This is a genomic window from Hymenobacter arcticus (assembly GCF_054779975.1).
This window is the reverse complement of sequence record NZ_BAAGXF010000014.1, coordinates 1-115343: the sequence shown is the minus strand read 5'-3', so window position 1 is coordinate 115343 and position 115343 is coordinate 1. Positions and strand designations below refer to the sequence as shown.

General features: G+C 62.7%; 94 protein-coding genes and 2 tRNA genes (1 of these 96 running past the window's edge). 42 read left to right on the top strand and 54 right to left on the bottom strand.

Features of this window, described 5'->3' with window-relative positions; genetic code table 11:
* The 10 genes from ACYVGC_RS19735 to ACYVGC_RS19690 all read left to right on the top strand — a co-directional run.
* Nucleotides 1-292, top strand: the 3' portion of a protein-coding gene (locus ACYVGC_RS19735; RefSeq protein WP_460585578.1) for a hypothetical protein. The gene continues 62 nt to the left of window position 1, outside the view; the window shows 292 of its 354 coding nt (coding positions 63-354); its start codon lies beyond the left edge, outside the window; it ends in the stop codon at nucleotides 290-292.
* 149 nt (nucleotides 293-441) lie between these two features.
* Nucleotides 442-2277 (top strand): type VI secretion system Vgr family protein, encoded by a 1836-nt coding sequence (locus ACYVGC_RS19730; RefSeq protein WP_460585577.1) that lies wholly within the window; start codon nucleotides 442-444, stop codon nucleotides 2275-2277.
* Between the two features lie 42 nt (nucleotides 2278-2319).
* A complete protein-coding gene (locus tag ACYVGC_RS19725; protein ID WP_460585576.1) occupies nucleotides 2320-3201 on the top strand; it encodes a hypothetical protein in 882 nt (293 codons plus the stop codon).
* The gene (locus ACYVGC_RS19720) at nucleotides 3198-3623 is read left to right on the top strand and encodes a DUF4280 domain-containing protein (protein WP_460585575.1); all 426 of its coding nucleotides are present in this window, start codon (nucleotides 3198-3200) and stop codon (nucleotides 3621-3623) included. Before ACYVGC_RS19725 ends, ACYVGC_RS19720 begins: the two co-directional genes overlap by 4 nt.
* A gap of 42 nt (nucleotides 3624-3665) precedes the next feature.
* Nucleotides 3666-5630 carry a phospholipase effector Tle1 domain-containing protein gene (locus ACYVGC_RS19715; RefSeq protein WP_460585574.1) on the top strand — a complete coding sequence of 655 codons (1965 nt, stop codon included), beginning with the start codon at nucleotides 3666-3668 and terminating at the stop codon, nucleotides 5628-5630.
* Nucleotides 5631-5781: 151 nt separating this feature from the next.
* Nucleotides 5782-6798, top strand: coding sequence for a DUF2931 family protein (locus tag ACYVGC_RS19710; RefSeq protein WP_460585573.1), 1017 nt, complete (start codon nucleotides 5782-5784; stop codon nucleotides 6796-6798).
* 34 nt (nucleotides 6799-6832) lie between these two features.
* Entirely contained in the window at nucleotides 6833-7258 is a 426-nt protein-coding gene (locus tag ACYVGC_RS19705) for a GPW/gp25 family protein (RefSeq protein ID WP_460585572.1), read from the top strand.
* 48 nt (nucleotides 7259-7306) lie between these two features.
* Nucleotides 7307-9184: a hypothetical protein gene (locus ACYVGC_RS19700; RefSeq protein ID WP_460585571.1), complete on the top strand. Its 1878-nt coding sequence runs from the start codon at nucleotides 7307-7309 to the stop codon at nucleotides 9182-9184.
* A 195-nt stretch (nucleotides 9185-9379) separates the two neighbouring features.
* Nucleotides 9380-9736, top strand: a complete 357-nt coding sequence (locus ACYVGC_RS19695) for a hypothetical protein (RefSeq protein WP_460585570.1) — start codon at nucleotides 9380-9382, stop codon at nucleotides 9734-9736.
* A 394-nt stretch (nucleotides 9737-10130) separates the two neighbouring features.
* Nucleotides 10131-11315 (top strand): DUF4105 domain-containing protein, encoded by a 1185-nt coding sequence (locus ACYVGC_RS19690; RefSeq protein WP_460585569.1) that lies wholly within the window; start codon nucleotides 10131-10133, stop codon nucleotides 11313-11315.
* Nucleotides 11316-11461: 146 nt separating this feature from the next.
* Here ACYVGC_RS19690 and ACYVGC_RS19685 read toward each other — a convergent pair whose 3' ends face one another.
* Nucleotides 11462-14038: an ATP-dependent Clp protease ATP-binding subunit gene (locus ACYVGC_RS19685; protein WP_460585568.1), complete on the bottom strand. Its 2577-nt coding sequence runs from the start codon at nucleotides 14036-14038 to the stop codon at nucleotides 11462-11464.
* 218 nt (nucleotides 14039-14256) lie between these two features.
* On the opposite strand from ACYVGC_RS19685, the gene ACYVGC_RS19680 reads away from it, so the two are divergent.
* The 3 genes from ACYVGC_RS19680 to tssD all read left to right on the top strand — a co-directional run bounded on the left by ACYVGC_RS19680 (nucleotide 14257) and on the right by tssD (nucleotide 16683).
* Nucleotides 14257-14697 (top strand): hypothetical protein, encoded by a 441-nt coding sequence (locus tag ACYVGC_RS19680; RefSeq protein ID WP_283563674.1) that lies wholly within the window; start codon nucleotides 14257-14259, stop codon nucleotides 14695-14697.
* A gap of 49 nt (nucleotides 14698-14746) precedes the next feature.
* Complete coding sequence (locus tag ACYVGC_RS19675; protein WP_460585567.1) at nucleotides 14747-16117, top strand: DUF5458 family protein; 1371 nt, start codon at nucleotides 14747-14749, stop codon at nucleotides 16115-16117.
* A gap of 161 nt (nucleotides 16118-16278) precedes the next feature.
* Entirely contained in the window at nucleotides 16279-16683 is a 405-nt protein-coding gene (gene tssD, locus ACYVGC_RS19670) for a type VI secretion system tube protein TssD (RefSeq protein WP_460585566.1), read from the top strand.
* Nucleotides 16684-16900: 217 nt separating this feature from the next.
* On the opposite strand, the gene ACYVGC_RS19665 is transcribed toward tssD, so the two are convergent.
* From ACYVGC_RS19665 to ACYVGC_RS19650, 4 genes are all read right to left on the bottom strand, one after another.
* Nucleotides 16901-19258, bottom strand: coding sequence for an endonuclease (locus ACYVGC_RS19665; RefSeq protein WP_460585565.1), 2358 nt, complete (start codon nucleotides 19256-19258; stop codon nucleotides 16901-16903).
* A 211-nt stretch (nucleotides 19259-19469) separates the two neighbouring features.
* Nucleotides 19470-19970 carry a fasciclin domain-containing protein gene (locus ACYVGC_RS19660; RefSeq protein ID WP_460585627.1) on the bottom strand — a complete coding sequence of 167 codons (501 nt, stop codon included), beginning with the start codon at nucleotides 19968-19970 and terminating at the stop codon, nucleotides 19470-19472.
* A gap of 382 nt (nucleotides 19971-20352) precedes the next feature.
* Nucleotides 20353-21438 (bottom strand): class II fructose-bisphosphate aldolase, encoded by a 1086-nt coding sequence (fbaA, locus tag ACYVGC_RS19655; protein WP_460585564.1) that lies wholly within the window; start codon nucleotides 21436-21438, stop codon nucleotides 20353-20355.
* Between the two features lie 138 nt (nucleotides 21439-21576).
* A tRNA-Arg gene (locus ACYVGC_RS19650) sits at nucleotides 21577-21648 on the bottom strand.
* Between the two features lie 143 nt (nucleotides 21649-21791).
* Between ACYVGC_RS19650 and ACYVGC_RS19645 the strand changes: the two genes are divergently transcribed.
* Together ACYVGC_RS19645 and ACYVGC_RS19640 are read left to right on the top strand one after the other, a co-directional pair.
* A complete protein-coding gene (locus ACYVGC_RS19645) occupies nucleotides 21792-22271 on the top strand; it encodes an organic hydroperoxide resistance protein (RefSeq protein ID WP_460585563.1) in 480 nt (159 codons plus the stop codon).
* Between the two features lie 169 nt (nucleotides 22272-22440).
* Nucleotides 22441-22968 (top strand): hypothetical protein, encoded by a 528-nt coding sequence (locus tag ACYVGC_RS19640; protein ID WP_460585562.1) that lies wholly within the window; start codon nucleotides 22441-22443, stop codon nucleotides 22966-22968.
* A 77-nt stretch (nucleotides 22969-23045) separates the two neighbouring features.
* Here the strand turns inward: ACYVGC_RS19640 and ACYVGC_RS19635 are convergent, their stop codons facing one another.
* From ACYVGC_RS19635 to sucC, 3 genes are all read right to left on the bottom strand, one after another.
* The gene (locus ACYVGC_RS19635; protein ID WP_283563681.1) at nucleotides 23046-23312 is read right to left on the bottom strand and encodes a hypothetical protein; all 267 of its coding nucleotides are present in this window, start codon (nucleotides 23310-23312) and stop codon (nucleotides 23046-23048) included.
* A gap of 445 nt (nucleotides 23313-23757) precedes the next feature.
* Nucleotides 23758-24738 (bottom strand): aldo/keto reductase, encoded by a 981-nt coding sequence (locus ACYVGC_RS19630; RefSeq protein WP_460585561.1) that lies wholly within the window; start codon nucleotides 24736-24738, stop codon nucleotides 23758-23760.
* Nucleotides 24739-24953: 215 nt separating this feature from the next.
* Nucleotides 24954-26150 carry a succinate--CoA ligase subunit beta gene (gene sucC / locus ACYVGC_RS19625; protein ID WP_460585560.1) on the bottom strand — a complete coding sequence of 399 codons (1197 nt, stop codon included), beginning with the start codon at nucleotides 26148-26150 and terminating at the stop codon, nucleotides 24954-24956.
* Between the two features lie 257 nt (nucleotides 26151-26407).
* On the opposite strand from sucC, the gene ACYVGC_RS19620 reads away from it, so the two are divergent.
* Complete coding sequence (locus ACYVGC_RS19620; RefSeq protein ID WP_460585626.1) at nucleotides 26408-27070, top strand: ABC transporter ATP-binding protein; 663 nt, start codon at nucleotides 26408-26410, stop codon at nucleotides 27068-27070.
* A gap of 137 nt (nucleotides 27071-27207) precedes the next feature.
* On the opposite strand, the gene ACYVGC_RS19615 is transcribed toward ACYVGC_RS19620, so the two are convergent.
* Nucleotides 27208-27369, bottom strand: a complete 162-nt coding sequence (locus ACYVGC_RS19615; RefSeq protein ID WP_460585559.1) for a hypothetical protein — start codon at nucleotides 27367-27369, stop codon at nucleotides 27208-27210.
* A 42-nt stretch (nucleotides 27370-27411) separates the two neighbouring features.
* Here ACYVGC_RS19615 and ACYVGC_RS19610 point away from each other — a divergent pair, with 42 nt between their 5' ends.
* Together ACYVGC_RS19610 and ACYVGC_RS19605 are read left to right on the top strand one after the other, a co-directional pair.
* Entirely contained in the window at nucleotides 27412-28215 is an 804-nt protein-coding gene (locus ACYVGC_RS19610) for a hypothetical protein (protein WP_460585558.1), read from the top strand.
* 188 nt (nucleotides 28216-28403) lie between these two features.
* The gene (locus tag ACYVGC_RS19605; protein WP_460585557.1) at nucleotides 28404-30341 is read left to right on the top strand and encodes a RecQ family ATP-dependent DNA helicase; all 1938 of its coding nucleotides are present in this window, start codon (nucleotides 28404-28406) and stop codon (nucleotides 30339-30341) included.
* 97 nt (nucleotides 30342-30438) lie between these two features.
* Here ACYVGC_RS19605 and ACYVGC_RS19600 read toward each other — a convergent pair whose 3' ends face one another.
* The 4 genes from ACYVGC_RS19600 to ACYVGC_RS19585 form a co-directional block, all read right to left on the bottom strand.
* Nucleotides 30439-30738, bottom strand: coding sequence for a rhodanese-like domain-containing protein (locus ACYVGC_RS19600; protein ID WP_460585556.1), 300 nt, complete (start codon nucleotides 30736-30738; stop codon nucleotides 30439-30441).
* Between the two features lie 128 nt (nucleotides 30739-30866).
* The gene (locus ACYVGC_RS19595) at nucleotides 30867-32840 is read right to left on the bottom strand and encodes a T9SS type A sorting domain-containing protein (RefSeq protein WP_460585555.1); all 1974 of its coding nucleotides are present in this window, start codon (nucleotides 32838-32840) and stop codon (nucleotides 30867-30869) included.
* 138 nt (nucleotides 32841-32978) lie between these two features.
* Complete coding sequence (locus ACYVGC_RS19590) at nucleotides 32979-33740, bottom strand: PASTA domain-containing protein (RefSeq protein WP_460585554.1); 762 nt, start codon at nucleotides 33738-33740, stop codon at nucleotides 32979-32981.
* 163 nt (nucleotides 33741-33903) lie between these two features.
* The gene (locus ACYVGC_RS19585; protein ID WP_460585625.1) at nucleotides 33904-36708 is read right to left on the bottom strand and encodes a D-alanine--D-alanine ligase family protein; all 2805 of its coding nucleotides are present in this window, start codon (nucleotides 36706-36708) and stop codon (nucleotides 33904-33906) included.
* Between the two features lie 246 nt (nucleotides 36709-36954).
* On the opposite strand from ACYVGC_RS19585, the gene ACYVGC_RS19580 reads away from it, so the two are divergent.
* Complete coding sequence (locus ACYVGC_RS19580; RefSeq protein ID WP_460585553.1) at nucleotides 36955-38145, top strand: phosphoglycerate kinase; 1191 nt, start codon at nucleotides 36955-36957, stop codon at nucleotides 38143-38145.
* A 201-nt stretch (nucleotides 38146-38346) separates the two neighbouring features.
* Entirely contained in the window at nucleotides 38347-39087 is a 741-nt protein-coding gene (locus ACYVGC_RS19575) for a hypothetical protein (RefSeq protein ID WP_460585552.1), read from the top strand.
* 147 nt (nucleotides 39088-39234) lie between these two features.
* Here ACYVGC_RS19575 and ACYVGC_RS19570 read toward each other — a convergent pair whose 3' ends face one another.
* From ACYVGC_RS19570 to ACYVGC_RS19555, 4 genes are all read right to left on the bottom strand, one after another.
* Complete coding sequence (locus ACYVGC_RS19570) at nucleotides 39235-39498, bottom strand: hypothetical protein (RefSeq protein ID WP_460585551.1); 264 nt, start codon at nucleotides 39496-39498, stop codon at nucleotides 39235-39237.
* 118 nt (nucleotides 39499-39616) lie between these two features.
* Nucleotides 39617-40258 carry a hypothetical protein gene (locus ACYVGC_RS19565; RefSeq protein ID WP_460585550.1) on the bottom strand — a complete coding sequence of 214 codons (642 nt, stop codon included), beginning with the start codon at nucleotides 40256-40258 and terminating at the stop codon, nucleotides 39617-39619.
* A 129-nt stretch (nucleotides 40259-40387) separates the two neighbouring features.
* Complete coding sequence (locus ACYVGC_RS19560; RefSeq protein WP_460585549.1) at nucleotides 40388-41500, bottom strand: site-2 protease family protein; 1113 nt, start codon at nucleotides 41498-41500, stop codon at nucleotides 40388-40390.
* A gap of 154 nt (nucleotides 41501-41654) precedes the next feature.
* The gene (locus tag ACYVGC_RS19555) at nucleotides 41655-42305 is read right to left on the bottom strand and encodes an HAD family hydrolase (RefSeq protein ID WP_460585548.1); all 651 of its coding nucleotides are present in this window, start codon (nucleotides 42303-42305) and stop codon (nucleotides 41655-41657) included.
* Nucleotides 42306-42429: 124 nt separating this feature from the next.
* On the opposite strand from ACYVGC_RS19555, the gene ACYVGC_RS19550 reads away from it, so the two are divergent.
* Both ACYVGC_RS19550 and ACYVGC_RS19545 read left to right on the top strand, forming a co-directional pair.
* Nucleotides 42430-42503: transfer RNA gene (locus ACYVGC_RS19550), tRNA-Ile, on the top strand.
* A 266-nt stretch (nucleotides 42504-42769) separates the two neighbouring features.
* A complete protein-coding gene (locus tag ACYVGC_RS19545; RefSeq protein ID WP_460585547.1) occupies nucleotides 42770-43381 on the top strand; it encodes a hypothetical protein in 612 nt (203 codons plus the stop codon).
* Nucleotides 43382-43483: 102 nt separating this feature from the next.
* Here ACYVGC_RS19545 and ACYVGC_RS19540 read toward each other — a convergent pair whose 3' ends face one another.
* Both ACYVGC_RS19540 and ACYVGC_RS19535 read right to left on the bottom strand, forming a co-directional pair.
* Nucleotides 43484-44593 carry a YeiH family protein gene (locus tag ACYVGC_RS19540; protein ID WP_460585546.1) on the bottom strand — a complete coding sequence of 370 codons (1110 nt, stop codon included), beginning with the start codon at nucleotides 44591-44593 and terminating at the stop codon, nucleotides 43484-43486.
* Nucleotides 44594-44783: 190 nt separating this feature from the next.
* Nucleotides 44784-45704: a LysR substrate-binding domain-containing protein gene (locus tag ACYVGC_RS19535; protein ID WP_460585545.1), complete on the bottom strand. Its 921-nt coding sequence runs from the start codon at nucleotides 45702-45704 to the stop codon at nucleotides 44784-44786.
* 905 nt (nucleotides 45705-46609) lie between these two features.
* Here ACYVGC_RS19535 and ACYVGC_RS19530 point away from each other — a divergent pair.
* The 3 genes from ACYVGC_RS19530 (at nucleotide 46610) to ACYVGC_RS19520 (ending at nucleotide 49772) form a co-directional block, all read left to right on the top strand.
* Nucleotides 46610-47662, top strand: a complete 1053-nt coding sequence (locus ACYVGC_RS19530) for an aldo/keto reductase (RefSeq protein WP_460585544.1) — start codon at nucleotides 46610-46612, stop codon at nucleotides 47660-47662.
* Between the two features lie 112 nt (nucleotides 47663-47774).
* Entirely contained in the window at nucleotides 47775-48770 is a 996-nt protein-coding gene (locus ACYVGC_RS19525) for an aldo/keto reductase (RefSeq protein WP_460585543.1), read from the top strand.
* Nucleotides 48771-48857: 87 nt separating this feature from the next.
* On the top strand, nucleotides 48858-49772 hold the full coding sequence (locus ACYVGC_RS19520; RefSeq protein WP_460585542.1) for a helix-turn-helix domain-containing protein: 915 nt from the start codon (nucleotides 48858-48860) through the stop codon (nucleotides 49770-49772).
* A 10-nt stretch (nucleotides 49773-49782) separates the two neighbouring features.
* Here the strand turns inward: ACYVGC_RS19520 and ACYVGC_RS19515 are convergent, their stop codons facing one another.
* Genes ACYVGC_RS19515 through ACYVGC_RS19505 form a run of 3 tightly spaced genes read right to left on the bottom strand, consistent with a single transcriptional unit; the run spans nucleotide 49783 to nucleotide 54179 of the window.
* A complete protein-coding gene (locus ACYVGC_RS19515; RefSeq protein ID WP_460585541.1) occupies nucleotides 49783-52047 on the bottom strand; it encodes a xanthine dehydrogenase family protein molybdopterin-binding subunit in 2265 nt (754 codons plus the stop codon).
* A gap of 15 nt (nucleotides 52048-52062) precedes the next feature.
* Nucleotides 52063-53115, bottom strand: a complete 1053-nt coding sequence (locus ACYVGC_RS19510) for an FAD binding domain-containing protein (RefSeq protein ID WP_460585540.1) — start codon at nucleotides 53113-53115, stop codon at nucleotides 52063-52065.
* Nucleotides 53116-53135: 20 nt separating this feature from the next.
* Nucleotides 53136-54179: a 2Fe-2S iron-sulfur cluster-binding protein gene (locus ACYVGC_RS19505; RefSeq protein WP_460585539.1), complete on the bottom strand. Its 1044-nt coding sequence runs from the start codon at nucleotides 54177-54179 to the stop codon at nucleotides 53136-53138.
* A gap of 309 nt (nucleotides 54180-54488) precedes the next feature.
* On the opposite strand from ACYVGC_RS19505, the gene ACYVGC_RS19500 reads away from it, so the two are divergent.
* On the top strand, nucleotides 54489-55175 hold the full coding sequence (locus ACYVGC_RS19500) for an MIP/aquaporin family protein (protein ID WP_460585538.1): 687 nt from the start codon (nucleotides 54489-54491) through the stop codon (nucleotides 55173-55175).
* A 102-nt stretch (nucleotides 55176-55277) separates the two neighbouring features.
* Here ACYVGC_RS19500 and ACYVGC_RS19495 read toward each other — a convergent pair whose 3' ends face one another.
* The 7 genes from ACYVGC_RS19495 to ACYVGC_RS19465 all read right to left on the bottom strand — a co-directional run bounded on the left by ACYVGC_RS19495 (nucleotide 55278) and on the right by ACYVGC_RS19465 (nucleotide 63917).
* A complete protein-coding gene (locus tag ACYVGC_RS19495) occupies nucleotides 55278-55562 on the bottom strand; it encodes a heavy metal-binding domain-containing protein (RefSeq protein ID WP_460585537.1) in 285 nt (94 codons plus the stop codon).
* 156 nt (nucleotides 55563-55718) lie between these two features.
* The gene (locus ACYVGC_RS19490) at nucleotides 55719-57185 is read right to left on the bottom strand and encodes an efflux RND transporter periplasmic adaptor subunit (protein WP_460585536.1); all 1467 of its coding nucleotides are present in this window, start codon (nucleotides 57183-57185) and stop codon (nucleotides 55719-55721) included.
* Nucleotides 57178-58596 carry an efflux RND transporter periplasmic adaptor subunit gene (locus tag ACYVGC_RS19485; RefSeq protein WP_460585535.1) on the bottom strand — a complete coding sequence of 473 codons (1419 nt, stop codon included), beginning with the start codon at nucleotides 58594-58596 and terminating at the stop codon, nucleotides 57178-57180. The genes ACYVGC_RS19490 and ACYVGC_RS19485 overlap by 8 nt, the downstream gene beginning before the upstream one ends.
* Nucleotides 58574-59785, bottom strand: coding sequence for a TolC family protein (locus ACYVGC_RS19480; protein WP_460585534.1), 1212 nt, complete (start codon nucleotides 59783-59785; stop codon nucleotides 58574-58576). Before ACYVGC_RS19480 ends, ACYVGC_RS19485 begins: the two co-directional genes overlap by 23 nt.
* A 241-nt stretch (nucleotides 59786-60026) precedes the next feature.
* Complete coding sequence (locus ACYVGC_RS19475; protein WP_460585533.1) at nucleotides 60027-61919, bottom strand: efflux RND transporter permease subunit; 1893 nt, start codon at nucleotides 61917-61919, stop codon at nucleotides 60027-60029.
* A 94-nt stretch (nucleotides 61920-62013) separates the two neighbouring features.
* Nucleotides 62014-63372 carry a CusA/CzcA family heavy metal efflux RND transporter gene (locus tag ACYVGC_RS19470; protein ID WP_460585532.1) on the bottom strand — a complete coding sequence of 453 codons (1359 nt, stop codon included), beginning with the start codon at nucleotides 63370-63372 and terminating at the stop codon, nucleotides 62014-62016.
* Nucleotides 63373-63536: 164 nt separating this feature from the next.
* Nucleotides 63537-63917: an HYC_CC_PP family protein gene (locus tag ACYVGC_RS19465; protein ID WP_460585531.1), complete on the bottom strand. Its 381-nt coding sequence runs from the start codon at nucleotides 63915-63917 to the stop codon at nucleotides 63537-63539.
* Nucleotides 63918-64361: 444 nt separating this feature from the next.
* Between ACYVGC_RS19465 and ACYVGC_RS19460 the strand changes: the two genes are divergently transcribed.
* The 12 genes from ACYVGC_RS19460 to ACYVGC_RS19405 all read left to right on the top strand — a co-directional run bounded on the left by ACYVGC_RS19460 (nucleotide 64362) and on the right by ACYVGC_RS19405 (nucleotide 80350).
* Nucleotides 64362-66704, top strand: a complete 2343-nt coding sequence (locus ACYVGC_RS19460; RefSeq protein WP_460585530.1) for a heavy metal translocating P-type ATPase — start codon at nucleotides 64362-64364, stop codon at nucleotides 66702-66704.
* Between the two features lie 586 nt (nucleotides 66705-67290).
* Nucleotides 67291-68643 (top strand): exopolysaccharide biosynthesis polyprenyl glycosylphosphotransferase, encoded by a 1353-nt coding sequence (locus ACYVGC_RS19455; RefSeq protein ID WP_460585528.1) that lies wholly within the window; start codon nucleotides 67291-67293, stop codon nucleotides 68641-68643.
* Between the two features lie 87 nt (nucleotides 68644-68730).
* The gene (locus ACYVGC_RS19450; RefSeq protein ID WP_460585527.1) at nucleotides 68731-69498 is read left to right on the top strand and encodes a WecB/TagA/CpsF family glycosyltransferase; all 768 of its coding nucleotides are present in this window, start codon (nucleotides 68731-68733) and stop codon (nucleotides 69496-69498) included.
* A 152-nt stretch (nucleotides 69499-69650) separates the two neighbouring features.
* Nucleotides 69651-70523: a glucose-1-phosphate cytidylyltransferase gene (rfbF, locus tag ACYVGC_RS19445; RefSeq protein ID WP_460585526.1), complete on the top strand. Its 873-nt coding sequence runs from the start codon at nucleotides 69651-69653 to the stop codon at nucleotides 70521-70523.
* 194 nt (nucleotides 70524-70717) lie between these two features.
* The gene (locus ACYVGC_RS19440) at nucleotides 70718-71821 is read left to right on the top strand and encodes an NAD-dependent epimerase/dehydratase family protein (protein WP_460585525.1); all 1104 of its coding nucleotides are present in this window, start codon (nucleotides 70718-70720) and stop codon (nucleotides 71819-71821) included.
* Nucleotides 71822-71884: 63 nt separating this feature from the next.
* On the top strand, nucleotides 71885-72439 hold the full coding sequence (gene rfbC / locus ACYVGC_RS19435; RefSeq protein WP_460585524.1) for a dTDP-4-dehydrorhamnose 3,5-epimerase family protein: 555 nt from the start codon (nucleotides 71885-71887) through the stop codon (nucleotides 72437-72439).
* A gap of 131 nt (nucleotides 72440-72570) precedes the next feature.
* Complete coding sequence (locus ACYVGC_RS19430; protein WP_460585523.1) at nucleotides 72571-73914, top strand: NAD(P)H-dependent oxidoreductase; 1344 nt, start codon at nucleotides 72571-72573, stop codon at nucleotides 73912-73914.
* A 68-nt stretch (nucleotides 73915-73982) separates the two neighbouring features.
* Nucleotides 73983-75326: a methyltransferase domain-containing protein gene (locus ACYVGC_RS19425; protein ID WP_460585522.1), complete on the top strand. Its 1344-nt coding sequence runs from the start codon at nucleotides 73983-73985 to the stop codon at nucleotides 75324-75326.
* 183 nt (nucleotides 75327-75509) lie between these two features.
* Nucleotides 75510-76226, top strand: coding sequence for a PIG-L deacetylase family protein (locus tag ACYVGC_RS19420; protein WP_460585521.1), 717 nt, complete (start codon nucleotides 75510-75512; stop codon nucleotides 76224-76226).
* An 85-nt stretch (nucleotides 76227-76311) separates the two neighbouring features.
* On the top strand, nucleotides 76312-77646 hold the full coding sequence (locus ACYVGC_RS19415) for a DUF4910 domain-containing protein (RefSeq protein WP_460585520.1): 1335 nt from the start codon (nucleotides 76312-76314) through the stop codon (nucleotides 77644-77646).
* 42 nt (nucleotides 77647-77688) lie between these two features.
* A complete protein-coding gene (locus ACYVGC_RS19410) occupies nucleotides 77689-78948 on the top strand; it encodes a class I SAM-dependent methyltransferase (protein WP_460585519.1) in 1260 nt (419 codons plus the stop codon).
* Between the two features lie 34 nt (nucleotides 78949-78982).
* Nucleotides 78983-80350, top strand: a complete 1368-nt coding sequence (locus ACYVGC_RS19405; RefSeq protein WP_460585518.1) for a PLP-dependent aminotransferase family protein — start codon at nucleotides 78983-78985, stop codon at nucleotides 80348-80350.
* Nucleotides 80351-80425: 75 nt separating this feature from the next.
* On the opposite strand, the gene ACYVGC_RS19400 is transcribed toward ACYVGC_RS19405, so the two are convergent.
* The 15 genes from ACYVGC_RS19400 to ACYVGC_RS19330 form a co-directional block, all read right to left on the bottom strand.
* The gene (locus tag ACYVGC_RS19400; RefSeq protein WP_460585517.1) at nucleotides 80426-82447 is read right to left on the bottom strand and encodes a glycosyltransferase family 2 protein; all 2022 of its coding nucleotides are present in this window, start codon (nucleotides 82445-82447) and stop codon (nucleotides 80426-80428) included.
* 177 nt (nucleotides 82448-82624) lie between these two features.
* On the bottom strand, nucleotides 82625-83857 hold the full coding sequence (locus ACYVGC_RS19395) for a glycosyltransferase family 61 protein (RefSeq protein ID WP_460585516.1): 1233 nt from the start codon (nucleotides 83855-83857) through the stop codon (nucleotides 82625-82627).
* 314 nt (nucleotides 83858-84171) lie between these two features.
* Nucleotides 84172-87234 (bottom strand): hypothetical protein, encoded by a 3063-nt coding sequence (locus ACYVGC_RS19390; protein ID WP_460585514.1) that lies wholly within the window; start codon nucleotides 87232-87234, stop codon nucleotides 84172-84174.
* Nucleotides 87235-87841: 607 nt separating this feature from the next.
* Nucleotides 87842-89020 carry a glycosyltransferase family protein gene (locus ACYVGC_RS19385; RefSeq protein WP_460585513.1) on the bottom strand — a complete coding sequence of 393 codons (1179 nt, stop codon included), beginning with the start codon at nucleotides 89018-89020 and terminating at the stop codon, nucleotides 87842-87844.
* A 125-nt stretch (nucleotides 89021-89145) separates the two neighbouring features.
* Nucleotides 89146-89985: a glycosyltransferase family 2 protein gene (locus tag ACYVGC_RS19380; RefSeq protein WP_460585512.1), complete on the bottom strand. Its 840-nt coding sequence runs from the start codon at nucleotides 89983-89985 to the stop codon at nucleotides 89146-89148.
* A 168-nt stretch (nucleotides 89986-90153) separates the two neighbouring features.
* On the bottom strand, nucleotides 90154-91098 hold the full coding sequence (locus ACYVGC_RS19375) for a nucleotide-diphospho-sugar transferase (protein ID WP_460585511.1): 945 nt from the start codon (nucleotides 91096-91098) through the stop codon (nucleotides 90154-90156).
* A complete protein-coding gene (locus ACYVGC_RS19370) occupies nucleotides 91095-92336 on the bottom strand; it encodes a glycosyltransferase family 4 protein (protein ID WP_460585509.1) in 1242 nt (413 codons plus the stop codon). The genes ACYVGC_RS19375 and ACYVGC_RS19370 overlap by 4 nt, the downstream gene beginning before the upstream one ends.
* 12 nt (nucleotides 92337-92348) lie before the next feature.
* Nucleotides 92349-93626, bottom strand: a complete 1278-nt coding sequence (locus ACYVGC_RS19365) for an O-antigen ligase family protein (protein ID WP_460585508.1) — start codon at nucleotides 93624-93626, stop codon at nucleotides 92349-92351.
* Between the two features lie 82 nt (nucleotides 93627-93708).
* Nucleotides 93709-95277, bottom strand: coding sequence for a lipopolysaccharide biosynthesis protein (locus ACYVGC_RS19360; protein WP_460585507.1), 1569 nt, complete (start codon nucleotides 95275-95277; stop codon nucleotides 93709-93711).
* Between the two features lie 197 nt (nucleotides 95278-95474).
* Nucleotides 95475-97865 carry a polysaccharide biosynthesis tyrosine autokinase gene (locus ACYVGC_RS19355; RefSeq protein ID WP_460585506.1) on the bottom strand — a complete coding sequence of 797 codons (2391 nt, stop codon included), beginning with the start codon at nucleotides 97863-97865 and terminating at the stop codon, nucleotides 95475-95477.
* Between the two features lie 54 nt (nucleotides 97866-97919).
* Nucleotides 97920-98705 carry a polysaccharide biosynthesis/export family protein gene (locus ACYVGC_RS19350; RefSeq protein ID WP_460585505.1) on the bottom strand — a complete coding sequence of 262 codons (786 nt, stop codon included), beginning with the start codon at nucleotides 98703-98705 and terminating at the stop codon, nucleotides 97920-97922.
* A 494-nt stretch (nucleotides 98706-99199) separates the two neighbouring features.
* Nucleotides 99200-99379, bottom strand: coding sequence for a hypothetical protein (locus tag ACYVGC_RS19345; protein ID WP_460585504.1), 180 nt, complete (start codon nucleotides 99377-99379; stop codon nucleotides 99200-99202).
* A 264-nt stretch (nucleotides 99380-99643) separates the two neighbouring features.
* Complete coding sequence (locus ACYVGC_RS19340) at nucleotides 99644-102847, bottom strand: efflux RND transporter permease subunit (protein WP_460585502.1); 3204 nt, start codon at nucleotides 102845-102847, stop codon at nucleotides 99644-99646.
* A 214-nt stretch (nucleotides 102848-103061) separates the two neighbouring features.
* A complete protein-coding gene (locus ACYVGC_RS19335; protein WP_460585501.1) occupies nucleotides 103062-104039 on the bottom strand; it encodes an efflux RND transporter periplasmic adaptor subunit in 978 nt (325 codons plus the stop codon).
* A 67-nt stretch (nucleotides 104040-104106) separates the two neighbouring features.
* A complete protein-coding gene (locus tag ACYVGC_RS19330; protein WP_460585500.1) occupies nucleotides 104107-105426 on the bottom strand; it encodes a TolC family protein in 1320 nt (439 codons plus the stop codon).
* Between the two features lie 239 nt (nucleotides 105427-105665).
* Here ACYVGC_RS19330 and ACYVGC_RS19325 point away from each other — a divergent pair, with 239 nt between their 5' ends.
* Nucleotides 105666-106106, top strand: a complete 441-nt coding sequence (locus ACYVGC_RS19325) for a PepSY-like domain-containing protein (protein ID WP_460585499.1) — start codon at nucleotides 105666-105668, stop codon at nucleotides 106104-106106.
* A gap of 86 nt (nucleotides 106107-106192) precedes the next feature.
* On the opposite strand, the gene ACYVGC_RS19320 is transcribed toward ACYVGC_RS19325, so the two are convergent.
* The 10 genes from ACYVGC_RS19320 to ACYVGC_RS19275 form a co-directional block, all read right to left on the bottom strand.
* Nucleotides 106193-107233: a YncE family protein gene (locus ACYVGC_RS19320; RefSeq protein ID WP_460585498.1), complete on the bottom strand. Its 1041-nt coding sequence runs from the start codon at nucleotides 107231-107233 to the stop codon at nucleotides 106193-106195.
* Nucleotides 107234-107993: 760 nt separating this feature from the next.
* Entirely contained in the window at nucleotides 107994-108647 is a 654-nt protein-coding gene (locus ACYVGC_RS19315) for a porin family protein (RefSeq protein ID WP_460585497.1), read from the bottom strand.
* Nucleotides 108648-108708: 61 nt separating this feature from the next.
* Nucleotides 108709-109395, bottom strand: a complete 687-nt coding sequence (locus ACYVGC_RS19310) for a site-specific integrase (RefSeq protein ID WP_460585496.1) — start codon at nucleotides 109393-109395, stop codon at nucleotides 108709-108711.
* A gap of 108 nt (nucleotides 109396-109503) precedes the next feature.
* On the bottom strand, nucleotides 109504-109758 hold the full coding sequence (locus ACYVGC_RS19305) for a hypothetical protein (RefSeq protein WP_460585495.1): 255 nt from the start codon (nucleotides 109756-109758) through the stop codon (nucleotides 109504-109506).
* Nucleotides 109759-109766: 8 nt separating this feature from the next.
* Nucleotides 109767-110018, bottom strand: coding sequence for an Arm DNA-binding domain-containing protein (locus ACYVGC_RS19300; RefSeq protein WP_460585624.1), 252 nt, complete (start codon nucleotides 110016-110018; stop codon nucleotides 109767-109769).
* Between the two features lie 73 nt (nucleotides 110019-110091).
* On the bottom strand, nucleotides 110092-110649 hold the full coding sequence (locus ACYVGC_RS19295) for a hypothetical protein (RefSeq protein ID WP_460585494.1): 558 nt from the start codon (nucleotides 110647-110649) through the stop codon (nucleotides 110092-110094).
* Between the two features lie 147 nt (nucleotides 110650-110796).
* Nucleotides 110797-110928, bottom strand: a complete 132-nt coding sequence (locus ACYVGC_RS19290) for a hypothetical protein (RefSeq protein WP_460585493.1) — start codon at nucleotides 110926-110928, stop codon at nucleotides 110797-110799.
* A gap of 361 nt (nucleotides 110929-111289) precedes the next feature.
* Nucleotides 111290-111463, bottom strand: a complete 174-nt coding sequence (locus tag ACYVGC_RS19285) for a hypothetical protein (RefSeq protein WP_460585492.1) — start codon at nucleotides 111461-111463, stop codon at nucleotides 111290-111292.
* A gap of 118 nt (nucleotides 111464-111581) precedes the next feature.
* Nucleotides 111582-112067 (bottom strand): hypothetical protein, encoded by a 486-nt coding sequence (locus ACYVGC_RS19280; protein ID WP_460585491.1) that lies wholly within the window; start codon nucleotides 112065-112067, stop codon nucleotides 111582-111584.
* A gap of 590 nt (nucleotides 112068-112657) precedes the next feature.
* Nucleotides 112658-113116 (bottom strand): hypothetical protein, encoded by a 459-nt coding sequence (locus ACYVGC_RS19275; protein ID WP_460585490.1) that lies wholly within the window; start codon nucleotides 113114-113116, stop codon nucleotides 112658-112660.
* A 257-nt stretch (nucleotides 113117-113373) separates the two neighbouring features.
* On the opposite strand from ACYVGC_RS19275, the gene ACYVGC_RS19270 reads away from it, so the two are divergent.
* The 3 genes from ACYVGC_RS19270 to ACYVGC_RS19260 form a co-directional block, all read left to right on the top strand.
* Nucleotides 113374-113856, top strand: a complete 483-nt coding sequence (locus ACYVGC_RS19270; protein WP_460585489.1) for a hypothetical protein — start codon at nucleotides 113374-113376, stop codon at nucleotides 113854-113856.
* 62 nt (nucleotides 113857-113918) lie between these two features.
* The gene (locus ACYVGC_RS19265; RefSeq protein ID WP_460585488.1) at nucleotides 113919-114191 is read left to right on the top strand and encodes a hypothetical protein; all 273 of its coding nucleotides are present in this window, start codon (nucleotides 113919-113921) and stop codon (nucleotides 114189-114191) included.
* 291 nt (nucleotides 114192-114482) lie between these two features.
* A partial coding sequence (locus ACYVGC_RS19260; protein ID WP_460585487.1) for a phage integrase SAM-like domain-containing protein occupies nucleotides 114483-115343 on the top strand: 861 nt, incomplete at its 3' end.

The window sequence follows — 115343 nt, the reverse complement described above, 5'->3', positions numbered from 1 at the left end:
GCGCAAGCAACACTACTACGCCATTGCCACGGTTTACAAAACGCACTGGTCGGTGAAGAGCGGCAAGTTTGCCGACACCCGCTACACCGTGCTGGGCCGCGAATACACGGTCAGCGCCGATGCCGATAAGCTGGCCGGCCAGCAACTGGTGGGCCGGCGCTTTCTGGTCGAGTTTTATCCCCCTGACCCAACCATCGATTACCTGCGGTTGGACATTCCCATCCCCGACAGTATCCGGGCTGCCCCGCCCGGGGGCTGGACCCAGCCCCCCTTCTACTGGCCAGGCGATTGATAAGGGAGGAAGTTGACAATTTGCTGAAAAACTAAAACCTGTTAATCTGTACCAGAAGGCCGGTAGCCCTTGCATGGGGGCTGCCGACCCGGTCACGCAGCCTCCACCGGGCTGGCTGCGCAAGAAGATGCTCTATCAGTTTTCGCCCTATGCCTCATCCCGTTAAAGTAAGCGTGCACGTCGATGGCGTGACCGACCCAAACCTGGCGCTGGCCGACTACCTGCACCTGAGCTTGCAGCAGCATGTGCTCACGCACCACGCCTTTGCGCTCGATTTTGCGTGCGAAACCCTGGGTAAAGCCTTGGGTATCAAACCCGAGCTGGTGCCCATTCAGGCGCATGCCCGCCTCAGTGGCAAGGATATTACCCTGGGCTGGACCAGCCGGCTGGCCAGCGGGGCGGGGCGCTCTTTCCGGTTTAAGGGCATCATCACCGATATCAGTATCCGCACCGATGCCGACCTGGTCAACTACTACCATATCAGCGGCTACAGCCCCACGTTTTTGCTCGAAGACGGCTTGCAGAGTCGCACGTTCGTCAAAAAATCGTTGCCCACCATTTTCACTCAGGTGCTGGCCGACTACCCCGGCAACGCGTTTGCCCGGCAGCTCAGCGCCCAGGGCCAGCAGGTGCTGCCCTACACCGTGCAATACCAGGAAACCAACTTCAACCTGCTGAGCCGCCTGGCCGCGGCGCAGGGCGAGTGGTTTTACTACGACGGCCAAACCCTGCGCCTGGGCCCCGAAACGGCCCCCGTTATCCCGTTTCGCAGCAGTGGGGCCCAGGTATTTAACCTCTCGATGCGCCTACAACCCAGCAAAACGGAAGGGGCGGCCTACAACTACCGCACCCACGCCCCACTGGCCGCCACGGCCACGCCCCCAGCGGCCGGCTACGCCCTGAGTGAGTTTGCGGTGGAGCACTCGGCGGCGCTCTTCACCCAGCCCCAGCGCCTGGCGGTGGGCCCGCGCGGGCGCGACCAAGCCCAGCTGCAACGCGCCCTGGATGGGCTAGCTGCCCGGCAGGCGGGCAGCCAGGTGACGCTCACGGGCCAGGGCGAGGCCTTCGACACGCGGCCCGGCAGCGTGCTCGACGTGCAGGACGCGGCCGGTGCGGCCTACGGCAAGTTTCGGGTGCTCTCGGTGCACCATGAGCTCGATGGCGACGGCAACTACCACAACCGCTTCGAGGCCCTGCCCGAGGCGGCCAGCGCCCCGCCGCCCAACCCGCACTGCGCCACCCCCCTGGCCCAGCCCGAGCTGGCCGAGGTCATCGACCTGGCCGACCCGCGCAACCTGGGGCGCATCCGGGTGCGCTACTACTGGAGCGTGGCGCAGGCCACCGACGCCGAAAGCGCGTGGCTACGGGTGAGCACGCCGTACTCGGGCGATGGTAAGGGCCAAATGTTTACGCCCGAGGTGGGCTCGCAGGTACTGATGGGCTACGAGCAGGGGCAGGCCGAGTTTGCGGTTGTGCTGGGCAACCTGTTTCACCCCCAAAACAAGCAGCTGGCCAGCTACACGCGGGCCAGCAACCACCTCAAGGGCCTGCAAACGGCGGGTGGCAACAAGTTCGTAATGAATGATATAGCCGGGGCGCAGACTATCTTGCTATCGAACTCCAACAAGAAGGGTACGGCCATTCTGGTCAGCTTTGAGGGCGATGGCAGCGTGTCCATCACCACCAACGGGCCGGTCAATATCACCTCGGGCGATAACATCAGCATCGAAGCCAAAAAGAACATTGCCCTGCGGGCTGGTGGCGACATTACGCTGGCGGCCGATAAGAATATACTGGCCGAAACCAAGGACGAGAGCATTGGCATCCGGGCGAAAAAAGGCCTGCTGCTCACGGCAGTAGAGGAGGAGTTGACCCTGGAGGCTGCCAGCAAAAAGCTGATTGCTAAATCGGCTGATAATGTGGAGATTACGGCTAGTGCAGTGGCCAAAATAATGGGCAGTGACATCAAGTGGAGTAAGCCCTAGCCAGCTGGTTGGTAGTCGAATTTGCTAGCCTGTTCTTCGCTTATGTCCTTCCCCTCAGTTTCTTCTTTTGCTGTTGCAGGTGCCCCGTCGTATTCCCCGGCCGCGGCCACGGCCTACGCGGTAACCAGCATCTGGGAAACGTATGCCAATGGCGAGTACCAGCGGGCAACCATTGAAAAGGAAATTAGGCTGCTGGTGCAGCCCAACGCCACGGGCTACGTGCTGGAGGTGGTGAGCAGCCTGCCAACGTTGACAAAATCCGGCGACTTGGTTGCCCTCGATAACCTGGCGCTGCGCCTCGCGGAATTGTATAAGCGGTTGGTTTTTCAGGTTGGCCCCGCGGGCGAGTTGCTGGCCCTGCTCAACCACCACGAACTGCTGCAAACCTGGGACGACTTGGCCCAGCGCATATTGGCAGACACCCCGCCGGAAGACCAGCTAACGGTAGATATTCTGCTCTTTATCACCAACCAGCTCTTCAATCCCGCTAATTTTTTGCAGTCGCTTCGGCACGACTACCTCTACCAGGCCCTGGTGCCCCTGCACCGCCGGGGCGAGCAGCCGGTGGTCCGGCAGTTTGCTAACTTCTTCAACAAAAAGGACTTGTGGTTTTTGGAGCGTATAGAATCTCTTCCTTCCCCCGATTCTGAGCAGCTGCTGCTACGCCTCTCGGGTGCGCTCGATACGCATCAGACGGATAAGGTGGCCATTAAAGAATTGATAGATAAGGAGTTAAGGACTATTAAGCTGGCTGATAGTACTGCGGGTGAGCCGGGAGAACTACCAGCGCCGCAGTTTTTTTACGAAGCTACCGCCGGGCTGGCAGCAGGCACGGGCACGCTCATCGACCTAGAGCTGAGTGTGCACACCCGCCTCGCGCAAGTGTATAATAAAGAGTATACCCTTCTTCTCAAACGCATATGAGCCAAGTCGGACAAGAACTGGTGTGCAACGGGGCGCTGTGCCGCTGCGATAAAGGCTCGGCCCCCAGCAGCTTGCAGGTAACCAGCCAGCAGAGCGACTACTTGCAGGGCAAGCTCGTGGCCACCACCCTCGACAAAACGTTTTTGCCATTTGGCACCTGCCAGCTCAAAAACAATACGCCCTGTCTGCCCGCGCTGCTGCTGTGGCAGGATGCCTTTGAGCTGGTAGAGGTGAATGCCCGCGGCAGCCACCCGCTGCTGGACAAAAGCACCATTAAGTGCGCCATTGGGGGCACGGTCAGCATCCTCAACACCCTGCAAGTAGCCATGCCGGGTGCCCCGGCTCCGGCCCAAGTGGAGGGGGTGCGCACGGCCTTTATGAGTTTGTGCCCGCTGCTACTCAACGAAGCCGAAGCCGAGTAGCGAGCTACTGTCCGTTTCCGTTCACTCATCGTTTTTTATACCATGCCTACCGCACTAGATACTGCATTCAACGCGCCGCAAACCGCTAAGGGTAAAGGAGTAGTAGGGGAGCCCAAGCATGAGCCCGGCCTAACGGGCGTCGAGGTGCGGGCGGCGATTTTCTTCGACGGTACGCTCAACAACCGCACAAACTCCAAGCGGCGGCTGGATAAGCTCACCACCATTCAGCCCAAAACAAAGAAAGATGACTCGAGTAGCTACGCCAACTTCTACTCCAACGTGGCCATCATGGAACTGCTGAATTTGAAGCGGGACAGCGGACAGCACCAGGTATCGGTGTACGTGGAGGGTATTGGTACCCGCAATTTTGAAAAGGGCGCGAAAGTCAAGCAGGCCGACGGTAGCTACAAGGCCGTGTCGGATGCCGACAATGGCAACGACGACCTCTTTGGCTATTCGATAGGGTCGGGCCCTACGGGCATTGTGGCGAAAGTAACGAAGGGGATTGCCTTGCTGAAAGGAGAAAAATCGGCAACTAATCCGCAAAAAAACACGGGGATTTTTGGGGCCTACGACGATACCCTGGAGTACGTCTCCAAGATAATTGTTGATGTAGTGGGCTTTAGCCGGGGGGCGGCGGCGGCCCGCCACTTTGTGCATAGAAGCTATAGGTTGAGCGAGTCGTGGGCCAAGCAAGGGCCCCCGAAAATAGTTATCAACTTTGTGGGGCTCTACGATACCGTTTCTTCGTTTGAAAGCTGGAAGGGCGCGGTGGCGGATATTCTGCTGCAAAATGGGCTGCCGCTGGCCGCCGCAGCCACGCTCACCCCGGCCGCGCTACTGGGATTGGGGCTCAATTCGGACCGCATATTTGGCGATGATGTGCTGCAACTGGGCCTGGATATGAAGGGCGTCCCCAAAAAAGTGGTGCACCTCACGGCAGCCGATGAATACCGCGAAAACTTCTCCCTCACCAACATCAATACCTCCCTAAAAGCGGGCGTGGGCGTGGAGCTAACGATACCCGGCGTGCACTCCGACGTGGGGGGCGGCTACGCCGAGCGCGACCCCCACAACCCCAAGCGCAGCCTCAATTGTGAGCGGCGGCGCATGCACGACGCCGCCGAGGAGCGGCACCTCATTGCCGAAGGCTGGTACACGCCCGGCCAGATAGCGTACGCCCCTGGCTACTCGGGCACCATAACCAAGCGGGCTACCTCAGCCAAGCAGGTGCCCCTGCCTATGCCGCTGCCGTTCCCGCCGGTGTGGTTGCCCATCCCGGCCACGGCCAAGTACTCCCGCCAGTTTGGCTGGCGCGATGGCGTGCGCTACCTCACCAATGAGTATCAGTATGTTGCGCTGTTTATCATGCTGGGGTTTGCCACCAAGGAAGGCAAACACAAGCCGAGTAAGCATGAGGAAATGGAGTTTGAAAGCACCGATGGTGCCGACAACGGCCTGTATAAAGTGCCGCCGCCCCTGGAGCCCACGTGCAAGTGGCTGAACGAGCAAGCTATTGCCTTCACCGGCTCGAACAAGCGCGAAATCATTCACTTTGCCTCAACCGCGCAGCGCAACATGGTGCGCAATCGCTACCTGCACCGCTCGGCCCGCCTGATTTCGGAAGCCGTTACCGAGCTGAAGGTGGGGATGGCCGGGCGCCTCGACAGCGGCCGCGATGGCTACGAGCGGCTCGTTATCCCCGACGATAAACGCTACGAAAAGCCCCAGGATACGGTGCGCCGCAAAACCACTGAAACCAAGGATGCGGCCGTTAAAAAAGTTACGGAGGTGAAGGACGCCACCGTCAAAAAAGTAACCGAACTCAAGGACGCCACCGTACAAAAAGCGACCGACTATACCGATGCTGGTATTCAAAAAGCTACGGAACTGTGGGATTCCGCCGCCGATACCGCAGCCCAACTAAAGCAGGCGGCCATTGACAAGGCCGCCGCCGCGCGGAAAGTGCTCAGTGACCAACTGCAAAAACTCCGCAACCTGTGGTAGCGGGCTTAGTGTCTTAGGCAGATATCAGCCTCATTATTAGTTATTTAATTTTTGTGCCGTGCGCCCGCCTCCCTTTGCTTCCCTCCTGGCTGGCTGCCTGCTTGGTGCGGGGCTGCTTGCCGCCTGCCAGCCCCAGCCTACTTCACTCCCCATGTCTGCCCCTCAACCCCACCAGCCTGCGCCCGCTCCCCTCAGCCGTGCCGATGGCAAGTTTGCCCTTTCTGCTACCCCCGGCACGGCCGACGGCTACCCGGCCCGCTACGAGGAAGCGCGCTTTATTACCCCCGGCGGCGGCAGCTTTCCGGTGCCTTACGGCCACTTGCTAAAGGGCAACTGGGGCGGCTCAGCCATTTACTGGGCCGTGGGCGACGAGTTGCAGCCCGTGCCTGAGAGCCTGGAAATCCGGTGGTTTTCTTACCCCGAAAACAAGTTTTACGAAGGCCACTTCCCCATGCCCCAGGCGCACCTGCGCACCCTGCTTGAGCGGGGCCTGTGGGAGCGCGAAACCAAAAGCCACTTCACGTATAGCACCCTGAATGTGTGCGTGGTACCTGGGGGAATAGTGGTGGTGTGGCTCTCGGCCGGGCAAAGCAATAAGGTGCTTATCGGGCGCTACCAAGCCCACGAAATAGCCTACGACTACGACCGCTTCCGGCCGGGTGTAGACCGGGCCGCGGCCGTGCGCGAAACCAAGGCTACGCTGTCGGCCGCGGTAAAGCACGAGATAGCTACGGGTACGCTCAGCAGCAAGAAGTGGGATGCCTACCTCAGGCAATACCCCTGGAAACTCGAATTCAGCCGCCCACTCACGCTCACCAGGTTTGCCATGGGCTTTTTCGATGCCGAGGCCATTGGCGACCCAAGCAGTGCCGATGCGGCAGTGCAGGCCCAGCTGGTGCTGGCCCCCAGCCCCAAGCCAGTGCCCAAAACGGCTATGCTCTACGTGGCTGGCCCCTACGGCCGCCAGCGCTTATTCAAGCTGGTGCCATTTGATGAAACCGAAACGCTGGCGGCTTTCCAAACCCTGCACGCGCAGCATCCCAAAGATGTCATCACGCTCTACGTTGATACCGACGAGCGCCTGAGCAAGGCCACGCTCTCGTTGCGGGCCGGTGGGCAGGTTATCCCGCTAACCAAAACCAGCGTGCAGTTCTTCGATTTGCCATAGCCGCCGGGGTATCCTTTACTTTTTTCGCTTACCTATGAGTGCCACGTATTACCAGCTACCGCTCGACCTCGAAGGCATACTAGAGCGCAAGCAGCTGCCGCGCTGCTCGGCGCAAGACTCTATTGCCCAGCACCTTTACCTGTTGCTGACCACCTACTTCGGCGAGTCGCGCTTCGAGCCCGAGTTTGGCTGCCAGGTGTGGGAGCAGGACTTTGAGGCCATGACCACCATGCGCTGGAAAGACCAGGTGCAGCAATCGATAGCGCAGTCCATCCGCGAGTTTGAGCCGCGCCTGGCCAAGCCGCGGGTGCAGGTGGCGGTGATGGACTTTGAGCTGAAAAACGTGAGCCAGCGCATTCGGCGGCGCCTGGAGGTGACCGTGACGGCCGTGCTGCACCGCACCCACGAGCCGTTCGACTTCCAGGCCAGCCTGTTCATTGCCCCCCTTTCGGTTGATTAAGCATCCGTAGGTAGCTTGCCAGCTATTCTCCCTTTTTTACCCCGCCGCGTGCTTCCTCCCCTACCCTTTTTCGCCACTGCCCCCTCCGATTTTACCAAGGCCAGCGTCAAGAGCCGCCTCACTCGCCAGGCCGCCGAGCTGTGGGGCTACGGCGAGGGCGACCTCGACGCCTTCGACCCCCTAGTAAACCTGCTGCTAGAGGCCTGCGCCGTCGAGTTTGAAAAAGTTGGCCAGGAGCTGCACAACACGCAGTACCGGCTCATCGAGCGCTTGGCCACGCTGCTCAACCCCGAGGTGATTGATGCCCCGCGTCCGGCCCATGCCGTGCTGCAGGCCCGCGCCCGCGAGGCCGCGGTTGTGCTGCCCACCGATGCCCAGTTTGTGTTTGAGCCGCCCACCGTGGGGCGGCAGGCCGCTGGCCAGCCGCTGTTTTTTTCGCCGCTGCAAGCCACGCGCCTCGTGGGCGGCACGGTGCGCTGCCTGGCCACCGATGCCGCTGTGTGGCAGGTAGAGGCCGGGGGCCAGAAGCGCCTGGTGGCCCAGGTGGTAGCCCCCGCGCCGGCCGAGCACCGCCGCCTCTGGGTAGGCGTGCAGCTGCCCACCGAAACGCTGGATTTGAATGAGTTAACCTTTTATTTCGATTGGCTCAACGAGCCCCGGCGGGTGAGCTACCAGGCCTTTCTGCCCGGCGAGCAGTGGCTGCTGGGCGGGGTAGAGCTGGTGCCCCGGCCCGGCTTGCCCACGCTGGCGCCGCTGGCCGGCAACCTGGCCGGCGAGCTCGATGGGGAGTACGACTTTCTGCGGCGCATCGAGCAGCAGATACACGCGCTCTACGCGCCCGCGTTTGTGCAGGTGACTGCGCCTGCCGGGGCGCTGCCCACCTACGTGCCCCGCCCGTACCCCGACGAGTTGGCCGCCGCGTTCAGCAACCCTGCCACCGAGCTGCAAGCCCTCTCGCAACCGCTCACCTGGCTCGAAGTGCGCTTTGCGCACGCGCTGCCGCCCGAGGCGTTCGACCAGCTTACCTGCGCGCTCAACTGCTTTCCGGCCCTCAACCGGCGGCTGCACAAGGTGCTGTTTCGCTTGCAGCCGGCCCTCAACCTGTTTCCGTTGGTGAGCGAAGAGCCGTTTTTGGCCGTGCGCGATGTGTACAGCCTCAGCAACGTGCTCTACCGCTCCACCACGCTCAGCGAGCTAACCGACGGTGCCACTGATACTTATACGCTACGTAGCCACGGCGTGGGCCGCTTCGATACCCGCACCGGCCGTGAGGCCCTGCGCGAGCTGCTGGAGCTGCTGCGCGACGAGAGCCGGGCCTTCACGGCGGCCGGCACCGACTTTGTGGGCACCATCCTGCGCGAGCTCGACCAGAACATGGCCCGCCTCGAAGAGCGCCTCGACCGCCAGCGCGCCGCCGAGCAGCCGGTACCCTACCTGCTGCTGCGCCCCCAGGACGTGAACGACAGCGTGTACCTCGAATACTGGTCCAGCAACGGCGCGGCCGCCAACCGCCTGCCCGCCGGCAGCCTGCTGCGCGTGCACGACGGCCACTACGTGGACGAAGTGCGCCTGCTCACCACCACCAGCGGCGGTCGCGAACGCCCCCGCCCCGAGGAGCGCACCCACTCGCTGCGCCGCAACTTATTGGCCCGCAATAGATTAGTAACCCTGGCTGATATCAAGGCCGCTTGCTGGGCCGAACTGAGCACCCACCTGGCCGACGTGCACGTGGAAAAAGGCTTCCAAACCGGCGCTACGCCCACGGCGGGTTTCGTGCGCTGCATTCGGGTGCAGCTCACGCCCGCCGTGCCCACCCGCCTGAGCGCGCCCGAGTGGCAGCGCGCCGCCCAGGAGCTGCAGGTCACGCTAAGCGAGCAGTCGGCAGTGAACTTGCCGTACGAAGTGGTGGTGCAGGTGCCAGGTTAAGGGTTGGCCTGCCTGCTTCCTGATTAGTGTTCAGCAGTTCTGATAGAGGAATTTACATGTTGAAACGGCCGTTTACAGCATATAAAAAGGGCTCTGTCTTATTCCAATCACCGTTTTCTTGAACGCTCGTTTATCCTTCGGGCTATCCTCCTAATAGGGTTCTTATTTTATCGCGTTACAGCCTTACCTGCGCTCATGCTGCCTATTTCACAAGATGTCCTGCGCGGTTTAATGGCCAAGGGGGATTCTACTAATCCGGAACTACTCGCGCTCCTTCAAGAAATAGCCCCTTCGGCTACTACTGATTTTGTACTGCCCCGTTTCCATTTATACGATATCTATGAGACCCGTCTGGGATTAACTCAATACGTCACAGGGGAATTTTACGAGGGATTAAAGGGGGCGGTAGAAGCAATGGCTGCTAGCTCGCTGGCTAACACCCGTCTTCTCGAAGTCGAGTGCATGGAGGGCGATTGCATTCTATTTGTAGAGGAAAATTTGAAGGAGGTACTTGGCATTATCTACTTCCCGCATAAGAGTGAAGCGGAATGAGCTTCATTAAATGCTCCCTTTCTTAAACTGCGAGCAGCAGCCCCGCACCAGGTGCCAGCAGGTCGGTGCAGGGCCCGGCGAGTTTAAGAAACTCGTCTACGATTCAAAGTTTACGAAACCGGCCGGAGGGATGAGTTTCGTAGACTGCCCAACACCGCTAAAAACAAGACCCCAAACCGGAAAAGTACCACGCCGGGCACAGCGGCCGGAAGGGCCAAAACCCGCACGGATTCCGGGAAGTGTCCGGTAAGCAGATTTATGTAAAGGGATAAAAAGCAGAAAAATCAAGACGTTTAAGCCCACCTGCTTTTCTGCTTTTTACCTAGTTGGCGCACTATAGCACCAATAGCAACTAGCTATTCGCCTTAGTAGCTTGCCGCTTTATTCAGCCTGCATGTTTGCTCGTTTCTGCCTTTGGGTAATCCTGTTCTGTTTCGGAGGCAGTGGGCTGCCGCTGCTACTCGCCGGCCCGCTGCCTTTATCCTCCCAGGCTACCGTGAGCGTGTTAACGTGTGCGCCGGGTACCGAGACGTATGCCTTATTCGGGCACTCCGCGTTGCGCATCACGGACCCGCTCCGGGGTCTTGACCGGGTCTACAACTACGGCACCTTCGATTTTGAGACGCCCCATTTCTATTGGCGTTTCCTGCGGGGGGATTTACGCTATTTCCTGTCGGTCGATTCTTTTGCTAATTTTTTAACCACTTATCAGCAGGAAAATCGGCTGGTATCCGAGCAGGTATTAAGGCTACAACCGTGGGAGACGCAACGCCTGTATGCCTACCTGGAAGCCACGCGGCATAGTGCCGCCCGTTTCTACCGCTACCAGTTCTTTGCCGATAATTGTACGACTCGCATCTGGCAAGCTATTCAGGCAAGCGTCGAAACCCCCATCCAAGTGGATTCGACCTATGCGACGCCCGCCCGCACCTATCGGCAATTACTGGCCCCTTACCTGGCGCCCGCGCCTTGGGTAAACCTGGGTATGAATCTGGGTTTGGGCTGGCCGGCTGACCGGGCTACGACGTTTCGCCAGCAGCTGTTTTTGCCGGTGGCGCTAGAGCAAGCATTGCAGCATACGCGCCGGGGGCAACGTCCTTTTGCGCGGCCTTCCCAACCGCTGTTTTTCGCGCAAGCAATGCCCTCCTCTCCGCCCTCGTGGTGGGCTCCCGCCCACTGCGTGCTCGGAATAGGGCTTCTCCTCTTGCTGGCCCAGGGGTTACCTAGCCGCTTTGACCTGATTCGGCGCAGCCTCCGGTTTGCCTTATTGGCGAGCACCGGGCTTGTAGGCTGCCTCCTCCTGGGCCTGATGCTGTTCTCCTTACATGCCCCGGTCCAACTGAACTATCAGGTGCTGTGGCTACTGCCCTCGCATATCGGGCTAGCACTGGCGCGCCCCGCGCGCCGCTGGCACTGGTACGCCGGTGTGGCAGCCGGGCTGCTCGTCCTGAGCGGGTTATTTGGATGGGTAGTCTACTATGCTCACCTCCTGCCGGTAGTAGGTTTGGTGCTCACCGTGCTGTTTCTTCAACTACTGCTTTTTATTCGACCGATGACTAGCCGGTCGCCTGCTGTCTAAGCAGGCTGTTTTTGGCTCTTTAAAGGCGCATCTTACGGAGCCTACTCCACCGGAGCTAGTGAAAGCCCTGTTTAGTAATTCGCGAAGTAGGCTCTGAAAGCCAGGAGTATAGCCTGTACTTTCAGAGCCACGCCACGCACCGCTGGTTACGCCCGCATCTCAGCGAGCGGCAATGCCATCGGCGCTGCTTCCTGCGTGGTGGTCCACACTACCTCCTCGCTGTCGGCGGCTTTGTCCAGTGCTAAAAGAGTGCCCTTACGGGCCTCCCCGCTGATGATGAGCCGCGAAATGGGCCGCCGCAGCTGCGTGCGAATCACACCCGTGATGGGCCGCGCCCCGTACTTGGGCGTGAAGCCCGACAAAGCCAGGTGCTGCCGCGCTTCGGGGCTGAGGGTGAGCGTGATACCCTGCCGGCGCAGCTGCTCCAACAGGGGTTGCAGGTGAATGTCGAAGATGCGGCCCACGTTCTCCTCCGAGATGGGGGCGAAGGGCACAATTTCGGTGAGGCGGGCCAGAAATTCGGGCCGGAAGTGGCGCGCCATGGTTTCCAGCAGCTCGGGGGCGGTGGGCACCTGGCCGGCCCCAAAGCTGGCGCTAATCTGCTCAGAGCCAATGTTGGAGGTAAACAGGATAACGGCGTTCGAGAAGTCGCCCTCGCGGCCCAGGCGGTCGTGCAGGCGGCCTTCATCCAGAATCTGCAAGAAGATGTCGAACACCGACGGGTGAGCCTTCTCAATCTCATCAAACAAGACCACTGAGTAGGGCTTCTCCCTGATTTTATTCACCAGCAGGCCGCCCTGCTCGTAGCCCACGTAGCCGGGAGGCGCGCCGTAGAGCAGCGCCGCCGAGTGCTCTTCCTTGAACTCCGACATGTCGAAGCGAATGAGGAATGACTCGTCGTTGAACAGAAAGTCGGCCAGCGCCTTGGCCAGCTCGGTTTTGCCCGTGCCCGTGGGCCCCAGCAAAAAGAACGAGCCAATGGGCTGCCCCGCCTTCGTGAGGCCCGAGCGCGACTCCAGAATGGCGGCGCACAAAGCCTTCACGGCCACTTGCTGGCCCACCACCCGTTTTTGCAGAATCTGGTCCATGCGCAGCAGCTTTTCGCGCTCGTTGCTTTGCAGCTTGCCCAGCGGAATACCGGTTTTGCCCGATACGATGGCGGCAATATCTTGTTTTTCAACGCTTTCCTTCTTGGTATCGGCCATGGCCAGCACGGCCGTTAGCAGCTCGCGCAGGTAAGCGGCCAGCTCGGCGCTGGTTTCTAAGGTATCGGGCTGCTGCTCATTCTCCAACTGGTTGAGCCACAGCTGGCTAATCTGGTTTTGGACTTGGTACGAAAACCAGCGCAGCTCGCGCAGGTAGTCGGCCTCGCCCAGCTCATCCTGGCGGGCGGTGAGGGTGTCGAAGTCAACTTGCAGCTGCGCGAGGCCCGCCACGGCCTGCTCGTCCAGCATCCGAATGGCGGCCATGGTGCGGTCTACCAGGTCGATGGCCGAGTCGGGCAATTGCCGGTCCTTGAGGTAGCGCTTGGCCAGGCGCACGGCCTCGGCAATAGTGCCCGCGCCCAGCGCCAGCCCGTGGTGCGCGGCATAAATGGGCATGATGCGCTCCAGCATGCGCTCGGCCACCACCAGGGTGGGCTCCTCTACCCGCACGCTGTCGAACCGCCGGTTAAAGGCCTCATCCTTCTCAATATACTGCCGGTACTCGTCGGTGGTAGTGGCCCCGATAACGGTGAGCTCGCCCCGCGCCAGCTCCGGCTTGAGCAGTTGCGCAATGCCGCTGCCGGCGCTGCCCTTGGGGTCGAGCAGCACGTGAATTTCGTCGATAAATAAAATGGCGCGAGTGTACTGCTTGAGATCGGTGAGCACCTTTTTGATGCGGTCCTCCACCTCGCCCTTGTACGATGCGCCCGCTACCAGCGTGCCCATGTCCAGCTCAAACAGCGTCACCTCGCGCAGGTGCACTGGCACCAGCCCGGCGGCAATCTGCTGGGCAAAGCCCTCCACCAGCGCCGACTTGCCCACGCCCGGCTCGCCAATGAGCAGCACGTTGGGCTTGGTGCGCCGGCCCAGTATCTCGGCTACCAGCCTGATTTCGCGGTCGCGCCCCACAATGGGGTCGAGCTGGCCAGCGCGCGCCTGGGCCGTTTTGTCGGTGCAGTAGGTGGCCAGCGCGCCGCCCTTGCCCGCCGGGGCGGGTGCGCCGGGTGCGGCAGCAACTGCCTCACTAGCAGTAGGTAGGGTAGGGGCGGGGCTATCGGCCTGGGCAGCATCCAGCAGCTCCTTTTGCGTGAGGGGCAGCGATTTTAGCTGCTCGTTGGTGAAGGCCAGGCCGGGGCGCAGCAGCGCCGCCAGCACGCAGAGCGGGTCTACCTGGTCGCGCGATAATTGCAGCGCAACCAACTCGGCCACTTCCAGCACTTTTTGCACGGTGGGCGCGGGGGTGGGCATTTCGGGTGGGCGGGCCGCCTTGGGCTCGTCTTCGAGGCGCACCTCGGCCCACTCGCGCAGGTAGTGAATATCTTTGTCGAGCACGGCTACCAGCCACGAAGCCAGGCCTATCTCATTGTGTAGTAGGGCAGTAAGTAAATGGGGGGCGGCGTAGTGCTCCTGGCGGTATTCGTGGGCCACGGCTTGGGCAATGTGCAGGCTGCGCTTCAGGTTGTCGGAGTAGGCCACGGGCAAAAAGGGGCGAAAAATGAAAGGGGCAAGGTAGCGCACAGGCTACGTGTAAAGTGGGGGCGAAGGTTAACTTACCGCTTTATAAAGGCAATCCTATGCTGCTACAGCCCTCGGGCCCCAAATAAACTCCTCCGTTGGCCTAACCTTTCGAATTCCCCCATCGTTAAGCCAGCACAAAGCCAGCAGCATGCCTATGTTTGGCCATTGGTTGCGGCACATGCTTGGTGCGCCCGGCCGCCCTATTTTCTTTTTCTTCTATGTACAACTACGGAATTGGCGGCCAGGAGCGTAAGCTCGACAACGCCGCTGAAGCAATCTCGTCCATCCCCCTCAACCGGACTTTGCTGGTACAGAAGCTCACCACCAACACGCCGCTGCGCCCGCTGGTGGTGAAGGGACTCAAAACGCCCGAGGCCGTTTTTGCTCATTTTAAGCCTGAAGTAGGCGTGCAATTCGAAGATGCCCAGGGTACTACTGTCTCTGAGCAGCTGCATTTTGCTTCGCTTGGCGACTTTGGTAAGAAGGGTATTATCAACCAGAGCAACTTTTTGCAAGGCCTGGCGGCCGAAACCGATGACTTGCAAAAGCTGCTACGCCAACTTAAGTCGAACAAGATTTTGAAGTCGGCCCTGGAAAATCCCGAAACCAAGGCTGCCTTCTTGGCGGCTATCCAAACCATGATGGACGAGTTGGAGTAGGCCCCCGCGCCCGCCCAATTTCCTTGCCTTGTCCCCTTGCTTACCTATTATGGCTACCGAACAACAAGATTCTGCTGCCCCTGGCTACCGCTCACACGAAGCTGCGCCGACGCTCGAACAAAGCACCCAGGCCCTCCTCAAAGTAGGGGGCTTCGACCTGCTGGAGACAACCATTGACGGGGCTTCCAACCTGAATCCCGAAAAAAAGGCCCGCAAAAAAATATTTTTGTCGGAAGACAATAAGAAGAACGACCGCAAGCAGCTCAAAAAGCGCTTGGCGCTGTGGCACGCCTTGCTAAGCGAAGCCGACTCGGTGGCCGGGGCCGTGGAAAAAGCCGAAGCCCGCGTCGAAGCCACCCAAGAGCAGCTCACCGCTAACCTGAAAACGGCCGTTGAAGCCACCGGCGAGCTAGAGCAGGCCTACCGCTCGGTAGCATTGTTCTTCCGCAATACCGACCAGGATGAGGTGAAGAATATCTCGCTGCTGAATGCCGATAAGGACCAGCTGCAAGACCTTGATAATACGACGTTTATCGACGCAGTAGCCGACGAGCTGGAGCAGAACTACGACCGCCTCGACCTGCGCGAAAACTACTCGCTGCTAGTGGTGCCAGGCTACCTGGGCTCCAACAAAGTGGTGGATAAATGGGCCAAAATTGCCCATAAAAACAAGGTGATGATGGTCACCGACTTCGAGCACTACGATACGCCCGAAGATGTGATTGAGCTATTTGAGGAAGCCAACCTCACGGGGGCCGAAGCCCACAAGTCCAACGTTATTATGGCGGCCAACTGGCTGGTGGGCCGGGGTAAGATTGAAGAAATCGGTGAGGAAGAAGACCTGTTCGTGCCACCATCTTCAGCATTAGCCGGGCGCATCTACTCCACGCTGGCCTCGCAGGTCACGGCGGGCCGCAAGCACGGCACCCTGAATGAGGTGGATGGGGTGAAGTTTCCGCTGCGTAAGAGCGAAATTTCCAACTTTGAGAAAGTCGGCCTCGTACCCATGGTAAGTGAGTACGGCCGCGTAATGGCATTTTCGGCCAAAACGCTCTTTAACGGCGACAACATCGGCTTGCAGACCTACTCGGTGGTGCGCGTGTTTGACTACGTGACCAAAGTGCTGGTGGACTTCCTGAACCGACGCGCCTTTGAAAATTGGGACCATAATATGCGCATGGACATTCAGAACCAGATTGTGCGGTTTCTGGACGGTATTGCGGGGCCCGGCAAGCTGATTGAGAAGTTTTCCATCAAAAAGTTTGAGCGCGACCCCGACCAGAAGGACCGGATTCTGCTCGATATTCACATGGTGCCTTACTTCCCGGCCAAGACTTTTCTAGTGTCGCTCGACGGTACTAAGGGTGACGACCCGGACAACCCCGGCCGCGACTGGAATGCCGAATATGCGCAGCAATAGCCGCCATAGTTGGCAGCGGCAGGCGGCTAGGTAGATTGATGTAGTGATTCGAAATATTATTTTTTTGAATTGTTGCATAATAAACCTAACTAATATTAGTAGGTCGCGTAAAGCAAAAACGAAGAGGTATTCTCTCATTTTCCACAACCTTTTTTTTTAACATGGCTTCTTTTAGTGCTGTTTTTGACGCTGCTGGCAGCGAAGAGTGTGAGGTAGTAAGCTGCGATTACGCCTTCAATCAATCAATCGACGACAAAGGACGCCCTTCGTCGGTGGTGCAAGGTGGTACCATCAAGGTAACTATCGTTTCGACGGACAGCGTAAAGCTAATCAGCTGGATGCTTGACCCTTACAAACGTGCCGATGGTAAAATCGTGTTCAAGCGCGGTGACCAGGACTCGAAGATGAAAGAAATTGCGTTCAAAGAAGCCTACTGCGTAGGTTACACCGAGAGCTTTGATGCCCGTGGTGGTGCCGTAACCCAGGCTTCGATGGTATTGAGCTTGGTTATTTCGGCCAACAAGATTGACGTGAACGGCGCAAGCCTTGATAACAAGTGGGTGTAAACTCCTGGCTTGCCTATAAAAAAGGCCCCCGGCAGATGATTCTGCCGGGGGCCTTTTTTGTGGGCGGGGCTCGCTGCGTGCCCGCGCGGCCGCTATGCATCCGCAGCTGGCTAGTGTAAGTAGCGAACCGCTAATTCTTAGCTTTATTACTCAAAATCAGCTTGTTGCAGATGAATCAATACGTTATTGAATTGGGTTAAGTACTTACTTTATAGGCCTATTCCATCACCAAGCGGCTGAGAAATTGCCCCTCCGCCGTATGCACGCGTACAGCGTAGACGCCGGGGGCCAGCCCCGCCAGTTCCAACGTGGCCGGGGTAGCATCGCCAATCGGAGCCGTGAGGCGGCGCACCGGCCGGCCTAACGCATCGAGCACCTCAATGGTGGCCAGGCGTGGGCTGGCGGCACCCGGCAGGCGCACTTGCACGGTGCCCGGCCCGGTAGGGTTGGGGTACACTTGCAGCGCGGCGCGGGCGCTGCCGCCGCGCACGGCCAGCACCGTGGCGCAAGCCGTGGAAGCGTAGCTGCCGATGCCGGCAAAGTTGTCGATGCCCTGCGCTTGCCAGGTGGTGGCTGCGCCGCCCGTGCCCAGCCAGCGGCTGCTGCCGCGCCCGGTGGCGGGCAGGCGCACCAGCGAGTTATCGCGGGTGGTGCCGCCGCTCACGGCCCAGCCGGTAGCGCCGTTGGCTGGCGTGCGGCCCACTACGCCGATAATATCCAGGGTATCCGAGTCATCGAACAGCACCAGCGTGTGGGTGCCGGCGAAAAAGCATACGTTGGACTGCAAGTTGGCCGCGGCGCGCACGGTAGCATCGGTTACGCCGGTGTTGGCGATGACGAAAACCTTGCCGGCGGCCAGCGTGCCCGTGAGGCTGGCCGTAGCGGTGGGCGTGGTGGCCCCCGCCGCGAACAGCTCTACGCGCAGCGTCGAAAGGTCGAGGGCCGAGCTGGTGGGGTTGAAGATTTCCAACGCCTTGGTGTTGCCGGTGCTCGACTCGAAGTACTTGGTAAAGAAGGCGTCGGTGCAGCTGCCGCCGGTGGGCGATACGTCGTCGTTGAGGATGGTGAGGGTGTGGCGGCTGGGCGTGCCCAGCACCACCGCCGCGCTGCTGGGCGCGCCCAGTCGCAGCACCACAGTTTCGTTGGGCTCGGGCAGCAGGTCGCCCACCACGGTGAGGGTTACCGTTTGGTTCAGGGCGGTAGCACTGGCGAAGGTTATCTGACTGGTAGTGAAGGTGTAATCGCTGGGACTGGTGGCGGTGCTGGCAGCGTCCACAGTGATTGGTACCGTGAGCGGAAACGTGAGGCTGCCGGGGTCACTCAGCGTGACGGTGGCCGTGTAAGTGCTGGTGCCGCTATTGCCCTCGGCAACGCTACTAGTGGCGGCGCTAAAGCGCACGGTGGGCACCGTGCCATCATCGTTGGTGATGGTGAGCGTGTGGGTGGCCGGGCCGCCGATGCTGGCCCCGGTGCCGGGGTTTTGCAGGGCCAGCACCACGGTTTCATCGGCCTCGGGCAGCAGGTCGCCGGTTACACTCACGCTCACCGTCTGGCTGGTTTGGCCAGCGGCAAAGGTGACGGTAGTGGGCGAGGTAAAGCTGAAATCGGAGCCGCTGGTGGCCGTCGAGTTGGCCGCGTCCAGCGCCACCTGCACCGTGAGGGCTGCCGTGGGGGCCGGGCTCACGCTGAGCGTAGCGGTGTAAGTAATTGACCCACTGTTGCCTTCGGCTACTGTGCCCGTAGCAGCGGCAAACGATACCACCGGCCCGGTGGCCGCAAAGCCCCAGGCCCGCGCCACCAGCGCGGGGTCGTTGATGAAGGGGTTGTAGTTGCCCTGGCTGGCGGCCACGCGGCGGTTGCGCTCGCGCTCGTGCTCATCCACGGGGTCGGCCAGGTGCCATTGGTACAAGGTGTTGAGGTCGGCCAGGGTATTGATGTCGTTGTGGCCGGTGGCTACCAGGTCGGGTTGCCCGGCGTGCATGGTATAGAAATAAAACGCCGTGCGCGCCAGGTTGCCCTTGTGGTCTTCGCGGGGCTCAAACTGCGTATTGGTATCCTCGCTGTACTCGTCGATGTTGGTAGTCGGAATGCCCGTCTGGCTTTGGGTGAGACGCATCCACAGGCGCGTCTGGCTATCGGGTATCTCGGCAAAAGGGTCCGAGCCGCGGTTGCTATTCCACTGAATATAAGTAGGATAGAGGTGGTGCATATCGGAGCGCATGCGCACGGTTTCCTTAAACCACGACTGCGGAATGGTGTGTTCGCAGTTGATGCTTTGTACCACGCCCGTGCTGGTACTGCTAAAGTTGAGCGGCACCGTTTCGGTGTAGCCTGAGTACACACAGGCTACCGTATTGCTGTAGTTGTCAGCGTAGTTATACATTTTGGCGCGCGCGTCGGCGTAGCTTAGCTCGCGGCGGTAGGGGTCATACCAGTTGGTGCGCAGCCAGTCGCGCAGGGCCGTGCCCGAGAGGCTGGCCGGCGCGGTGGCCGGCACGGCCGGTATCGTTTGGGCCGCGCCCCACAGTGGTCCGGCGCACAACGCCAAGAGTAGAAAGCGAAAAAGTCTATTCATAAAAACTCTTTAAAAGCAACATAAAAGCCGTGCGGCAAAGGTCAGGCGCTAAATGAGTAAAAGGTGAAACCCCGAAAGTCTTTCACAAAAAGATAATGCTTCAGCTGCTATTTCTTGGTTAAGCTAAGCCATTAGAAAACAAAAAAGGACTGGCCATAATAGCCAGTCCTTTAATAAGTTGCGCCTATTGAAAGGCCGTAAGTCTCAATGCTTAATTAGCAGGCATCAGTACGGTATCGATGACGTGGGTCACGCCGTTCGAGTCGATGATATTGGGGATGGTAACGGTGCTGGTGCCGCCTTTGGCGTCTTTAATCATCACCGAGCCACCGCTTTTCATCACGGTCAGGGTTTCGCCCTCCACCGTGGTCAGCGTTTGGCCGTCTTTCAGGTCGTTGGCGGTGAGGCGGCCGGGTACTACGTGGTAGGTCAGGATTTTGGTCAGCGTAGCCTTGTTTTCGGGCTGCGTGAGGGTGGTTACCGTGCCAGCGGGCAGCTTATCGAAAGCCGCGTTGGTGGGGGCAAATACCGTGAACGGGCCCGCGCCTTTCAGCGTGCCTACGAGGTCGGCGGCCTTCACGGCGGCTACCAGCGTGGTATGGTCGCTTGAGTTCACGGCGTTGTCCACGATGTCTTTGTCGGGTACCATCATGGCGCCGCCTACCATCACGCCTTTATCCATTTTGCCCTTGCGCATCTTGCCCGACTCCATGTCGTCGCCTTTGCGGGGCTTGGTGGTGGCTTTCATGCGGTTGCCGGCTTCGTCCTTGCCTTTCACCTTCATTTTGCCGTCGTCGGCCACTTTCGTTTTCACGGTCATGCCGTCAACGGTCGTCTTTGTTTTATCGCCGGTGTCGGGCGTAGTCTGAGCTACGGCAGCGGTGGTAGCAAACAGGGCGAGGGCCAGCGTAGCGAGGGGCAGGAGGTGCTTCTTCATCAGTCAGGGGTGAGAGAGTTGTTTGGCCGCTATACGGCCGATGATGGCTTCGGGGTTCAAGGCTCAGCCTTTATTTAGCTAACTACCTCATAACCAAAGCCGGCTGGCCACCCGAAGGCAGCCAGCCGGCTTGTCAATACTGCGGGTGAGGCACCGACTAGGGCCGGCGGTTCACCGCGTTCAGGTCCTCAAAGGCGTGCTTGAGACGGGCCACAAAGGTTTCTTCGCCTTTGCGCAGCCACACCCGCGGGTCGTAGTATTTCTTGTTGGGCGAGTCGGGGCCGTTGGGGTTGCCAATCTGGCCTTGCAGGAAGCCTTCGTTCTTCACGTAGTACTGCTGAATGCCTTCCCAGAACGCCCACTGCAAGTCGGTGTCGATGTTCATCTTGATGGCCCCGTAGCTGATGGCCTCGCGGATTTCGGCCTGGCTCGAACCCGAGCCGCCGTGAAACACAAAGTCAATCGGCAGCGCCTCCTCGATGTTGTGCTTCTGGCGCAGGTACTCCTGCGAGTTGTGCAAAATCTTAGGCTCAAGTTTCACATTACCAGGCTTGTACACGCCGTGTACGTTGCCAAACGCCGCTGCAATGGTGAAGCGCGGGCTGATTTCGCGCAGCTGCTCGTAGGCGTAGGCCACTTCCTCGGGCTGGGTGTAGAGCTTCGACGAGTCCACGTCGGAGTTGTCCACGCCGTCTTCCTCGCCGCCGGTCACGCCCAACTCAATCTCCAGGGTCATGCCGATTTTGGCCATGCGGGCCAGGTATTCGCGGCAGATTTCGATGTTCTCCTCAATCGGCTCCTCCGACAAGTCGAGCATGTGCGAGCTGTACAGCGGCTGGCCGTACTGGGCAAAGTGCTTTTCGCCGGCGTCGAGCAGGCCGTCAATCCAGGGCAGCAGCTTTTTGGCGGCGTGGTCGGTGTGCAAAATTACGGGCACGCCGTAGGCTTCGGCCATCAGGTGCACGTGGTGTGCCCCCGAAATGCCGCCCGCAATGCTGGCCTGCTGCTTGTCGTTGGGCAAGCCCTTGCCCGCAAAAAACTGCGCGCCCCCGTTCGAGAACTGAATGATAACCGGTGAGTTGAGGTCGCGGGCGGCTTCGAGCACGGCGTTCACCGTGTCGGTGCCGGTCACGTTCACGGCGGGCAGGGCGTAGCCGTGGGTTTTGGCGTGTTGGAAGAGGGCCTGCACTTCGTCGCCGTGCAGCACGCCGGCGCGCAGGCCGGTAAGGGTGGAGTTTGCCATGGTGTAGAATAGGCAGGGCAACAGGCCCCGCGCCCGCAAAGAAAACAGGCCGGGAGCGCTTTTAGCTAGCTCAACCGGAACGGCCGCCCTTTTTAACTAAAAAACCCTCATTATCAAGTTGATAATGAGGGCGTTAAGTGGGCACATTAGGAATCGAACCTAAATCTAGAGCTTCGGAGGCTCCCATACTATCCGTTGTACTATGCGCCCGTTGCGGGGCTGCAAAAGTAGCCACAAATGCGGCCCCCGCCAAACGCAGCCCACTATTTTGGCTAATCTGCTTAGAGAAAGGGCAACCCTGGGCGGCAAAAATCGGTTAACTCCCCCTAAACCTGTCAATTCATTTCCCCCACATGGATTCTTCTAAAAAGACCCTCTACACGGCCGACGCTACGGCCGTGGGTGGCCGCAGCGGCCACGTACGTTCCGCCACCGGCATCATCGACCTCGAAATGAGCGTGCCCGAAGGCCTCGGCGGCAAAAAAGGCGCTACCAACCCCGAAGAGCTGTTTGCCGCCGGTTACTCGTCGTGCTTCCAGCAGGCCTTGCTCGTGATTGCCCAGCGCGGCGGTGATAAGCTTGACCCCGCTACGGAAGTAAAGTGCTCGGTAAGCCTGTTCCAGGATGGCGAAGCCTACGGCCTGAGCGCCGTGCTGGACATTGACCTAAAGTCGTTTGACCAAGCCAAAACCATCGAAATGGTGCGCGAGGCTCATAAAATCTGCCCCTACTCGGTAGGCACCCGTGGCAACATGGAAGTGGAGCTGAAGGTGAAAGGCGAAGCCATTCCGGTGCAAGCCGAAGAGAATGCCGGCGTAGCCGAAGGCAAATAAGCTTTCGCCAACGCGCAGCAAGAAGCCCACCCGATAACTCGGATGGGCTTTTTGCTGCGCGTGAGTTCGCTGGCCGCCGGGCGGGCTTCGGCATACCTTTTGCGCAAAAGCTGCGTAGAAGGCTGCCCCGGCCGAACTACTTAGCCGGGTACCTTTTCTGCATATGATTATGAAAAAGCTATTCACCTTGCTTGCTGCTACCGCCACACTGGCCTCATGCCGCGAAGCCGGTACTGCCGTGCAGAGCCGCCCTTCGGCCGCTGGCACCGCCGATGCCAAGACCATCCGCTTTGATACCACCTTCCTGAAAGTGGCCGGCGCGCGCACTTACCCGCATACTTACACCGGCAATCTGGTAGTGGGGGAAACCAAGAAAGTCTCGGTACCCGTGCAAATTGACTGGACGACCATGGACCAGGCGGGCTGCCCCCAGGTAGCCGCCGTGCAAGTATACCAGCTCAACGGTAACGACCGCCGTACTACCTTGACGGTGAAGGCCATCCGCGATGCCGTGTGCAAGCCCAACCCCCGGCCCGCTGGCAGCACCCGCGCCGCCACCTTCGCTGGTTCAGCCTACCTCAAGCTAACCGGTGAAGCCCGTGAAATTCGCCGCACCACTTCTACTACCTTCACCATCAATGGCTTAGGCTACCACGATGAGCTAAGCGCCGACTCGCTGTCGGCTAGTGCGCAGTAGCAACTGAGAACTAACTCTAATCAAAAAGCCCTGACCGCAATTGCGGTCAGGGCTTTTTGATTTATACGTAAAACGCATTAATTCAAGTAGATGCGGTGCGTTACCTCAAAGCGGTGCGGCGCAAACGCGTTGTAGTAGGGGGCCGGGCCATCGAAGGTGAGCACGTGGATGAGTGGGATGCCTTCGAGGCGGCTTTCTACCACGCGCACGGGGTAAACTTCGCCTACCGTAGGCCAGTCGCCGCCGTGGTTGGCGGGCCGGTTGTCGGCATCGACGCAACGGGCATAATCGAGGTAGGGGGCCGCCGTAGTGGCTTCGGCCAAGGTGTAGCTAGCAACTTCCATAAGGCAAAGGTATGGGGAGCAAGTAAATACGTACTAAATCGGTAAACGTTGGCCGGGGCCAGGCGGCTGAATACGAAGGTGAACACCCACCCGCGGCCAGAAGTTTAGCCCTGAAGTTGGATTAGGCTTGTGAGCAGTTAAACTTACGAAATAAGTACCTCACCTGGCGTAATGACTCCATGCCAAATCGGCTACTGATGCCGGAAGTCTTTCGTTTCAGGTGCTGGCAAGCGAAAAAGCCTCAGAAACAATAGCAGCGCACTCACCAACGCCCCAAGTTGCGGTGTAGCGCGCCGCACTGGCAAATTTCAGCCGGCGGGGCCGATTAGCCGGTCCGCCGGCGCGAGCCGGCCGACCGGTTGTCGTCGTGCCGCCTGTATTGGTCAACGACAACCGGTCGGCCGGCTCACGCCGGCCGACCGGAGAGCGTAGCGCGCAACTTGAATTAGCTAAAACCCAGCACCGGGTGCGGCTGGTAGGGCTCCTCTAGCCGCTTTATTTCGTCGGTGGAGAGGGTAACGCCCACGGCGGCCACGGCGTCTTCGAGGTGGCCGGGCTTGCTGGCGCCTACGATGGGGGCCGTGATAACGGGCTTGCTCAGCAGCCAGGCCAGCGCAACTTGGGCGTTGGGCAGGCCGCGCTCTTGCGCAATTTCCGATACGCGGTCGGCTACCGCAAAGTCGTCGTCGCGGCCGTAGAGGCTTTTGCCGAAAGCGTCGGTTTTGGCGCGCTCGGTTTCGTTGCGGGCTTTGCTGCGGCCGCCCGTGAGCAGCCCCCGCGCCAGCGGCGACCACGGAATAACCCCAATTTTTTGGTCGGCGCAAAAGGGCAGCATCTCGCGCTCCTCCTCGCGGTACACCAGGTTGTAGTGCGGCTGCATGCTCACGAAGCGCGTCCAGCCGTGCTGGTCGGCCAGGTACTGAGCCTGCGCAAACTGCCAGGCAAACATCGACGACGCGCCAATGTAGCGCGCCTTGCCGGCCTTCACCACGTCGTGCAGCGCCTCCATCGTCTCTTCGATGGGCGTGTCGTAGTCCCAGCGGTGAATCTGGTAGAGGTCCACGTAGTCGGTGCCCAGGCGCTTGAGGCTGGCATCAATGGCGCTTAGTATGTGCTTGCGCGACAAGCCTTTATCATTCGGACCTGGGCCCATCGGGTTAAAGACTTTGGTGGCCATCACCACCTCGTCGCGCTGGGCAAAGTCGCGCAGGGCGCGGCCCACCACTTCCTCGCTCGCGCCGTTGGAGTACACGTCGGCGGTATCGAAGAAATTGATACCCAACTCCAACGCTTTCTGGATGAAGGGCCGGCTGGCTTCTTCATTAAGGGCCCAGGGCCAGCGCTCGGTGGGGGTACCGTAGGTCATGGTGCCCAGGCAAATTTTGGAAACCTGGAGGCCAGTGTTTCCCAAGCGGGTAAACTCCATAGTGGAAAAGGGTTAGGTAGAGTGTTAAGAAAGTTAAAACCGTCTGTCATTGCGAGCGCAGCGCGGCAATCGCCCCAGAACGATGGACGAACGACCGGCGCGGGTATCGTGCGGGTGCGATTGCCACGCTGCGCTCGCAATGACAGATGGTTTGCAACCAAAAAAGCCCGCCTGGGTTACCAGACGGGCTCTTCAAGCACAAACTAACTGGCTGCTTACGCCATTGCCAGCACTTCTTTTACGCGAGCGGCAGCGTCCTTCAGCAACGTGGCCGAGTACACTTTCAGGCCGCTCTCGTCGATGATGCGAGCACCTTCTTCGGCGTTGGTGCCTTGCAGGCGCACGATGATGGGCACGCGGATATCACCGATTTTCTTGTAAGCTTCTACCACGCCATTCGCCACGCGGTCGCAACGCACGATGCCGCCGAAGATGTTGATGAGAATCGCCTTCACGTTCGGGTCCTTCAGGATGATGCGGAAACCCGCCTCCACCGTCTGGGCGTTGGCTCCACCCCCTACGTCGAGGAAGTTGGCCGGCTCGCCGCCGCTCAGCTTGATGATGTCCATGGTGGCCATGGCCAAGCCAGCACCGTTCACCATGCAGCCCACGTTGCCGTCGAGCTTCACGTAGTTCAGGTTCGACTCCGAAGCTTCTACTTCCAAGGGGTCTTCCTCGTTGGTGTCGCGCAGGGCGATGAAGTCCTTATGGCGGTACAGGGCATTGTCGTCCAGGGTCACCTTGGCGTCAACGGCCAGGATTTTGTTGTCCGATGTTTTCAGCACGGGGTTAATCTCGAACATGGCCGAGTCCGTTTCGTCGTAAGCTTTGTACAAGGCCGTTACGAACTTCACCATCTCCTTGAAGGCATCGCCCGAGAGGCCGAGGCCGAAGGCGATTTTGCGGGCCTGAAAGCCTTGCAGACCCACGGCGGGGTCGATGAATTCCTTCAGGATTTTCTCGGGGTGCGACTCCGCAACCTCCTCGATGTCCATGCCACCCTCGGTGGTGTAGATAATGACGTTTTTGCCGCTGGTGCGGTCAAGCAATACGCTGATGTAGAACTCTTTGGTAGGGCTTTCGCCGGGGTAGTACACGTCTTGGGCAATGAGGACTTTGTTAACCAAGCGGCCTTCGGGGCCGGTTTGCTTGGTAACGAGCTGCATGCCCAGGATTTGGCCGGCAATTTCCTTTACCTGATCCAGGTTTTTGGCGAGCTTCACTCCGCCGCCCTTGCCCCGGCCACCAGCGTGAATCTGGGCCTTGATAACGTACCAGCTGGTGCCGGTTTGCTCGGTGAGCTTTTTGGCGGCTTCTACGGCTTCCTCAGCGGTGTCGGCGGTGAGGCCTTCCTGCACGCGTACGCCGTATTTTTTGAGAATGTCCTTGCCTTGATACTCGTGAATATTCATCGGAGGGGGTAGGGGTGGAGTTTTAAGAACTGCCGCGAAGGTAGGGCCGGCAGGGGGAATGCGAAGCGCGAAAAACGTCTGTCATTGCGAGCCCCGCGAAGCAAGCGCACCAGAACGATGCTGGAACGACTCGTTCTGGTGCGCTTGCTTCGCGGGGCTCGCAATGACCGGCGGCTTTTGCTTTCCTCTTCATTCAGTCCCAACGCCCGGCGGCCTTTCCACGTAGCTTTGCCCGGTTCCCAATCAGTATAGCCTACCTGACCTTGCTACAAGCCATTAACCTTCGCAAAAGCTACAATTCGCTGGAAGTGCTCAAGGGCATCGACCTCACCATTCAGCGGGCCGAAATCGTGAGCATCGTGGGGTCGTCGGGGGCCGGTAAAAGCACGCTGCTGCACATTCTGGGCACCCTCGACGACCCCGATGCTGGTGAGGTGCTCTTCGATGGGCAGTCGGTGACGAGCCTGGGCCGCACCGCGCTGGCCCGGTTTCGCAACCGCCACATTGGCTTCGTGTTTCAGTTTCACAACCTGCTGCCCGAGTTTACGGCCATCGAAAACGTATGCCTGCCCGCCTTCCTGGCCGACCGCTCGGAAAAAGAAGTGCGGGTGCGCGCCCGCGAATTGTTGGGCCTGCTCAACCTCGACCACCGCGTGGACCACAAGCCCAGTGAGATGAGCGGCGGTGAGCAGCAGCGCGTGTCGGTAGCCCGCGCCCTCATCAACTCGCCCGAAATCATCTTTGCCGACGAGCCCAGCGGCAACCTCGACTCACGCAATGCGCAGGAACTACACGAGCTGTTCTTCTGGCTGCGCAAAGAGTTTGGCCAAACCTTCGTCATCGTAACCCACAACGACACCCTGGCCCAGATGGCCGACCGCACCATCGTGATGCGCGATGGGCATATTCTAGAGGGGTAAATCGTTCGTGCTGGTTGAGAGCTCGCAACTCAGCACCTATTAGCTGTCATGCTGAGCTTGCGAAGCATCTTATCACGTCCAGACTACTTGTTCTGGCGCGATAGGATGCTTCGCAGGCTCAGCATGACAGTTCTTTTTTAGCTAGCTTTTGCCAAGAAAAATCTAACTAATGAACTTGGAAAATCGCCCTGTTGCAAAACGGTTTTTAACCCTTCCTGAACATCTTGATTATCAGCACTAAATTTTACTAAAATAATTGGCTTTTTTGGAACACTCTTTGCGTTAGGTTGGTTATTCACTCGTACTACAGAACGATAACCGGGCACTGCCCACCCCACGCCATGACCGAAGTCACCAAAACCCCCAAGGAAGCTACCGTCGCCAAGAAAGCCGCTCCCCGTGCGGAGAGTTATGACATCGCTAAATCGGACGAAACGCTCGACTTAGCGAAGGACTTGGCTAAGTTTATCAAAGACAACAAGCTTAGCACCCAGGTGCAAGGCAAGGAGTTTGTGAACGTGGAGGGCTGGCAGTACGCCGGCTCGCGCCTGGGCATTGTGCCCGTGGTTGAGCACGTCATCAACCTCAGCAACGACCAGGAAATTAAGTACCAGGCCAAGGTGACCCTCTTCGACCTGCGCCACGGCGTAACGGTGGGCGCGGGCTTCGCCATCTGCTCCAATAAAGAGAGCGGCAAGAAGTTCTACCAGGAGTTTGCCATTGCCAGCATGGCTCAGACCCGCGCCATCGGCAAGGCCTACCGCAATATTCTAGCCTGGATTATCCGCGCGGCCGGCTACGAGCCCACGCCCGCCGAGGAAATGGAGTATTCGGGCAACGTGCCCGCGCCCGCCGTGGTCCCGGCCGTAGTAGCCGAAACTGCTCCCGTGATGCGCGCCCTCACGACCGCGCCCGTTGAAGCGCCGGCCGCCGAAGCTGCTCCTGCCGCTTCGGTACAGTACGCCACCGCCAGCCAGAAGGAAGAAATCATTCGCCTGCTGAACCACCCGCTCATCACGCGCCAGGAAAAGACCAAGATGTTGCTCAATATCAACCGCTTGGACGAGGAGCGCGCTACCCAGGCCATTGCCAAGCTGCGCAAGGCCATTGAGGACCGCGAGGGCACGTCGGCCGTAGCCGCTTAGTTAGTTTAAGTTTTTAGAAAGCCCGGTGCCGTGAGGCACCGGGCTTTTTGCATTACCCCACCCCCAGCCCCTCCCCTTCGGGAGAGGGAGCCATGGCGGCACGCCCACCAGTCGTCAGGCTCCCCTCTTCCGAAGGGGAGGGTCGGGGGTGGGGTGGCACGTTTGCGCAGGTGACGTAATTTTGCCCTATGCCGACTGCCGACACTGCCACCCCGCTTGCTCTGCTGCGCCAGTATTGGGGGCACCAGGCGTTTCGGCCGGGCCAGCAGGAAATTATTGAGGCAGTGCTGGCGGGGCGCGATGCCTTGGCGCTGCTGCCCACCGGTGGCGGCAAAAGCGTGTGCTTCCAGGTACCGGCGCTGGCGCGGCCGGGCCTGTGCGTGGTGGTGACGCCCCTCATCGCCCTCATGCGCGACCAGGTGGAAAACCTGCGCAAGCGTGGCCTCAAGGCCGAGGCCGTGTACGCAGGCATGAGCCACCAGGAAATCGACCAGGCGCTGGATAACTGCGTGTATGGCCGCGAGGTTAAGTTCTTGTACGTCAGCCCCGAGCGGCTACTGACTGACCTATTTCGGGCGCGGGTGGCGCGCATGAGCGTGGGGCTGCTGGCCATTGACGAGGCGCACTGCCTGTCGCAGTGGGGGTATGATTTTCGGCCGCCCTACCTGCGCATTGCCGAGCTGCGGGCGCTGCTGCCGGCCACCGTGCCGTGCATTGCGCTCACGGCCACGGCCACCGGCCAGGTGCGGCAGGACATTGTGGAAAAGCTCCACTTTCGGCCCGGCTACGGCGTGTTCACCCAGAGCTTTGCGCGGCCTAAGCTGTCGTACTCGGTGCTGCCCACCGAAGACAAGCAGCGCCGCCTGCTGGAAGTGTTGCGCGGTGTGGGGCCCGGCAAAACGGGCATTGTGTACGCCCGCACTCGCCGCCAAACCGAGGACACCGCCACCTGGCTGAGCCAGCAGGGCCTACCCGCCGTGGCCTACCACGCCGGCCTGCCCGCCGAGCAGCGCACCCGTACCCAGCAAGACTGGCTGGCCGATAAAACGCGCATCATTGTGGCTACTAATGCATTTGGGATGGGTATCGACAAGCCCGATGTGCGTGTGGTGGCCCACCTCGAAGCCCCCGCTACCCTGGAGGCCTACTACCAGGAGGCCGGCCGCGCCGGGCGCGACGGCCTCTACGCCTTTGCCGTGCTGCTCAGCGGCCCCGCCGACGCCGACAACCTGCGCCGCCAGGCCACGCTGGCCCACCCGCCGCCCGACGTAGTACGCCGCGTGTACCAGGCGCTGGCCAACTACTCGCGCACGGCCGTGGGCGGTGGCGAGCTGGTAGCTTTCGACTTCGACCTCGGCCTGTTTGCCGAAACCTATCGCCTCAAGGCCATTGATGCCCACCACGCGCTCAAGCTGCTGGAGCAGCAGGGCTTCGTGCAGCTCACCGAGGCCGTGAACCAGCCGGCACGGGTGCAACTCATTAGCAATCAGCACGATTTATATCAGTTTCAGGTAGCTAATGCCCAGCACGACTTGCTCATCAAGGCGCTGCTGCGGCTCTATGGCGGTGAGCTGTTCGTGACGTTTCAGAACATTGCCGAAAGCGCGCTGGCCCGCCACCTGCGCCAAAGCACCGTGGACGTGACGCGCCAGCTGCGCTACCTGCACAGTACCGGCGTGCTGCACTACCAGCCCCGGCGCGAATTGCCGCAGGCCCTCTTCCTCACGCCCCGCTACGACGCCGCCCAGCTGCCGCTCAACGAGCGCCGCCTGAAGGCCGCCCGGCAGCTCACCGAGCACCAAACCAAGGCCGTAATCGACTACGCGGCCAGCACTACGCACTGCCGCCAGCAGCTTTTGCTTGACTACTTTGCCGAGCCCGATGCGCCCGCCTGCGGCGTGTGCGACGTGTGCCTGGCCCGCAAAAAAGCCCGGCAAGCGCCCACCGACGCCGCCGGGCTGCAAGCCGGACTACTCGAATTGCTGCGGGCCACGCCGCTGCTGCCGCGCCAAGTGGTGGCCCGCTACCCCGCCGCCGAGGCTACGGCCGTAGCCGCGGCGCTGCGTAGCTTGGTCGAGTTGGGTAAGCTAGCCTACTCCGCCGACGGCCGGTTGGGGGCGAAGTAGCGTAAGCTTCAGCTTGCGAGTGAGCGCAGCGAGCAGGCGGTACTGGGCGGCGCGAACGACCATGTTCGCTGCGCTCACGCGCAAGCTGAAGCTTACGCTACAAAGTCTGGTAGGCCATGATGCCGCCTTCTAGGTTGCGCACGTTGGTGAAGCCCTGCTGGGTGAGGAAGGCTTTGGCAGCCGAAGAGCGCGCGCCGCTTTTACAGTGCACAATAACTTCTTGGTCTTTAAGGTCTTCCAAGTCATCAAGGGCGGCGGGTAGGTTGCCAAGCGGAACGTTCTGGCTGCCGCTGATGCGGCTTTCCTCAAATTCCCAGGGCTCGCGCACGTCGATGATGGTGGGGGTTTGGCCGGCTTGCTGGCGCTGCTTCAGTTCGGGGGCGGTAATGTCGGCCATTGGGTAGGAGATGTTGAAAAACAGAGAGTTGAGTAAGAGTGCGAAGGCAATGTCAGCAGCGGCCAGCGGCTATTAGGTAGCCGCTTTGGCTTTGTGCGAGATAATATACTGATAAAGTGAGTGTTACATTAATTTATTACCAACCGGCGGGTAGCCACGCTGCCATCGGCCAGCGTGAGCTGCACCAGGTACACGCCGCCGGGCAGCGTAGTGGGTAGGCGCAATGTGGGCTGGCCCGCCTCGGCGGCGGGCTGTTGCCACACGGAGCGGCCAAGCACGTCGAGCACGGTGGCGCGCCGGAAAGCGGGGCCACTCACGGCCACCGTGGTGCCGGTAGGGGCAGGGTTGGGGTAGAGGCCAAACTGTGCGTTGGTGGCCTGCTGGGCCTGGGTGGCCAGGATGCCATTGTTCATCACGGCGCGCATCATGATGGTGCCGGGCGTAGTAAGGGCCGGCTTCGACCACGCGCCCTGCTTGTTATAGAACAGCGTAGGGGCCGTGGAGGTGTTGTTCAAATCGAAGCCGTAGGGCAAAAACTGCCCGCCCGATGCCTGCCCATAACCGATATAAAACAGCCCCGACGCGGGTACCGGCACCGGCGGGGTAAAAGGCACGTCGTAAAACACGTTGCCAATCATATTTTGGTTGAGTACCGCCGTGGCGGTGGCCAGCGGCGCATCGGCGGGCTGGCCGTTGTTGTCGGCCCACACGGCCACGGTTACCGAGCGGTTCTGGAAGTTTTCGCCACCCTGGCCCGTTGGAATATTATTGAAGATGGGCGCCAGCCGAATGGCCTGCACCTGGTCGGCTTTGGCGGCCGCAATGGGGTAGGCAAAATACGTAACCGGCCCGGTGCTCAGGGCCGGCAGCGTGAGGAAGGCTTCGGCCGTACCATCGTCAAAGGCGTAGTAATTAGCGAGTTCCAGGTCGCGGTAGGTGGTGTCGTTGGGCAGCGTGAGCGGGTTGGTTTCGTTGGTTTGCAGGGCTAGCGTATAGCGGTAGCGGCGGGTGGTGCCGGCCGCCGGCAGCGGGGCCGTGCGCGCATCGCCCGTAATGGCCACCTGCCGCGCCCCGGCCAGCAGCGGCTGGTTGCCGGCGACCCAAGTGGCGGGGCCGAAGCCGCCGTTGGTCAGCTCGCGTACCATGCCCAGCCAGCTAATGGGCGTGGGGTTGCCACTGGGTAACAGGTTATTGACGGTCGTAGTCATGGCCGAATTCAGCGGGCTGGGGCTGGTGGCGGCGTATTGCCAGGCCGGCATGGCCGTGAAGCGCTGGAGCGGGCTGCTCAACCCACGGCCGGTAGCAATATCTTGAAAGACAGTGTCATTGGCCGTGCGGTTGTTATTCAGGTAGATGTAATCAAGCCCGAACGCGTCGCGGCTCGACGACTGGTTACCCGAGGCCCGAAACCGGAACCGGAAGTTGCTGTGGAAGTAGGCAGCCTGGTTGAGTGGGAAAATCTGCTGCCGAAACCGTGTGGTTTTGCCTTCCGCATTATAGGTCCAGATGCGGTTCCAGCGGCCCACATTGTCCAAAAATTCGAGCGCCAGAAACACCGGTGTCACGCTGCCATTGGCCACTGGCGAGCCCGCCAACGAGCCCGCTTGCCAGGCGTAGCTGAGGTACAGCTGGTTGGATGCCGAAAACGTGCTTAGGTCGATGGGCTGCGAGGTGAGCGTGTCGGTGGCGCTGTAAAACGACGCTGAGCCGGCGCTGTACGGCTGGCCATTGGCCCGCAGGCCGTCTAGCGTGGCGGTGCCCCGCGTGAGGGGTTCGCTGGCCAGCCGGTTGCTCACGTAGGCCCCGCCGCCCCGGTAGCTCTGAAACAGCCCGCTACCATCGGGGTAAGTAGCGGTGGTAGTGGCATTTTGCCAACGCAAAGGGCTGGGCTGCCCATCGCGGGGCAACGTAAAGTCCTCGAAAAAGGGTAGCGTGAGCGCCGCCGTGCGCTGCGCTGTTGCGGTGCTGCGGTCGGCCGTGGCGGCCCGGCTGGGGTCGGCCGCCAGCGGCTGGGGCGTGAGGAGCAGGGGCGTCGTCTGAGCCTGAGCGGCAACGGCTAGCAGCAGGGCCGGTAGTCCTAGTAAGTAGAGTAGTGGACGCATACTAAATTTCAAGTTATAGATAAACCAACTGTCCTGTACGAACACAGCGCGGCAATCGTATTCGAACGATATCCCAACGGTTTCGTTCGAGTACGATTGCCGCGCTGCGCTCGCAATGACAGTTTTTTTACCGAAAAGCTACTCTGCTACCCACAAATCGACTAGTTGGCCCATACGAATGGTGGCGCCCGGTGTAGCGGCCGGCCGCTGGCGCACCACGGTGCCCGGCGTTTGACCAGCCTCGGCGGCTTGCTTGAATACTTCGCCCACTTCGAGGTGCTGGCCGGCGAGCAGGGTGCGGGCCTCATCCTCGGGCATGTTTACCAGGTTGGGCAGCTCGAATTCGGTGTTGCCGAGGCCGTCGCCCACCTCCAGGTCTACTTTGGTGCCTTTGGCGATGGCCGCGCCGGGCGCAATTTCCTTGTCGCCCACCAACTGCTTGAGCACCGCGTCTTTAGCTACGTTGGGCACCAGCTTTATCTGGCCGATAACCAGGTCGTAGCTCGCCAGAATGAGCTGGGCGTTTTTCACCGAGCCGTCCGTTAGCTTGGGCATTTTGATGACCGGCGGGCGGCGCATGGCCACCGAGATATAGATTTTGCGGTCCTGCTTCACCTTTTCGCCGGGCGCGGGCTCCTGGGTGAGCACGGTAAGGGCGCGGGTGCCGGGCGCGTAGCTGCTATCGTCCACGAAGTAGGCCAGCTTGCGCTCGTCGAGGTAGTTTTCGAGTTCGGCCAGGTTCATGCCCGTCACTTTGGGCACCACAATGGTTTCGCCATGGTGCGTGGTAATGGGCAAGTACACGTAGAAAAAGCCCAGCACCAGCGCCGCCCCCAGCCCCACAATGAGCGCTAGGTGCAGAAAAACGTCGAACCAGGTATCAGATTTTAAGAAAGACATTAGCGTGTTTGGTACTTGGGTGTTGGGGCCATCTGTCATTGCGAGCGCAACGCAGTGGAGCGCGGCAATCCTTCCTTGGGCGTTTTCATCATCGGATTAGTAACGCCGGCGTGAAGGAGAGATTGCCGCGCTCCACTGCGTTGCGCTCGCAATGACAGGCGATTTATAAACTTTTAGCCTGCCGCGCCTTGCCGAAATCCAGAATCCGGTCGATGAATTGATAAGGCGTGTACCCCGCCAGCGCCGTTTGGTGAAAAATGCAAGTGGCGGGCGTCATGCCGGGCAGCGAATTGACCTCAATAATAAGCACTTCGATGGCCCCACCGGCGCGCACCCGCACAAAGGCGTCGATGCGGGCGTAGCCCTCAATGTGCAAAATCTCGGCCACTTGGTGCAGCACCCGCTTCACCCCGTTGCTGACGCGCTGGCGCTCGGCGGGGTCGGCGGCGTAGCGGGCAGGCGTGATGTTCTGGCCTTCGCCGGCCAGAAACTTCTCCTCCAGACTCAGCACCTCGCCATTGGCCAGGGCCTCACTGGCCTCGAATACTTCGATTTGCAGCTGGCCGTTAGTGTCGTAAGAGGTTAGTAATCCGCCGGTTACCTCCAGGAAGGTGGCCGCGCCGTCGGGGCCAATCAGGGTTTCCACCAAAAAGGCGTCCTTCTGCGGAAACTCCTCCTTGAAGCCCAGGTGCAGTACCTCGGCCGGGCCGGTGAGCAAGGCTTCCTGCTGCCGGAAAATCTGCTCGCTGAAGGCTTGCAGCTCGGCGCGGGTTTTAATTTTTTTCACGGCCGAGGAGCAGCCATCGTCGGCGGGCTTGGCAATGAAGGGGTAGCCAAACTGAGCTTCGAGGCTGCGGTAGAAGGCTTCCGGGTCGGCCAGCCACTCCAGGCGCTGGGCCAGGCGGTGGTCGGCTACGCGCAGGCCGGCTTCACGCAGGCGGCGGTTGGTTTCGAACTTGTTGATGGTCACGGCGCTGCTGGCCGCGCCCGAGCCGTTGTAGGGCATACCGAATTTCTCCAGCTCCAATTGTAAGGCACCGTCTTCGCCGGGGCGGCCGTGCAGGGCAATAAATACCTCATCGACCTGCTCGGCCAGTTCCTCGAATGAGAGGCGGCGCGGCGCGGCAATGGCCTGGCCGGCGTAGGTGCTGGTGATGTCGGTGGCCTCTTGGCGGATTTTGGCCAGGATGGGGTGGGCCGCGTGCCCGGCCTCGGCGTGCTCGATTTTCTCGCGAATATCATCCGCGTTATCCTTGAGCATCACGTTGATGGGTAGCTCGTAGAGGCGGAACTCCTCGCTGTTGCCGGCCAGGAAAATCGGTACCGGCCGGTACTTGGTGCTGCTGCTCAGCTTCTCGTAGATGTTGCGCCCGCTCTCCACCGAAATGTGCCGCTCGGAGGAGTAGCCGCCCATGATAACGGCCACGCGAATGCGGTCGTCGGTCACTTGCTGGCGCGATTTAATGTCGGCATCCAGCTTTTGCAGCACGGCTTCCAACTGCACCGGCTTCAGGCCGCCGCGCCGGCGGGCGGCCAGCGACGTGCGGATGAGGTAGGTGAGGAACTGGCTGGGGTTCAGCCCAATCTCGGCCGCCTGGTGGAAGAAGAACGACGCCGGCAGCATGCCGCTCGTGGTATTTGGGTCATTCAAAAAGATGGTGCCATCTTCCTGAATGAAGCCGTCGAGCCGCGCGTACACCTCGAAGCCGAAGGTGCTGAACATCGTTTGGCACTGCTGCCGAATGCGCTCAATATCCGCCTCGGGTAGGTCGATGGGCGTGACTTTGCGGGCCAGGCCAGGCAGGTACTTGGCGCGGTAGTCGAAGACCTCAGTGCCTTTCACAATCTCGGTGGGCGGCAGGGCCAGGGGCTGGCCAAATCTATTTTCTACAACAATACAAGAAAACTCGCGGCCGGCCACAAATTGCTCGATGAGGACCTGGGTTTCGCCAGTGAGGCTCTCTAAAATGAGGGGGATATTACTCTCTTTTACGAGGATTTTGTATTCGTCATCAATATCCGCTGGAGAATGTCTGTTGATATATTCAAGATGGATATTTTTACTAGCTACTTCATCTATAAAACTCTGATTGATGAAACTAAGCAGAGCTTCGGGATGCTCCATGGTTTGGCAAACATTGCTCCATTGGTCGTCGCGCCACAGCTTGATGCTCGCCTTAATGGGCAAGCCAATACCTTCGCGTATGTCGGCTAACTGCCGCACCCAAGTAAGTCGGCCATTATCATCTAGCTTTTCCCACTCACTGCGAAATAACTGCCGCCTGAATCGTGCCCGGTCTACTGCTATTTTAAGGTGCTCCGCATTGGCCTCCCGCACTATACTTATGCCAATGCTGCTGCCCTGATGGGGTGCCTTCACGACCAGCGGTAAACCAAGCTCTTCTATTAGCTCGTGCAGGATAACTTCTGGCTCATCATAATCCAGCGTTTCGACCACGAACTTCGGCGTAGCCAGCCCCACGGCCTGCATCAGCCGCTTCTGCGCGATTTTATCAATGCCCAGCGCCGAGGGCAAGATACCGGAGCCCGAGTACGGAATCCCCACCCACTCCAGCAGGCCCTGGATGGCGCCGTCTTCGCCGCCCGGCCCGTGCAGGGCCAGGAAAGCAAAGTCCATGAGCTTAGGCAGTTCGCTGGCTTCAACCTGGCGGCCTACGTGGCTGATGAGCTCCGTGAGGGCTTCGGGGCTGAGCTCGCCCAGGCTTTCGATGTAGACTTGCCAGGGGTGGCGGGTGGCGGGCAGCGCGGCCACGGGCGGGTAAAAGTCGCGGATGGTGCCCTTGTAGAGGTACTGCCAGTCGAGCAAAATGAAGTGCCCCTGGCTATCCACAAAAATGGGCACAGGCTGAAACAAGCCCTTGTCCAGGTTGTCAAAAACGGTGCGCCCGCCCGCAAACGAAATCTCCCGCTCGCGCGAGGTGCCCCCAAAGAAAATGCCGATTCTCATCATACTGGGCACAAAGGTACGGGGGAGGTAAGTGAGTAAATGGGTGGGTGAGTAAGTCGTATGTCATTGCGAGCGCAACGAAGTGGAGCGCGGCAATCTTTCCTTTGCGCTTGCTTCCTAATCACCAGTAAGCCGTAAAGCCCGTATTACTTGCGGATAGCCGGGTGGTTGCCAAGGAAAGATTGCCGCGCTCCACTTCGTTGCGCTCGCAATGACAGTCAATTATTTCCCCCTTTTTCACCTCTCATGAACACCCTCGCCAACTACAACTTCGCCGGCCGCCGCGCCGTGGTGCGCGTCGACTTCAACGTGCCGCTCGACAAGGACTTGCGCATCACCGACGACACCCGCATTCGGGCGGCCACGCCCACCATCCAGAAGATTCTGGCCGATGGCGGCTCCGTAGTGCTACTCTCGCACCTGGGCCGGCCCAAGGGCGGCTACGAAAAGAAATACTCACTCGAAAGCCTGCGCCAGCGCCTCCAGCAGGAATATGGCCGCGATGTGCTGTGGGGCGGCGACGTGCTTTCCGACGAGGCCATGAGCAAGGCCCAGGGCTTGCAGCCCGGCCAGGTGCTGTTGCTCGACAACGTGCGCTTTCACCCAGAGGAAGAGGCTGGCAATGAAGAGTTTGCCAAGCACCTGGCCCAGCTCGGCGACGTGTACGTGAACGATGCCTTTGGCGCGGCGCACCGCCGCCACGCCTCCACCGCCGTAATGGCGCACAACTTTGCGCCCCAGGACCGCGTGGGCGGCCTGCTGCTGCAAGGCGAGCTCGACAATGCCCAGAAGGTGCTCGATAACCCGCTGCGGCCGTTCACGGCCATCATGGGCGGGGCCAAAATTTCGGATAAGATACTGATTATCGAGCAGTTGCTGGATAAGGTGGATAACCTGCTCATCGGCGGGGGTATGGCCTACACCTTTGCCGTGGCCGAGGGCGGGCACGTGGGCAACTCGCTGCTCGAAGCCGACAAGGTGGAGTTGGCCAAAACCCTCATTGCCAAGGCGAAAGAGAAAGGCGTGAACCTGGTTTTGCCCGGCGACAGCCTCATCGCCGACAAGTTTGCCAACGACGCCAACGTGGATGTGGCCCCCAACCACAGCATCCCCGAAGGCTGGATGGGCCTCGACCTCGGCCCCACTTCCCGCGAAGAGTTTGCTGGCATCATCAAGGACTCGAAAACTATTCTCTGGAACGGCCCGATGGGCGTGTTTGAGATGAGCAACTTCTCGCTGGGCACCGAGTATGTGGCCCGCGCCATTGCCGAAGCCACCGAAGCCGGTGCGTACTCACTCATCGGCGGCGGCGACTCGGCCGCGGCTGTGCAGCAGCTTGGTTTTGGCGACCGCGTGAGCTACATCAGCACCGGCGGCGGCGCGCTGCTCGAGTTCATGGAAGGCAAGGAGCTGCCCGGCGTGGCGGCCCTGGGGTAGGGAAGTTGATTAGTAAGTAAATCTGTCATTGCGAGCCCCGCGAAGCAATCGCATAAGAACGAATTGTTCGCGTATTGTTTGGGCGCGATTGTTTCGCGGGGCTCGCAATGACAATTTTGTGCTGTAGCAAATTCCTCGTTAATGCAGCCAAAACGAAGTGGTACCCGTATGAACGGGTACCACTTTTCTTTTCCACTCCCGATGACTGACCACGAACAGGAATACGCCAAAATGGCCCGCCAAGTGTACCGCACGCTCACCGACCAGCGCCCCCAGTGGGAGGAGCGCAGCCCGGCGATGGTAGCCGATTTTGAGCAGCTCAATAACTTCTTGCAATCCTACGACGAAGTATCCAACCGCCAGGGCGATAAGAACGCTAAAGACCCCGCCGATGCCCGCGACCAGGCGGAGCAGGCGGCCGAAGCCGCCGCTGGCCGCATTGTGCGCGGCCTGCGCGTGCTGCAACTCAACCTGCATAACCCGGCCCTGGCCGAAGTAGCCAGCTACACCCCCGACGTGCTCAACCCCCTGCACGGCGAGGAGCTGCTGGGTGCCCTCAACGCCGTAGCCGCCGCCGCCGATGGTGCCAGCGCCCTGCTCGCCAACGAAGGCGTAACCACCGAACACCTCCAAACCCTCACCGATGCCATTGCCGTGTACGAGCCCCTGGCCGGCCTCAATAACAGCACCCTGGAGAAAGGCAGCGCCCTCAACGACACCGCCCGCCAAGTGGTAAAGGGCCTGCACAAAGTGCTGCGCCGCCTCGACACGCGCATCGACAACCTGCGCGCCGATATTCCCAGCCTGGGCCAGGCCTACAACGACGCCCGCGCCTCGGCCGAAACCGGCGACCTGAGTGAGGGTGACAAAGGCGCGGACGGCGGCATTGGCCGCGCCGCGGCCGGCAACGCCTTCGGCCCCGAAAGCCAACCGGGGCAATAGCCCGGTAGATTGCCATTAGCAAAAAGACCTACCGGCTAGCCGGTAGGTCTTTTTGCTATAATATTGATTGTGAGATAATTAGCGATTGATTGCGTAGTTCCCGTGGGGCTATGGGTACGCTGGCGTAGGACAAATGTGTTTGACTACCTACTCTAGCACGCTGGCGATGAAATTGTATTCCCAATAAAAAAAACCAAGCACGGCTATGCTAAACCCCACAGCCAGCAGCAACACCAGCATCCCGCCCAGCCGGTGCGCCTTGCGGTTGCTCTCCAGCAAGTCGAAGCCCACCAGCCACAGGGCCACGCCGATAAACAGCAACACGACCGCATACAGCGCAATGCGGATGTACTGGATTTTTCCTTCGTGAATAATCTCCAGGCCGGAAAGCAGGAGGGTGTAGCCGGGCATAAAGGGGGCGTGGGGTGAGCTGGTAAAAGTAGGGTGCGGTTGCTGTTCAAGATGCTCAGTACAAAGCAAAAAGCCCCGTCGCAACACTGCGACGGGGCTTTTTTGGAGAAGTATGGCTTTAGTTTACGTAGAGCGCTTCCAACTTCTGGCCCATGCTTTTGAAGCCACGGCCGGGCAGGCGGCCGGTGAGGCGGGTGGCCAGCGCCTGGGCTTCGGGCGTGCTAAGCACGTCGAGCTCGTGCAGCCAGCCCAGGCGGCGCAGCTGCGGCTCGATGAGGCCCAGCGGGTTGATGGGCGCGTATTCGCGGCGCAGATAGGCTTTGGTGTGGCTTTCGAGGTGCTGCACAAAGGCGCGGAGCTGGCGGCGGTCGCGCGGGTGGTCGGCGAGCACCACGCGCAGCGGCGCGGTGTGCACAATGGCCTGGTGCCACCAGTTTTGCCAGGCGTAGAGCACCACTAGGCCCAGGCCAGCGGCCCCGCTCAGCACGTAAAACCAGAAGTCTTCGGGCAGCTCGCGGTGGCCCGCGTATTGCAGGCGGGCGGCGTTGCCAATGAGCCACAGCAGGCCAATGGCCAGCCAGCGCAAGTGGCGGCCGGGTCGATTGCTGTGGTACTCCAGGCGCAGGGGCAACACTTCTTCGTAGGGAATCTCAACGGCCATATCGAGCTGGCCCCGGCCGTCGCGCTGGCTCACGTAGAGGCCGTGCTCGCGCAGCACAAACTCGGTGGAGCGGGTAACCTGGCTTTGTTTAAACTGCATAATCTGCCTATGTAATAAGCTATTAGCTTTTAGCCGATAGCCGTTAGCTTTTTTTATTGAATAACAAACATTTGCACTGAGTGTACTAGTCAGTTAACGGGGGCTCATCACGTACCAATAATCAACTTCTTAGCGCAGCACCTCGAACGGCGACGACGAAAAGCACAAGATAAACAGCCCCACCATCACCCAGCCCAGCACCTGCCGGCCGCGGCTGAGGGGGCTATCGTCGGGCGCGGCCGGGTGGTACACGCCCGACAGCCGCCCCAGTAGCAGCCCAAACACCAGCCAGCCTGGCTGGCCCATAATGCCCGGCCAGTAGGTGGCTACCGCAATTTGGGCCACCCACACCACCGCGCCCACCGCTAGCCCCCACGAGGCGCGCGGCAGCAACCGCCAGAACACCAGCCCCAGGTACAGGGCGTAGGCCGTGCCGCCGTAGGCCCAGGTCTGCCAGCCGCTGCGCAGCGAAAACAGCCCCAGCCCGGCGTAAAAAATGAACGCCACAAACAGCCCTGCCGACAGCCGCCCCGCCCGGCGCGGCCCCAGCAGCCCGTACAAAATGTGCCCCCCATCGAGCTGGCCGATGGGCAGCAGGTTAAGGGCTGTGAAAAACAGGCTTAGCTCGCCGGCCACCAGCAGCGGGTAGCGCAGCAGCAGGTTGGGCGGCGGCAGGCGGTGCGGGTCGGCAAAGGCGGCCTCCAGCCAGTGGTAGAGCAGCGGCTGGGCCAGCGTGAAGCCTGGCGGCTGGTAACGGGCTAAATCGCGGGTAGTTACGAGCAGATACTCGGCCTGGTCGGGCAGCGTAGCGAAGCCGTAGATGAGAAGCGGCACCGCCACTAGCAGCCCCGCCAGCGGCCCGGCCAGCCCAATGTCAAAAAATTCGCGGCGCGAGAAAATGCGGTCCCGTATCCGGATGACGGCCCCAAACGTGCCCAGCCCCAGCGGCATGGGCAAAAAGTAGGGCAGCGAGGTGCGCACCTTGTTGTACTTCGCCACGAAGTAGTGCCCAAACTCGTGCACCGCCAGCACCCCTAAAAACGGCCCCGCATACAGCAGCCCCCAGCCCAGCTGCGCCCAGCGCGCCGCGGCCGGCAGGCCAAACACGTCGAGCGGCAGCAGGTCGCCATCATTAGTGCCGATGGGGCCGCTGCGCACCATCTGTACGCCCGCCAGCACGGTGGTGGCCAGCGTGAGCAAAAACAGCCCGATGTGCAGCGCATAGCGCCAGCCCGGCCGCATGGGCGGCCGCTCGTAGCGCCTAAACAGGCGCCGCGCCCAGGCCCGGCGGGCGGGCGCGGGCGCGGCTACCGCATCGGCGGGCCAGCTTAGCAGCGGCTCATTGGCGGGCTCGGGCCGGGGAAGGAGGGGAGAGGTATCCAGGGGAAACAGACGATTAGCCAGCGTACTCCTGCGGAAAGAGGCGCAGGGCCTCGGGCAGGGCCGTGGTGAGGGTGAGGGGCGGGGCCAAATGCAGCACCCGCAGCCCCAGGCGGCGGGCCGTAGCAATGTGCTGCGGGCTGTCTTCAATGAATAACGTATCGGCGGCCTGCCAGTTCATTTCGCGCAGGGCGTGGTGAAATATCTCCTCGCCCGGCTTGCGCAGGCCCACTTCCTGCGAGTAGAACACGCGGTCGAGGCAATCGGCTATGCCGTGCTTAAACCCGTACTGGGTGGCCAGCCGACGGTTTATCTCGGCAATGTGCAGGGCGTTGGTGTTGCTGAGCAGGGCCGTGGCGTGGCCGCGTCGGCGCAGCTCGGCCACCAGGGCTAGGCGCTCGGCAGGCACGTCGAGCAGCAGGGCGTGCCAGGCGGCGTCGATTTCGGCATCGGTGGCGTCGAGGTCGTAGCGCTGGCGCAGGCCATCGCGAAACTCGGCCGGCGAAAGCTGCCCGGTTTCCAGCTGGTCAAACAAGTCGGCTTGGGTGGCTTGGCTGTACTCGACAGTGCTGCCCGCCCGGCTCAGGCGGCGAAAAGCGGCGGGGGTGCGGTCGTAGTCAATGTCGATGAGGACACCGCCAAAATCAAAAAGCAGGTTGGGAAGCATGAAGCGTTGCGGGGAATTTTCGGCAAAGGTCGGGCTCAAAAGATGCCTCGCCGACCAGAAATCCACACCATATTCGCCGGCCGCGCGTAACTTTGGGGCGTTGGCAGCTTCGGCCACCGGCACCGGGCCTATAGCTCAATCGGTTAGAGCAGCTGACTCATAATCAGCAGGTCCTTGGTTCGATTCCAAGTGGGCCCACAAAAAATCCTCGCAACTAGCTGTATTACAGTTAATTGCGAGGATTTTTTGTGGGCCCACTTGGAATCTGGCTGGCTTTGCGCTGGCTCGCCTTTGTCGTGCGGCTCTTGCGTGAAGTTGTGCGCCGACCTATTTTCTAAATAACTTCTATGGATAATACAAATGTCGGTTTCCTCGTTATGTGTCACTTAAAAGCCCTGCTACTACGGGGCTTTTTCTATTCCCGCCCTCTCGTAGCTTCGTCCCCTCCCGTACCCTACGCCTCCATGCCCGGCCTATTCGCTGCACGCTTTTCCTTGCCTATCCGTTGCTGGCTGCTGATTCCGCTGGGGCTGGTTGCCTGCGAGCAGCACCCGGTTACCCAGGCGCCCGCAGTGGCCCGGGCAGCGCCTTTCGGCCGGGCCCCGGTGCCGGTGAAGATTCCCGAGGATGCCGTGCGGGGCGATTTTGATGGCGACGGCACCGCCGAATACGTGTGGTTGGTGCCCCCCGCGATAGATTCCAGCGGCGAGGACTGCGTGGGGGAGTGCGTCAGCCGGCTGCGGTGCTCCAACCCGGCCCTGCAGCCCTACGGCCTGAAGCAGTCCATCGGCGGCGAACTCACGGTTTTCCATCACCTGGGGGCCGGCCGCCGCGACTACCTGGGCATTGCGCCCGCGTGGTTCACCAGCTGCTGGAGCAGCTACTACGTGCTCACCTACCGGGCGGGCGGCTGGCAATACGGCGTAGAGCCTTTCTCCACTCATTGCGACCAGTGGGAGGCCGGGGTGGTGCCGATTGCGCGCGACAGCGCTCACACCGGCCACGTGCTCATTCGCTACACCGACATGGCCCGCGAGGACTTTGCGGTTATTACCAAGTCGGTGCCCTTGCGGTAGTTGCTGCTACCCACGGGTGTCTTTGCGGTGATGGCTAAAGTAGATAAAATATTGATTAAGTGCAGGTTGTGCTGATTGGCAGGCTAATAAGTCGCTGCGCTCCTACACCGCGTGCAGAATAACGTAGAGCGAGGTGGTCGAAATCACGACCCACAGCAGCACGCCCAGCACGTAGGGCTTCGGGCCCACCGAGCCCACCACTTTGGCCGAGAGGCCCGCGCCGATAAAGAAGAGCGTCACCGTGAGGCCTAGCTTGGCCAGGGTCACCAACACCGGGCCGAGCGCCTGGGCGGCCGGCACGTAGGCCGGGGCAAAGGTGTTGAACAGCATGGCCAGGATAAAGCCAAAGATGAAGTAGGGAATCTTGATTTTAACGCCCTTCTGCTTGAAAATCAAGGAGGTGCCGATGGCCACCGGAATAATCCAGAGGGCGCGGGCCAGCTTCACGGTGGTAGCTACTTCCAGGGCCTGGTTGCCGTAGGCGGCCGCCGCGCCCACCACCGAGCTGGTGTCGTGGATGGCAATGGCGCACCAGAGGCCAAACTGGTTCTGGCTCATGTGCAGCGCGTGGCCGATGGGCGGGAAGGCAAACAGCGCCAGGGCATTGAGCACGAACACCGTGCCCAGGCCCACCGACATTTCCTCGTCCTTGGCCCCTAGTACCGGCCCAATAGCCGCAATGGCGCTGCCCCCGCAAATGGCAGTGCCGCACGAAATGAGGTGCACCACGCGCCGGCCCAGCCCCAGCCACTTGCCCACGAAGTAGCCCAAAAACAGCGTGCCGAAAATGGACACGACCGTGAACAGAATCCCCGCCTTGCCGGCCTGCACCGCGGCGTGGGCGTTCATGCCAAAGCCCAGGCCAATAACCGAGAATTGCAACAGCTTCTGGGTGAGGGCCTTGGTGCGCGCTGGGAAGGGGTTGCCCAGCGTTTGGGCCAGTGCCAGCCCGAGGGCCAGCGCCAGGGGCGGCGAGGCCCAGGGCGTGAGGCAGAACACCAGAAACAGCCCGAATACCACCTGCCGCAGGGTAAAGTTCTGCCCAAACAGTACACGGGGCGTGTGCAGGGGCCGAAAGATGCCGGTGATAGGCGCAGGCTCAGCGAGCGTGGCGGCTGCTTGGTTCTGCCTGGCCGGCGTGGCCATGAGTATGGGTTCGGCGCTAAAGCTTGGCGGCGTGGTAGGCGGCGCAAGCAGGGTGGGCTGGGGCATAGGGGCAGGTTGATTAAGGAGTGCAAATTTACGGCCTTACCCCTGCTATGGATTATCCTAAAATGTTATACGTAATAACCAAGGGTTATTTGATGGGTTCGTTAGTGGGTAGTCGCCCTCCGCGGGCACCCCACCCCCGGCCCCTCTCCCGAAGGGGAGGGGCCGGGGGTGGGGTGCCCGCGGAGGGCGACTACCTAACTATGCTACGCACTGGTACTTGCGCTTGCGCAAACGCCAGGAACCGCTGCGCCGGGCGCGGCAGCGGTTGGCCTTGCACCCACACCGCCTCGAACTGGCGGGGCAGCGCGAGCCCTTGCAGCGGCACTATTTCGAGCAAGCCCGCCGCCAGCTCGCGCTTCAGCGCTTGCCGCGACACGAAGCCCAGCGCCTCGGGGGCCGCCCCGAGGTAGCTCTTGATGGCTTCGGTGCTGTCGAGGTAAAACGCTACGGACAGCTCACTGAGCTTGATTTTGCGCTCGCGCAGCGCCATTTCCAGCACTTCGAGCGTGCCCGAGCCGCGCTCGCGCAGCACCAGGGGGCTGGTAAGGGCCTCGGCCAGCGGTACGGGCTTGGCGGGTGGGCCGGCGGCCGAGGCTCGGCGCACGGCCACCAGCTCATCGGGTAAGAGCAGCTCGTAGTGCAAGTCCCGGTTTTTGGTGCGGCCCTCTACGAAGCCCAGGTCCAGCTCGCCGCGCAGCAGCGCATCGGCAATGCGCTCAGAGTTAGCCGTGTACAAGCTCAGCTGCACCTGGGGGTAGCGCCGCTGGAAGGTGGGCAGCCAGGCCGGCAGCACGTACTGGCTGAGGGTGGTGCTGGCCCCCAGGCGCAGGCGGCCGGCGGCTTCTTCGGGGTCGCGTAGGCCCAGGAGTTGCTCATCGAGCTGCTGAGCCGAGGCCGCCACCGCTTCGGCGTGCAGCTGGAGCAGGCGGCCGGCTTCGGTGAGCGTGACGCGGTTGCCGCGCCGCTCCAGCAGGCGCTGGCCGTACTGGGTTTCCAACTCGCGGATGTGCTTGGTCACGGCCGGCTGGCTTACAAACAGCTCTTGCCCGGCCTTTGTGAAGCTCAGGTGCCGGGCCACGGCGGCAAATACGCGCAGGCGAAAATCTGACATGCCGGCAAAGGTCGGGCACTGGGGCGGGGGCGGGCAACTGGCCGTGTTCTGAGGGTAGAATTCCGGGCCCAACTATGCTGCCGCGCGAGTAGGTTTGGGTTGGGTTTCAACGAGGCTACCCGCCCGGCGGCCCCGCTCGGTAGCCCCCGTTTGGCTAGCCTTGAAGTGCCCAAGCGGCTTTGGCACCCGGCGCCCCACTCGGAGCTTGCTGTTTGTCAAATTCATGCGCGCCCCGGCCGCCAGAACCGCGGCCGCCTCGTACTCCATGAAGTACCTGGGCGCAAAAAATAAGGGCCGTTTTGGGCGTTGGTAGTACGCCAGCGCTACTGGCGTAGTACGCCAGCGCTACTGGCTAAGCCACTGGGTAGCGCAGGGCCGCAAAAGCCATGTGTGGTCAGTCTTTTTTGTTTGTGAAAGTCACTGATAATGTGTACATTCATGCATGGAACACCTACTAAAAATGCTCGCCCAACATTGGGACTTTGGTTCCGAACACTACTGGCACCTACGGCTGCTCAGCTCCCTCTTGCTAGGGCCGCTATTAGGTGTGCTATGCGTCATATTTTTTGACAAGCGTGAGCGGCCCAAGCTGCGTGCGCTCGCCGGCCCAAAACCAACCATGCGGGTAAATAGCGCAGGGCAGCTGCTGTCCTGAAGCAGCGGCTCCCCGTTATTCGAGTGGTAGAAAAACCCCGCCTCCGCGGGGTTGTTTCTGTTTAGACGTGCGCCCACGCCTCGCCTGAAACTCAAGCGCCGCGCAGGCAAATGCGTTGGCGCGTAGTCTGGCGGAGCGCGCCGCGTTTCGTATCCGAGAAGCCTGGATTTGTGTGCTGCTGCGCGGGCGGCGCACCCCGACCTTTGGGGTCGGCTGGCGCTGTTGGCAGCCGGGTACTTATCCTGGTTTTATGAGTCTGACTGATTTTCGCACCCTGGGCCGCTCGGGCCTGGTGGTGAGCCCCTTGTCATTGGGCACCATGACATTTGGCACCGCCCGCTGGGGCTCGGCCGACGACGTATCGGAGGCTATTTTTGACGGCTACGTGGCGGCCGGCGGCAATTTTATTGATACCGCCGACGTGTACGCCGGCGGGCGCAGCGAGGAGCTGGTGGGCGGCTACGTGGCCGACCGCGGCCTGCGCGATAAGCTGGTGCTGGCCAGCAAGTTTGGCTTCAGCGGCGGCCCCGGCAACCCCAACGCGGGCGGCAACGGCCGCAAGAATATCCACCGGGCCCTCGAAGGCTCGCTGCGCCGCCTCAAAACCGACTACCTCGACCTCTACTGGCTGCACGTGTGGGATATGGTGACGCCCGCCGAGGAGGTGCTGCAAACCCTCGGCGACCTGGTACGGGCCGGCAAAATCCGCTACTTCGGCTTTTCCGACATGCCGGCCTGGTACGCGGCCAAGGCCGCCACACTGGCCCAGGCCCACGGCACGCCCGGCCCCATTGCCATGCAGCTGGCCTACTCACTGGTCGAGCGCAGCATTGAGCGCGAGCACGTGCCGGCCGCCCGCGAGGGTGGCCTGGGCATTGTACCATGGAGCCCATTGGCGGCTGGCTTCTTGGCGGGCAAGTACGAGCGGGCCGGCGACGGCGCGGCCACCGGCGAAGGCCGCCTCAGTGGGCCCAACCCCTTCGGTAACACGCTGTTTACGGACCGCAACTGGCGCATTCTGGACGCGCTGCGGGTGGTGGCTGCGCAGGCTGATAAACCCCTGACGCAGGTGGCGCTAGCCTGGGCTGCGGCCCAGCCGGGCGTGGCCTCGCTCATCATCGGGGCCAGCAAGCTGGCGCAATTGCACGATAATATTGCTGCGCTCGACGTGCGCCTCAGCCCCGAACACCTGCGCGCCCTGGATGAGGCCAGCGCGCTGGAACCCACTTTTCCGTACCCCATTTTCACGCCGGGCGGCAACCGGGGCGTGTTTGGGGGTACCAGCGTGCGGGGCTGGCAGTAGGGGCGCGGTTTGTGTTGCAGAAGCGGGGGTTTGTGTAGGTCCGGCCCTGGGTAGGGGCTGGACCTTTGCTTAGCAAAACCGGCAACGCAGGGTTGCCGCTAACCAACAAAGTATGAGTACTATAAAAAAAGTAGCCTTGGGCAGCCAGGGCCTGGAAGTATCGGTGGAGGGCCTGGGCTGCATGGGCATGACGGGCGGCGTAAACGGCATGAGCGTGTACGGCGCCGCCGACGAGGCCGAGAGCCTCGCTACCCTGGACCGCGCCCTGGAGCTGGGCGTAACGATGCTCGACACCGCCGACCTCTACGGCCCCATGCTGAATGAGCGGCTGGTGGGCCGCGCCATTGCCGGCCGCCGCAACCAGTTTACCATCGCTACCAAGTTTGGCTTTGAAGTAGATGACAACGAAAACTGGACCGGCGGCTACAACGGCCGGCCCGACTACGTGCGCAAGTGCATCGAGCGCTCGCTCAAGAACTTGGGCACCGACTACGTGGACCTCTACTACTTGCACCGCGTGGACCCCGCCGTGCCCATTGAGGACACCGTGGGCGCCATGAGCCGCCTTGTGGAAGAGGGCAAAGTGGGCTACTTAGGCCTAAGTGAAGTACCAGTGGACATATTGCGCCGGGCGCACGCCGTGCACCCCATCACGGCCCTGGAGTCGGAGTATTCGCTGTTTGACCGCCGGGTGGAGGACGAGGGCATTGTGCAAGCCACCCGCGACCTGGGTATCGGCTTCGTGGCGTATTCGCCGCTAGGACGGGGCTTTTTGTCGGGCGAAATCAAGACGCCCGACGACTTTGAGGCCAACGACTCGCGCCGCTTTTTCCCGCGCTACCAGGGCGAGAATTTCTATAAAAACCTGGCGTTGGTAGAGCAGCTTCAGGCGCTGGCCGCCGCCAAGGGCGTGACGGCCGCGCAGCTCGCCCTAGCCTGGGTGCTGGCCCAGGACGTAGTAGTGATTCCCGGCACCAAGCGCCGCAAGTACCTGGAAGCCAACGTGGCCGCCGCCAGCCTCGTGCTGACCCCGGCCGAGCTGGCCAGCCTCGACGCCATTATGCCGGTGGGCAGCGCAGCCGGCGCGGCGTATCCCGAGGGGTTTTAGTAAAGGGAATGAAGGTCCGGCCGGCCGGCTTTTTCAGCCGGCCGGCCGGACCCTTGTTAGATAATTACGCTACCTATATTTAACCCCATGAGACAGCCCACGCGAGAATTCAAAGTGCTGGAAACGGTGTCGGATTTCACCCGGCACTTCGGGTTTCCGGCCCCGGCCCACCCGCTGCTCACCGTTATTGACCTGGCCAAGACGCAACGCATTGTGCCGCCTACCGGGCCGGTGGTACGGCAGCTCTACATCATCTCACTGAAAAAAAACCTGAAGGGCCTGCTGCAATACGGGCACCGCCCCTACGATTTCAGCGAGGGCGTGCTGGCGTTTTACGCGCCCGGCCAGTTTTGTGAAGGCAATGACTCCGTGGATGTTACGGAGCTAACGGGCTGGATGCTGGTTTTTCACCCCGACTTGCTGCACAAGTACCCGCTGGCCAAAAAGATGGCCGGCTACGGCTTTTTCTCCTACCAGGTGCACGAGGCGCTGCACCTCTCGGCCCGCGAGGAAACCATGCTCGACGGCCTCATGGACAACATGCGCCGCGAGTACGAGCAGGCCACCGATGCCTTTAGCCAGGACGTGCTGGTGTCGCAGCTCGAAGTGCTCCTCAACTACGCCAACCGCTTCTACCACCGGCAGTTTTTGACGCGCCGGCCCGCCGAGCACGACTTGCTCAGCAGTTTCGAGGCGCTGCTCACGGCCTATTTTGCGCAGGGCGACAGCCAGCCGCTGCCCACGGTGCAGCACTTTGCCGACGCCCTGCACGTGTCGCCGGCCTACCTCACCGACATGTTGCGCTCGCTCACCGGCCAAAGTACCCAGCAGCACATCCACCACCACCTCATCGAAAAGGCTAAGCAGCTGTTAATGAGCACGTCGCTGTCCATCAACGAAACGGCTTTCAAGCTGGGGTTTGAGTATCCGCAGTACTTCAGCCGGCTGTTTAAGAGCAAAACCGGGCTCACGCCGGCGGCCTTCCGGTTTTCGGCGCAATAGCCAGTAACTATCAGCTGGATAATGCGTTAAGTAGCTTATCGGGCGTGAGGGGCAATGAGCGCAGGCGCTGGCCGGTGGCGTGAAACACGGCGTTGGTGATGGCGGCGGGCGTGCCCACGCAACCGATTTCGCCGATGCCGCGGGCCCCCAGCGCGCTGATGTGCGGGTCGGGAATGTTGAGCGCTTCCACCAGGATGTCGGGCGTGTCGGCCATGCTGGGCACGTGGTAGTCGGCCAGGTTGCGCACCACAGCGCGGCCGTTGCGGGCGTCGTAGTGGGTGGCCTCCATGAGCGTGGCGCCCAGGCCCATGGCCATGCCGCCGATAAACTGCGAGCGCGCCGTTTGGGGGTTCATAAGCCGGCCCACATCGTACACGGCGCACAGCTGCGCTACCCGCACGGTGCCGCTGGCCTCGTCCACGCGCACCTTGGCAAACACCGCCCCGAACGAGTAGAACGAGAATTGCTCGCGCTCATCGCCCGGCTTGGCCGTGCCCTCGGCGCTGATGGACGGCAGCTTGGCGCGCTGCAAAATGGTGGCGTAGGTTTCGCCCTGGGCGGCGTTGGCCCGGCGCACCAGGCGGCCCTCGCGGGCCTCCAGGGCGTCTTCGGCCGCGCCAAAGAGGGGCGACTTGCTATCGGCAATGGCTACTTTTTTGAGGGCGCTGAGGGCGGCCTGGCTGGCGGCCGTGGCGGCCGGCCCCACGGTGGCCGTGGTGGCCGAGCCGCCCGTGGTGGGCGCGGCCGGCAGGGCCGAGTCGCCGAGCTCAAAGCGCACGCTGTCAACGGGTAGCGCCAGCGCGTCGGCACTGATTTGGCGGAAGATGGTGTAGGCGCCGTTGCCTAGCTCGTGGGTGGCACTCTGCACCAGGGCGCGGCCGTCGGCAAAGATGGTGGCGCGGGCCGTGGCCTCGCGGCGGGCGGCCGGGTACATGGTGGTGGCCATGCCGTAGCCAATGAGGCTGTTGCCCTCGCGCATCGAGCGGGGCTTGGGGTTGCGGGCGCTCCAGCCGATGAGCTCCTGGCCGCGGGCGTAGCACTCGCGCAGGTGCTTGCTGCTGAAGGGCTTACCGGTTTCGGGGTTTTTGTCGGCGTAGTTGCGCAGGCGCAGCTCCACGGGGTCAATATTCAGCTCGGTGGCCAGCTCGTCGATGGCGCACTCCAGGGCCCAGCCGCCCACGGTTTCGCCGGGGCCGCGCATGGGGCAGGGCGAGGGCAGGTTGAGGTGGGAAAGGTGGTGCGCAAAGCCCAGGTTGGGCACCGAATACATCATGCGCGACACCCGGGCGCAGGGCTCGGTGTAGCCGCTCACCATGGAGGTTTGGGCCTGCGTATCGTGTTGCAGAGCCGTGAGTTTGCCGTCGCGGGTAGCCCCCAGCGACAGGGTTTGCCGGGTGGCCCCGCGCTGGCCCGCCGTGCTGAACATATCCTGCCGCCGCAGCTCAATCTTGACCGGCCGGCCCACCACGCGGGCCGCCATGGCCGTGAGCAGCGCCGGGGCATACAGCCAGCCCTTAGACCCAAACGCCCCGCCGATAAACGGGCAAATGATGTGCACACTGTCCTTGGGTAAGCTCAGCGAGGCAGCGATGACTTCCTGCAAGGTATCGACGCCGCGGGTGGTGTCGTAAACCGTCAGGTAATCAGCGCCGTTGCGCTTTTCCCAGCGCGCAATGGTAGCGAGCTGCTCAATGGGGTTGTGGTGCGTGATGGCCGACTCGTACACCCGCTCCAGCTTCACCGGCGCGGCCGCCAGCGCCGCCTTGGGGTCGCCGACGGTCACTTGCAGGGGCTCCTCCTTGCTGCCCGTGAAGGACTCGGGCAGCGTTTTGCGGCTGGCGGTGGCTGGGTTCAGCTCCGGCGCGGCTTCGTCGTAAGTGATGCGCACCAGCGTGGCGGCGTGGCGCGCGTGCTCGTGGGTGTCGGCCACCACCACGGCCAGCGGCTGGCCCGCGTACTCGATGGTGGCATCCTGCAAGGGCTGGAGCGTTTCGGTGATGCCGCCCTCGCCCCGAAACAGCGAATTGCCCACCTTGTCGGGCATGGGCTGGAGGCGCGGGGCGTTGAGGTAGGTGAGCACTGCCAGCACGCCGGGGGCCTTTTGGGCGGCCTGCACGTCAATAGCGCGCACCTTGCCGCGGGCAATGGCGCTGGTGGCGAGCGCGCCGTAGGCGAGGCCCGGCAGGTCCCACTCGGCGGTGTAGCGCGCGCCGCCCATCACCTTGAGGCGGCCATCTACGCGGTCGAGCGGTTGCCCGGTAGCTTCGGTTAGCATAAGAATACGGACTAATTAATTGGGGGTAGCTACCTGGCCGGCCATGCCGCCCACGCTGGCCGCGAAGGCCGTGCCGGCCGGGCCCTGCAAGGGCTGCAAGCCGCTGGTTTCTAGCAGGGCACGCACCAGCAGGTTGCGGCCCATTGGTATTTTGTAAGCATTGTGCTCCAGCGGCTTGGCGTCGGCAAAGGCGGCAGTGGCGGCGGCCCGAAACAGCTTTTCGGTGGGTACTTGGCCCGCGAGGAGCGCCTCGGCCGGCCCCACGCGCCAGGGCTTGTGGGCCACCCCGCCCAGCGCAATGCGCGCGCGCCGGATTTTCTTGCCATCCATTTCCAGGGCCACGGCGCACGAGGCGAGGGCGTAGGCATAGGAGGCGCGCTCGCGCACCTTGAGGTAGTGCGAGCGGCCGGTGAAGGCGGGCAGGTCGATGCTGGTAATCAACTCGCCGTGCTCCAGCACCGTGTCGAGGTGCGGGGTGGTGCCGGGCAGCCGGTGCAGCTCCGTAAAGGCGATGGTGCGGGGGCCGCGCGGGCCGGTAGTCTGCACTCGGGCATCGAGGGCGGCGAGGGCCACGGCGAGGTCGCTGGGGTGAGTGGCCACGCAGGCCGCCGAGGCCCCAAACAGCGCGTGAACGTGGTTGTAGCCCCCAATTGCTGCGCAGCCACTGCCCGGCGTGCGCTTGTTGCAGGGCTGGGCCAGGTCGCGGAAATAGGGGCAACGAGTGCGCTGCAAGGGGTTGCCGGCCATGGTGGCCATGTTGCGAATCTGCACTGAAGCCCCCGCCAGCAGCGCCTCGCTCACGGCCGGGTAGCGCGCCACTATGGCCGGGTAATACGCGGCCTCGGTATTCGTGGCGTTGGCCCCGATGCGCACGCCGCCTTCAAAATCAATAAGTTGACGCAGCGGCAGGCCCGCCACGTCCACCAGCAGGCTGGGCTGGTGCACGCCTTCTTTCAGCAAATCGACCTGCGACGTGCCGCCGGCGATGAATGCTGCTTCGGGGGTTTTGGCCACGGTGGCCACGGCCTGGCTGTTGCTTTCGGCGCGCTGGTATTGGAACGGATGCATGAGCTAGTGGCGAAGGGCGGCTAGCCGCGTTGGGTTTCCTGAATGGCGGCAATGATGTTGGGGTAGGCAGCGCAGCGGCAGAGGTTGCCGCTCATGGCTTCCCGGATTTCAACGGCCGAGCCGTGGCGCGTGTGCGGGTCGGCGAGCAGCGCGGTGGCCGCCATAATCTGGCCGGGCGTGCAGTAGCCGCACTGAAAAGCGTCGTGCTTGATAAACGCGGCCTGCATGGGGTGCAGCGCGTCGCCCTTCGCCAGGCCCTCGATGGTGGTAATGGCCTTGCCCTGCGCCATCACGGCCAGCGTGAGGCACGAGAGGGCGCTTTGGCCGTCGAGGTGCACGGTGCAAGCCCCACACTGGCCGTGGTCGCAGCCCTTTTTGGTGCCGGTGAGGTGTAGATTTTCGCGCAGCGCATCGAGCAGCGCCGTGCGCGGGTCGAGTTGAAGGCGGTGGCTTTTGCCATTAATAGTCAGCTCAACGGGTAGCGTGGCGGCGGGGTCGGCGGCGGGGCTGGCCGATGTAGCGGCCGGCGCGGCGGACGTCACGTCCGGCAAAGCCAGCAGCGCCGCCGCGGCCAGCGTAGCCGTCACGAAAGTCCGGCGCGACATACCGCCAGTCACTGCATCGGTCGCCGCAGCCCCGGGTTCGGTAGCGGCCGAGTCGGGCGCCGTGGCGGGCCGCAGGGCTTCCAGCGCCGCCAGCACTTGGCCGGGCCGCAGCTCCTGGCCGGGCTCGACTACCGTTTTCCAGCGCAATATTCCTTCTTCATCAAGCAGCAGCAGTGCTTGCTGCCCAGCCACGCCCAGCTGCGCGGCCAGCTCGCCGCGATAGTCGAGCGAGTGCCAGGCCTCGGGGGCCGCATTGGCAAAGGCCGCGCCGCTGCCAAACTCCTGCGACAACTGCGCAAAAATGGCGCTTTGGTGGGCCTGCGCCGGGTTCCACTCGGTGGGGGCAAAGGCCAGAATAAGCGGCCGGCCGCGCCGCGCCAGCAGCGTGGAGCCATCGGGCAGCGGGCCGTTGGGCGCGGTATCGCCGGTTTGCAGCGCGGGGGCCAGGTTTTGCGTCATGGGGCAGGGCCTTACTCGAAAGGTTCAGCTCTGATACGCGCTTTTGGTGCCAGCGGTGGTCGGGCACGGCGGCGTAACAGGCACCACGCCGCGCCCACCGCGCCGGCAAGCCTGGCAAAGCTGCGCGCCCGGCCCGGGCCTGATGTGCTGAGTAACAAGCAGTCAGTGAGCCTACTATTTAGTTTTTAGCTGCTAAATACTGACGAAGGCCGCACATGCAAATCAGCTAGTAATTTTGCCCAAGCCACTGGGTGGCCGGCTGGTAAGTTGCGGTCGGTGCTAGTGGCGGTAGCCCGCTAGATTAACTATATGGTAGTGAGAACGATGCTGCGCCACTGCCTGTTTGCCGAGGTGCTGGGCACGGCCATTCTGCTGATTTTTGGTACCGGCGCGGCCGTGGTCAACGAGCAAACCCACGCGCTGGGCCACGGCGGCGTGGCGGCGGCCTTCGGGCTGGTGGTGCTGATACTCATTCAGGGCCTCGGCCATGTGAGCGGTGCGCACGTGAACCCGGCCGTGACCATCGCCTTTTGGGCGGCGGGGCGGTTTCCGGGGCGGCGGGTGCTGCCCTACGTGGCGGCCCAGTTGGTGGGCGCGTTTATCGGCAGTGGCTTGGTTAAGCTGGTGGCTACCAGCGGCTCTACGCTGGGGGCTACGCTACCGGCGCACGGCCCCGGCCAGGCGTTTGGCTTGGAGGTGCTGCTCACCTTTTGGCTGATGCTGGTGATTTTGCGGGTGTCGTCGAGCTTTTATGAGCAGGGGCTGCTGGCGGGGCTCACCATCAGCGCCACGGTGGGGTTGGAGGCGCTGGTGGCCGGCCCGCTCTGCGGGGCATCCATGAACCCGGCCCGCTCGCTGGCCCCGGCCTTCGTGAGCGGCCACCTTGCTGATGCGTGGCTCTACGTGGTGGCCCCGGTGGCCGGCGCGCTGCTAGCCGTGGTGGCCGATAAGCTGCTGGAGCTGAAAGCGCCCGTGGAAGTGCCCGTACAGCCATAATAAACTGATTATAAAGGCCTTAAACTAAGTGCGTCAGGCTGGGCTAGCCCGGCCTGACGCACTTAGTTTAAGGCCTTTATTAAGTTGCTAACTAGCGGGCTGCTACTTCTTTACCAGCGCCATGTAGCACTTGGGGCACTTGCCGGGCTTGTCGCCAATCACCTCGGGGTGCATGGGGCACACGTAGGCCGTAGCGCCGGGGGCTGGGGCGGTGATGGTGGTGTCGGCCACGCTGATAGTGGTTGCCGGGGCGGCGCTGTCGGCGGCCATGGCCCCGGTGCCAGCAGGCGTAGTGGTGGTTTCGGTAGTGGCTTTGTTATCGGAGCAGCTGGTAGCGGCGAAGGTGAGGCTGGCTAAGGCCAGGCCCCAGGTCATCATTTTTTTCATGAGTTTGGGAAAGGGTTAGGAGTAAATAAAAGAGAAACGGATTAGCGGAGTCGCCGCAAGTTCGGGTAATCGAAAAGCAAGCTGAACGCCCCAGGGTTGGGGCGCTCCCGGCAAAGTTCGGGCGCCGGCCCGGCTCTTACCTCGTCTAAGCTGCCGCTACATGGCCATGCCACTCATGTGGTCGTTGCTGGCTCCCTGGCGCAGGGTAAACTCGCTTTGCAGCAAATAAGCTCCGGCCACCACCACGTGGTCGCCGGGCTGCACGCCGGCCAGAATGGGCACCGTGGCCGCCGTGCCCGCCCCGGCCTGCACCAGCACCCGCCGATACTGCCGCGGCCCGGTTTGCGTCCACACGTAGCTGCGCGGCCCGTCGTGAATGAGGGCTTCGGCCGGCACGCGCAGCGCCGGGGGGGCGGTGGGCGCCGGGCCAGCGGCCGGGGCAGCCAGCAGCACGTTGGCCTGGGCGCCGGGCCGCAGGCGGCCGCCGGGGTTGGGCAGCTCGATGCGGGCCAGCGTAATCTGGCTTTCGCCGCTCAGTTCGGGGCTGAGAAACACCACTTTACCCCGCAGCGCCTGGCCGGCTACCTGCACGGCCACGGTGCTGCCCAGCGGCAGCCGGCCGGCCTCGGCGGGGTACAGCTGGGCCTCTACCCACACGCGGCTCAGGTCGGTGAGGGTGAGCAGGGGCGTGCCCTCGGCCACGTACTGGCCCTGCACCACGCTGAGCGACTGCACGGTACCCGTGCGCGGGCTGTAGTAGGTAACCAGCGCCCCCGGCCGGCCGCTGGCCGCCAGCTGCCGCAGTTGCCCGGCCGACACGCCCAGCAGCCGCAGCTTCTGGGCGGTGGCTTCGGCAAAGTGGCGGTAGGTGGGCCCGGCCACCAGTTGGTCCTGGGCCAGGGCCAGCACGTACTCGCGCTGCAAGCTTTGCAGCTCCTCGCTATACACCGCAAACAGCGGCGCGCCCTGGCGCAGCACCTGCCCGGTTTGGCGCACGTAGAGGCGCTCGACGCGGCCGGCCACGCGGCTGCTCACGCTGGCCGTGCGCTGGGCATCGGCCGTGACGGTGCCCGTGAGCACCGATTGCGGCGCGGGGCTGGTAGTTGAGATTTTAGCAATAACTTTTTCACTGCCAATAACTTGACTTTTAATATTGCCCAGCTCGACTTGCTGGGCCGTGAGCACGAGGTCGCCGCTGGCGGGGTTTTCGGCGGGCATGGCGGCCATTTCGGCGGGCGTCATCTTTTGGGCGGCGGGCCGGGCCGAGGTTTTGACTAGGTCCATGCCGCAGATGGGGCAGCTACCGGGCTTGTTCTCATGCACCTGCGCGTGCATGGGGCAGGTGTACACGGCCGCGGCTGGCTGTGCCGGGGCCGGCGCAGCGGCCACCGGCTTGGCCAGCACCGCCAGCAAATCCATGTGGCAGATGGGGCAGCTGCCGGGTGCCTCCGCGTGAATTTGCGGGTGCATGGAGCAGGTGTAATAGGCGACGCCTGAGGCGGTATTGGCCACTTCCGGCTTGTGCTGGCAGGCGGCGGTGCCCAGCAGCATAAGCAGCAGGAGCACCCACCCACGGCGGCGCTGCGGGCAACGTGGTCGGCTTAGTAGCTTCGCGTTATTCATGAGCGGAAACGGTGGTAGCGTCGGTTTGAACAAACCCTTCACTGTCAATTAAATACTGGCCATTAGTGGCCACGTCCTCCGTGCCAGCGAGGCCACGCAGTACCTGCACCTGGCTGGCGGTGCGCTCGCCTACCTGCACGGCCACCGGCACAAACGTGCGCCCGCGCCGCACAAAGGCCACCTGCCGCGTGCCCAGGTCAACCACCGCGGCGCGGGGCAGCCAAAAAGCACCTGCCGCAGCCGGGACCACCCCGGCTACCAAGCGCCCGGTGAGGCGCTGGCCCCGGCGCAGAAAGCCCTTAGCATTAGGTAAATACACGCGCACGGCCGCCACGCTGGCCCCGGCCCGAAACTCGGGCTCCACCAAATCGAGGCGGGCCGTGATGGGTGGCAGGGCCGTGCCCTCGGCCACCACGCGCAGCGCCTGGCCGGGGTGCAGCTGGGCCAGTTCGGGTGGCGTGGGCTGGAAAATGCCCCACACTTGGTCGGTATTTATGACTTGGAAGAGATTTTGGCCGGTGGTCACGTAAGCGCCTTCGGTGAGGGCGAGCTGGGTGGGAGAGGGGGCGCTGGTGGGAGTGGGCGCGGCGGCCGGGGCGGTAGCTGCGCCACCGCCGCCCATGGCGCTGCCGCCCATGCCGCCGGCCGCGCTGGGGCTAGTTTCGGTGGTTTCGGGAGTTGCGGGCAGGGGCGCGTTGGCCACGGCGGTTTCGACCACGTAACCGTCGTAGGGACTGAATATGGCCACCCGGTAGCTGGGCCGGCGGGTGCGGGCCAGGCCGCGCAGCTGGCCATCGGTGAGGCCCAGCAGGCGCAGCTTTTGGCGCGCGCCGGTGAGCAGCGGGGTGTTCTCGGCATCGTTTTCCAGCAGGAAAACCAGCTCCTGCTCAGCCGTTATCAACTCGGGGCTGTAGAGCTCCAGCAGCAGCTGGCCCCGGCGCACGGGCTGGTAGTTGTAGCGCACCAGCAGCCGCTCGATGCGCCCGCCGAAGCGCGCGGCCACGGCGCGGCTGCGGCGCGGGTCATACTCCACCACGCCCGGCAGGGTGAGGGTATCGGCGGCCGCGCCCGTGGCGGCGGGGCGCACGGTGGCTACCGCCGATAGTACGGCGGCATTGGGCGCCTGGCCCACGCTGCTAAGGTCGGCTTCGGCGGGCGCACCGCCCGCGCCGGTGGCTTTGGGTACTAAATCCATGCCGCAGATGGGGCAACTGCCGGGGGCCTCACGCACTATCTGGGGGTGCATGGGGCAGGTGTATTGCGCGGCCGCGCTGGCAGCGGCCGGCGGCGTGGCGCTGGCGTTGGCGGGGCCGTGGGCTTGGCCGTGGCAGCCGGCCAGCAGCAGCGCAGCCGCGGCCAGCGCCCCCAGCCACGGGCGGCGCAAAGGCTTATTGCTCAAGTTCCTGGGCATGGCGCACGGTGAGGGTGAGGAGTTCATTTTGGGTGTCGAGGTATTGCAGGCGGGTGAGCAGCCAGGTGTTCAGGGCTTCGACCACGGCGGGCAGCTGGGCGGTATTTTGCTGGTAGGCCAGCAGCGTTACCTGGTAGCTTTTGCGCAGGGCGGGCAGGATGCCCTTCTCGAAATTCTCGACCTGCTCGCGCTTGGTCGTCATGTCCGATTGCAGGGCGCTGAGGCGGCCGGCCGCCTCGTTGAGCAGGCTGGCGCGCTGCTGGCGCACGGCCTGGGCCTCGTAGCCGAGCGCGGCGGTGTTGGCCCGGTACTCGCGGGCGGCCCAGGGCACCACTGGAATCGTGACCATGCCCATGACCGTGAACTGGTTGGGCGTGACGCCGATGCCGTTCATGTGGTCGTAGCGCACCCCAAAATCGGGGCGGCGGCGGCTGGTTTCCACGGCCTGGTTGAGGCGCACCACGGCCAGCGACTGGTCGAGGCCGCGCACGTCGCTGCGGCTTCGGGCCAGGGCGGCGGTGTCGGGCTGCTGGTCGGCGGCGGGCGGGGCGGGCAACAGGGTGTCCACGGCAAACTCGGTGGCGGGGTCGCGGGCCATCAAGGTGTTGAGCATAATGGTGTTCTGGCGCAGTTGGCCGTAGAGCTGGGCGTGGTCGTTGCCATGCATAGCCACCCGCGCCCGCACTTGGTAGATGCTGGCCAGCGAGGTCTGGTTATAGGGGTAGCGCGCCTGGGCAATCTTCAGCAGAAAATCGAGCAGAAACGCGCTCTCATCCAGCACCTTGAGCTTCTTCTCTAAAATCACGCGACTATAATACAGGGTGCGCGCCTGGGCCCGCAGCTCGTTGAACGAGGCCGCCTGGCCGGCCTGCTCCACGGCGGCCTGGCCGGCCAGGTAGGCGCGCTTGGCGCGCTGCTTGGCGGGGTTGGGCAGCATTTGCTCCACCGATACCATTTGCATGCCCTCGCCCCGGCCATTGTTCATCTCCTTGATGGGGCGCTGGTTGTAGGGCGTCATCCAGTAGCCGGCGCTCACCTTGGGCGCTTCCCAGGCGCTGGCCCCGGCCACGGCAGCGTCCTTGGCCTGCGCGCGGTAGGCGTACTGGCGCAGGGCGGGGTTGCGGCGTTCGACGGCGCGCAGGACCGAGTCGAGCGGTAGCACGCGCTGGGCCTGGGCGGGGAGGGCCAACGTTAGTAAAAATAAGATTGTCAAGTAGTTATTCATGGTCGTTCTGGCGGGGCGCCTCACGGGACCCCTCTGGGGCCGGCCCCCTCTCCGAAAAGGAGAGGGGGAGCCGAGTAGGCGCGGGCGTTTTTTTGGGTTTTTACTTCACTTCTCTCTTATTAATCGTCAGGCTCCCCCTCTCCTTTTCGGAGAGGGGGCCGGCCCCAGAGGGGTCCCGTGAGGCGCCCCCTCGCGCCGCCTAATGCTAATGCGTTACCGCCAGCACGTCCAGCTTGCCAAACTTGCGTAGCTCATACTCCTTGGTCATCAAAAAGATAAGCGGCGTAACCAGCAGAATGTGGGTCGAAGACGTGAACACGCCCCCAATGAGCGGCAGCACAATGGGCAGCATCACGTCGGAGCCCGTGCCGCTGGCCCAGAGCACTGGCACCAGCCCAAACAGCGCCACCGATACCGTCATGAGCTTGGGCCGCAGGCGCTTGGCGGCGCCGTGGAACACGGCCTCGCGCAAGTCTTCCTTAGTAATCGTAGCGCTGGAATTGCCCTGGCGGGCCACCAGCTGCTGCATGGCATCGTTGAGGTAAATGACCATGATGACGCCCGTTTCCACGGCCAGCCCGAAGAGGGCGATGAAGCCCACGGCCACCGCCACCGACAAGTGCACGCCGTAGAAATACACCAGATACGCCCCGCCAATGAGCGCAAACGGGATGGTGACCAGGCTCAGCAACGCCTCGCGCACCGAGTGAAAGGCGAAGTACAGGCACCCAAAAATCACGGCCAGCACAAGGGGCAGGATGAACAGCAGCGTGCGCTGCGAGCTAATCAGGTTTTCGTACTGCCCGCTCCACTCCAGGTAGTAGCCGGCGGGCAGCTTGCCCTGCATGGCCTGTACCTTCTGCATGGCTTCCTGCACGGTGCTGCCCAGGTCGCGGTCGCGTACGTTAAACAGCACGGCCCCACGTAGTTGAGCATTCTCGGAATTAATCATGGGCGGGCCATTTTCGAAGCGTAGAGTGGCCACGGTCGAGAGCGGCACCGGGCCGTAGGCGGTAGTTTGGATGGGGATGCGGCCCATGGCGGCCAGGCTGTTGCGGAAATCCTCGGCCAGGCGCACGCTGATGGCGAAGCGCCGCCGGCCCTCCACGGTGCTGGCCACGGGCGCGCCGCCGATGGCCGTTTCCACCACCTCGTTTACCTGGTCCACGCTCAGGCCGTAGCGGGCCAGCTGGTCGCGTTTCAGGTCGATTTGTAAATACTTGCCGCCCGTGATGGGGTCCACGTACAGGTCTTGCACGCCGGGCACGCCGCCCAGCGCCGCCCGCACCTGCTGCGAAATGTTGTATATCGTATCGAGCTGCTGGCCATACACTTTCACGCCCACATCGGTGCGGATGCCGGTGCTCAGCATGTTGATGCGGTTGATGATGGGCTGCGTCCAGCCATTGACCACGCCGGGTATTTGCAGCTTGGTATTCAGCTCCGCAATGAGCTGAGCCTTGGTAAGGCCGGGCCGCCACTCGGCGCGGGGCTTGAGCTGGATGATGGTTTCAATCATGCTCAGCGGGGCGTTGTCGGTGGCGGTGCTGGCCCGGCCGGCTTTGCCCAGCACGCCCTTTACCTCGGGCACCTGCATGATGATTTTGTCCTGCACCTGCAAAATGCGCTTCACCTCGGTGTTCGACACGTCGGGCTGGGTGATGGGCATGAACAGAATGGAGCCCTCATCGAGCGGCGGCATAAACTCGGTGCCCAGGCTCAGCAGCAGCGGAACACTCACGGCCAGCAGCGCCAGGTTGATGCCGATGGTGGTTTTGCGCCACGTCAGGCACCAGTTGATGAGCGGCGCGTACACCCGCTCCAGCCCCCGGTTGATGGGGTTTTGCTCCTCGGTTTTAAACTTGCCCTTCATAAAAAAGGACAGCAGCACCGGGGCCAGCGTCACGGCCAGCACCGCGTCGATGAGCAGGATAAACGTCTTGGTATACGCCAGCGGGTGAAACAGCTTGCCCTCCTGCCCGGTGAGCAAAAACACGGGTAGAAAGGACGCTACGATAATAATCGTGGAGAAAAATATCCCCCGCGACACCTGCTTGCTGGATTTCTCGATGATGGCGAGGCGCTCGTCGTTGGTCATGGGAATGGAAGTAATGGGGGTAATCAGAACGTCATGCTGAGCGAAGGCGGAGCCGTAGTCGAAGCATCTCTACCGCTTCGTTGCGCCGACTGGATTACTCCCGTGATACAGATGCTTCCTTCGTCAGTATGACGTTCTTATTCAATTCGTTATGAGTCACTTGCCCGCTAGATGCTGCCGCCTCCTCAGCCGCCTGATGCAGCGCCAAATTGCGGTAGGCATTCTCAGCCATCACAATGCCGTTATCGACAATCACCCCGATGGCCAGGGCTATTCCGGTGAGCGACATGATGTTAGAAGAAATCCCGAAGGCGTTCAGCAGGATGAAGCTGGCGGCGATGGTAACCGGAATCTGGAGCAGAATGCTAAGCGCGCTGCGCCAGTGAAACAGGAACACCAGCACCACCAGCGACACCACGGCCATTTCTTCGAGCAGCGTGTGCTTGATGTTGGCCACCGACTCTTCGATGAGGCCGCTGCGGTCATACACGATGTCGAACGACACGCCGGCGGGCAGGCCCTTGGCTACCTCGGTCATTTTGGCCTTCACGCGGGTGATGACCTCATCGGCGTTTTCGCCGTAGCGCATCACCACGATGCCGCCCACGGCCTCGCCCTCGCCGTTGTGGTCAAAGATGCCGAGGCGGCTTTCGCCCGTCATTTGCACCGTGCCAAGGTCGCGCAGGCGCAGCGGCACGCCGCCGGGCCGGGTGAGCACCGACACGTTTTCGAGGGTGGCCACGTCCTGAATGTAGCCGTTCGTTTTGATGATGTAGCCCACGCCCGACTGCTCAAACTTGCGCCCACCGGCTTCGTTGTTGTTGCTGCGCACGGCAGCCAGTACCTGCGGCAGGCTCACGTTGTAGTAGGTGAGCTTGGTGGGGTCTACGGTCACTTGGTACTCGGGCTGGAAGCCGCCAAAGCTGGCCACTTCGCTCACGCCGGGCACCGTTTGGAGGCCAAATTTCACGTACCAGTCTTGCAGGGCGCGCTGCTCGCCCAGGTCCAGCTTGGGCGCGTGCAGCGTGTACCAGAGCACGTGGCCCACGCCCGTGCCATCGGGGCCTAGGGTGGGGGTGAGGCCGGCCGGCAGCAGCCGCTGGGCAAAGTTGAGCCGCTCCAGCACCCGCTCGCGGGCCCAGTAGATGTCGGTATTGTCATTAAAAATGACGTACACGAAGCTCATGCCAAACATGGAGGCGGCGCGCACGGCCCGCACCTGCGCCAGCCCTTGCAGGTTGGTTACGAGCGGGTAGGTTACCTGGTCCTCAATAATTTGGGGGCCGCGGCCGGCCCACTCGGTGAACACAATCACCTGGTTTTCCGACAAGTCGGGAATGGCGTCGAGCTTGCTGGCCCGCACCGAAAAAATGCCCCACACCAGTAGCACCGCCGCCACCAGCAGCACGAGCACGCGGTTGCGTAGCGAAAAAGAAATAAGTTGCTCAATCATCTGATTAGCAGCAAGAAGTGAAAGTGGCGCTGGCCAGGCCGGAAACCCCCAGCGGGGACATCGGCGGGCCGCAACGGCCCCAGCGCCCGTGCGCTGGCCGAAAGCGGCCCACGCACGAAAGCCCCGCGGCCAACCGGCCGGGGGAGCAAGGCAACACCCAGAAGCTAAATCAACAAAGCATGCCCGCGCACGTAGGCGGGGCACTCGGGCGGCGGGGCGGCGGTAGCCGCCAGCAGCGCAGCTGGCGCGTCGGCTGGGTAGGTGGGGGTGGGCAGCCGGTAGGCCAGGCGCAGAGGAGCGGGCAGGGCGGCCGGCGCTTGCAGCTTAAACTGCGCGGTGGTCAGCTTGACATCCTTGAGGGTGCTGCTCACCTTTTGGTCGTGGCAGCAGCCGGCGGGCTTTTTGGGCACCGGGCAGCAGCAGTGCGCCTGCTTGGCTACCGAAACCTGCGTTAGGTTTTGGCCGCAAAAGTGCATGCTGTACACCAGCCCGGGGCTGGACAACAGATAGCTCAAGAGCAGAAACAGGCTAACGAAGCGTTTCAAACGAGGGTACGGAAAGTGGGGCCGGGGCCAACGCCGCAAAGATACGGCCGCCCGCCGGGCCTGGGTTTACAGGATTTGGAGGGAGAGGTGTAAGATTCGCCTGGGGGCGGCCGCGCCGGTCCGTCGGCGAAGCCGGCCGACCGGTTGGCGCAGGCGCCGTCTGGACAGTCGGGCAGACATTGCTCACGCAACAGCTGGTTGGCCGGCTATCGTTCACACGGCAACTGGTTGACGTAGGCGCCGCTTGGCTAGTCGTGCGGGTTTTGTTCACGCGTCAACCGGTCGGCCGGCTGCGCCGGCGGACCGGCGCGCGACCCTGACCTGGGTCCCGCCCGGAATCTTGCACCTCCCGGCCCTAATTGCGTGCCGCCGGGGCCGCACCCACGTCGTCCCTTTGCTGTTATACTAGTTGAACTTCCGCCGGCCCTGGTGCCGCTTTGCTATATGAATCCCCTGCCCACGGCCCCCGCGGCCGCTACCGAAACGGCCACTCTCGACATTGAGGGCATGACCTGCGCCTCCTGCTCCAACTTCGTGGAGCGCACGCTCAGCCGCACGCCCGGCGTGCAGCGCGCCGTAGTGAACCTGGCCACCGAGAAAGCCACCATTGACTTTGAGCCCGGCCAGATAACCCGCGCCGGCCTGAAGGCTGCCATCGAAGAAGCCGGCTACGGCGTGGCCGAAACCGCCGCCAGCGCGGCCGCCCCCGACCAGCCCGCCAGCCCCCTGGCCACCAACGACGAGCTGGCCGCCCGTAAGGCCGCCACCTACGCTCACCTGCGCCGCCGCTTTGTGGTGGCCATTACCCTGGCCGCCGTGGTCATGGTGCTGAGTATGAATATGTTATGGCCCGCGCTAGAAGCCCGGCTCAATATGCAGCTGCTCAATTACTTGCAATTGGCGCTCACGCTGCCCGTGGTGCTGTATTGCGGGCGCGAGTTCTACGTGGCGGCCTGGAACGGCTTGCGCCACCGCACTGCCAGCATGGACACGCTTATTGCCGTGGGCACGGGCGCGGCGTTTGCTTATAGCCTGGTAGCCACGCTGTTGCCGGGCGTGCTCACCAGCCGCGGCATTGCGCCGCACGTGTATTACGACACCACGGCCACCATTATCGCCCTCATTTTGCTGGGCAAGGTGCTGGAGGCGCGCGCCAAGGTGCGCACCTCGGCCGCTATGAAGGCGCTGCTGGGCTTGCAGGCGCGCACGGCCCGCGTGGTGCGCGGCAGCCAGGAAGTAGATGTAGCTATCGAGCAGGTGCAGCTGGGCGATGTGGTGGTGGTGCGCCCCGGCGAGAAAGTAGCCACCGACGGCATCATCCAAGCCGGCCAGTCGGCCCTCGACGAGGCCATGCTCACCGGCGAAAGCCTGCCCGTGGAGAAAAAAGCCGGCGACCCGGTATTCGGGGCCACTATCAACAAGACGGGCTCCTTCCGCTTTGTGGTGACCAAGGTGGGGGCCGACACCATGCTGGCTCAAATTGTGCAACTCGTGAGTGACGCCCAGGGCAGCCGTGCGCCCATTCAGCGGCTGGCCGACCGGGTGAGCGCGGTGTTCGTACCCACCGTGATAGTCATTGCGTTACTCACGTTCGGGCTATGGTTTGCCTTTGCACCCGAGGCCACGCGGCTGCCGCTGGCGCTGGTCAATTTTGTGGCTGTGCTCATCATTGCCTGTCCCTGCGCGCTGGGTTTGGCTACGCCCACGGCCATCATGGTGGGCACCGGCAAGGGGGCCGAGCTGGGCATCCTCATCCGCAACGCCGAAGCCCTCGAAAAAGCCTACCAGGTTGATACCGTGCTGCTCGATAAAACCGGCACTATCACAAAGGGTGAGCCTTCCGTAACCGACTTCCTTCCGCTGCCCGGCTACGAAGCGGCTAAGCTGCTGCCCCTGCTCGCCGCCGTAGAGCGCCTGAGCGAGCACCCGCTCGCCGCCGCCGTGGTGCGATATGTAGAAAGTACTGATAATCAAAGTGTTAAGCAGGAAGTAAGTTCCGTTAACGAATTAACTACCACAGATTTTCGGGCTGTGGAAGGCCAGGGGGCGGCGGCCACGGTGGGCGGCCAGGCGGTGCTCATCGGCAACCAGCGCCTGCTGCGCGAGGCTGGCGTAGCCGCCACGCCCGCCCAGGAGCAGGCCGCCGCCGGCCTGCTCACCCAGGCCAAAACCGTGCTCTACGTGGCTATTGATGGCCAGCCCGCCGCCGTTATCGGCGTGGCCGATACCATCCGCGCTACCTCGGTGGCGGCCATCCGGCAGCTGCAATCGCTGGGGCTGGAGGTGGTGATGATGACTGGCGATAACCCCCAAACCGCGGCCGCCGTGGCCGCCCAGGTGGGCATCACGCGCTACTTTGCCGAGGTGCTGCCCGCGGGCAAGGCCGGCCAGGTGCAGGCCCTGCAAGCCGAGGGCCGCACCGTGGCCATGGTGGGCGACGGCCTCAACGACGCGCCCGCCCTGGCCCGCGCCAACGTGGGGCTGGCCCTGGCCACCGGCACCGACGTGGCCATGGAGGCCGCCGCCATTACCTTGCTGCGGCCCGACCTGCGGGGCGTGGTCACGGCCATCCTACTCTCGCGCAGCACCATGCGCACCATCCGGCAAAACTTGTTCTTCGCGTTCATTTACAACGCGTTGGGGATTCCCATTGCGGCCGGGCTGCTGTATCCGTTTACGGGCTGGCTGCTGTCGCCCATGCTGGCGGCGGGAGCCATGGCGCTCAGCTCGGTGTCGGTGCTCACCAACTCGCTGCGGCTGCGCAGCTTTCGGATTAAAAATCAGTAAATCAAGTAGTTAACTTATAAACAAGCCCCTCCGTTACTTCGCAAGCTGAAGTGACGGAGGGGCTTCTTTGCGTAAAGAGTGGGCTGGGGCCACTTGGCTTTTACCGCGAAGCAGAACGCAGTGGCCCGGCACGCTCTACCTGCCTGATTGCGGGCTGCCGGGCGGGCGCGGGCACCCGGCGGGGGCAGGGGCAGAGTTGTGCAATATCAATTTTTAAGATGACTTTTATCATATGGGTGCCCGGCTAAGCAGGGAACCTTTGTGGCGAAGTACAGGCCCCATTAAAGCGGGTTTTAGTAAGCTGTCAAGTATGTGTAAGCAACTGAATTAGTAGCCCATACCACAGGTTGACGGACGGGTTAAAGCAGCGCGCAGCAGCTGCCCGAATAGCCCGTTTTTGTTGAAAAATAAGTCTCGGTTTATCCCCCGGCGGCCCGCGCCGCCACCCCATTGCCGTTCACTACCCGTTGGTCTATTCTTAATCGCTACGCCAAGCAGTTATTATATGACATAAAAAACTTACCAACAAGAAGTTATGGAAAGTTACGAGCGTTATACGGACACCTCGCAAGTAATTTTGCCGGCGTTGGATACCGTATTCATTTTTTGGGCATTTCGCCTGGCCGACCACTCGCACGTGGGCTTGGTGCCGCCGGTGGAATACTCGCCGTTTCTGTTTGTCATTTTTGCCCTGCTCTGGGGCATTTTGTCGCGCCAGTTTGCCAATATCTACCGGCTCGACCGGCTGATGAGTTACTCCGAAAAGCTGGGCCGTCTGCTCTACACCTTTGGGCTGCACGCTGGCCTCATGCTGCTGGGCGCGGTGCTGCTGCGGGTGCCGCTGCGGCCGTTTTCGTACCTGCTGGTGGTGTACGTGCTGGCCGTTGACGGTATTGTGCTGGGGCGGTTTGCGCTGGCTTTTGGCTACCGCGCCTACCGGCAGTACGTGGCCAAGCCCCACAGCCGCTTTGTGATAGTGGGCGCCGGGGCTAGCGGCCAGCAGCTCTACCACCTGCTCACGAGCCGCCTCACCAGCGGCGACTCGTTCAAGGGCTTTTTTGTGGCCGAGGGCGAGGTGGTGCCGGCCGCGCTGCGCCCGCTGGTGCGCGGCACCGTGGCCGACCTCAAGGCCTACTGCCGCAGCACGCCGCTCGATGAGCTCTACTTTGCCCTGCCCTTCCACCAGTACGCGCTCATTGAGGACCTGGCCAGCTTTGCGGCCGATAACTTCCTGTCGTTCCGCATTGTGCCCGACTACGCGGGCACGGTGGGCCGGGCCGTGGATGTGCTCTTTCACGACCGTATGCCCATCCTCACGGTGCGCCACGAGCCGCTGGGCATTTATGCCAACCAGATAATTAAGCGCGGGTTCGATATCGCGTTTTCGCTGGTAGTTATCGGGGTGGTGTTTCCGGTGGTGGTGCTGCCGCTGGCGCTGCTCATCAAGCTCGATTCGCCGGGCCCCGTGTTTTTCAAGCAAATGCGGCCGGGCTGGCGCAACCAGCTGTTTCCGTGCTACAAGCTGCGCACCATGCGCCGCGACCACGGCCGCGCCGAGCTGCAAGCCTCCCGCACCGACCCCCGCATCACGCGGGTGGGCCGCTACCTGCGCAAGTACAACCTCGACGAGCTGCCCCAGTTCTTCAACGTGCTGCTCGGGCACATGTCGGTGGTGGGGCCGCGGCCCAATATGGTGTCGCAGCTCGAAGAATACTCCAAGCAAATCAGCACCTACCCGCAGCGCCACACCGTGATGCCCGGCATCACGGGCTACGCCCAGGTAAACGGCTGCCGCGGCGAAACCCGCGCCCCCCAGGCCATGGAGCGCCGCGTGGAATACGACCTTAAGTACATGGAGCGCTGGTCGTTTGGGCTCGACCTTCAGATTATCGGCCAAACCGTGCTCAACATGGTGCGCGGCGAAAAAGACGCCTTTTGAAATTAATTAAAAATGATAAATTAAAAAATTGATTATCAGTTTCTTAATCGCTCATTTTTAATTTTTAATTAAGTTATCCCGCCCGCTATGCAGCCAGCAGTACTTCCCAAAAGTCAGGTAATCAATACGTTGGTATCGACGGGCACGCTGCCCGGCTTTGTCGACACCATTCTGCGGCTGGGCGCGGCGCGCTCCTCGGCCTACGTGTGCTGCGCCAATGTGCACATGCTGGTGGAGGCCCACCGGCGGCCCGCCTTCCGGCCGGTGCTGGCGGGGGCGGCCATCGTCACGCCCGACGGCAGCCCCGTGGCGGCGGCCGTGGGCTGGCTGGGTGGCCAGCGCCAGGCGCGGGTGGCGGGTATGGACCTGCTGCCCGCCCTGCTCACGGCCGCCGCCGCCCGCGGGCAGTCGGTGTACTTCTACGGCACCACGCCGGCGGTGCTGGCGGCCATGGTGGCCCGCGCCGCCCGCGAGCTGCCCGCCCTGCGCATCGTGGGGGCGCACGCGCCGCCCTTCCGGCCCCTCACCCCGGCTGAGGAAGCGGCCGATGCGGCCGCCATCAACGCCGCCGACCCCGACCTGCTGTTTGTGGCCCTGGGCTGCCCGCGGCAAGAGCAGTGGATGGCCGCCCACCAGGGGTGCATTCGGGCGTGCATGCTGGGCGTGGGGCAGGCCTTTCCGGTGTATGCGGGCCTGGAGCCCCGCCTGCCAGCCTGGGCCCGCCGCCTGTGGCTGGAGTGGGCCTACCGCCTGTGGCAGGAGCCCCGCCGCCTGGCCCGCCGCTACCTCGTCACCAACACCTGGTTTATGTATTTGATGATAAGGGAGTTAGGAGTTAGAAGAACGTCATGCTGAGCTTGCCGAAGCATCTCGCTCGCAACTAGCGAACGACACCCGAACGAGGCGAGCGAGATGCTTCGGCAGGCTCAGCATGACGTTCTTTTTTATCTCTATTTCAAGACTGCCCATCTGCAAAAACAACAACTCTCTCCCAAACAAACGCACCTATGAAAGCAGTGATACTAGCCGGGGGCTACGGCACCCGCATCAGCGAGGAAAGCGGGATTCGGCCCAAGCCGATGGTCGAAATTGGCGGCCGGCCCATTCTGTGGCACATCATGAAAACCTATGCCCACCACGGCATCACCGACTTCGTGATTTGCTGCGGCTACAAGGGGCACCTGATAAAGCAGTACTTCGCCGACTACTTTCTGCAAAACTCGGACGTCACCTTCCGGCTCGACCGCCAGCAGATGCAGTTGCACCACACCCACGCCGAGCCCTGGACCGTGACTCTCGTGGACACCGGCCTCGACTCGCTGTCGGGCGGCCGCCTGCGGCGCGTGCGCGAGTACCTGGATGAGCAAACCTTCTGCTTCACCTACGGCGATGGCGTGAGCGACATCGACATTCAGGCCAGCATCCATTACCACCACCAGCAGGGCGCGCAGGCCACGCTCACGGCGGTGCGCCAGCCGGGCCGCTTCGGGGCCTTCAACCTCACTGAGGCTGACCAACGCGTGAATAGCTTCACCGAGAAGCCCGAGGGCGGCGACACACCCTGGATAAACGGCGGCTTCTTCGTGCTGGAGCCCAGCGTATTTGACTATATCGACGCCGACGATACCATGTGGGAACGCGGCCCCCTGGAGCGCCTCTCCGCCGAGGGCCAGCTGGCCGCCTACCGCCACGAGGGCTTCTGGCAGCCCATGGACACCCTGCGCGACCGCACCCTGCTCGAAGAGCTGTGGCAGTCGGGCAAGGCCCCCTGGAAAGTGTGGGCCGCGCCGCCCGCCTGGCAGCCCAAGCCCGTGCCCGCCGCCCCCGCTGAGGCCCCGGCCCCGTCGCGCGCTTTGCCTGCGGAGCTGGTAAATGCTTAGTATATAGTAGGTTAAATAAAGCCTGAGAGAACGTCATGCAAGCCGCAGGGAAGCATCTCGCTCGCATCGTTAAACGGTTAAGATTAGTGCAGCACGTGAGATGCTTCCCTCCGGTCTGTATGACGTTGTCGTAGCCTCACAAGCCCCGCCCGCCCCCATTTACCCCTTGAACTTCACCCCTCACAATCAACAAAATGATTCAACGCATACTCATTACCGGCAATATGGGCTACGTGGGGCCGGGCGTGGTGCAGCACCTGCGCCGCACCTTTCCCGGCGCCGAGCTGATTGGCTACGACCTGGGGCTTTTTGCCCAGTGCCTCACCGGCACGGGCCGCCTGCCCGAGTCGCGGCTCGACCGCCAGGTGTTTGGCGATGTGCGGGCGGTGCCCGCGGCGCTGCTGGCCGGTGTAACGGCTGTGGTGCACCTGGCCGCCATCTCCAACGACCCCATGGGCAACCTGTATGAGGACGTGACGATGGCCATCAACCACCGCGCTGGTATCGAGCTGGCCCGCCAGGCCAAGGCCGCCGGCGTGCGCAGCTTCGTGTTTGCCAGCTCGTGCAGCATCTACGGCGAAGGTGGCAACGACGCTAAAACCGAGGACTCGGCCCTGAACCCGCTCACGGCCTACGCCCGCTCCAAGGTGGCCAGCGAGCGCGACCTGACCCCCCTGGCCGATGAGAGCTTTGTGGTCACCTGCCTGCGCTTTGCCACCGCCTGCGGCTGGAGCGACCGCCTGCGCCTCGACCTGGTGCTCAACGACTTCGTGGCCAGCGCCGTGGCCAGCGGCGAAATCAGTATCCTGAGCGACGGCATGCCCTGGCGGCCCCTCATTCATGTGCGCGACATGGCTCGCGCCATCGAGTGGGCCGTTGAGCGGCCGGCTACGCACGGCGGCGAGTTCCTGGCCATCAACACCGGCTCCGATACCTGGAACTACCGCGTGCTGGCGCTGGCCGCCGCCGTAGCTGTGGCCCTGCCCGGCACCCAGGTGGGCGTGAACCCCACCGCCGCCCCCGACCGCCGCTCGTACCGCGTCGATTTTAGCCTATACCGGCAGCTGGCCCCCGACCACCAACCCCAGCACACGCTATCGGCCACCATTGCCGAGCTGCAACGGCAGCTGCTGGCCACGGGTTTCCGCGACGCGGCCTTCCGCACCTCGCACCTCATGCGCCTGCGCACGCTGGCTGCCCTGCGCGAGCAAGGCGAGCTCACCGAAGACCTCACCTGGGCCGTGGCGGCCACCCAGGTAGCGGCTCCCACCGAGGTAGCCACCATGAGCCTGGCTTGATAAGCTGATGGGCGACGGAGAATTGAAATTTTTGATAAATAGGTTACTGCTAATTGTTTACGCATGATTTTCACCGAAACAAAGTTGGCGGGAGCCTTCATTATTGACTTGGAGCGCCGCACCGACGAGCGCGGCTTTTTTGCGCGCTCGTGGTGCGAAGACGAGTTTGCGGCCCACGGCATTTACCTGCCCCCGCTGCAAGCTAACCTATCGAGCAACCCCACCCAGGGCACCCTGCGCGGCATGCACTACCAGCTGCCGCCCCACGCCGAAAGCAAGCTGGTGCGCTGCACCCGCGGCGCCCTCTACGATGTGATAGTGGACCTGCGCGCCGAGTCGCCCACCTACGGCCAGTGGGTGGGAGTGGAGCTCACCGCCGACAATTTTCGGCAACTCTTTGTGCCCGAGCGCTTTGCCCACGGCTTTCTCACCCTGGAGCCCCACACCGACGCCGCCTACCAGGTATCAGCTAAGTACGCGCCCGGGGCCGAGCACGGCCTGCGCTGGAACGACCCCGCCCTGGCCATTGCCTGGCCCGCCGCGCCCCGCCTGGTGTCGGCCAAAGACCAGGTGCACCCCCTTTTCAATGAGCAATTAGCAGTGAGTAATGAACAGTGAGCAGGTGGGGCCGGGCGGCGGCTGGCCACTGCGCTTGCTGGCCAGCTGCGCGTCGAATTTGGGTGTAAATAGCTAATAGACAAATAATTAAAAATTAATTGCTCATTACTCACTGCTAACTGTTCATTGCTATGATTCTCGTTGATACTGCGCTAAAGGCGCGCCAGGCCGCGGGCCGGCCCATTCGGGTGGGCATGGTAGGGGCGGGGTTTATGGGCCGGGGCGTGGCCCTGCAAATATGCCGCTACGTGCCGGGCATGGTGCTGGCCGCCATTGCCAACCGCACGCTGGCGCAGGCCCGCCGCGCCTACAGCGAGGCCGGTGAGCTAGGCGCGCACGAGGTATCGTCGGTGGCGGCCCTAGAGCGCTGCATCGAGCTGGGCCAGCCCGCCATCACCAGCGATGCCTTGCTGCTGAGCCGCGCCGGCAATATCGACGTAATTATTGAGGTGACCGGGGCCGTGGAGCACGGCGCGCACGTGGTGCTGGAGGCCATTCGGCACGGCAAGCACGTGGTGCTGCTCAACGCCGAGCTCGACGGCACGGTGGGCGCTATTCTCAAAGTGCACGCCGACCGCGCCGGGGTGGTGTACACCGTGAGCGACGGCGACCAGCCCGGCGTGACGCTCAACCTGGCCCGCTTCGTGCTGGGCCTGGGCGTGAAGCCCGTGCTGTGCGGCAACATCAAGGGCCTGCACGACCCCTACCGCAACCCCACCACCCAGGAGGGCTTTGCCCGGCAGTGGGGCCAAAACCCCAGCATGGTCACCAGCTTTGCCGACGGCAGCAAAATCAGCTTCGAGCAGGCCGTAATTGCCAATGCCCTGGGCATGGAAGTGGCCCAGCGCGGCATGCTGGGCCCCACCGTGGCCCCCGGCACGCCCATCAGCCAGGCCGCCGAGTGGTACCCGCACGACCTGCTGCTGAGCGGCGGCCCCGGCATTGTGGACTACGTGGTGGGTGCTGAGCCCGGCCCCGGCGTGTTTATTCTGGGCACCCACGATGACCCCGTGCAGCAGCACTACCTCAAGCTGTATAAGCTGGGCCCGGGGCCGCTCTACTGCTTCTACACGCCCTACCACCTCTGCCACTTCGAAACGCCCACCTCGGTGGCGCGGGCCGTGCTCTTCCACGATGCCTGTCTGGCCCCCGCCGGCGCGCCCCGCGTGGAGGTAGTGACGGCCGCCAAAACAGGGCTGCGCGCCGGCGACGTGCTCGACGGCATTGGCCACTACATGACCTATGGCCTAGCCGAGAACTTCCCGCTGGCCCGCCGGCAAAACCTGCTGCCCATTGGTGTGGCCGAGGGCTGCGTGCTGCGCCACGACGTGCCCCAGGACCAGGTGCTCACCTACGACGACGTGCTGTTGCCCGAAGGCCGCTTAGTGGATGAGCTGCGCCGCGAGCAAGACGCCTACTTCGGCACCCCCGCGCCGGCCGCGCAGCGCCAGCCAGTGGCCATGCACAGTGCATAGTGTTGAAAACAAAAAAGTTAGCTACCTTGAACAAGTTTTAGCGTGCCTCAACCTTCCCCTCCGCTGCTATGAGAAATGCGTTAGCATCCGCTGGCCACCCGGTCGCTGAGCGGCCAATAATTGTGTCGGGCTTGTCGGGCCTGGCGCTGCCTAGCCCCACGCCCGCGCCCACGGCCGGCACCTGCCGGTTTTGCGGCGCGCCGCTGCGCGTCACGTTCGTAGACCTGGGCCCCTCGCCGCTGTGCCAAGACCACGTGCGGCCCGAAGACTTCAACCGGGCCGAGCCATTTTACGACCTGCACGCCTACGTGTGCCTCTCGTGCCTGCTGGTGCAGGTGAAGGACCTCATTGCCCCGGCCGACCTCTTCCCGAGTGATTACGCCTACTTTTCGTCCTACTCGCCCTCCTGGCTGCGCCATGCCCGGCAGTACACCGAGCTGGTGACCGAGCGTTTTGGCCTGGGCCCCGAGCACCTGGTGGTGGAGGTGGCCAGCAACGACGGCTACCTGCTCCAAAACTTTGTGGAGCAGGGCATTCCGGTGCTGGGCATCGAGCCGGCCGAAAACGTGGCCAACGCCGCCCGCCAGAAGGGCATCAATACCCTCAGTAAGTTCTTTGGCCTGGCCACGGCCCGGGAAGTGGCCGAGAGCTGCGGCCAGGCTGACCTGCTCATTGGCAACAACGTGCTGGCCCACGTGCCCGACATCAACGACTTCGTGGCCGGGCTGGCTGCCATCCTCAAGCCGGGCGGGGTGCTCACCATGGAGTTTCCGCATCTGCTACGCTTAGTAACTGGCAATCAGTTTGATACCATTTACCATGAGCATTTTAGCTACCTGTCGTTTTGGACGGTGGGGCACATTTTTGCCCACCACGGCCTCACCCTGTTTGATGTGGAGGAACTGCCCACCCACGGCGGCTCGCTGCGCATATATGCCCGCCACGCCGACTGCGCCGACCCCGCCCTGGCCGTGACGCCCGCCGTGCCCGCCCTGCGCACCCGCGAGGTGGCGGCCGGTGTGTGCAACCTCGATTTTTACCTCGATTTTGCGGCTTGCGCCAAGGAAACCAAGCGCAAGCTGCTCGAATTTTTGATTGGGGCCAAGCGCGCCGGCAAAACGGTGGTGGGCTACGGCGCGCCCGGCAAGGGCAACACGCTGCTCAACTATTGCGGCATTCGCACTGATTTTGTGGACTATACCGTCGATTTGAACCCCCACAAGCAGGGCAATTTCCTGCCCGGCACCCGCCTGCCCATCTACCACCCCGACCGCATCCTCGAAACCCGGCCCGACTACCTGCTCATCCTGCCCTGGAACCTGCGCGAAGAAATAATGGAGCAAATGGCCGTCATCCGCACCTGGGGCGGCCAGTTTGTGGTGCCCATCCCGGAGGTGTGCGTGTACGCGTGAGAGGGCTTAGGGAGAGGGGTAAATTGTTAAAAAACAGAACGTCATGCTGAACGCAGTGAAGCATCTCTACCGCGTAACTAACCCCATGCGTTGAGATTACTTACGCGGTAGAAATGCTTCACTGCATTCAGCATGACGTTCTGTTTTTTGCTCATAAAATATTAATAAATAGCATCTTAGTTCATGCTGAAACTAGGCTTGCCAACCCAGGGCCTGCGCGTGCTGTGCCTGGGCGCGCACTGCGACGACATTGAGATAGGGGCCGGGGGCACGCTGCTGCGCCTGCTGGCCGCCGGCCAGGTGCAGGCTGTGCGCTGGGTGGTGCTGGCCGCCACCGCCACCCGCGCCCAGGAAGCGGAGGCTTGCGCCGCGCAGTTTCTGGCCGTCGCACCCGAGGCCCCCACCGCCGAAGTTACCGTGCACCGCTACTCGCTCAGCATGTCGCGCAGTACGGCGTCGTGCAGCCCCACCGCCGAAGTTACCGTGCACCGCTACCCCGACGGCCGCCTAACCCAGCACTACGAAGCCATCAAAGCTGATTTTGAAGCCCTCAAGGACTTCGCCCCCGACCTCATCCTGACCCACTATCAGCATGACTTGCATCAGGACCACCGCCTGGTGTCGGAGCTGACCTGGAACACGTTTCGCAACCACCTCATCTGGGAATACGAAATTCCGAAGTACGACGGCGACCTGGGCAACCCGGCCTGCCTGGTGGCCCTCACGGCCGCCGAGCTCACCCGCAAGGTGGCGCTGCTGCTGGCCGGTTACCCCAGCCAGGCCGGCAAGCACTGGTTTGATGCCGAAACCTTTGGGGCGCTGGCCCGCCTGCGCGCCATGCAAGCCGGCGGCGACTGCCGGTATGCGGAGGGGTTTTACGTGCGTAAAATGTTGATTTAGTGATTAAAAAGAACGTCATGCTGAACGCAGTGAAGCATGACGTTCTTTTTCAAAAAGTTATTTATCAATTGCTTAGATTAAAATCATGCTCCCCACCGCCCTGTCCGCCGTTGCCCTGCCTACCGCCAGCCCACCCACCGGGCCCGGCGAGGAGCTGCACGCGCTGATGCGGCGGCTGTTTCCCATTTGCCGCAGCATCACCGGCGATGGCGTGCGGCAGACCCTGGCCATCCTGGGGGAGTACCTGCCCGGCTTGCAGGTGCACGAGGTGCCCACCGGCACGCCCGTGCTCGACTGGACGGTACCCCGCGAGTGGAACATCCGGGAGGCGTGGGTGAAAAACCAGCGCGGCGAGAAAGTAATTGATTTTGAGGCCAATAACCTGCACCTGGTGAGCTACAGCGTGCCCGTGCACCGCTGGGTAACGCGCGCCGAGCTCGACGAGCACCTGCACTCGCTGCCCGAGCAGCCCAGCCTCATCCCGTACCGCACCGCCTACTACGCCGAGGCCTGGGGCTTTTGCCTGGCCCACACCCAGCGCCTGGCCCTCACCGACGACACCTACGAGGTGTGCATCGACAGCACGCTGGCCCCCGGCAACCTCACCTACGGCGAGCTGCTGCTGCCCGGCGACACGGAGGACGAAATCCTGCTTTCGTGCCACATCTGCCACCCTTCGCTGGCCAACGACAACCTTTCGGGCGTGGCCGTGGCCACTTACCTGGCCCGACACCTGGCCACCGAGCCGCGCCACTACAGCTACCGCTTCGTGTTTGTGCCCGGCACCATTGGCTCGCTCACCTGGCTCAGCCGCCACTTTGCCACCGTGGGGCGGGTGCGGCACGGGCTGGTGCTCACGCTGTTGGGCGGGCCGGGCGCGTTCACCTACAAGCAGTCGCGCCGCGGCAATGCGGTGGTGGACCAGGCGGCGGCGCTGGTGCTGGCGCAGGCCGGGGTGCCGCACGCGGTGCGGCCGTTTTCGCCCTACGGCTACGACGAGCGCCAGTACTGCTCGCCGGGCTTCAACCTGCCGGTGGGCTGCTTTTCGCGCACCCCGTTTGGCGAGTTTGCCGAGTACCACACCTCGGCCGATAACCTCGACTTTGTGCGCCCCGACCAGTTGGCCGAGTCCCTGGATTTGGTGCAGGAGTTGCTGGCCGTGCTCGACGCCAACCGCCGCTACCGCAGCCGCAGCCCCTACGGCGAGCCCCAGCTAGGCCGCCGCGGCCTCTACAAAAACGTGGGCGGCGGCCTCGACGGGGCCGCCTGGCAACTGGCCCTGCTCTGGGTGCTCAACCTCTCCGACGGCCAGCACACGCTGCTGCACATTGCTGAGCGGGCGGGCCTACCCTTTGCCCAGGTGCACCAGGCCGCCATTGCCCTGCAAGGCACCGACTTACTCGAATTATTACCCGATTGAAACTGCCCGTTTGCCCCATGTTTTCACCCTAACGCTTTCGGTATGAACACACTCCTGCCCGCCGCGCCCGCCATTGGCCGCCCCGCCACCTTTCCCTGCCCCGTGTGCGGCAGCACCGCGGGCACCGTCTTCTACGAAGTGCACCACGTGCCCACGCAGTCGGGCATCCTGTGGCCCACGGCCGAAGCCGCCCGGCGGGCCCCTACCACGGACATCCGGCTCACCTTTTGCCCGCATTGCCACTACATGGGCAACGAGGCCTACGAGGCGGCCAAGGTGACGCACGCCCGCAACGACTTTTCGCTGGAGTTTTCGCCCTCTTTCCGGGCCTTCACGCGGGCGCTGGCCCAGCAATTGCTCGACGACTACGACCTGCGCGGGGCCCGCGTGCTCGACATTGGCTGCGGCAACGGCGACTTTGTGCGCACGCTCTGCGAGCTGGGCGCGGCCAGCGGCACCGGCATCGACCCCGGCTACGCGCCGCCGGCGGGCCTTGCGCCCGCCGCGCCGGCCGGGGAGGCCACCTTCCTGGCCGATTACTACGATGCGCGCTACGCCGACCTGCCCGTGGACCTGGTGAGCTGCCGCCACATGCTCAACGTCATTGCCGACCCCCGCGCCTTTGTGCAGCTGCTGCGCCGCAACCTGGGGACCCAGCGCCCGCTCGTGTACGTGGAGGTGCCCAACGCGCTCTACGACATTGGCGAAAAAGTAATCTGGAACATCGTGAACGAGCACCGCTCGTGGTTTTCGCCGGCCTCGCTGCGCTGGCTTTTCGAGAGCACTGGCTTTGAGGTGCTGGCCGTGGTGCCCTGCTGGCACGGCGAGTACCTGGGCCTGGTAGCGCGCCCGGTGGACGTGCCCGCCACCCCGCCGCCCGCCGTGCGCGATGCGGCCACGCCCGCCGCCGTGCGTGGCTTTTGGGCCGAGGGCCAGCGCCTCGTGGCCCAGTGGCAAGTAGTGGTCGATGACCTGGCCCACCGCCACGCGCGGGTGGTGGCCTGGGGGGCGGGCTCGCGGGCCATTGCCTTCGTCAATACCTACCCCGCCCTGCACCCGCTGCTGCAGGCCGTGGTCGACATCAACCCCCAGCGCCAGGGGCAGTTTATGCCCGGCACGGCGCACCCGGTCATCGCCCCCGAGGCGGCCGTGGCGCTGGCCCCCGACGTGCTGCTCGTTACCAACCCCACCTACGCTCAGGAAATCAGGGTGCAGGCCCACGCCCTTGGGCTGCTGGTGGGCCTGCTGGGGGCGGGGGCCGAGCTGGCCACGGGCCTGCTGAGTGATTTTATTGTGCTGTAATAACGAGACTGACAAGGTATTAACTCAACAAATTATGAAAGAGCTCGACGTACTGATGCCGCCGGCCACCCTGGCCCCGGCGCTCCTCACGCCCGCCAGCTTTGCCGGCTCGCGGGCCCTGCAAGCGCGGCTGCACGCGGCCATTCCCGGCGGGGCGCACACCTATGCCAAGGGCGACGACCAGTTCCCCGAGTTTATGGCCCCCTGCCTGGTGCGCGGCCACGGCTGCCGGGTGTGGGATGTCAATGATAATGAGTTTATTGAGTATGGCATGGGGCTGCGGGCCGTGACGCTGGGCCACGCCTACCCGCCCGTGGTAGCGGCCGCCCAGCAGCAGCTAAGCCTGGGCACCAACCTGGGCCGCCCCACCTACCTGGAGCTCGAAACGGCCGAAGAATTCCTGGCCTTCACCCAGGCCGGCGACATGGTAAAGTTTGCCAAAAACGGCTCCGACGCCACCACGGCCGCCGTGAAGCTGGCCCGCGCCTACACCGGCCGGCCGCTGGCCGCCGTGTGCCAGGACCACCCGTTTTTCTCCACCGACGACTGGTTTATCGGGGCCACGCCCATGGCGGCAGGCATTCCGGCGGCCGTGCAGGCCCTCACCGTGGGCTTCCGCTACAACGACCTGGCCAGCGTGGAGGCCCTCTTTGCGGCGCATCCCGGCCAGGTGGCCTGCCTGCTGCTGGAAGTAGAAAAGGACGTGCCGCCCGCCCCCGGCTTCCTGCAAGGCCTGCGCCGGCTGTGCGACCGCGAGGGCAGCGTGCTGGTATTCGACGAGATTATCACTGGCTTTCGGTGGCACAACCAGGGCGCGCAGGGCCGCTACGGCGTGCGCCCCGACCTCAGCACCTGGGGCAAAGCCCTGGCCAACGGCCTGGCCCTGGCCGCCCTCAGCGGCCGCCGCGAGCTCATGGAGCGCGGTGGCCTGCACCACCCGCACGAGCGCGTATTCCTGCTCTCGACCACCTACGGGGCCGAAACCCACGCCCTGGCCGCCGCCCGCGCCGTAATGCGCACCTACGCCACCGAGCCCGTGGTGGCGCACCTGCATGCCCAGGGCGAGCGCCTGCGCGAGGGCCTGACGCAAGCCGCCCACGACCAGGGCGTGGAGGAGCACTTCCGGGTGCTGGGTCCCGCTTGCTGCCTGGCCTACGGCACCCGCGACGCCGACGGGCAGCCCTCGCAGGCCTTCCGCACTCTGTTTTTGCAGGAAACCCTACGCCGCGGCCTGCTACTGCCCTCCTTTGTCATCAGCTACGCCCACACCGACGCCGTGGTGGACGAAACCGTGGACCGTGTGCACGCCGCGCTCGGCGTGTACCGCCGCGCCCTCGAAGACGGCATTGGCGGCTACCTGCTGGGCCGCGCCGTAAAGCCGGTGTTCCGGGCGCGCAATTGAAGTTTACAGCACGTCATGCTGCACTGCGTGCAGCATGACGTGCTGCTTGAATGGAATAGCTCACCCAGCCGCTGGCTACAAGCCCTCGGCCAGGCTGGCGGCCTCCGTAGTCAGCGCCAGGGCCGCGGCCCTGGTAATAGTGTTGAAAATCAATTTGATAGGGAGCCAGCGTAGCGCTACCGGCAGCCCCTGCAAAGCAGGCAGCTTCAGCAGTTTCAGCACGCGGCGGGCGGTGACCAAGTCGCGCTGGCGCAGCGAGCGGTAGGCCCCCGCCAGCACAAACTGGTTGAAAAATTGCGCCTGGGCCTGCCGCAGTCGTGGGGCCGGCAGTAGCCCCTGGGCCTGGGTTTTAGCAAAAATGCGCAGCAACAGCTCCACCGTGTGCTCGGTGAACATGCTGGCGGTAATGGCGCCGTCGTGCACGGTGTAGGCCGCAATGCAGCCGGGCACCAGCTGCACTCCCCACTGGCTGAAAAGCCGGGCCCAGAGGTCGGTGTCTTCGGTGGTTTCCTGGGTTAGGTCGGGCGGGGTGGCCAGGTAAGCGGCGCGGCTGGCCACCAGCGCCGGAATGCGCACCCACGAAGAGTCGGTGAGCACCCGCGTGAGCGCTGGCACCGGGGCCAGCCAGCGCCGGCGGCCGGGGTACTGGCGGCGCAGCAGGCGCTTGTGGGCATCCACCACATCCACGCCGAAGAGCAGTACCTCGTGCTGGCCGCGGCTGGTGCGCAGCTCGGCCACCAGCCGCGCTAGACCGCCGGGCCGCAAAAAATCGTCGTCGTGCAGGTGGTACAGGTAGTGGCCCCGCGCCCGGTTCACGCAGGCCAGAAAGTTGTCGGCAGCGGTGCTGCCGGGCGCGTTGCGGTAGTAGCGCCACTGCCCGGCCGGCTGGCGGCGCAGCCCCAGGCGCGCCACGCGCCCGCACAGGTCGTTGGCCGTCGAGTTGTCGGATACCAGCACTTCCACGTCGGGCGGCAGCGGGCCCAGCGAGCGCAACGCCCGGGCCAGCAGCCCCGGCCGGTGGTAGGTAGGCACGCAAATGCTGAGCAAGGGCGGCGGCGCGAGCGCGAGCCGCCAGCCCGTGCGCGGCAGGGCCGGCGCGGGCGTGGCCACCCCCGGCGCGGGTGCGGGCGTGCCGCCCGCAAAGGCCGCGAAAGGGTGCGCCGCCCGCGCCTGCACCAGCCGGCGGCTGGCTAGCAGGTCATGCCGGTGCTGCCACACGTAGCGCAGCGCGCCCAGCGAAGTGCGCTCAAAAAGCAGCAGGTAGCACACGATGAACACCTGCCGGGGCAGCGCCTGCATCAGCATGGCCGGCACCTGGCGGGCGGGCGTGTTTTTTACCAGCAGCAGCCACTGGTTTTTGACGGCATCGGCCTTGAGGGCGCCGCCCAGCCGCCGCCGCACGGCCAGGCTGGCCGGCAAAAACTGGCGCGGGTGCAGCGCCCGACAGGCCGGCTCAAACACCGTGCGCCAGCCGTAGAGCTGGCTGCGCCAGGCCACGTCCCAATCTTCCTTGTGGGCAAAAAAACGGGGGTCGAAAAATGCGTCTTCCACCCGCAGGTCATCGATGCAGCGGCGGCGCAGCAGGGGCAGCGCGCCATCGGCCCCGGCCACGTCGGTGCGGGCCAGGGGGCTGGCCTCGCTCAGGCGCTGGCCGTGCAGGCGCAGGCCAAAGCGCCCGCCCGTGCGCCGCAGCATGCCGGCGCTGTCGATGCGCGGGTCGGGCTCGGTGGTTTGCAGCAGCAGGCCGCACACCGTGCCAATGCGCGGGTGCTGCTGCATGGCGGCCACGGCGCGGGCCAGGTAGTCGGGGGCCATTTCCACGTCGGGGTTCACCAGCAGCACCAGCTCGGTGGTGGTGCGGTCGAGGGCGTAGTTGTGGCCGCCGCAAAAGCCGGTGTTGGTGGGCAGCGCGTGCAGGTGAAGGCGGGCATCGGTGGCGGCCAGGGCCCGCACGCGGGCGCGGGTGTCGTCGGCCGAGGCATTGTCCACCACCCACAGCGCAAAGTCGGCGTAGGTCTGGGCCAGGGCCGAGCGCAGGCAGGCCTCAATGGAGGCGGCGCTGTTCCAGGTCACGACGGAAAGTAACACGTGGGGCATGAGAGATTTTTTATAAATAGGATGAAGCTTGCGCGGAGGCTATTTGTCATTGCGAGCGCAGCGAAGCAATCGCACCAGCACGAGCTGTTCGGGTGTCGTGCTGGTGCGATTGCTTCGCTGCGCTCGCAATGACAAACGGCTTTTATGTAAGCCAATAAGTACCTGTATGGCAAATATTTAGCTAGAGTGCTGCGCCACCGCTTCGGCCGCCGCAACCGGCACGCCCACCGTGGCCAGCAGCCGGCGCAGGGCGGGCACATCCACGGTCAGGTCCTCCAGGCGGTCGGCGTAGGCGTTGGCGCCGGTGGCGGCCGGGGCGCTTATCAGCGGGTAGTGGCGCACCCCCACGCGCGCCGATATCTCCATAAAATCGGGTACTACGAAGTGGTGCGGCAGCAGCTCGATGAGCACCGCGCCGGGCGTGCAAAAGCCGATGTTGGCCAGCCCCGCGCCCACCGGCGACACGATAACGCGGGCCTGGGCAAAGAGGGCCGCTTTTTCGGCCAGGCTCAGCTCGCTCAGCTGGTAGGTTACAAAGCCGGCGGGCCGCAGCAGCGCCTGCACCTCCGCCTCGTTGGTGACGCGGCGCACGGTGGCATCGCGCCGGTTGATGTACACCAGCGGACTGAATGAGCGCGTCACAGCCTGCCGCGCCGGGCCGTAGGCGGTGCGCAAAAACTCGAAGGCCCACTCTGGAAAGTGCCGCCCGCGCCCGCGCACGGCCGAGGGCACCACCAGCTGCTCGGCGCGCAGGTGGCGGTGGGTTTGCACGTCGAGCAGGCGCTCGGGGCCCACGCCCAGCAGGGCCATGGTTTCGCGCACAAAGCCGTTGTGGCGGTCGTATACCAAAAAGTAATCAATTGATTCCCAAAGACCTGCCTCGCGCACCAGGTGCAGGCGGGGCAGCGAGTCGAGCAGCCAGTGCGAGTAGTTGCCGGTGCCCGCGCCGCCGCCGCTTAGCAGGTTGCATACGGTGCCGGCCACCGGCACGGGCGGAATAAAGTAGCGCTGCCGAAAAATATTGTTGTCCGCGGGCCCAATCAGGCTCCATTCCTTTTTGGCAAACTGGAAGGAGGCGTCGCCCACCAGCCGGCCATCGGCCGCTACTACGGCCACGCTGTCGAAGTTGTCGGCGTAGAGGCGGCCGCCGGCCAGCGTGAGTACGAAGGCGGGGGCCACCTGCTCGGCCGGCTGGGGCTTGTCGTAGGCCACGCACAGGTCGTAAAAAGCGGGGGCTACTTCGAGCCGCGAGGTGTGGGCGGGCACTATTTCCTGGTAGGTGGCCCCGCTGCCGGGCTGCGCGGCCAGGGCCTGGCTGTGGGGGTGCACCCCGGTGGGCCGGTAGCGCATATTATAAGGCACCAGCTCGCGCAGAAGCCGGCCGGCCCGGCGCTGTAGTCGTTGTAGCATAGCCGAAGGTGGTAAACGTGGAGGGCAGAAAGTAAGAAGAGCCTTATGCACTGCAACCAGCAGATTAACAGCACACAGACCACCCTGCTTGGTGCGATAAAAGTAGGTGTAGCCAGGTGCCACCACATTGATTTTCGTCACTTCCCGCCAACTACCCTGCGCCGCGCCACCCCCCGGGCCGGGCGCTACGCCAAAAAGGCCTGCCCCCAAGTGGGAGCAGGCCTTTCAGCGGCGTTTGGGCGGAAATTAAAAAACTCGCAGTCAAATTTTTAATTCCTGCCAAACCCGCTCAGTAAAGAGGAAGCCGCTGGTGGCTACTCGCTTTTAACCAAGCCGATGGTTTTGCCTTGCAGCGAGCCGCTGGCAAAGCGCACCACGTAGGTGCCGGGCGACAGGGAGCCCACGTCGAGCAGCTGGCTCGACAGGCCGGCCGGGAAGCTTAGCGTGGCTTGGCGCAGCAGGGTGCCCATTTTTGAAAGCACTTGCACCACCATTTGCTCGGCCTGGGCCACGGTGGCCGCTACCTGCACCTGCGACTGGCTGCCGCTGAGCGGGTTGGGGTAGAGGCTGGCCGGGGCCACGGCCGCGCTGCTGGTAGCGGTCAGGGCACTGGTAGTAGCCGCGGCGCTGCGGGCAGCTACGGCGCTGCTGGTAGTTTGCTGCCACACCTCCACGCCCGACAGGTTGACGGTGCCGCCGCTGGTGGTGAGCTGAATGGTGCCGTTGCTGACGGTAACCGGGTAGGGGCCTACCTTGGACCAGGTGCCGGCCGCGCCGGTTTTGAGGTTGCTGGCCACCGATTGGCCGTTCAAAGCCAGGCTGTAGGTTTCGGAGAAGTTGTCTTCCCACACGTAGGCCGATACCAGGTAGGTGCCGTTGGGCACGGCGCTCAGCTGGAAGCTGAGGCTGTTGCCGTACTGGCAGCTGCGCAGCATGGCGGCCCGGCTGGCGTCGGTGCCGGGCGACAGGGCCTGGCTTTGCAGGCTGAAGCTGTTGCCGTTGACCGAGTAGCTGGGGGCCGAGGAGCCCTCCCAGGGGTTGCCGTCGATGGTGGCGGCGCTGCCGTTGAGGTTAATGGCCCGGTAGAAGCTGGTGGTAGTAGTGGTGGGGGCAGGCGTAGTGGTGGCAATGCTGCCGCCGGCCGTCCATAGCTCCAGGCCCGACAGGTTGGCGGTGCCGCCGCTTACCCCCACGGTGAGCGTGCCATTGGTGACGGTGGCCGGGTAGGGGCCGAGGCGGTCCCAGTGGCCGGCCGCGCCGCTGTTGTAGTTGGCCTGCGCCACCTTGCCGTTTACGGCTATGTTAAACGTTTCAGCATCGTTATCTTCCCACACCGTGAGGTACACCGAGTAGCTGGCGTTGGGCAAGCCCGGCACCGTTAGCTGCACGTTGGTGCCGTACACGCTGGAGAAAATCATGCTGGTGCGGGCGGCATCAGTGGCCGGGTTGAGCTGGCGCTGGCCCACGAAGCTGGTGCCGCCCGCTACCTGCACGGCCGAGCCGGCTTCCCACTTGTTGCCAGCAATGGTAGTGGCCCCGCCGTTGAGGTCGAAAGCCCGGTAAAAGGCGTTGGCGGTGGGCGCGGGGGCAGTAGGCGTGGTGGGCGTGGTGGGCGCGGTGCCGGCTACCGTCCACAACTCCAGGCCCGACAGGTTGGCGGTGCCGCCGCTTACCCCCACGCTGAGCGCGCCGTTGGTGACGGTGGCCGGGTAGGGGCCGAGGCGGTCCCAGTGGCCGGCCGCGCCGCTGTTGTAGTTGGCCTGCGCCACCTTGCCGTTCACCGAGATGCTAAACGTCTCCGCGTTGTTGTCTTCCCACACGTAGAGGTACACCAAGTAGTTGGCATTGGGCACGTTGCTCACCGTGGCGGTTACCTGGGTGCCGTACACACTGGATAAAATCAGGCCCGTGCGGGCGGCGTCGGTGGCGGGGTTGAGGGCGTTTTGACCCGTAAAGTTGCTGCCGCCCGTCACTTGCAGGCCCGTGGCCGCACCGGCTTCCCACTTGTTGCCGTCCAGGGTGAGGGCGCCGCCGTTCAGGTTAAAGGCCCGGTAAAACGTGGCGTTGGCGGGGGCCGTTGGCGCGGGAGCAGTCGGCGTATTTGGGGTGGGCGCGGGCGTGGTTATCGTGGGGTTGGGCGTGGCCGCCGTGCCCCCCGAGAGGCCCGGCGTTACGCCGTTCTGCTTCAGCTTTTGCTGCCACAGCGTCCACTCGTTCTGCTCGGTTTGCACCGTGAGGTTGGGCGGCAGGCTCACGTTGCCGCTCACCGTGGTGGCCAGGGCCAGGTTGTAGTCGTTGCGGTTGGAGTAGGGGTTGCCAGCCGAAAAGTTGGCGTAGCCCACCGTGTTATTAGCCACCCGGATGTTGCCGAAGGTAGAAGCCGGCGAGTTGTAGTAGTTGAAGGGCGTGATGCCGCACGAGAGCAAACCCAGCTTCTCGCCGCTGCTGAGGAAGCCGCTGGTTACCACCCGGTTGTCATGCACGTTGATGTCGTGGCCGGCCGCCACGTTGATGCCCGCGTTGCAGGTGCTCACAAACTGGTTGTAGGCGATTTCCACAAAGGCCGGCACCGTGGTGGGCGTGCGGCCGTCGCCGTCGGTGGTCATGCCCGTGCCACTAAAGCCGGTGCTGGTGGCTGGCAGCGGGTAGGCGCCCTGCACGTAGTTGTCGTGCACCCGGGCCGGGCTGGCCGGCGTGCCGCCCGAGTTGTTGAAGTTGATGTTGTCCTCCACCCGGCTCTGGTTGGGCTGGTTAATGACCTGGTTCCAAGCTATTTCGATGTTGGGCAGGTTCAGCACCGTGTTCAGCAGCACGAAGTTCGAGAGGCCCTCCGTGTTGTTGCGCGAGGTGCCAATCATGTTCAGCGCCTGGTTGTAGCGAATCTTCACCGTCTGGTTGGCCGAGCCGTCGCCCAGCCAGCGGTCAAGCACGATGCCGCGGTTGGTTTCGAGGTAATTGTGCTCCAGCACCAGGTTCTGGCCCTTTAGCATGTACAAAAACGCGCCGCGGGGCGTGTTGTCGGCCGTGGGCGTGGTGCCGTAGGCCCGCGACTCGCGCACCGTGAGGTCGGCGCGGTCGTTGCTGACCAGTATCAGCTCGCCGGGGCCCACGATGGTACAGTTTTGCAGTATAACCGGCTCGGCGGTGGCAATGCGAATGGCGGGAACCGACGAGTCGGTGCTGCGAAAGTTGCCCGTGTAGGTACCTCCCTTGCTGATTACCAAGGGCCCCGAATACGTAACGTCGGGGGCCTGCGCCTGCGCACAGCCGGCAATGAGGGTCAATAACAGCAGCAGCCAGCTGCCCAACTTATAAGAATAATCCGTGCGCCCCAAAGAGGCAAGAAACTGCTGACTTATAAAAACCTTTTTTAGCATTATTACAAGATAAGGCGACTAAATCGTTACGCCAATGAAAAGTAGGAATTGTATATTGTAAAAGGTGCGCTATAAAAATTATTCAAATAATTTGCATTATAATGTGAAATGGCTCTGGGAGCCGTTCAACCATGCTTTCGAGGTGGCACTAGTGCTGGCTACGCCTAGCCCAGTGGTAGCCCCACTGGGAAGATAGTCATCCCTTAATGTACACTAATGCAAGATGTTATGAGGGTTGTTGCCTGGCTGAACGGGTGCTAAATGCCTTGCCAGCCCGGTTGACGCCTTCTACTTGCCTGCCTTGTTTCCGCGTTCGCCTGCCATTTTCTACCACACTTTCTCATCTCCGGGGCGCTGATTGAAGCACTTTTCAGGCTTCAGAACTGCGAAAATTCATAAAATGTTTCCCTGCTTCCAAAACAAATGTACTGACACCTTACGTGAAAGGACAAATTGTGGGCTGGAAAGAATTTGCATTTTAATGTGAGGCATGCAGCGCAAAATGCCCAAAAATTGGGCATGCGCTACCAGCAGCGGCTTTTTTGCCGACGAAATACGGATGAAAAAAATACGGGCATTTGCAGCAACCGCCTGATTTACAAGCCGGTTAACCTGGGCCGTAAATGGCTAACAATTGCGCCAGCGACTGCTTTAAGCTGAACTGTTGCTGCGTTTGCTGGTAGCCGGCCTCACCCAGCCGGGCCAGCTCGCCGGGGCTGGCCGCCAGCTCGGCAATGGCCGCCGCCAGGTGGGCCGGGGTGGGGGGCACCAGGCGGCCGGTGTGGTGGTCGCGCACCAGGTCGCGCAGGCCCAGCGCGTCGTACACCACGGCCGGCACGGCGCAACTCTGGGCCTCCAGCAGCGAATTGCCAAGGCCCTCGTAGTGCGAAGTCATGAGGTAGATGTCGCTGGCAATGAGCACGTCGCGCACTTGTTGCAGCTGGCCCAGGAAGCGTACCTCGGCGCGCAGGTGCAGCGAGGCGGCGTAGGCCTGCTCCTCGGCGTGCAGGTGGCCATCGCCCACGTGCAGGTACACGGTGCGGGCGGCCAGCTCGGGGGCCAGCACACTCAGGGCCGTGAAAATGGCTTGGTGGTTTTTGCTTTCAACGCAGCCCCCCACCGACACCAGCACCAGGCTATCCGGGGCCAGGCCCAGGGCCTGGCGGGCCTGCTGGCGCTCGGCGGCCGAGCGGGCCGGGTAAAAGCGGGCCGGGTCAATCCAGTTGAACACCAGCGCCGTGGGGTTGAAGCACACGCGTTGCTCGGTGGCCTGCACCGACGTGCTGATGGCAATGAACTGCACGCCCAGCAGCCGGCGGGCCACCAGCCGGTAAATGGCCCGCTTGAGGCGCACTAATCCCGTGAAAGCGAAGTTGCTGTGCACCGTGTGCACGAAGCGCGGCACGCCCACCTGCCAGGCGGCCAGGCTGTACCAGAGGAAGTTTTGCTCGGTGTGGTTGTGCACCACGTCGAATTGCTGCTCCTGAAAAAAGCGGCGCACGGCTAGCAGGTTTTTGAGCTGGCCCGCCACCCAAGGCAGGTAGTGCACGGTGTAGCCGGCCGACTCCAGCGTGGCCGTGTAGTCGCTGCTAGCCGGGGGGACATCGCTGAGAATGTGCAGCTCCAGGCCCTGCCGCCGAAACTCAGGCGCCGCAATTTTGAGCATAATCTCGGCCCCGCTAAAGCGTAGCGCGTGCAAGATGTGCAGCACCTTGCGCTTGGCCGGGGTGGCCACCGGGGGCGCAGCCGCAGCCGAAGCCGCCAGAAAAGACAAAATAGCGGGCATGATGCGGAGAGCTAAAAGGTGTGAGAGCAGGCAGAAACCTAGTGATAAATAATTGAAAGTATGCGTGTTAAGCTTATCAATCGGGCCTAGGTAAGTAGGCCGTTTTCGTACAGATGCCGCCTCGGCTAATGCAAAAAATACCCTACTAGCCGGCGGGTGTAGCCGCTGAGCAAAAACAGCGGCAGGTAGGGCCGGGGGCAGTTTTTGAGGGCGAAGTAGCTGAAATTGCGCAGGTTGCCGCCGCCCCGGATGCTGAACAGGTGCTGGTAGTAGCCGCGCAGGCTGCGCACGCGGCGGGTCTGCTCCTGGCCGCTTTCGTTGGGGTAGGTGCGCAGGCGGGCTTCGTAGTTGCAGAGCACCGGAAAGCCCGCGCGGCGGGCCAGGCTGGTGAAGTCAAAATCGGCCAGGTAGTGGGGCAGGCGGCGCTCGTCAAACAGCCCAATGCGCGCAAACACCGCCCGCGGAATGAGCAGGCCCCGGCCCGGCAGGTACGTAACGGGGTGCAGGCCGCGGCGGGCGGCGGGCGGCAGCTCGTGCAGCAGGTCGTGGCGGCGGTGCAGCACCCAGCTCAGCCGCTCGCCGCCATACACGGGCTCGCCGGTGGCCAGGTCGAGCTCTAGGGCGCCGAGCACCGCAGTGGGGTGGGCGGCGGCGGCCGTCAGCATCTGGGCCACAAAGTCGGGCTCGGCCACGAGGTCGTTGTTGAGGGTGAGCACCTGGGTAGCGCCCTCGGCCAGCGCCCGCCGAATACCCAGGTTCACGCCGGCCGTCCAGAACAGGTTGCCGTCGCCGGTTTCCACCAGCACCTCCGCAAAGTCGCGGGCCAGGTGCGCGGCCGTGCCGTCGGTCGAGCCATCGTCCACCACTATCGTGCGGAAGGCGCACGTAGTCTGGGCCCGCAGCGACAGCAGGCAGTCGCGGGTAAAAGCCCAGCGGTTAAAAACCGGAATGACGATGTAAAGCATTGTTCAATATGTAGTTGACTTACAGAAAATCTGTCATTGCGAGCAAAGCGAAGTAATCGCACCTGTACGACTGGCGCGGGTGTCGTGCGGGTGCGATTGTTTCGCTGTGCTCGCAATGACAAACGGTTGGCATAAGTCCCATTCTTAATTCTTCTTCCTTCCCAATTATTACTTCATCTTGGCCAGCACGCGCCGCACCTTGGCCACCACGCGGCCCCGCAAAAACTCGCGGAAGCGCTGCCGGTCGCGGGCGCGGTCAGCCAGCACGCGGGGCGGGTGGCGCAGGGGTAGGGGCAGTTCGGCGGTGGGCACGTTGGCCAGCTCGTCGGTGGCATCGAGGGTGTGGGTGCCCAGGGTACCGAAGCCCACGTTGCCCACCAGGTTTTGGGCGGGCACGGTGCACAGCCCCGAGTTGGCCACAATGGCGAAATGCCACTGGTAGTCCCAGACGTGGGCCGGCGCGGGCAGCTGCCGCACGCCCGCAATCTTGGCCAGGCGGTAGCGGTTTTCGAGCGCCGAGCTGTAGCTGCCCTTAAGTTGGCCGCTATTTACAATAGAATCAAAATCAGCTAGTTGAAAATCGAAGAGCTGCCAGGCCCGCCGCCACGTGGCCCAGCCCCAGCTATTAACCTGGTCGGAGAAATAGTACGAGTCGGCCCCCGGCGGCAGCGGCCGGCGGGCCTCCTGGCTGAAATTGTTGCCCCCGATGTGCATCACGCGGGTATCGTGGGCGTAGTGGGTGAGCAGCGCCTGGCAGTAGCCAAAAAAGCTGGCGCTCGGCACGCAGTCGTCTTCGAGAATAATGCCGGCCTCCTCGTGCTCAAAAAACCAGCTGATGGCCGCGGCCGGGCCCACGCCGCAGTTGAGGTTGCGCTCACGCAACTGCGTGGTTACCTGGCATTCCCAATCTATACCGCCCAGTACTACGGCGCGGGCGGCGGCGCAGGTTTCGGCATCGGTGGGGTGGCCGGGGCGGGGGCCGTCGGCGGCCACGTAGAGCCGCGCCGGCCGCGCCTGCCGAATGGCGGCCAGCACCGCCCGCGTGGTGTCGGGGCGGTTGAAGATGAGCAGCAGCACCGGCGTGGCCAGGGCTGGGGGTGGGGCTGGCGTCATGACGCTACCAGCTGTGGGGTGGCCGCCGCCCGGCTGGGGGCCGCGGGTGCCGGGGCCGGCTGGCCGGGGCCCAGCATGGCGCGGTAAATATCCAGGGTGCGCTGCGTGATGGTAGCCGGGTCGTGGCGGGTGCGGGCCACCTGCCGGGCCTCGTGGCTGAGGCGCTGGCGCAGGGGCTCGTCGCGGCACAGGCGCAGCACCTGGTCGGCAATGTCGCGCGGGTCGAGGCGGGCGGCCAGGCCGGTGCGCTCGTGCGCTACCAGCGAGCCCACGCCGCCCACCAGCGTGGCCACCACCGGCAGGCCCGCAATCTGGGCCTCGCAGATGGTGTTGGGGCTGTTGTCCATGTAGGAGGGGTGCAGCAGGCAAAACGTGCCGCTGAGCAGGGCCGGCAGGTCGGCCACGGCCTGCATGCCGCGCAGCTCCAGGTCGTGGGGGCCGATGGCTGTGAGGCCCCGCCGCCGGATGTGCCGCCAGATGTGCGCCGGCTCGGTTTGGCCCACCACGATGAGCTTGGCCGGCTGCTGCTGCCGAATGAGGTCGAAGGCTTCCAGCACTTCGCGGTAGCCCTTCATCACCTGCGAGCCGCCCATAAACAGCAGGTGGGGCCGCCCCGGCTCGGGGGCGGGTGCGGCGGCGCAATCCAGGGCAAAGAACTGGGGCCGAATCATTTCCCAGTTCACATGCACCTCACAGCCGGGGCTGAAGCGGCGGCTCAGGGCGCTGTCCCAGGTGGTGCGGCACGACACGTGGCGCACGGGCGGCAGGTAGCGCAGCTCGTAGTAGCTGGCCAGCAGCCACAAAAACCGCCGCATGGGGTCGGCCACGGGCAGCACCTTCAGGTACTCCCACACAATGCCCTGCACCGAGAGTAGCACCGGCGTGGCAATGCCGGCCGTGGCCACGTGCAGCTGCGCCTCCGAGCCGTGCACGTGCACAACGTCGTACGCGTGGTGGTGCCGCGCCACGTAGTCGCGCAGCACGGCCACGCGGCGGCGGTAAAGCGACAAAATATCGGCCCGCCGGGCGGGTACCTCCAAATAAATGTACCGTACTCCATTGGTAGAAAAGTGCTCCACGGGCGCGGCCATGCCGGCGCTGGTGCTCAGCACCGTGAGCGCGATTTCGGTGGGCCGGCGGGCCAGCTGGTCGATGAGGCTGATAATCCAGGGCGAGCCCGCTTCTTGCGTGCTGGGGTGCGGATGGGTCGTGAGCCACAGGATGTTAAGGGGGCGCATAGCAGCGGAAGGTTAAGTGGCAAAAACGGGTTCGGCGGCCCGCGTGCGCCGCGGGGCCACGGGCTGGGGCGCCGCCCCCGGGGCGGGCAGGGCCATGGTGGCCAGCAGCAGCCCCTGAAAAGCGTAGATGTACACCGGCCAGTCGTAGGACAGGCCAAATACCAGGCAGCCCGCCGCCAGGCCCACCAGCGCGACGGCCTCGGCCGTGAGTGGGGCGGGGTGTGCCAAGCGCCTGATTACCTGAATAAAAGGTAGCACTACCACCAGCAGCAAGCCCAGCCAGCCGAAGTAAAACAGGCGGTCCAGGTAGAAGCTGTGGAAGTGGTGCCCCGTGCCATCGGGCCACATGGGCTGGTCCGACGACGGGTCGTAGAACTGCATGGGCAGGTCGAAGCCCTCCTGGCGCCAGCCCAGCAGCGGGCGCTCGGCAATGAGGGGCGCGTAGGCCTGCATTTGCTGCAAGCGCCAGTTGCCGGTGCCCTGCTTATCGGCGTGGGTGATGTCGTCGTAGTTGGCCACCAGCTTTTTGGTGATGGCCGGGTTTTGCAGAATGGTGGCCAGCCCGCCCACGCCCGCCAGCACCACGGGCAGCACCACCAGCAGCACCAGGCGCTGGGGCGAAAACCGGGCGCTCGGCACCCGCCACCATAGCAGCAGCACATTGAGGGGCAGGGCCACCAGCATGGTGAGCCACACCGAGCGGTGCTGCAAAAACACAATCAGGGCGATGCTCACGAAGAAAAGCCCCAGCAGCAGCAGGTTGCCGCGTTGCAGGTACCAGTTGAGGCACAGCAGCGTGGGCAGTACCAGCATGAGCGCCGAGCCCGCCGAAAAGCCCCGTTCCGTGTCCAGAAACGCCTGTAAGCTCAGGGCCTCGGGGTGCACCAGCAGCAGGTTGAGCAGCAGCATCGCGTACATAATGCCCACCAGCCCCCGAAACGGCGGCAGCCCCCGCCGGTGGTAGTAACCATAGGTGCCATAGGCCACAAACAGCGCGATTACCTTGGAAAACACGTGCATGTGCGCCACCCACTGGCCGTGCGTGGCGTACGACTCCAGTGCCAGCCCGCCCACGTAAGCCGCGGCCAGCAACATCGTTACGCCAACGGCGCGCTCCATACGCCGCCAGTACCACACCGCCGCGGCCAGGCCCAGCACCAGCACCAGCAGCCGGTAGGTGAGCAGTACGGGCTCGTCGGCATCTTTATAAAAAAACTCCCAGGCAGCCTGCTCGCCGCCCAGCGCCAGCAGCAGCGGCAGTAGCTTGAGGGGGCGGGTCGAGATTATCATGAGGAGGCAGCGTGAAGCAGAAAAGTATAATTTTTATAAGTAATTTACCTACTGTAAGTTAGCTAGCTATGCGGCCGGCTGGTTAGCTGGCCAAAACCGGCTCAGCGGCGGCCAACGGCCCCAAATCCACGGCGTAGCGGCGCAGGCGGCTCTGCGTCCAGGTGGGCGACAGCGACGCGGCCGACAACCGCAGCAAGGCGCGTTGCAGCACCGGGCGCAACTCCCGGGGCGGCCAGCGCAGCAGCAGCCCGGCCAGGGCCAGCGCCCCGGCCAGCAGTTGCAGCCCAAACACCGCCAGCGTGGGCCAGCCCAGCGGCCGCACCCCCACCGACAGCAGCCCGATGCAGGCCGCCACCACCGCGCTGTAGCCCAGCCCCGGCCCGTAGATGCCGAACAGCGCCCCGTAGCCAACCCCCAGGTCGTGGTGCGTCACGCGCATGTAGAGCAGCGCCCGCCCGGCCTCGCTCAGCCCCACGGCCACCGCAATGCCCATAATACCGTAGCCGTGCAGTAGCCAGAACAGGCTGACCATCAATGCAATGGCCTGCACGTTGAGCAGCACCTTGCGGTGCAGGTTGGCGCGGGCATCGGCCACAATGCCCGCGAATAAGGTGGTCAGGTTCAGCGGAATAGCCACGCACAATAGTTGCAGCACCGGCACCGAGGCCGCCCACTTGGCGCCCAGCAGCACCCGCACCATCTCGGGGGCGGCCACGGCCACGCCCGCGCACAGCGGCAGCACCAGCGTGCCCACCAGCGTGCTGCTGCGCAGGTAGAGGCCGCGCAGCTGCGGCACGTTGGTTTGCACCTGGCTGAAAGCCGGAAACGCCACCCGCGCCACGCTGTTGGTGAGGAAATACATGGGCAGCTGCAGCAGCATGTAGGCCCGGTTGTAGAACCCCAGCGCCAACGGCCCCAGCAGCCGCCCAATGAGCAGGGTATCGAGGTTGCTGTTGATGAATTCTAAAAAGCTGATGACCGATACGCGGCTGCCGTAGCCCACCAGCGCCGCGTAGTGCTGCCAGCCCAGCAGCGGGCGCACCGAGTGCCGTACCAGCGCGTAGGCCCCCAGCCCGCTAATGAGCTGCTGGGCCAGGCTGGCCGCCACCAGGCTCCACACGCCCGCGCCGGCCCAGGCGCTGCCCAGCCCCACGCCGCCATAGGCCAGCAAGTAGGCTAGCACATCGAGCTTGGCCAGCACCTCAAAGCGCATGTTGCGGCGCAGCACGCTGGTGGCCGTGAGGCCCACCGAGGCCACCACGAAGCCCAGCGCCAGGGCCCGCACCAGCGGCACTACCGCCGGGTTCTTGAGCACCAGCACCGATAGCGGGGCCAGCGCCCAGAAGATGCCCGCCACCAGCAGGCCCAGCAGCAGCGAAGCCGTGAAGGAGGCGCGTAAGTCGTTGGCACTAAGCTGGGGGCGCTGCACAATGGCGTGGCCCAAACCCATTTCGGCAAAGTAGCCGCCGAAGCGCAGCACCACGCCCGCCAGCGCCACCAGCCCAAAGGCGGCGGGGTCGAGCAGGCGGGCCATAATGGCCGTGTAGCCTACCTGCATGAGGGCCGTGAGCACGGCCGCCGCAGTCGTCCATTTGATGCCGCGCAGGGCCGCGGCTCCCAGCGAAGTCTGGGGCTTGGTCGTGGTCGTCATAGCGAAGCGGACGCAGCGAGAGAAGAGTAGATTTAGCTGTTATCTGCTAATCATTCAGGAAGTAGTCAGGCTGTCATGCTGAACGCAGTGAAGCATCTCTACCGCTTCGTTGAACGGTCCAGATGAAGCGGTAGAGATGCTTCACTGCGTTCAGCATGACAGCCTGGCTATTTCCTAAATAACTAACAGACAAAGAATTACTGGCCGTAGGCGTAGGCGTTGGCTTTGTGGCCGTAGCCGTAGGTTTTGGCAAAGTGCACATCGTTGAGCACCAGGAAGAGGTTGGCTATCTTCTGCTTTTGGTGCAGCTCGTCAATCTGGGTCAGCATGTCCTTGTCGGTGTAGTTCTGGCGCACCACGTAGAGGCTGGCGTCGAAGTGGCGCATCAGCACAAAAAACTCGGCCACGTAGCCCATGGGGGGCGTATCGAGCACCAGGTAGTCGTACTCGGTGCGCAGCTGCTCCATAAGGGCGCTCATGGCCTGGCTTTCGAGCAGCACGGTGGGGTTGGGGGGCACGGGGCCGCAGCAGAGCAGCTCCAGGCCCTCGATGCCGCTGGGGCGGCGGGCTTCGTCGAGGGTAGCCTGGCCCGCCAGGTAGGCCGCCAGGCCGGGCCCGGCGTACCGGTCGAAGTAGTTGGCCACGGTGGGGCGGCGCAGGTCGCACTCCAGCAGCAGCACGCGCCGGCCACTCAGGGCCAGCTCGGTGGCTAGGTTCACGGCGCAAAAGGTTTTGCCCTCGCCCGGCACCGACGACGTAATGCCCAGCACCTTTTTATCGCCCGAGCCCGACAGGTACTGCAGGTTCACGCGCATGGAGCGAAACGACTCCGTAATCGGCTCCTTGGGGTTGGCTACCGAGTGGGGCTTGAACTGCGTGGTGCCGTGCGCCACCAGCCCCAGCACCGGAATGGTGGTGAGCAGGGCCAGGTCTTCGGGGCGCTGCACGCGGCGGTTGGCCACGTCGAGCAGCAGCACCAGGGCCACCGGCCCGCCCAGCCCGGCCAGCAGCGCCAGCAGGCCCACCAGCAGGGGCTTGGGCGCCTCGGCCCCGCCGCCCACCAGGCGGGCGCGGTCCACCACGTGCTTGTCGGAGGCATTGGTAGCCAGGGCGATAGCCGCCTCGTTGCGCTTCTCCGCCAAAAAGGTGTAGTTCTTGTCGTTGAAGTCGTTGGCGCTGCGCAGGGCGGCCAGTTGCCGCTCGTTTTCGGGCATGCGGCTCATTTGGGTGCGCACCTGGGTTAGCTGGCCCGTCACGTCGCGCAGGCCAATGTCGGCGGCCTGGCTCATGTTGGTGAGCATGCTGGCCAGCGACTCCTTGGTGGCCCGAATGGCCTCGTCGGTCTTCTTCACTATCGGGTTAATGGCGCTGGCGTTCACGCCCAGCTCGGCTCGCTTGGTGCTCAGCTGGTTGAGCTGCAAAATGAGGTTGTCCAGCACCGGGTTTTCGACGCCCACGCTACTGGGCGACAGCAATTGGCCAGTGCCTTGGTTGTCGTGCACGTAGCGCAGCATGTTCTGGTAATATTTGCGGCTGGTGAGGGCCTTGGCCTGCGCCATTTCGAGGGCGCCCAGCTGCTGAATGCCCGACGACGACTGGGCCCCCACATCTACCACGCCCCGTGTGGTGCGAAAGCTGGAGAGCGCCGCCGCCCCCTGCTGGCGCGTGCCGGCCAGGCGGGCTATTTTGTCATCCAAAAAGGCCAGCGTTTTCTGACCCGTCAGGTTCTTTTCGCGCAGGTCGGCCGCCGTGTACACCGCCATCAGGGTGTCCAAAAACATGGTGGCCTGGGCGGGTACCACGCCTTTGGTGCGCAGCTCCACAATGCGCGACTCGTGGTCGATGGGCCGCACCGCCAGCTCGCCCGCATAGTGGTCGGTGGCCGATGTTAAGTCATTAAGCACAAAGAAGTAGCGCGTGCCAGGCTTTGCCTGGTCAGCGCCCGGCTGCGGGGTCAGCACCAAGCGCAGCAGCGGGGTGCGCAGCGAGTCGCCGGCCGCCACCGTTTCGTCGAGCTGCACGTCGGGCAGCTCCTGCACCAGGTCGCCGGTGGGCAGGTGCACCAGCTGGCCCTTGGCGGCGGTGGCCTGCACCCGGTAGCGGCCGGGGCCGGTGGGCGTCACAAATATGCGCACCCCCGTGAGCTGCGGGGCCCGCAAGCTCACCTGCACCCGAAACGGCACCAGCGCCGTCGGCTGCTCGCGCACTTGCAGGGGCCGCACGGCATTCAGCCACGAGGCGGGCACCACGAAGTACGACACCGCGTAGGGCAGCCGGCTCACGGCCTCGCGCACCATGCGCGCCGACGTGAGCAGGCCCACCTCGTCCTCCATCTTCATGCCCTTATTGGGCACCTCCATCAGCTGCATCATTTCCTGGGCCCGGCGCGAGCCCGTGGCCTGGTCGCCCAGTAGCATAGTGGCCCGGAAGGCGTACACTGGGGCCGCCACCTTCAGGTACAGCAGCGCCAGCAGCCCCGCCAGCGCCAGGCCCACTGCAAACAGGGGCCAGCGCCGCCGCAGCCGAAACAGCAGCGCGTGCAAATCAAGCTCGTCGCTCGGCAGGGTCGGTAAGGGTTGGGAAGCCATAAGCCAGCAGGAAAAAGCAGCGGTGAAGCAAAAAAGTCTGGTTGCCAAAGCGCCTTAATTGAGGCGGATATAGCTAAGCAGTAGCACGATGGCCGAAATACCGGCAAACACAATTCCCAGGTTGTTGGCATTGGTGCGGCTGGTGCGGGCCTTCAGCGGCTCCACGTACAGCGCATCGTTGGGCAGCAGGTAGTAGTAGGGCGAGCGCAGCAGCGCAGGGTCGGTGAGGTCGAGCAGCACCACCTCCGAGCCCTTGGGCGTTTGACGGATAAGCTTGACATTCTGACGGTTGCCATATTCGGTGAGGTCGCCGGCCAGACCCAGCGCCTCCAGCACGTTGGCCTGCCCATTGTACACGAAGTAGCGGCCCGGCGCGCGCACCTCGCCCAGCACCGTCAGCTTGAAGCTGATAAGCTTCACCAGCACGTTGGCCCCGCTGGCAAAGCTGGTAACCCGCTGCTGCACAAGGGCCTGCACCTGCTCTACCGAGAGGCCGCCCACTTGCAGCTTGCCCACGGTGGGCAGGCTAATCTGGCCCTCCGCATTCACCGAGTAGCCGTTGAGGTACAGCGTGCTGGGGTCGCTGGCCGCCAGGCTGCGCGCATCCGAAATGTTGAACAGGTCGTTGAGCTCGGGCTGCACGCTCTGCACCCGAATGGAGAGCACGTCGCTGGGCTGCAAGTGATACACCGGCCGCGCCGCCACCGTTTCCTGGGGCTGCGATAAGGAGTAGCTAGTGCTTTGTAAATAAGGTAGTTGGCGCTGCGAAATGCAGCCCTGCGCCAGCAAGGCGCACACCAGGGGTACCAAAAACCGGAAGCAGAATAGAGGTGTTCGCATATGCGAAGGCGAAGTGAGGGCGTGAGGAGTAGATAAGGCTCAGTGGATTTGCGCCGTAGCCCCCGGTAGTAAGGAAAACAGTACTGCTTGCAAGGAGCTGAAAACCAATGGCCAAAGGAAAGTGAAATTTTCAGGAAAAAATATGACTAATATCATGTTTAGGCTAAAAAACCGCGGTTCCTTAGCCGCCAGGCGGTGGCCGCTCACCGCTGCACTAATCCCCCTGCTGACTTGAAATCGAGTCTTTCTGGTATGCCTTTTTATGCTACTTGTCCTTGGAATAATGCTTATTTCAAAGCACCGGCAAAGGTGCGGGCTGCCCCGTAGCCACCCAATTGACCAGCATCACTTTGCAGCCTGACTTTTGTCATTTTTGCCCGTGCCCACGGCGCGCGGCCCTTTCTGGGTTGTACCCTACGGCCAGTGTTTTTTCGGTGCGGTAGCCCACGGCGGTAGCGCGCAGCACCTACTGCCCCAGCGGCACCTTAGCCAGCTCAAACGCGCCGGCTTCGCTGGCCTGCGCCCCCGCCTACAAATGTGGAGTCGGCACTGCGCAGCAGCACCACGCTGGCAAACGGAATGGGCTGGCCCGTACCCACTTCCTGGCGCGTGCCCCGCACAACTCCCGCCTGCGCCCGGGCCACGCCCAGGCTCTCCAGCAATACCATCAGCACCAGCCCTGGCAGCTTAAAAAATAGCCAACCGCATTAGTTGGCTTTAAAATGCATAATTATTCCTCAGTTTCTATCCTTTTGTTTGAATAGAGTGCTGAATAACAGTTTATTATGTCATCTTATAAGAAAGCAGAAATGAATTAGGAGCCGCAATGTTCTAACCCAATCCTATGGACATTCCGTCAAGCCAGGGTATTGGTAGCCCTAGCTATTGGGTAGAAAATCAACTGGTTACTTCCAAACGCAGTACTTCAGCACTCGCCGCTAGGCCGGCACGGAGCCAGCCTGCGGGGCGGGGGCGGCGGGGGGCGTTTCACCTTTTCCATACGCCAGGCGCAGCAGGCTGGGCAGCACTACCAGCAGCAGCGGCAGCGCCAGCAGCAACCCGCCGATAACGGCGATGGCCAGCGGCTGGTGCAGCTGCGCGCCCGCCCCGATGCCGAGGGCCAGCGGGGCCAGCGCCACAATGGCCGAGAGCGCCGTCATGAGCTTGGGGCGCAGGCGGGCGGCAATGGCATAGGCAATGGCCGCCTCCACCGGCCCGCCCTCGGCGCGGAAGTCGTTGAACTGCTGAAAGGTGAAGATGGCATTCTCGCCAATGATACCCACTACCATGATGAGGCCGGTGTAGGAGCCCACGTTGAGCGGCGTGCCCGTGAGGTACAGCGCCAGGCTGCCGCCGGCCGGCCCCAATATGGCCACCAGCAGAATCAGCCCCGCCGCCTTGAGGTCACGAAACAGGAACAGGCCGACCGTGAACACCAGCAGGCACGCCGTGCCCAGGATGGTGAGCAGCTCCTGAAACGACTGCTGCTGCTCGGCATACGAGCCGCCGTACTGGATGAAGTAGCCGGGCGGCAGGGGCACGTCGCGCCCTATTTTTTGCTGAATTTCCTGCATGGCCGAGCCCAGGTCGCGGCCATCGAGGCGGGCCGTGACGGCGGTCATGGCTTGCAGGTTTTCGCGCTCCAGCTCGGCGCTGCTGGTGGTCACGGTCACGGTGGCCAGCTCATCGAGGCGGCGGCGCTGGCCGTTGGGCAGGAACACGGGCTCGCCGCGCATCTGGGCCAGGGTGGCCTGGGCGGCCTGCGGGTAGCGCATCCGGATGTTGAGCAGCTGCTCGCCGCTGAGCACGTTGCCGGCCACCGTGCCGCCGAGCTGCGTTTGCAGCTGCGTTTGGAAATTGGTGGCCGTGAGGCCAAACTGGGCCAGCTTGCGCGGGTCGGGGCGCACGTCCACGCTGGGGCCCACCTGCACGATGCCGTTGAAAACGTCGGCCGTGCCGGCGGTTTTGGTTACCACGTCGGCTACCTGGTTGGCCAGGGCGTAGCGCTGGGTGGCATCGGAGCCAAATACCTTTATTTCAATGGGTTGCACGGTGCTCATGAGGTCGCCGAGCATGTCGCCAATCACCTGGCCGAAGTCCACCACCAGCGCCGGCTCGGTGGCTTCGATGCGCTGGCGTAGGTCGGCAATTACTTCCTCGGTGCTGCGCTGGCGGTCGGTTTTGAGGCGAATGAGGTAGTCGCCGCTGTTGGGCTCGGTGATGAAAAAGCCCATCTGGGTGCCTGTGCGGCGCGAGTAGCTGGCTACTTCGGGCACTTTCACGATGAGCTTTTCAGCCTGGCGCAGCATGCGGTCGGTTTCGTCGAGGCCGGTGCCGGGCGGCGAGTGGTAGTCGAGCACAATGGCCCCCTCGTCCATATCGGGCAAAAAGCCCGTGGCCAGGCGCGGAATGATGAACACCATGAGCCCGACCAGCAGCAGCGTGCCCACCACGCTGTACGCCGGATGGCGGATAACCGAGCGTACCCACGGAATATCGTGGTGCGGGGTCTGGGTTGAGCTGTTAGCGGGGGCCTTTGATGCGGCCCTTAGCTGCTGGCCTTTAGCTTCGTTCTGGTTTAAGCTGCTGCCTTCGGCTTCATCGTCGCGCAGGTCGGCTTTTTCTTCCAGCGAAGAGGAGCTAACAGCTAACGGCTTTGAGCTAACAGCTTTAGAAAGCAGCAGGTACGCCACCGGCAGCCCCAGCCAGGCCACGAAGAACGAGCACACCAGCGCCACTACCATCGTGGTAGCCAGCACTTTAAAGTAAGCGCCCGCTACCCCCCCCAGCAGGGCGAAGGGCAGGAAAATCACGATGGTGCTGAGGCTGGAGCCTATCAGGGCGGGCAGCAGGTGCTTGACTGAGCGCTCGACCACCTCGCCGGGCGTGGCGGTGGGGTGCTCCTCGCCCACGCGGTGCAGCTGCTCCACCATCACCACGGCATCGTCAATCATGAGGCCGATGGCGGCGGCAATCGCCCCGAGCGTCATAATATTGAGCGAGTAGCCCAGCACGAAATAGAGCACCGCCAGCGTGAGCGCCAGCGCCACCGGAATGGTGAGCACCAGTGTGAGCGAGGCCCGCCACGAGCGCAAAAACAGCGACGTCACTACCAAGGCCAGCGCCAGCCCAATCCAAAGCGAGTCCTGCACCGAGCGCACGACTTCCGACACAAAATCGGCCTGGTCGTAGTAGGGCTCCAGCTTGATGCCGCGGGGCAGGCCCACGCGCAGCGCCGCCACCTTGGCGGCCACGCCCTTGCTGACTTCCACCACGTTGGCGGCCGGCTGGCGCTGCACCGAGATGAGCACCGCGTCGTGGCCATTCGCGTTGATGCGGATGTACTCGGGCTGCTCACCGATGCGCACCGTGGCCACGTCGGCCAGGCGCACAATGCGGCGGTTGTCGTTGCGCAGCACCACGTTTTCGAGGTCCTCTTTTTGCAGAATGGTGGCGTCCGTCACCGTCAGGTAGAGGCGGCGGTAGTCGGCCAGGTAGCCGTTCGAGAGCACGAAATTGGTGTTGTTCAGGGCCGTTTGCACGTCGTCGGGTCCCAACCCCAGGGCGGCGAGCTGGGTCGGAATCAGCTCGACCTCGTACTCCTTGGTGCGCCCGCCCTGAATCTGCACCGCCGCTACCCCCTCCACTTGCGAGATAAACGGCTTAATGGTGTACAGGGCCAGCCGCCGCAGCTCCAGGGCCGAGTGCCCCGGCGCTTCCAGGGTATAGCCCATCACCGGCAGAATGGCTGGGTTCATGCGCTCCACGCTGATGTTGATGTTGGCCGGCAGGTTGCCCCGCGCCTGGTTGAGGCGGCTTTCGATGAGCTGCTGGGCCTGCACCACGTCCACGCCCCAGTTGAGGTAAGCCGAGATTTCGCACGAGCCCCGGCTGGTGGTCGAGCGCAGCAAGCGCAGGCCGGGCACCTGCTTCATGGCGTCTTCCAGGGGCTTGGTCACGGTCACCATCACGCGGTCCACGGGGGCGAGGCCCACGTCGGCAATCACCTTCACCTTCGGGAAAGTCACTTCCGGAAACAAGGCCACCGTGAGCCGCCGGTAGGCCAGCCCGCCCAAGGCGAGTGCCAGCGCCAGTAGCACCGCGATGGGGGCCTTGTAGGCTTGCAAAAAAGGAATACGCATTTTTTAAGCTGTTAGCTAGCAGCTGTTGGCTGTTAGCTTTTTGGGGGAAAGCGGGAAAGCTGTTCTATAGTCGTCTGTCATTGCGAGCGCAGCGCGGCAATCGCCCTAGAACGAGTCGTTCGGGTGTCGTTCTGGGGCGATTGCCGCGCTGTGCCCGCAATGACAGACGACATATAGCTAACTCAAACAGGTTCTGTAAGGAAGTAAAGCGGCCCTACTCGGCCGCCGCCGGCAGCGCCTGGCCGGTCCGCTGCACCTTCACGGCCGCCGTATCGTCGAGGCCATAGTTGCCGGTTAGCAGAATCTTATCGCGGCTGGTGAAAGTGGGCGACTTGATTTCCACGCGGTCGGTTTGCTGGTTGCCCACCGTCACGGGCACCTTCACGGCGGTCGAGTCGTTGAGCAGGCGCATCACCCAGAATTCGGTCTGGGTTTCGTCGGTGAGCAGGGCGGCGCGGGGCAGCGTGGGGGTGAGGTGCGGCGCGGTGCGGTCGAGCTCGACCTGCACGGCGAGGTTTTCGGGCAAATCGGGCACGGGGCCGGTGGGCAGCACGGTGTAGCGCTGGGTTTGCAGGGTAGCGTCGCCGGTGGCCAGCTCCTGGGCCACGCGGCCGGGCAGCACGCGCCCATCGGGCAGCTTGATGCGGCAGCACTGGCCGGTGTGCACGTAGCGCAGCTGCGTCACGGGCACGTCGAGCACGAAGCCGAAGCGGGCGCGGTCGTAGCTCAGGGCCAGCTGCTCCCCGTCCTGCACGTAGTCGCCGGCTAGCTTATCCACGGTGGCCAGCACCCCCGCCTGGCTGGCTTTTATCTGGATAATACCCGAAAAGCGCAGGCGCGGGTCACCAGTCAGCTTATCGAGGTGCAGCACCCGGCTCTCCTTGGTTTGCAGGGTAAAAATGGTTTGCCCGGCGCGCACGCGCTGGCCCGGCACCGGCACGGGGGCCAGCAGGTAGCCAGTGGTAGTGGCCCGCAGCACGTCCTTGGCCGGAAAGGCCGACACGGCGCTCAGCTGCAACACGTCGCTGATGGTATCGCGCTGCACGGTGTCCACCGTCACCAGGGCGCGGGGCTTCACCTCCGCCTCGCCTTCGGCGGGGGCATCGGCAGCGGGGGCATCGGCGGGGCTGCTGCCCGAGTGGCAGGCCGCAAGGGCTATCAGAAGGCAGGTAGCAAAAAGGCGGTTGAACATCAAGAAGGACAAACGATTTTTATAAATTCACAGAACTTAACATGGGAAAGCCAGCCAACTGCGCAACTCATTCCGCCAAGTAATCAAGCGCATACTCGCTGCGCAGCCGGTCGGTTTCGGCCTGGCTGAGGCTGAATTGCAGGGTCCGGTAGCTCGTCACGAGGTTGAGGTAATCCAGAATGAGCACGTCGCCCGTCGCCAGTTGCTGCTGGGCGGCGCCCACCAGCGCTTCGGCCACCCGCAGCTGCTCGCGAATGCGGGCCGCCAGGCCCTGCGAGGCCCGCACGAGGCCGCGCAGCTGGTCGTACTGCTGCTGCCGCTGCACCGTCAGAAACTGCCGGTAGCCCCGGCGGCTCTGCTCGCTCAGGTCGATGCGCTGGTACTGCAGCTGCCGCTGGTGGCCGTCGAAGATGGGCAGCGCTAATAAGAACCCCGCGCCAAAGCCGGTGCTGTGGCCCAGGGCCAGCAGCGCCGGCTGCGACGACTGGATGCCCGCATCGAGCACCGCGCTCAGCTTGGGCCGGTAGCTGGCATCCACTGCCTGGTGGTCAAGTACATTGCGTAGGCTATCAAGGCTATAGCGCCGCTGGGTGATGGAATTGAGGCCCGCCAGCCCCCGGTGGGTAGGCGGCTCGGGCGGGGTGAGGGCCAGCAGCGCCGTATCGCCCACGCCGGCCAGGTAGCGCAGCGTGCCCAGCTCGCGCCGGTATACGAGGCGGTTTTGCTCCACGGTTACTTCTTGGGTGCGCACCGACAGATAGAAGCTCAGGTACTGGGTCTGCTTGAAAATGCCCGCGTTCACGAGCTGGCGCAGCTGGCTGTCCTGCTGGCGCAGCTGCGTCAGCAGCGTGCGGCTGAAATTGAGCTGAAGCTGGGCCGCGTAAGCCGTCAGAAACTGGTCGGTCACCGACCGCCGTAAATCGAGCTGCGAGAGGGCGCCAGTGTTGCGCAGCACCAGCCCCTGGTTGCCCAGAATGCGGTAATCAGTTTGGAGCTGAAAGCGGTTGAGCACGGGCTTGGTGGCCTGCCCGAAACTGGCGTAGTTGCCGCCGTTGCTCACGGCCTGGTCGTAGCCCACCACCTGGTCGCCGTTTTTATTGGTCAGTACCGGCGTAACCACCGCCGCCCCCACGCCCGCCACCTGCACGCCATTCTGCGCCTTACGGCGCAGGCTGTCGAGTTGGTTTTGGGCTACTTGGTTGCGCAGGTCGCCCAGCAACGGGCTGCGCTGGTAGGCCGTAGCCAGAAAATCGGGCAGCGCGCGCTGCCCGGCCGCCGCCGCCGGCACAAGGGCCGGCAGGGCACCCAGCACGGGCGGGTTTACTTGCGCGTGGGCCAGGCTCCCGATAAGCAATAGGCCGGATAGCAGGCGAAGGAAAGGAAACATGCGGCAAAGTTCAGCCCGGATTCTGAGGAAAAACGGGTGAACAGGCCCGGGCCAGCGTTGCGAAGTAGCAGTGGGGGCCTAAAGAAGGATGTAACGGGCCCGCCCTACCGGCAAAGGAGGCGCTGGCCGGGCCACCGAGGAGCCTCTGAAAAAGGTAAGTTGCTGTGGTAGCGACAGAAAGTACCCAGTATTGGACGCTAGCTTTAGCGACTACTTTCCCCCATTCTCCTCGTTAATTCATGAAGCAAGCACTCATGCTCACCGCGCTGGCCGGGGCCCTCACTTCTCCCGCCCTCACCCACGCGCAGGTGCTACAGCCTGCGCAGGTGCCGGCCGCCGCCAAGGCTACTTTCAGGGCCAGGTTTCCAGCCGCCAAAACCAACACTTGGGAAAAGGAAGGCGACAAGTTCGAAGCAGGCTTCCGGTTGAATGGCAAAGCGATGTCGGCCGTTATCACGCCCACTGGTGAACTGTTGGAAACCGAAACGGCTGTGTTGCCGAGCCAGCTGCCGGCCCCGGTGCGTGCCAAGCTGGCCAGCGACTACAAGGCGTACAGCGTGCAGGAGGCGGCCACCATCGTGTCGGCCAGCGGTACCACCACCTACGAGGCCGAGGTGCGCAAAGGCGGTAAGAAGCAGGACGTTCTCTTCAACGCCGACGGTACGCTAGCCAGGAAATAGCCGCTTTTATAGCCTGTTTTTTGGCACTAAAAAGCCCGCCAGTGCTTCACGCTGGCGGGCTTTGCAATGTCTGGCGCAGGCGGTTTCTACTGGCCGTATTCGAGCACCCGGAACGTGCCGGGCACGATGCTGGGGCGCGGGCGCGGGTTGTCGGTGGTGGCGGCCGGCGTGGGGCCGTAGTCGGCGGTGCAGGTAAACAGGTGGTGGTTGGCGGGGTTGAGGGCGATGGTGCGGGCCCCGCGGGCGGTGGGTATGGTGGCCACCACGGTGTACTTGGTGGGCGAATCCTGGTGGATGACGGTGAATGTGCCCGACCCATTGGAGGTCACGATATTTTGCGTAGCCGGGTCAAAAACGGCCCCATCGACCCCTTTGCCAATGGGCAGCACGGCAATTTGCTTGCCGGTCTTGCTATCGGTCACGACCAGCTTCTCGTTGGCGCAGGCGCTGAAGAGGCGGTTATTTTTGGGGTCGTAGCCCAGGCCGGTGGGCTCTTCGCCGGGGGCCAGCTTGTGGCGCAAGTGCACGGCCAGTGTTTTGGCGTCAAACTCGATGACCTCGCCCTTGTCCTCCACATTGACAAAAATGTGGCCCTTGCCATCGGTAGCCGGGGCCTCGATGTCGCCGGCCAGTTCGGCAGTGCCTTCTACCGCGCCGGTGGCGGCATTGAGCACGGTGCTTTTGCCCCCATCGTTGCTAAAGAGGAACACGCGCTCGGAAAACGCGTCGTAGAGCAGCGCGTCGGGCTTGGGGCCGGTGGGCACGGGCGCGCCAATGGCCCGGAGAGTGGTCAGGTCAAACACCACACAAGTGTTGCTACGGCCACAGGTGATATAGCCCCGGTTGGCACTGGGTACCACCTCGATACCGTGTACGCCGGGCGTGTTAGCGATGGTGCCCACCACCTTGCGGGTGGCCAGGTCTACCACCTCCACCTGCGCACCGTGCGAGAGGTAGAGCCGCTTGCCGGCCGGGTCCACTTGGAGATAGTCCCATCCGCCTTCGCCGCCCACGGCAATCGTGTGGAGCAGGCGGTAGGGTGGGGTGGCAGCCGATGCGTTGGGGGCTGGGGCCGCGCCACTACCAAAGGTGAGCGCCAGCGGCGCCAGGAGCAACAAGTTTTTCATCAGTTGAGCTGGATAGGCAATTGGAGGCCGCAAGGTGAAAACCGATTCTGTGGGGAAGCTGGAGAACGTGTACGTTTCCCCGTCGGTAGCTGGCAGCCAGTAGCTGGCAAGGGCACATAGAGCGGTGCTCATCCAAAAAAGCGCGGCGTCCGTCGAGTGTCGGCCGTAGCTGGGGCGGCTTCTCCACCAGGCACCACAATACCGTCGATTCTTTGGGCAACGTATTACACCTGGCACCCGGCCAGCCGGCCTGTTGTAACCGGCTGCCGGCCCTGCCCCAACGGCTGAGGATGGTGGTTATGGGCAAGCCCTGCGCCGTGGCCAACTACCTGGAAGCCAATGTTGAGCTTGAAACCCCAGCCCCTATTCTCCAAAAGATAATCGCCCAGAGGCTGTTAGGCAGTTGCTGCGTGCGCCCGTTGAGTATAATGGCCATCGGGGTGAGTGCCCGGCCAAGCAATCCGCGGTGCAACGTATTCAAATCATGCACGATAGATGTAACTGCGCTGTGCAGCACCCCAGCACCTCCGCTGTTGGTTTGCCTTTTGTATTTCATGGCGTACCCCAATACGAAAAAAGCCGCCCTCCGTGCTGTAAAGCGGCTTTTTAGTAGTCCGTAGGTGATGAAAAGAGTGCCATACCGGGTGGTGCCAGGCTGAGCTAAGTGCGCCAGTTTGCCGCTAACGCGGATTTGATGTTCATGGCCTTTCTTGGCTTGGCCCCGGTAAGCAGCAAAACTGCCTCACAAATTGCCACACTACTAGCGCGTGGGCAACTGGTAGGTGAGCGAGGCTTGCAGGCTCCGGCGCTGGTGCTCCCCATCAAAAATACTGCGCTCTTTGTTGAGCGTGGTAAGGCCCCAGTAGGCGCGCACGTTGAGGCCCAGGCCCGCCGGTAGCTGCGCGCCGATGCCGACGCAGGGGCCCACATCGAAGCGCCGGTTGCTTTCCGTAACCGACTGGTCTAGTGCGCGTATCGTGTTGCTAACGCCCCAGCCGCCGGTAGTAATGGTGCCCGTTTGGCGGCCGCCCAGCAGCAGGCTGGCTTGGGGGCCGGCTTCTACGTACACCGGGCCGAGCGCGGCGCGCAACAGAACCGGTACGTTGAGGTAGTGCAGGCTCAAGCGAGAATCGGCTTCGAAGAATACGTCCGCAATAGCGTAGCTGGCCTCCGAGAGCGTGGTGTGCTCGTTGCTATACTGCACCTCGGGCACTAACGAGAGATGCGGTATAAGGGGCACTTGGTAGGTGACGCCTACCTGGTAGCCAAGCCGGGAATCGGAGCTGTTGTAGAGATTCGTGCCGGTGGTCGTGCGCAGCTTGGAGAGGCTGCCCCCCACGCGCACACCCAGTTGCGCGTGGGCCGCGCCCGTGAGGAGTAGGCCGCTGAGGAGAAGAACGGAAAAGCGTTTCATACTGGAGGAAAAGATGAGGCTGTAGTGAAGAGCCGGGGCTACCCGCAAGGGTTGCACGGCCCTACGCCACTCGCCGCCGGGCCGACTTGCGCATAAATTCCTCCAGTAGTCGAATCTCGTCAATGCCCACGTAGTGGTTGAAGGCTTCCTCGGTCTGGTGGCCGGTGGCCTGCATGATGAGCCGGGCCGGCACGCCCTGGTAGAGCTTGAGGGTGACGAAGGTTTTGCGCCCGATTTTGGTGGTGAGCTTGAGGCGGGTGAGGCCGAAAAGCTGCTGCACCAGGGCCAGGCACTCGTTGGCCCGGTAGCACTCGGGCGCTAGGAGGTCGAGGGGTGAGCGGTGCTCGTAGCGGCTTGCCAGGGCCACGGGCTTAAAGAAATCGTCGTCGTAGAAGGGGATGTAGACCGTGACCCCGTTCTTGGCCGAGTCGTCGAGCACCAGCATCTGGCCGTGCACGTGCTTCCAGGCGGCGCGGTTGGCGTCGCTGATGCGCAGGCCGGTGTAGCAGCACTCCAAAAACTTGTCGCGGGCCAGCTCCACGTGGGCCACCCAGCGCTCGGCGCTCCATTCCCCGCGCCGGTTGGTTTGCGCGCGCACGCCGGCGCGTAGCTCCAGCAGGCGGGCGCGGGTGTCGGCGTCCTGGAAGTTGAGGCCCGCCACGCGCAGCAGCTCGGCTTCGGTGAGCGTATCGACGCGGCCGCGCTTGCGCGGGGCCACAAAGCGCCGCACGTGGCGGTGCACGGGCAAATCCAGCTCATCCTCGTACTAGGTCAGAAAGGTCTTGAGCCGGTCGATGTGCTTGCCGAAGGTGTTCACGCTCTGCCCCAGCTCGTCGATGACGTAGGTGCGAAAGTCCTAGTAGAACGTCAAATCCAGCGACTCGGGGTGCAGCGCCGTGCCCCGCACCTGGGCGTACTGGGTGAAGCGCGCCTGCATGGCCACAAGGCCCGCCAAGGCCAGCTTGGAGAGGGGCTTGCCCGCGCCCGCGCGCGGCCGGCGGCTGGGCTCGCCTATCCAGCAGGTCATTATGGCTGCGAAGCCCGCGGCGGCCGGGGTAGGGGCGGGGGCTTCGGCTACTACCACGGGCGTGAGGGCCAGGGCCGCATCCACGGCTGCTTTTAGCTTGGCCTTGGGCAGCTGGCGGCCCTGCTTGGCACCAGCTGCTGGGCCTCGGCAGCGGCTTCGGTAACCCGGTTCAGACGCGGGTTTACGCTAGTGTGCGGGGTGCCGGTCTGCACCTTCACCTGCTGGCCGTCCCAGTGCTCGGGGCGCACCATGGCCCCGGTGCCCAGGCGCAGGCGGTTGCCCTCCCAGCTGATGGTGAGCTGGATGGGGGCGGTGCCATCAGCGGCGAGGGCATCAAGGCGCAGCTGGCGGGTGATTTTTCATGAGTTACCAAGGTAGGCAACCCTTTCAGAAAACTGTTTGGCACGTTGTCCGCAGTTACCCCGTTGCCGCTTTTGTTGCCTTGGTTTCCAGGCGTTGCAGGAACGCCCGCACCTCCTGCGCCAGCTTGGCTTGAGTGGCTGCGGAGCGCACGGGGATACAGGGCTGCCGCTGCGTAGGCCGGGTGCGTTGAAGCCAGTAGATGGCATCAGCCAAGTTATCGAAGTCGTGGATGATGGGGCCCGGTAGCAACCTGAGAATAGTCTGAATCATGCCCTGCCCCCGCACCGAGGGCGAGCGAATCCAGGCTACTTTTTCCAGGCCGGCCAGGGTCATGTGAGGTAGAAAATCGGTGGCTAGCCACACCGCCACGTTTAGGTCAACACTCGTTACTTGGTCGTTGTTGTTGAGCACGCATGCATAGGGACGGTGCAGAAAGCAGGTAGCTAGCTCTACGCAGGCTTCTTGTACCATGGGTAGGGTAACGTCGCCTGCCCAATCCAGAAATAGCCAGTCGTTACTGTGGTCGTAATAAGCAGCGAGGCAGGTGGTTTGATGAAGTAGCTGTAGCTGCATGCGAGAGGGGCTGGCGTACGTGGCTCGTGGCAAACGCAAAAGATATGCCACGAGCGAAACAGCAAAAAATCTTGAGTAAGTGCTACTAAGCTACCGAGCACCTCCCTAGGCTATATAAGCAAAGGACTAGCACCGAGCTTGATACTAGTCCCTTTGGTAACGGAAGTAAATGCTGGGGCCGCGGGGCTAGGGTTTGAGCAGCCTAGTTAACGCAGTGCCCACGCGCAGGCGGTTGCCCTCCCAGCTGATGGTGAGCTGGATGGGGGCGGTGCCGTCAGCGGCTAGGGCATCGAGGCGCAGCTGGCGGGTGATTTTCATAAATTTTTCTTATAAAATGAATCAGAGCCTTTTTATCTTTCTGCTTCTAGTATATGGTTGTAAGCAGCCACAAAAAGAAAAAACAGGAAGATGAGGAGGAATACTGGTACCCCCAATACTATCCATCGTAAGCGCATTTCATTAGTTAGGACGGTTGTAGCTGGCGCGCAGTAGGGTAATGTTTCGTCTTTGGCGGCAATCACTACATCCTTCGCCGCTAGAAGGGCATCCTTGGAAGCGAACTGCTCTCGGAGTAGCTCGCTTTCATTTTTGGCTGTGGCTAGGTCGCGCTGGCAGTTGTCTAGCTGCACATTGTTAAAGGCGTAGGGGCGGCCACTGCGTTTTTTGGCAACTGCTTGAACTAAGGATGGGTATCAACGTGGCCTTTGTTTTCGGGCACTGCCACCGGGGGCGTGGTCGGAGCTTTGCCAAAACTGGCCAGCACGACGACGATAACGAAGAGTACGAGGAGGGCTTTCTTGTTGGAAATGGACACCCCAGCCAAGTGTGGAGCAGCGGTAGAAAGAGATGGCATGGATAGATAGGTCGGTTTAATGCTCGCTTGCATGCATTGCAAGACTAGTTAGGCCGGTTGTAGCTGGTGCGTAGCATTGTGATAGTTTCACCAGCAATTCTGCCTCGCATAGCAGAAATTAAAGCCGTGCGCCCGTGAAAACGCCCTCGGTTAGAGTGACACCCGTAGCGGGTGCCGTGGAGGAGTTGCCGGAAAAAGTACCTGAGAAGACTCCGGTACTGGTTTCTTGAATAGTCGTCACCTGATTGTTGAAGCTGACCGCATCGAAACTGTTAGTATTATTTGGCGCGTAGACCATAGCTGTAAGCTGGTAAGCCGTACTAGGCTGGCCAACAGGCTTCTCGAAGGTGAGCAATACCGTTTGAGTGTTGTTTTGAAGCGTAGGAGTATCCGAAAGGCTGATGTATAGCACATTGGTTTTCTGGCCAGTAGCAGTTGCCTGGACGTAAGCCCTCGACTGCCCACTTACTAAGCGCCCGCTAATCTTGTAGCTGCCCGTACCAATGGCTGGGGTAGCAGCCGGGTCGTTTTTTTTGGAGCATCCCAGTGTGCTCACTAAGAGCAGCATCGCCAACGGGTAAATAGGAGGTAAGCGTAAAATCATGAGTAATGAGCAGTGTAGTGATAGTGTGGTTGTTAGAAGCGCCTGCGCCGCTGGCGGGCTAGCCACCGGGAGAGGTCAATTACGCTGTAAACCAAGAGGGTAACGATGGCTACGAGTACGCCTAACTCGGCTTTTATCCGGTGTAAAGAAGTAGCTGGCTGGGCGGCCCGACGCTTTTTTAAAAAGTTCTTTGCTACAAGCACACATGTGGCCATAAATATGGCGGGCGGTAGGCACCAGCTAAGGAAGGCTAGCAGCCAGCATAAGAAAACAAAAAGACTCGCCGCAACGCCCATATCAATTCGGTCGGTTAAACCCACCCCGCCGCAACTCCGGCATCGGGAGCTACTTAGGGGCAGTTACACTACTCTTTAGGAGGCCACTGCTTAGGGGGAGGGGGGGGATTATGAGCGTTAGGGCGGCGGAATAGTAGGTAAAGGAGGATGGCGATGCCGATTGCTACCCACATCATAATGGATAACCCCTTCATTATGAGGTTTCCTGCATAATCAATGAACTCAGCGTGGGCGACTGCTGGCAAACTGCATAATAGTAGGATTGCCGCGAAGCGTAGTAATCTGTACTGCATATCAATTAGGTCGATTAAACCCACCCTTCAGCAAGTCCAGCATCTGGTCTTTGCCCTCGATGATGGTCTTCTGCATCTGGAGCTGGCCGTTGAGCAGTTCTACTTGCTTGGCTAGGCTGTCGCGCTCGGCCCGAAGGCTGTCGCGCTCCTTCTCGCAGTCGGCTAGGTTGTAGTTATTGGTAGTAGCAGTGCCGTTGTTCGTGCCAGCTACAGCTACGGTATTTTTCTTACCTGAAATATTTGTTTGGTTCTGGTTGGGAGCGGAGCCTTCCTTGAATGGCTCGCCTTCACCTACCAAAAGCCAAGTGGGATTAATGCTGTCAAAGCGCTTCATCACCTTTTCTAAGTAATCAGCACCTGGCATCGAGTTACGGATGCCCACATAGTTCTGGGTGATAGTGGGCTTCTCTCCAATCGTTTCGCTAAAGGCGCGTGCGCTTAGCTGAAAGGATTTCAGCAAAAAACTTAGTCGCTCATTTATAAGATGTCGCTGCACTTTGTAATCTAATTCCAAAAAAGCTTACCATGGTAAGCTGTTAATTGTAAGTCATTCTCGTATGTTTGTGACATGTCCAGTACCGAGCGAGCGCAAGTAAGCGCACGCCGGGCGAACTGTATCAAACACAAGCCATGACCGAGCGCCAGAAGCACCTGTAAAAGCCCGGCTAGCTAAGTTATATGCTGATTATAAGGCGGGTACCGTTAGAAAGGAACTGTATGAGTCGCAGAAAGCCAGCATCGAGCAGAATCTACGATGCGCAGACTCGGGCCGTTAAGAAGCGGGCGGCCGAGAAGGAAAAGGAACTCAAAATTGCCCAGGCCGTGATTCAGACGGCACTTTCCGTAATAAAGGCCTCGCCCAACGTGCCGCTCATGATTGCTGTCGACATAACGGGGGCTGCCAGCATCGCCAAGATTATCGCAACAGATATTCCTGAGTTTGAAAAGGGCGGGATAGTGGGTGGCCCCAAGCCTACCTGGCGCGATAATGTGCAGCCCTTCGCAAACGGTGGGCGCATTAATGCTCGGGCCGGCGTGGGCCAGCGCCACTCGGGCGGCGGCATCCGCATGGTGGACGGGGCCACCGGTGAGCACCTGGGCGAGTGGGAGCGAGGCGAGGCCTACATAATTCTGAGCCGCGACACCTACGCCAACAACAAGCACCTAGTCGATGAGCTGATTGATACGAGGCCTACATAATTCTGAGCCGCGACACCTACGCCAACAACAAGCACCCAGTCGATGAGCTGATTGATACGAGTATGCACCGCGGTGGGGCCCCGGTGCGCCGGCAGCCTGGCTACTTCGAGGATGGGGGCATGTTCGTCACACCTGGTACCAAGTCGGCCCCTGCTACTTCCGGTGGTGGGGCTGGCCAAGAGCTGGTGCAGGCCGTGCGCGAAACCCGTGACGCTATACGGGCGCTGCCGAACCGGGTCCGGGCCTACGTCGAGTGGGAGCAGGGCGACACGCTGGAGCTGGAGCAGCAGTTGGGCGAGCTAGCCGATGACCGCCAAAAGGGGAGCATTCGGTAAAAACTGCCACACAAACTGCCACACTGTATAAAGAAAAAGGCCCTCACATTGCTGTGAGGGCCTTTTTAGTAGTCCGTAGGGGAATCGAAGCGTTTAGTATGCGTATTCCTACCCCATATAAACCGCTTTGAAGGCACTTTTTATTTCTGTTTTTCACCAAGGTGACAATAAAAACTGTAAAAGTGGCAAGGTTAAAAGTGTGATTAAAGTACTTTCAGGTGGTATTTATATAGAAAGGTGACAATTGGGTGGGAATGTATTCCCATATTTTTTGAGTAATTTGTCACCCTTATGAATATCCTCAGCACGGAAGTCAAGGGAATTGGCATCATGCCCGAACTCAGTCGGCACTTCACAAAGAAGGAGGGCGGGCACCTCATACACTTCCGGTTGCGTCGCCGTGCCGATAAGATGACCCTGGGTTATCTGTCTACTGACCTCTATGTTATCAAGGCGCAGTTCGACCCTCGCACAAAGAACCTTATCAGTAAGGAGGGGAACGATAAATTAACCCTTCTCTTCCACCGTGCCGTTGCCATGCTGGGCAAATGCAAAGAAGGCACCGACTATAAGTTGGCGTGGCAACGCGATGGCGAAGCATTGATACGAGAGCAAGAAGAGGCTGATAGGAAGGAATTGGAAGACAAATTCGCTAGTGGCTCAGCGAGTGACCACTATGTGTGGCTAGTCAATAAGAGCATCCGAATGGCGAAGGAACTGGCAAAGATTGAGCAGGAAGCCGAGGAGATGCGGATAATGTTGAAGCTTCCCCCACGTAGGGAGCGAGTAACACACGCCCAGCGGGTAGAGTATCAAGACACTATGGTCAAGTTTATGACTCTACGCCGGAACACACTGAGCGACCGCGACTTCCAGATGTGGACAAGCTGGAACAAGGTGCTTAATGAGTTTATCGAGGTAATTGGCGCTGATATATCCTTCGCCGCCATCGATATGAGATTCTATAGGCAATACAAGACCTACCTGATGGTAACCAGAGGAAATTCCGCCAATACGTTTGGGGCGCACGTCAAGAAGCTCAAAGCCTTTTTGAAGTATGCGGAAGGAGAAGGAATGAGGTGGTCGGGTAAAAATGGACACGGCGAAAGTAACTTTCCCTTGTCATGGAAGCAGAAAAACCAGCTAGTAAAC

Coding starts and splice junctions, on each gene's coding strand:
- ACYVGC_RS19730 (WP_460585577.1), top strand. CDS start 442: ATGCCTCATCCCGTTAAAGTAAGCGTGCACGTCGATGGCGTGACCGAC.
- ACYVGC_RS19725 (WP_460585576.1), top strand. CDS start 2,320: ATGTCCTTCCCCTCAGTTTCTTCTTTTGCTGTTGCAGGTGCCCCGTCG.
- ACYVGC_RS19720 (WP_460585575.1), top strand. CDS start 3,198: ATGAGCCAAGTCGGACAAGAACTGGTGTGCAACGGGGCGCTGTGCCGC.
- ACYVGC_RS19715 (WP_460585574.1), top strand. CDS start 3,666: ATGCCTACCGCACTAGATACTGCATTCAACGCGCCGCAAACCGCTAAG.
- ACYVGC_RS19710 (WP_460585573.1), top strand. CDS start 5,782: ATGTCTGCCCCTCAACCCCACCAGCCTGCGCCCGCTCCCCTCAGCCGT.
- ACYVGC_RS19705 (WP_460585572.1), top strand. CDS start 6,833: ATGAGTGCCACGTATTACCAGCTACCGCTCGACCTCGAAGGCATACTA.
- ACYVGC_RS19695 (WP_460585570.1), top strand. CDS start 9,380: ATGCTGCCTATTTCACAAGATGTCCTGCGCGGTTTAATGGCCAAGGGG.
- ACYVGC_RS19690 (WP_460585569.1), top strand. CDS start 10,131: ATGTTTGCTCGTTTCTGCCTTTGGGTAATCCTGTTCTGTTTCGGAGGC.
- ACYVGC_RS19680 (WP_283563674.1), top strand. CDS start 14,257: ATGTACAACTACGGAATTGGCGGCCAGGAGCGTAAGCTCGACAACGCC.
- ACYVGC_RS19675 (WP_460585567.1), top strand. CDS start 14,747: ATGGCTACCGAACAACAAGATTCTGCTGCCCCTGGCTACCGCTCACAC.
- tssD (WP_460585566.1), top strand. CDS start 16,279: ATGGCTTCTTTTAGTGCTGTTTTTGACGCTGCTGGCAGCGAAGAGTGT.
- ACYVGC_RS19665 (WP_460585565.1), bottom strand. CDS start 19,258: ATGAATAGACTTTTTCGCTTTCTACTCTTGGCGTTGTGCGCCGGACCA.
- ACYVGC_RS19660 (WP_460585627.1), bottom strand. CDS start 19,970: ATGGAGTCGGGCAAGATGCGCAAGGGCAAAATGGATAAAGGCGTGATG.
- fbaA (WP_460585564.1), bottom strand. CDS start 21,438: ATGGCAAACTCCACCCTTACCGGCCTGCGCGCCGGCGTGCTGCACGGC.
- ACYVGC_RS19645 (WP_460585563.1), top strand. CDS start 21,792: ATGGATTCTTCTAAAAAGACCCTCTACACGGCCGACGCTACGGCCGTG.
- ACYVGC_RS19640 (WP_460585562.1), top strand. CDS start 22,441: ATGAAAAAGCTATTCACCTTGCTTGCTGCTACCGCCACACTGGCCTCA.
- ACYVGC_RS19635 (WP_283563681.1), bottom strand. CDS start 23,312: ATGGAAGTTGCTAGCTACACCTTGGCCGAAGCCACTACGGCGGCCCCC.
- ACYVGC_RS19630 (WP_460585561.1), bottom strand. CDS start 24,738: ATGGAGTTTACCCGCTTGGGAAACACTGGCCTCCAGGTTTCCAAAATT.
- sucC (WP_460585560.1), bottom strand. CDS start 26,150: ATGAATATTCACGAGTATCAAGGCAAGGACATTCTCAAAAAATACGGC.
- ACYVGC_RS19610 (WP_460585558.1), top strand. CDS start 27,412: ATGACCGAAGTCACCAAAACCCCCAAGGAAGCTACCGTCGCCAAGAAA.
- ACYVGC_RS19605 (WP_460585557.1), top strand. CDS start 28,404: ATGCCGACTGCCGACACTGCCACCCCGCTTGCTCTGCTGCGCCAGTAT.
- ACYVGC_RS19600 (WP_460585556.1), bottom strand. CDS start 30,738: ATGGCCGACATTACCGCCCCCGAACTGAAGCAGCGCCAGCAAGCCGGC.
- ACYVGC_RS19595 (WP_460585555.1), bottom strand. CDS start 32,840: ATGCGTCCACTACTCTACTTACTAGGACTACCGGCCCTGCTGCTAGCC.
- ACYVGC_RS19590 (WP_460585554.1), bottom strand. CDS start 33,740: ATGTCTTTCTTAAAATCTGATACCTGGTTCGACGTTTTTCTGCACCTA.
- ACYVGC_RS19585 (WP_460585625.1), bottom strand. CDS start 36,708: ATGAGAATCGGCATTTTCTTTGGGGGCACCTCGCGCGAGCGGGAGATT.
- ACYVGC_RS19580 (WP_460585553.1), top strand. CDS start 36,955: ATGAACACCCTCGCCAACTACAACTTCGCCGGCCGCCGCGCCGTGGTG.
- ACYVGC_RS19575 (WP_460585552.1), top strand. CDS start 38,347: ATGACTGACCACGAACAGGAATACGCCAAAATGGCCCGCCAAGTGTAC.
- ACYVGC_RS19570 (WP_460585551.1), bottom strand. CDS start 39,498: ATGCCCGGCTACACCCTCCTGCTTTCCGGCCTGGAGATTATTCACGAA.
- ACYVGC_RS19565 (WP_460585550.1), bottom strand. CDS start 40,258: ATGCAGTTTAAACAAAGCCAGGTTACCCGCTCCACCGAGTTTGTGCTG.
- ACYVGC_RS19560 (WP_460585549.1), bottom strand. CDS start 41,500: ATGCGGCCGGGCTGGCGCTATGCGCTGCACATCGGGCTGTTTTTGCTC.
- ACYVGC_RS19555 (WP_460585548.1), bottom strand. CDS start 42,305: ATGCTTCCCAACCTGCTTTTTGATTTTGGCGGTGTCCTCATCGACATT.
- ACYVGC_RS19545 (WP_460585547.1), top strand. CDS start 42,770: ATGCCCGGCCTATTCGCTGCACGCTTTTCCTTGCCTATCCGTTGCTGG.
- ACYVGC_RS19540 (WP_460585546.1), bottom strand. CDS start 44,593: ATGCCCCAGCCCACCCTGCTTGCGCCGCCTACCACGCCGCCAAGCTTT.
- ACYVGC_RS19535 (WP_460585545.1), bottom strand. CDS start 45,704: ATGTCAGATTTTCGCCTGCGCGTATTTGCCGCCGTGGCCCGGCACCTG.
- ACYVGC_RS19530 (WP_460585544.1), top strand. CDS start 46,610: ATGAGTCTGACTGATTTTCGCACCCTGGGCCGCTCGGGCCTGGTGGTG.
- ACYVGC_RS19525 (WP_460585543.1), top strand. CDS start 47,775: ATGAGTACTATAAAAAAAGTAGCCTTGGGCAGCCAGGGCCTGGAAGTA.
- ACYVGC_RS19520 (WP_460585542.1), top strand. CDS start 48,858: ATGAGACAGCCCACGCGAGAATTCAAAGTGCTGGAAACGGTGTCGGAT.
- ACYVGC_RS19515 (WP_460585541.1), bottom strand. CDS start 52,047: ATGCTAACCGAAGCTACCGGGCAACCGCTCGACCGCGTAGATGGCCGC.
- ACYVGC_RS19510 (WP_460585540.1), bottom strand. CDS start 53,115: ATGCATCCGTTCCAATACCAGCGCGCCGAAAGCAACAGCCAGGCCGTG.
- ACYVGC_RS19505 (WP_460585539.1), bottom strand. CDS start 54,179: ATGACGCAAAACCTGGCCCCCGCGCTGCAAACCGGCGATACCGCGCCC.
- ACYVGC_RS19500 (WP_460585538.1), top strand. CDS start 54,489: ATGGTAGTGAGAACGATGCTGCGCCACTGCCTGTTTGCCGAGGTGCTG.
- ACYVGC_RS19495 (WP_460585537.1), bottom strand. CDS start 55,562: ATGAAAAAAATGATGACCTGGGGCCTGGCCTTAGCCAGCCTCACCTTC.
- ACYVGC_RS19490 (WP_460585536.1), bottom strand. CDS start 57,185: ATGAATAACGCGAAGCTACTAAGCCGACCACGTTGCCCGCAGCGCCGC.
- ACYVGC_RS19485 (WP_460585535.1), bottom strand. CDS start 58,596: ATGCCCAGGAACTTGAGCAATAAGCCTTTGCGCCGCCCGTGGCTGGGG.
- ACYVGC_RS19475 (WP_460585533.1), bottom strand. CDS start 61,919: ATGACCAACGACGAGCGCCTCGCCATCATCGAGAAATCCAGCAAGCAG.
- ACYVGC_RS19470 (WP_460585532.1), bottom strand. CDS start 63,372: ATGATTGAGCAACTTATTTCTTTTTCGCTACGCAACCGCGTGCTCGTG.
- ACYVGC_RS19460 (WP_460585530.1), top strand. CDS start 64,362: ATGAATCCCCTGCCCACGGCCCCCGCGGCCGCTACCGAAACGGCCACT.
- ACYVGC_RS19450 (WP_460585527.1), top strand. CDS start 68,731: ATGCAGCCAGCAGTACTTCCCAAAAGTCAGGTAATCAATACGTTGGTA.
- rfbF (WP_460585526.1), top strand. CDS start 69,651: ATGAAAGCAGTGATACTAGCCGGGGGCTACGGCACCCGCATCAGCGAG.
- ACYVGC_RS19440 (WP_460585525.1), top strand. CDS start 70,718: ATGATTCAACGCATACTCATTACCGGCAATATGGGCTACGTGGGGCCG.
- rfbC (WP_460585524.1), top strand. CDS start 71,885: ATGATTTTCACCGAAACAAAGTTGGCGGGAGCCTTCATTATTGACTTG.
- ACYVGC_RS19430 (WP_460585523.1), top strand. CDS start 72,571: ATGATTCTCGTTGATACTGCGCTAAAGGCGCGCCAGGCCGCGGGCCGG.
- ACYVGC_RS19425 (WP_460585522.1), top strand. CDS start 73,983: ATGAGAAATGCGTTAGCATCCGCTGGCCACCCGGTCGCTGAGCGGCCA.
- ACYVGC_RS19420 (WP_460585521.1), top strand. CDS start 75,510: ATGCTGAAACTAGGCTTGCCAACCCAGGGCCTGCGCGTGCTGTGCCTG.
- ACYVGC_RS19415 (WP_460585520.1), top strand. CDS start 76,312: ATGCTCCCCACCGCCCTGTCCGCCGTTGCCCTGCCTACCGCCAGCCCA.
- ACYVGC_RS19410 (WP_460585519.1), top strand. CDS start 77,689: ATGAACACACTCCTGCCCGCCGCGCCCGCCATTGGCCGCCCCGCCACC.
- ACYVGC_RS19405 (WP_460585518.1), top strand. CDS start 78,983: ATGAAAGAGCTCGACGTACTGATGCCGCCGGCCACCCTGGCCCCGGCG.
- ACYVGC_RS19400 (WP_460585517.1), bottom strand. CDS start 82,447: ATGCCCCACGTGTTACTTTCCGTCGTGACCTGGAACAGCGCCGCCTCC.
- ACYVGC_RS19395 (WP_460585516.1), bottom strand. CDS start 83,857: ATGCTACAACGACTACAGCGCCGGGCCGGCCGGCTTCTGCGCGAGCTG.
- ACYVGC_RS19390 (WP_460585514.1), bottom strand. CDS start 87,234: ATGCTAAAAAAGGTTTTTATAAGTCAGCAGTTTCTTGCCTCTTTGGGG.
- ACYVGC_RS19385 (WP_460585513.1), bottom strand. CDS start 89,020: ATGCCCGCTATTTTGTCTTTTCTGGCGGCTTCGGCTGCGGCTGCGCCC.
- ACYVGC_RS19380 (WP_460585512.1), bottom strand. CDS start 89,985: ATGCTTTACATCGTCATTCCGGTTTTTAACCGCTGGGCTTTTACCCGC.
- ACYVGC_RS19375 (WP_460585511.1), bottom strand. CDS start 91,098: ATGACGCCAGCCCCACCCCCAGCCCTGGCCACGCCGGTGCTGCTGCTC.
- ACYVGC_RS19370 (WP_460585509.1), bottom strand. CDS start 92,336: ATGCGCCCCCTTAACATCCTGTGGCTCACGACCCATCCGCACCCCAGC.
- ACYVGC_RS19365 (WP_460585508.1), bottom strand. CDS start 93,626: ATGATAATCTCGACCCGCCCCCTCAAGCTACTGCCGCTGCTGCTGGCG.
- ACYVGC_RS19360 (WP_460585507.1), bottom strand. CDS start 95,277: ATGACGACCACGACCAAGCCCCAGACTTCGCTGGGAGCCGCGGCCCTG.
- ACYVGC_RS19355 (WP_460585506.1), bottom strand. CDS start 97,865: ATGGCTTCCCAACCCTTACCGACCCTGCCGAGCGACGAGCTTGATTTG.
- ACYVGC_RS19350 (WP_460585505.1), bottom strand. CDS start 98,705: ATGCGAACACCTCTATTCTGCTTCCGGTTTTTGGTACCCCTGGTGTGC.
- ACYVGC_RS19340 (WP_460585502.1), bottom strand. CDS start 102,847: ATGCGTATTCCTTTTTTGCAAGCCTACAAGGCCCCCATCGCGGTGCTA.
- ACYVGC_RS19335 (WP_460585501.1), bottom strand. CDS start 104,039: ATGTTCAACCGCCTTTTTGCTACCTGCCTTCTGATAGCCCTTGCGGCC.
- ACYVGC_RS19330 (WP_460585500.1), bottom strand. CDS start 105,426: ATGTTTCCTTTCCTTCGCCTGCTATCCGGCCTATTGCTTATCGGGAGC.
- ACYVGC_RS19325 (WP_460585499.1), top strand. CDS start 105,666: ATGAAGCAAGCACTCATGCTCACCGCGCTGGCCGGGGCCCTCACTTCT.
- ACYVGC_RS19320 (WP_460585498.1), bottom strand. CDS start 107,233: ATGAAAAACTTGTTGCTCCTGGCGCCGCTGGCGCTCACCTTTGGTAGT.
- ACYVGC_RS19315 (WP_460585497.1), bottom strand. CDS start 108,647: ATGAAACGCTTTTCCGTTCTTCTCCTCAGCGGCCTACTCCTCACGGGC.
- ACYVGC_RS19290 (WP_460585493.1), bottom strand. CDS start 110,928: ATGAAAATCACCCGCCAGCTGCGCCTCGATGCCCTAGCCGCTGACGGC.
- ACYVGC_RS19285 (WP_460585492.1), bottom strand. CDS start 111,463: ATGCCATCTCTTTCTACCGCTGCTCCACACTTGGCTGGGGTGTCCATT.
- ACYVGC_RS19280 (WP_460585491.1), bottom strand. CDS start 112,067: ATGATTTTACGCTTACCTCCTATTTACCCGTTGGCGATGCTGCTCTTA.
- ACYVGC_RS19270 (WP_460585489.1), top strand. CDS start 113,374: ATGAGTCGCAGAAAGCCAGCATCGAGCAGAATCTACGATGCGCAGACT.
- ACYVGC_RS19265 (WP_460585488.1), top strand. CDS start 113,919: ATGCACCGCGGTGGGGCCCCGGTGCGCCGGCAGCCTGGCTACTTCGAG.